Source organism: Nocardia sp. NPDC058244 (assembly GCF_042882065.1).
Lineage (GTDB): Bacteria > Actinomycetota > Actinomycetes > Mycobacteriales > Mycobacteriaceae > Nocardia.
The window spans coordinates 115,344-227,854 of record NZ_JBHVWX010000006.1; the positions used below are offsets into that span (position 1 = coordinate 115,344).

A 112,511-nucleotide genomic window follows, 5' to 3' on the forward strand; every position below is an offset into this window, starting at 1 on the left:
ACCACGAATTGCGGCGCACCGCGCCACCGCACGTGCGGCACCGGGAATAACACCCATTACCCTGGGAGGGCAATAGACGTCCCTTTCAGATCAGGAGCGCGATCGGTGTTCGAATCCCTGTCCGACCGGCTTACCGGTGCACTGCAGGATCTGCGCGGTAAGGGGCGTCTGTCACCGGCCGACATCGACGCCACCGCGCGCGAGATCCGCCTCGCCCTCCTGGAAGCCGACGTCGCGCTGCCCGTGGTGCGCGGCTTCATCGCCAACGTCAAGGAGCGCGCCAAGGGCGCCGAGGTCTCCGCGGCGCTGAACCCGGCCCAGCAGGTCGTCAAGATCGTCAACGAGGAACTGGTCAACATCCTCGGCGGCGAGACGCGCAGGCTGAACCTGGCCAAGAACCCGCCGACGGTCATCATGCTGGCCGGTCTGCAGGGTGCCGGTAAGACCACCCTCGCGGGCAAGCTGGCCAAATGGCTCAAGGCCCAGGGGCATCAGCCGATCCTGGTCGCCTGTGATCTCCAGCGTCCCGGCGCGGTCACCCAGCTGCAGGTCGTCGGTGAGCGCGCGGGCGTGCCCGTGTTCGCCCCGCACCCCGGCACCTCGATCGGCGGCGGCGAGAACCCGCTCGGTATCTCGGCGGCCGACCCGGTCGGTGTCGCGCGCGCCGGTGTCGAAGAGGCCAAGGCCAAGCAGTACGACGTGGTCATCGTCGATACCGCGGGCCGCCTCGGTATCGACGCCGAGCTGATGCGCCAGGCCGCGGGCATCCGCGACGCCGTGCAGCCCGACGAGACGCTGTTCGTGCTCGACGCGATGATCGGCCAGGACGCGGTCAGCACCGCCGAGGCGTTCCGCGACGGTGTCGGCTTCACCGGTGTCGTGCTCACCAAGCTCGACGGCGACGCCCGCGGTGGTGCCGCGCTGTCGGTCCGCAATGTGACCGGTTCGCCGATCATGTTCGCCTCCACCGGTGAGAAGCTCGAGGACTTCGACGTCTTCCATCCGGACCGGATGGCCTCGCGCATCCTCGGCATGGGTGACGTGCTCACCCTGATCGAGCAGGCCGAGCAGGTCTACGACGCCCAGCAGGCCGAGGAGACCGCCCGCAAGATCGGCAGCGGCGAGCTCACCCTCGAGGACTTCCTCGACCAGATGCTGGCCATCCGCAAGATGGGCCCGATCGGCAACCTGCTCGGCATGCTGCCCGGCGCCGGTCAGATGAAGGACGTGCTCGCCCAGGTCGACGACAAGCAGCTCGACCGGGTGCAGGCCATCATCCGCGGCATGACCCCCGCCGAGCGCGACAACCCGAAGATCATCAACGCCTCCCGCCGCCTGCGCATCGCCAACGGCTCGGGCGTGCAGGTCTCCGAGGTCAACCAGCTCGTCGACCGTTTCTTCGAGGCCAAGAAGATGATGGCCATGATGGGCCGTCAGATGGGCCTGCCCGGCGCGCGCCGCGGCAACAACAAGAAGGGCAAGAAGGGCAAGAAGGGTGGGCGCGGCCCGACCCCGCCGAAGATGCGCGGTGGTTTCCCCGGAATGCCCGCCGGGATGCCCGGTCTGCCGCCGGGCATGGACCTGTCGCAGATGCCGCCGGGGCTCGACCAGCTGCCGCCGGGTCTGGAAGGCATCGACCTGTCCCAGCTGAAGTTCCCCAAGAACTGATCCGACGAGAACACCGCGGCCGAGCATCGGCCGCGGTGTTCTCGTCTCCGGGTCAGATCACGCCGGGGATCAGGGCCTTGCGATTCGCCGGGTAGTCGACGAACTTCTCCCGGTACCAGCGGTGCGTCGCGAACGCGCGCGGCACCAGGTTGCCCGCCGTGATCAGGAAGATCGCCACCCCGGCCAGCGACCAGGTGAGCAGCGCGAACCCGGCCCAGGCGATGAGTTCGCCCAGGTAGGCCGGGCTGCTGACGAACCGGAATCCGCCGCCGAAGGGCACCCGGTACTCGGCCGCGCCGGGGTTGTTCTTGTCGCGCAGGTTGCGCACGATCGCCTCCGACCGCACCAGCAGCCCGAAGCCGCACAGGTACACGACGAGCCCGATCAGGAAGCGCGGGTCGGTGAGCCAGGCGGTGCCGTACTGGTTCTTGTAGTCGTTGCTGAAGAAGGCGCCGTTGAGATAGCCGTGCAGCGAGGTCACGAAGACCCCGGCCGCGACCACCGAGAAGTTGAAGCTGCTCTTCTTGCCCGGCACCTGCCGGATGGACAGCGGGAAGAACCAGCCGCGATTGCCGTAGTGCAGCAGCCAGATCGCCGCCAGCACCAGCGGCACCGGCTCGAAGCGGTCGGGCCCGCTGAGATAGAACACCGCGAACACCACGGTCGCGGGCAGTTCCATCAGCCACCAGCCCAGCTTGGGGTTGAGATTGAAGCCGATCGAGGTCGAGGCGAAACGGCCGTACGGACTCTGCGCGAACAACCCGCCCACGATCACGAACGCGGCGAAGGCGAAGGCGATGGCCAGCACCGTGTCGTAGGTGGCGTTCCCGGTGTACCAGTCCATCGAGATTCCTTTGTCCAACAGCGCGCCGGGCACGATCGCCGACGCAAAACTAGAACACGTTCTATCATGGATCGGGCAGGGGCAGCGCGACTATGGAGGACCTACATGCCGTTGGATCGGACCGCGGAAGACCTGCTGGCGGCCGTACAGGCCTCGCCCCGCGCGGTGGCGGCGCACGACAAGGACGCCTGGGTCGGCCTGTTCGTCGACAACGCCGCCGTGCACGATCCGTACGGCGCGCGCGAACACATCGGCCGCGAGGCGATCTCGCGGTTCTACAACGTCTTCATCGCGCCGAACACCATCGCCTTCCGGGTCGAGCGCGACCTGGTCGCCGGGCGCACGGTGGTGCGCGACCTGCACATCGAGACCACCATGTCGACCGGCGCCACCGTCACCGTGCCCATGCACCTGCGCTACGACCTGATCGAATCCGCCGACGGCTGGCGGATCGCGCGCCTGGCCGCGCACTGGGAACTGGCGGTGATGATCCGGCGGCTGCTCGGCACCGGTCCGTCCGGGATGCTGGCCGGGACCAAGCTCGGCCCGCAACTGGTCGCCGAGCTGGGTGTCGGTGGCGCGATGGGCATGATGCGCGGCCTGCGCGGTGTGGGCACCACGGGCAAACGCGTCGTCGGCAGGCTCTTCGGCGCCGCCGCCGCGGGCGACCTGGCCGGTGTCCGGGATCTGCTCGGCGCGCGGGCGGCGGTGGAACTGCCCGCCGGGCGGCCGGTCGACGCGGCGGGGTTCGCCGAGTTCGCCCGGGACATCCGGTGGGAGAAGATGATCGCCGCCGGGCGCACGGTCAGCGCGAGCGTGCGGATCGGCGCGGCGCGCGGGGTGGCCTTCGTCGACTTCGCGGCCGACGAGCCGCGGATCGTCGCGGTGACGGTCTTCCTCGGCGAACCGGAGCTCGCCCGGTAGCCGGTGGCGGCCCGCCGACCCGGGTGCGTCGGCCGAGCGCGGGCGGTAGGTTGGGGCCAGGCCGACGTCTGGAGGTTCGTGTGCATCTGCGTGGTGTGGTTCTCCCCGGCGACGAGGAGCGCGACCTCTGGGTCGTCGACGGGCTCGTCACCTTCGAGCCGGTGCCCGGGGCCGAAACCCTGTGCCGCACCGGCTGGATCGTGCCCGGCCTGGTCGACGCCCACTGCCACGTCGGGATCCGCTACGGCGGCGGCGACGAGACCCGCGAGGGCGCGATCGAGCAGGCCGAGACCGAACGCGACGCCGGCGCGCTGCTGCTGCGCGACGCGGGCTCGCCGATCGACACCCGCTTCATCGACGAGCACGCCGAACTCCCGCGCATCATCCGCGCGGGCCGCCACATCGCCCGCCCCAAGCGCTACATCCGCGAACTGGGCATCGAGCTCGACGACGAACGCGACCTGCCGGAGATCGTCGCCGAGCAGGCCCGCTTCGGCGACGGCTGGGTCAAGATCGTCGGCGACTGGATCGACCGTTCCGTCGGCGATCTGCGGCCGCTGTGGAGCGACGACATCCTGAAGCAGGCGATCGACGCCGCCCACGCCAACGGCGCCCGCGTCACCGCCCACGTCTTCGGCGAGGACGCGCTGCCCGGCCTGATCAACGCCGGCATCGACTGCCTCGAACACGGCACCGGCATCACCGACGACACCATCGAGCTGATGCTCGCCCACGGCACCGCCCTGGTCCCCACCCTGATCAATATCGACACCTTCCCCGGCATCGCCGACAGCGCCACCAAGTTCCCCGTCTACGCCGCCCACATGCGTGACCTGCACCGACGCGTCCGCGACACGGTCGGCAAGGCGCACGAGGCGGGCGTGCCCATCTACGCGGGGACCGACGCGGGCGGCTCCATCCGCCACGGCCGGATCGCCGACGAGATCGCCGCCCTCGGCGGCGCGGGCCTCTCGCCGCACGACGCGCTGGGCGCCGCCTCCTGGAACGCGCGCACCTGGCTCGGCCGCCCCGGCGTCGAGGAGGGCGCCCCGGCCGACTTCGTCGTCTACGCCGACGACCCCCGCACCACCCCGGCCGCGCTCACCGACCCCGACTGGGTGGTGCTGCGCGGGCTGGTGGTGAAGACCCCGGACCCGGTCACCGGCCACCGCTGACCGGCGGCACCGGGGAACGGCCGATTTCAGTCGGCGCGGACCGGTCTGGCACAATGAACAACCGTCCTTCCTGGACAGTGTCAGCCCGTCTCCGGTCACGTACCGCGCGGCGGTCACACACTTCATGCGCGAAACCGGACCCGCAGACCATGCGGGTCGCCGAATCGCGCGGTGACCAAACTACTGAAAGAGGCAGATCAGCATGGCTGTTCGCATCAAGCTCACCCGCCTGGGCAAGATCCGCAACCCGCAGTACCGCGTGGTTGTCGCCGACGCCCGCACCCGTCGTGACGGCCGGGCCATCGAGGCCATCGGCAAGTACCACCCGAAGGAAGAGCCCTCGCTGATCGAGATCGATTCCGAGCGTGTGCAGTACTGGCTGGGTGTCGGCGCGCAGCCGACCGAGTCCGTGCAGCGTCTGCTGGAGATCACCGGCGACTGGCAGAAGTTCAAGGGCCTGCCGGGCGCCGAGGGCACCCTCAAGGTGAAGGCCGCCAAGCCGTCCAAGCTGGACCTGTTCAACGCCGCGCTGGCCGCCGCCGACAACGAGCCCGTCGCCGAGGCCGTCACCCCCAAGAAGAAGGCCGCCAAGAAGGACGAGGAGGCCGCCGAGGCCCCCGCCGCTGAGGCTGCCGAGTAATGACTGCCGTTGTTGCCGATGCCGTCGAACATCTGGTTCGCGGCATCGTCGCCAACCCCGATGACGTCCGCGTCGAGCTGATCACCGGCCGGCGCGGGCGCACCGTCGAGGTGCACGTCCACCCCGAGGACCTGGGCAAGGTGATCGGGCGTGGTGGTCGTACCGCGACCGCGCTGCGCACCCTGGTCGCCGGCATCGGTGGCCGTGGTATCCGGGTCGACGTGGTCGACACCGACGCCTAGATGGAACTCGTCGTAGGTCGGGTCGCCAAGTCGCACGGCGTGCGCGGCGAACTCGTCGTCGAGGTGCGCACCGACGAGCCGGAACTCCGGTTCGCCCCCGGTGCCACCCTGCACGGCAAGATGCCGAAATCCGCGGCGACCCGCGACTACACCGTGAAGTCGGCCCGAGAGCACTCGGGCCGGCTTCTGGTCTTCGTCGACGGTGTCGCCGACCGTACCGCGGCCGACGCGCTGCGCGGCATGCTGTTCGTCGTCGACAGCGACTCGCTGCCCCCGTCCGAGGACGAGGACGCCTTCTACGACCACGAGCTCGAGGGCCTGCGCGTCGAGCTCACCGACGGCACCGTCGTCGGCGAGGTCACCGAGGTGCTGCACTCGGCCGCGGGCGAACTGCTGTCGGTGCGCGCCGCCGACGACGGCCGCGAGATTCTCATCCCCTTCGTCACCGCCATCGTGCCGACCGTGTCGATCGCCGAGGGACTGGTGGTCATCGATCCGCCCGAGGGCCTGCTCGATCCGGAGTAATTCGTGCAACTCGATGTCGTCACGATCTTCCCGGAGTACCTCGAGCCGCTGCGGACCGCGCTGCTCGGCAAGGCCGTCGACAAGGGCCTGATCTCGATCGGCGTCCACGACCTGCGTGACTGGACGCACGACGTGCACAAGTCGGTCGACGATTCGCCCTACGGCGGCGGTCCCGGCATGGTCATGAAGCCCACCGTCTGGGGCGACGCGCTCGACGCGGTCTGCCCCGACGACGCGCTGCTCGTCGTCCCCACCCCGGCCGGTGTGCCGTTCACCCAGGCCACCGCGCAGCGCTGGTCCACCGAGCGGCACCTGGTCTTCGCGTGCGGCCGCTACGAGGGCATCGATCAGCGGGTCTTCGACGACGCCGCCCGTCGCGTCCGCGTCGAAGAGGTGAGCATCGGCGACTACGTGCTCATCGGCGGCGAGGCCGCCGTGCTGGTGATGACCGAGGCCGTGGTGCGGCTGATCCCCGGCGTGCTCGGCAATCAGCAGTCCCACCAGGAGGATTCGTTCTCCGACGGGCTGCTCGAAGGTCCCAGCTACACCCGCCCGGTGTCCTGGCGTGGCCTCGACGTGCCGCCGACCCTGCTCTCCGGCGATCACGCCAAGGTGGCCGCCTGGCGGCACGAACGGTCCCTGGAACGCACCCGCGAGCGCAGGCCGGACCTGCTCCCGGAGCCCGAACTCCCGCGCTAGGCGGGCACCACCCTGGTGGTGATGCAGAACGGGTGCCCGGCCGGATCCAGCAGCACGCGCCAGCGCGGGTCCTGTTGCACCGGAGCGGGTTTGGCACCGATCGCCATCGCGTGCTGTTCGCAGAGGTCCAGGTCGGCGTCGGCGGCCAGCTCCAGCTGCACCGCGGCGCTGCCCGGCCACTGCGGCGGGTAGTAGTCCTCGACGCGTTGCGCGGCGATCGTCAGCCCCGACGGGAGCCGGATTCCGACACTGTGGGCGTCGTTCCACAGCACGCGGCCACCGAGTAGCCCGAGATAGAAGCGGGCGAGGGTTTCGGGGTCGTCACAGTCCAGCGAGACGCCGGCCAATTGGAAAGGCTCCGTCATCCGACCGACGCTACCGGGCCGGATCGACGTCGAGATTGTTTTGTCCCAAAGATATTCGGGTATCCGGAGGGGTAATTCGTTGTGTCATCGTCCAGGACGGGGATTGCTCGTTCCATCCGGAATGGCTTCCGCCGCAACGAAGCTCGGCCGATCGACCGGGTCGATCCGGCCCCCTTGCACATGTTCCCAGTACAGACCGTGCGTCCCAGGATGATTCGGGCGACGGCGCACTCCGGTGGTCCCGGAGTCCGGCTCCGCGCCGGGGGACCGTGCTCGGCGGCAGTGCCGCTCGCGGGTGCGCGCACCGGCCGTCAGGACGGCCGGGAGGGTGACCGATCACACATCAGGGCAGGAGCCCGTGGCGCCGGGCCAGGGCCACCGCTTCGTGCCGGGTTCGCGCGTCGAGCTTGGTCATCGCCTGCCGCAGATAGCTCTTGACGGTCTCCGGGCCGAGCGAGAGCCGCAGCGCCGCCTCCTGATTCGTGCAGCCGAGCGCGATCTGGGCGAGCACGTCGAGTTCGCGCCGCGACAGCCGGGGCACCTCTGCCGCCGGCTCGCCGGTCAGGACGCCGGTGAGCCGATCGCACACCCCCGACAGCTGGGCGCGCACCGCCGCGTCGCCGCTGGCCGCCGCCAGCGCCCGCAGCTCGGCGTGGATTTCGCGCAGCTCCTCGGTGACCGCGGGCGTGGCGGCGGGGGCCGGCGTCGCGAGCGCGAGCATCCTGACCCGCCGGTCCACCTCGTCGCGCACCGCGATCTCGGTGGCCAGCCGCCTGCTCGCCTGCAGGATCACCTCGGTCGTGCGATCGCCGATCGGGCCCGTGCCCCTGGTCGCCGCGTACAGCACCGCGCGCGGGCGGTCGTCCACCACGACCGGCACGGCGACCACCGAGCGCAGGCCCTCGCCGCACACCGGGCCGTCGTAGTGGTGGGTGATGGTGGAGGCGCCGCGATAGTCGGCCACCGAGGCGGGCCTGCGGCGCTCCATCGCCTGGCCGCCGAGCCCGGACGTGCGCAGCACCGTCAGCCCGCGCAGCCCGGTGGTGACGGTGCCGACGAACTCGGTGAGCAGCAGGGCGTCCTCGTCCACCGCGCCGCCGAAGATCACCGGGACGTTCGCGCGGCGCGCCACCCAGCGGATCTCCGCGCGCAGCGCGTCACCGTCGCGGGGGCGCAACAGAGCAGTGGCCGGCATCGGTCACCCCTTTTCGGGGGTAGTGGCGAACGTGAGGTGTGCCACATTCTAGGACAAGACCTGGCGGCCCGGCCCAGGTGTTGAGGAGAACTGCGATGAGTACCGACCTGGACGCGCGGGTGCGCGACCTGCTCGAGAGTTACGACGGACCCGAGGCCAGCGCGGCCGAGTTGCTGTGTGACCGGCATCCGGCCGAGCGGATCGCCTGCACCGTCGTCGAGTCCGATCTGAGCGCGTACGAGCTGACCTACGGCGAACTGCGGGAGCGGTCCGCGCGCTTCGCGGCGGCGCTGGCCGAGCTGGGGGTGCAGCCGGGCGACCGGGTCGCGACGCTGATGGGCAAGTCCGCCGACCTGGTCGTGGCGCTGCTCGGCATCTGGCGGCGCGGCGCGGTGCACGTCCCGCTGTTCACCGCCTTCGCGCCGCCCGCGATCGGTTTCCGGCTCGCGGCCGCCCACGCGAAGGTGGTCGTCGCCGACGCCGATCAGGCGCCCAAGCTGGCCGTGAGCGCGGACATCCCCGCCGATCCGGAGCGCCGCACGATCATCGTCGGCGACACCACCGACCCCGACGCGCTGCGGTTCGCCGACCTGCTCGCCGCGCACCGCGCCGACGACCCGCGCGCGTCCGCGGTGGCCGTCGGCGGTGACGGCCTGCTGGTCCAGCTGTTCACCAGCGGCACCACCGGCACCCCCAAGGGCGTGCCGATTCCCGTGCGGGCGCTGGCCTCGTTCCACGCCTACCAGGAGTTCGCGCTCGACGTGCGTCCCGACGACGTCTACTGGAACGCCGCGGACCCGGGCTGGGCGTACGGGCTCTACTACGCGATCCTGGCCCCGCTGGCGACCGGCACCCGCAGCCTGCTGCTGCACGCCGGGTTCTCCGCGCCGCTCACCCTGGACGTGCTGCGCCGTTTCGGCGTCACCAACTTCGCCGCCGCACCGACGGTCTACCGGGCGTTGCGCGCCGGTGGCGACCCGGAGGGGATCGCGCTGCGCCGGGCGTCGTCGGCGGGCGAACCGCTCACCCCCGATGTGGTCGCCTGGTCGGAGCGGGCGCTCGGGGTCGCGGTACGCGATCACTACGGCCAGACCGAGCACGGCATGGTCATCTGCCACGCCTGGCACCCGGACGTCGACCGCCCGGCCCCGCCCGGTTCGATGGGCACCCAGCTGCCCGGCTGGACCTGCGCGGTGCTGGCCGACGACGCCGACGTCGAGGCCGCGCCCGGCGAGATCGGCCGGGTCGCCATCGACACCGACCACAGCCCGCTGCTGTGGTTCCTCGGCTACCTCGACGCCCCCGAGCGCACCGCGAGCCGGTTCACCCCCGACGGGCGCTGGTACCTCACCGGTGACGTCGGCGCCCGCGACGCGGACGGCTTCTTCCACTTCAGCTCGCGCGACGACGACGTGATCATCATGGCCGGCTACCGGATCGGCCCGTTCGAGGTCGAGAGCGTGCTGGTGCTGCACGATCAGGTCGCCGAGGCCGCCGTCGTCGGCATGCCGGACGAACTGCGCGGCGAGGTGCTCGAAGCCTTCGTCGTGCTGCGCGACGGCGCCGAGGGCGGTGCCGAGCTGACCGCCGAACTCCAGCGCCTGGTCAAGGACAAGTTCGCGGCGCACGCCTATCCCCGGCAGGTCCACTACGTGACGAGCCTGCCCAAGACACCGAGTGGCAAGGTGCAGCGATTCCTGCTGCGCGGCAAGGAGACCCGCTGATGTCCGCACTGAGCTACGCCCACGGCCTGACCGGCACGCCGCTGCTCGGCGACACCATCGGCGCGAACCTCGATCGCACCGTGGCCGCCCACCCGGACCGCGACGCGCTGATCGACCGCCCCACCGGCCGTCGCTGGACCTACCGGGAGCTGGGCGTCGCGGTCGACGCCGTCGCGACCGGCCTCGCCTGCCTCGGCATCGGCGCGGGCGACCGGGTCGGGATCTGGGCGCCCAACTGCGCGGAATGGTTCCTCGTCCAGTACGCCACGGCCAAGCTGGGCGCGGTGCTGGTCAATATCAACCCGGCCTACCGCACCAGCGAACTCGAGTACGTGCTGCGGCAGGCGGGCATCCGCCAGCTGATCGCCGCGCCGGAGTTCAAGACCTCGAACTATGTGGCGATGATCGACGAGGTCCGGCCGAACTGCCCCGACCTGGAACAGGTCCTGATCCTCGGCCGATCGCAGTGGCAGGAGATCGCGGCCACCGAGCCCGACACCGAGCGACTGGTCGCCATCGCCGCGACGCTGTCGGCCGACGATCCGATCAACATCCAGTACACCTCGGGCACCACCGGTTTCCCGAAGGGCGCCACGCTCAGCCACCACAACATCCTCAACAACGGCTTCTTCGTCGGTGAACTGTGCGGATACACCGAGGTCGACCGGATCTGCGTGCCGGTGCCGTACTACCACTGCTTCGGCATGGTCATGGGCAATCTCGCGGCCACCTCGCACGGTGCGGCCGTGGTGATTCCGGCACCCGCGTTCGACCCGGCGGCGACCCTGGCCGCCGTCGCCGCCGAGCGCTGCACCTCGCTCTACGGCGTCCCGACGATGTTCATCGCGATGCTGGCCGAGCTCGACGCCGGGGCCACCCCGGATCTGTCGAGCCTGCGCACCGGCATCATGGCGGGGTCGCCGTGCCCGGTGGAGGTGATGAAGCGGGTCATCGACCAGCTCGGGATGACCGAGGTGTCCATCTGTTACGGGATGACCGAGACGTCGCCGGTGTCCACCCAGACCCGCAGCGATGACAGCATCGAACGCCGCACCGCCACCGTCGGCCGGGTCGGTCCGCATCTCGAGGTGAAGGTGGTCGACCCGGCGACCGGGCGCACCCTGCCGCGCGGCGAGGCGGGCGAACTGTGCACCCGCGGCTACTCGGTGATGCTCGGCTACTGGGACCAGCCCGACAAGACGGCCGAGGCGATCGACGCGGCCCGGTGGATGCACACCGGCGACATCGGCGTCATGGACGACGACGGCTACCTCTCGGTCACCGGCCGGATCAAGGACATGGTGATCCGCGGCGGCGAGAACATCTATCCGCGCGAGATCGAGGAATTCCTCTACACCCATCCCGATGTCGTCGACGCCCAGGTCATCGGCGTCCCCGACGACAAATACGGGGAGGAACTCATGGTCTGGCTCCGCCTGCGCGACGGCGCCCCGATCCTCGACGCCGCCGCCGTCCGCGCCTTCTGCACCGGCCGCCTGGCCCACTACAAGATCCCGCGCTACGTCCACGTGGTCGACGAGTTCCCGATGACGGTCACCGGCAAGATCCGCAAGGCCGAAATGCGCGAACTGGCCAGGGACATCCTCGGCTGACCCGCCCGCCGGACACGCGACCAGCTGATAGCGTGTCCGGCGAATCGCGGGGGTGTCCCCGGGGTCCGGATGATGGTGGGGGAGACGGTGATCCGTCGAGCGACGATGGTGGCGATGTCGGTCTGCGCGCTGGTCGCGGCGAGTGGGGGCACCGGGGGCGCCGACCCCGGGATCGCGGTCCTGCCGAGTCCCACCGGCGCTTTCCCGGTGGGGACGACCACTGTGCACCTGGTCGACGCGGCCCGGCCCGATCCGTTCGTGCCCGAACACGCCAGGGAACTGATGATCTCGGTGTTCTACCCGGCGACCGAGGTGGACCGGTACCCGCGCGGGCACTACGCCTCGACCGAGCTGATTCCCGGACTGGAACAGACAGTGGGCGTGGATCTTCCCGGTGCGCTGACCCACGCCTATCGCGCGGCGCCCGCGCGGACCGGCGAGACCTATCCGGTGGTGCTGTACACGCCCGGCGCCGGCGTCTCGCGGATCCTCGGTACCGGTCTCGCCGAAGATCTCGCCTCCCGCGGCTACGTCGTGGTGACCATCGACCACACCTACGAAACCGGGCCCGCGGTCGAGTTTCCCGGCGGCCGGATCGTGCCCCCGGCCCCCGCGCCGAACGGTTTCGACACCGCCATCCGCGCGAAGTACATCGAGGCCAGGCTGCTCGACTTCCGGTTCGTCCTCGACGCGCTCGCCCGGCTGGCGGGCGGCGAGAACCCGGACGCCGAGCGGGATCCGCTGCCCACCGATCTCGGTCGCGTGCTCGACCTCGACCGGGTCGGCGCCGTCGGTCATTCCTCCGGTGGCTACACCGCGGTGGAGGGCATGCACGAGGACCGGCGGATCGACGCGGCCGTTGACCTGGACGGTCAGATCGGCGTGGACGAGGCTTTCGGCCGCGCGGTGACCGAGGGCGTCGACCGGCCGACGCTGGTGCTGACCAGCAGCCAGATCGAGGAAGTCGGCGACGCGAATCCGGCGCTCGACGCGTTCTGGCGCTCCGCGACCGGCTGGAAACGCCATCTGGCCATCGCGAATTCGGCCCACTACGACTTCACCGACATGCCGTCGCTGGTGCCGGGGCCAGCCCGGCCGCTCGCCGCGCGGTACATCGGCACCATCGACCCTGATCGGATGGCGTTTCTGGTGCGCTGCACGGTCGCGGCGATGTTCGACAAATTCCTGCGCGAGCGCACCGATACGCCGCTCGATCGACCCGTGAACGAGCCCGAGCTGACGGTGGTTCGCTGACCTGGGAGTCGGCCGGGTGTCGGGGAAGAGCTGTAGTCTCTGCGGACGTGACGACAGCGCCCGAGACCGCCCGTTCGACGTCGAACGGCACTCCGACCGACAGCACGACCGTCCTCGCCAGCGTGGGCAGGCGGATCGCCGACGAACTGGGGGTGCGCGAGACCCAGGTCCGCGCCGCCGTCGAACTGCTCGACGGCGGTTCGACGGTGCCGTTCATCGCGCGCTACCGCAAGGAGGTCACCGGCGGCCTCGACGACGCCCAGCTGCGTCAGCTCGACGAACGGCTCGGCTACCTGCGTGAGCTCGACGAGCGGCGCGGCGCGATCATCGAATCCATCCGGGGCCAGGGCAAACTCGACCCGGCGCTGCACCAGCAGATCATGCTCGCCGAGACCAAGGCCCGCCTCGAGGACATCTACCTGCCCTACAAGCCCAAGCGCCGCACCAAGGCGCAGATCGCGCGCGAGGCCGGGCACGAGCCGGTGGCCGACGCGCTGATCGGCGACCCCACCACCGACCCGGCCGGCTACACCGCCGAACAGCTCGAGGGCGCCCGCGCCATCCTGGTCGAGCGCTTCGCCGAGGACGCCGACCTGGTCGGCGAACTGCGCGAACTGATGTGGAACCGCGGCCAGGTCACCTCGACAGTCCGCGCGGGCAAGGAGGAGGCGGGCGCCAAGTTCGCCGACTACTTCGAGTTCAGCGAGCCGTTCCACAAGCTGCCATCGCACCGGATCCTGGCGCTGCTGCGCGGTGAGAAGGAAGAGGTGCTCACCCTGCACCTCGAACCCGACACCGAGGAGCCGGCGCCCGGCGAGCGCACGATCTACGAGGGCCGCATCGCGGTCGCCGTCGGCATCGCCGACCAGGGCCGCGCCGCCGATCCGTGGCTGCTCGACACCGTGCGCTGGGCCTGGCGCACCAAACTGCAGGTGAGCCTGGGCATCGACACCAGGATGCGGCTGCGGCAGGCCGCCGAGAAGGACGCGGTCGACGTGTTCGCCGCGAACCTGCGCGACCTGCTGCTCGCCGCGCCCGCGGGCACCCGCACCACCATGGGCCTGGACCCGGGCTACCGCACCGGTGTGAAGGTCGCCGTCGTCGACGCCACCGGCAAGGCGGTGGCGACCGAGGTCATCTACCCGCACAAGCCGCAGGGCCAGACCGAGAAGTCGCTGGCCGTGCTGGCCGCGCTGGTGGCCCGGTTCGGCGTGGAGCTCATCGCCATCGGCAACGGCACCGCCTCGCGCGAGACCGATGCCCTGGCCACCGAACTGATCTCGCGCATCCCCGAGAACAAGCCGACCAAGATCGTGGTGTCGGAAGCGGGCGCCTCGGTGTACTCGGCCTCGGCCTACGCCTCGGCCGAACTGCCCGACATGGACGTGTCGCTGCGCGGCGCGGTCTCCATCGCCCGCCGCCTGCAGGACCCGCTGGCCGAGCTGGTGAAGATCGACCCCAAGTCGATCGGTGTCGGCCAGTACCAGCACGACGTCTCCGAGACGCTGCTGGCCCGCTCGCTCGGCGCGGTCGTCGAGGACGCGGTGAACGCGGTCGGCGTCGACGTGAACACCGCCTCGGTGCCGCTGCTCTCGCGCGTGTCGGGTGTCTCCGGCTCGGTCGCGGAAAGCATTGTCGCCCACCGCGACCAGAACGGCCCCTTCCGCAGCCGGACCGCGCTGCTCGAGGTACCCCGGCTCGGGCCCAAGGCGTTCGAACAGTGCGCGGGCTTCCTGCGCATCCGCGGCGGCGACGACCCGCTCGACACCTCCGCCGTGCACCCCGAGGCCTACCCGGTGGTGCGCCGCATCCTCGAGCACACCGGCAGTCCGATGGCCGAGGTCATCGGCAACACCGGCACCTTGCGCGCGCTGCGCCCCGCCGACTTCACCGACGAGAAGTTCGGTGTGCCCACCGTCAGCGACATCATCGCCGAGCTGGAGAAGCCCGGCCGCGACCCGCGGCCGGAGTTCAAGACCGCCGAATTCGCCGCGGGCGTGGAGAAGGTCGCCGACCTGCAGCCGGGCATGGTGCTCGAGGGCGTGGTCACCAATGTGGCCGCGTTCGGCGCGTTCGTCGACGTCGGCGTGCACCAGGACGGCCTCGTGCACGTCTCGGCCATGTCGCACAACTTCGTCAAGGACCCGCGCGAAGTGGTCAAGTCCGGTGACGTCGTGAAGGTCAAGGTGCTGGAGGTCGACGTGGCCCGGCAGCGGATCGGGCTGAGTTTGCGGCTCGACGACGAGCCGGGAAAGCCCGCGCAGGGGGACAATCGTGGTGGCGGCGCACCGCGCGGCCAGGGTCGTGGTCAGGGTCGTCCGCAGGGCGGCCGTGGTCAGGGCGCGGATCGTGGACAGCAGGGGCGTGGCCAGGCCCAGCAGGGGCGTGGTGGCAACCAGCGCAAGCCCGCGGCCGAGCCCAGCGGATCGATGGCCGACGCGTTGCGCCGGGCGGGATTCGGCGGCAAGTAACTCGACGACAGGGCGGGGCGGCATGCGACGGTGGCTCGAAGACGAGGTGATCGCGCACGGCCGCCTGCCCCTGTTGTGTTTCCTGCTGGGATTCATCCTCGGGTTCGTGGTCATCCGGATCAGCGTGCGGATGATCCGGGCCAAGGTGCGGTGGTGGCCGGGCAATGTCACCGCGGGTGACACCCACATCCACCACATGGTCTTCGGTGTCATCACGGTGCTGCTCACCGGCATCGGCCTGATCGCCACCGCCGAGGACTCCACCCAGGTCACCTCCAGCGTGCTCGCCGCCCTGTTCGGGATCGGCGCGGCGCTGGTGCTCGACGAGTTCGCGCTGATCTTCTACCTGCGCGACGTCTACTGGGAGGAGCAGGGCCGCACCTCGGTCGACGCGGTCTTCGTCGCGCTGGCGGTGACCGGTCTGCTGCTGCTCGGCGTGCAACCGCAGACCTTCCTCGACTACGACGACTTCCGGCAGTCGCGCGGCATCGGCGTCCGGCTCGCCGTCCTCGGCACCCTGCTGCTGAACCTGGGGCTGGCGGCGATCGTGATCGTCAAGGGCAAGATCTGGACGGGCCTGTTCGGCATGTTCTTCACGCCGCTGCTGCTGATCGGGGCCATCCGGCTCAGCCGCCCCGGCGCACCGTGGGCGCGCTGGCGCTACGGCGAGCGGCCCAAGACCATGGCGCGCGCGATCGCCAGGGAACAGCGCTATCGCCGCCCGGTGATCCGCGCCAAGATCTTCATCCAGGACCTCATCGCGGGCAAACCCGACGTCGAGCACGCCAAGTCGGCGGCCGAGGCCGAGCTCGCACGGCGGGTGGTCGCGGCGCCCCCCGCACCGCCGCCGCATCCCCATCTGCTTCCGCGCAGCCAGGCCGACACCACCCCGGGTGAGTGACCGGGGTCGCCCGATTTCAGTCCGGAGTCCCTGGTCTGGCACAATGAACCGGTTGCCTCGGCCGAGTTGTGTCCGGGAGCACTCCTGTTCTGAGCATGAACCGGTCGAGCGCGTCAGTGCCGCCAGGTTCCTCTGTTCGCGCAAAGAATCCGAAAAGGTGGAAAATGAACACCCTTGACTTCGTCGACGAGAAGTCGCTGCGTAGCGATGTCCCCGATTTCCGTCCGGGCGACACCCTGAACGTGCACGTGAAGGTCATCGAAGGCTCGAAGGAGCGCATCCAGGTCTTCAAGGGCGTCGTGATCCGGCGTCAGGGCGGCGGCATCGGCGAGACCTTCACGGTCCGCAAGGTGTCCTTCGGTGTCGGTGTCGAGCGCACCTTCCCCGTGCACAGCCCCAACATCGACCACATCGATGTCGTGACCCGCGGTGACGTGCGTCGCGCCAAGCTGTACTACCTGCGCGATCTGCGCGGTAAGGCCGCCAAGATCAAGGAAAAGCGCTGATCTTGCGGTAGCTGTTCGCAGCACAGAAATTTCCGGTAGCCCGGCGCTCCGACTTCGGTCGGGGCGCCGGGCTACTCTGTTCGGCGTGGCAGACGAAAGTGGGTCGGTGTCGGTGTCCGATTCGGGCGACGAAGGTGGGCGGCGCAAGCGCAAGCGCGGCGACAAGAAGCAGCGACCGTTCTGGCAGGAGCTGCCGATTCTGATCGTGATCGCGGCCGTGATCGCCGCGCTCATGGTGACTTTCGTCGGACGGCCGTATGTGATCCCGTCGCAGTCGATGGAGAACACGCTGCTGATCGGCGATCGCATCTATGTCGAGAAGATCAGCTATTACGGTTCCGATCCCGGCCCCGGCGACGTCGTGGTCTTCGTCGGCCCGCCGTCGTGGAACGGGCACTACAAGTCGGTCCGCTCCGACAACACCGTCGTGCGCGGGCTGCAGAACTTCCTGTCGTACTTCGGGCTGGTGCCGCCGGACGAGAACGATCTCGTCAAGCGCGTCATCGCCGTCGGCGGGCAGACCGTGCAGTGCTGTGATCCGCAGGGCCGGGTGATGGTCGACGGCAAACCGCTCGACGAGCCGTACATCAAGAAGGACTACCCCTGGTTCACCGACCGCCCCAACGCCGTCTACCCGGCGGGCCGGGTGTTCGGCCCGGTGAAGGTGCCCGAGGGCAACCTGTGGGTGATGGGCGACAACCGCAACGAGTCGGCCGATTCGCGCGCCCACGTCAGCGACGATCTGCAGGGCACCGTGCCGGTGGACAACGTGCGCGGCAAGACGGTGTTCAAGATCTGGCCGCCGAGCCGGATGGGTCCGGTGCGGTCGGAGAACCCGCAGGAAAACTGACACGCGACGAGACACGGGGACAATCGAACTGTGGGGCAGGATCGGACCAACTGGCCGCCGCGGGTGGTGATGCGCCGGGCGGGCGGCTTACGCACGCTCGAGGCGGCGCTCATCCGCAGCGGCCTCGGCCCGGTGGCCGGTGTCGACGAGGCGGGCCGCGGCCCGTGCGCCGGACCGCTGGTGATCGCCGCGTGCCTGCTGGCGCCCAAGGCCTACGACAGGCTGTCCGGGCTCGACGACTCCAAGAAACTCACGGAGGCGGCCCGTGAGGAGCTGTTCCCGGTCGTTCAGCGGCTGGCGCTGGCCTACAGCGTCGTCGTGGTGCCCGCGTGGGAGATCGACGCGATCGGGATCCACGTCGCCAATATCGAGGGCATGCGCCGGGCGGTGGTCGGTCTCGGCCGCACGCCCGGCTACATCCTGACCGACGGTTTCAAGGTCCCCGGGCTGCCCGCGCCGTCGCTGCCGGTCATCGGCGGTGACGCCACGGCGGCCTGCATCGCGGCGGCCAGCATCCTGGCCAAGGTGACCAGGGACCGGATGATGGTCGAGCTGGACGGGCAGCTGCCCGGGTACGGATTCGCGGCGCACAAGGGCTACAACACGCCCGAGCACACCGCCGCGCTCCGGCAGCTCGGACCCAGTACCGAACACCGCCGGTCCTGGCGGAATGTGCGCGAGCTCGAGGTGCCGGGCGGTAGCCGAGTGGCTACCCGCCCCGCGCATGCGCGATGATGTCAGCAATGAACGCGGCGCTGCTAGAAGGAGGACGTCCCACCCGATGAGTGCTGAGGACCTCGAGAAGTACGAAACCGAGATGGAACTGTCCCTGTACCGCGAGTACAAGGACATCGTCGGTCAGTTCTCGTACGTGGTGGAGACCGAACGTCGCTTCTACCTGGCCAATTCTGTCGAATTGCGGCCGCAGAACGCCGACGGCGAGGTCTACTTCGAAGTGCGGATGAGCGATGCGTGGGTGTGGGACATGTACCGCCCGGCGCGCTTCGTCAAGCACGTACGAGTGATCACGTTCAAGGACGTGAACATCGAAGAGCTGGAGAAGCCCGACCTGCGCCTGCCGGAGTGACGGCGCGCCGCCGGCCTGGTTGTCCACAGGTCGGCGGTTGTCCACAGGGTTGTCATCCGCCCAGGTCACCGGACCGGGCGCGACGGCGTCGAGCGGCATGCTCGACCCGTGGCAGACAAACAGGCGCTCGGCGCATACGGGGAGAAACTCGCCGCGCAGTTCTTGCGTGAGTCGGGGATGGAGATCGTCGCCCGCAATTGGCGATGCCGCTACGGCGAGCTGGACCTGATCGTCCAGGACCCGTCGGTGACGGCGTTCGTCGAGGTGAAGACGCGATCGGGCCTGGGGTTCGGCACCCCGGCCGAATCGGTCACCTTCAGCAAACAGCAGCGGATCCGCAGGCTCGCGCTGCTGTGGCTGGCCGAGCAGGACGGCCCGTGGCGGCGGATCCGGTTCGACGTGGTGTCGGTCCTGGTCCCGCGCGGGCACCGGCCCGTCATCGACCACCTGGCCGGAGCCTTCTGATGGCGCTCGGTCGCGCGTTGTCTGTCGCGGTCACCGGGGTCGACGGTCAGCTGGTGGAGATCGAGGCCGACATCGGTCAGGGCCTGCCGTCGGTGAATCTGGTCGGTCTGCCCGACACGGCCCTGCAGGAGTCGCGCAACCGGGTGCGCTCGGCGGTCGCCAACACGGGGGAGAAGTGGCCCGACGGCCGGGTGATCCTGGCATTGTCCCCGGCCACGCTGCCGAAGGTGGGCAGCGTCTACGACCTGGCGCTGGCGGTCTCGGTGCTCGACGCGTCCGGGGCGGTGCCGGGGGAGCGGCTGGCGAAGACCGTTCTCCTCGGGGAGTTGGCACTCGACGGTCGCGTCCGGCGGGTGCGCGGGGTGTTGCCCGCGGTGATCGCCGCGCGCACCGCGGGCGTACCGACGGTGGTCGTGCCGGCGGCGGCGGTGGCCGAGGCGGGGCTGGTCGAGGGGATCGAAGTGCTCGGCGCGGTCAGTCTGCGCGCGGTGGTCGCCTGGCTGCGCGGCGAAGGCGGACTGCTGGAACCGGACGGGATGGTGCCGGACGCGCAGGCGCCCAGCGGCGACCTGAGCGATGTCGTCGGCCAGGACGAGGCCCGCTGGGCACTGGAGGTCGCGGCGGCGGGTACCGGTAGTTGCGGATGTGACAACATGCGGAGTTCCTTGTGCGAGTTCGGAGGTTGGCGCGGCGGCACTACAGTCGGCGCGAGGTAGAAGGCGAGAGGCTGGGACGACAGGATCGGTGCGCAGTCAGCTTCAGGCCATCGGCTGGGTTCGGCTGAACAACCGGTGTCGATCGCGTAGACAGCAAGCCAGCCGTCGTTCAGTGAAGGCGAGTCTCGCCGCTGCGACGAGTCCGTCGATCGAGCCTCGGTCAATCCTGCGAAGGCGTCCCGAGCATCGCTCGGCTTCGTCGGAGCGTGGTTGCTCAAATATAGTTCTCACCTATGACAATCGTGGTGGTTGACACCAACCTGATGTGCCGGAACCCCGACCTTTCGGGCGCAACCTGGAGCGAGATCATCCGCCATGTCGAGGAGCGGGACATTCGTGTAATCGTGCCTGAAGTGGTGATCCAGGAAGTCGCTGCCAAAATCCGTGCCACTGCGAGCGTGGCGGCAGTCCAGGCCGCGCGTCGTCCCCTCGTAGAGGCGGGTCTCTCCGACCTCGCAGCCTCCGTTCGTGAGCACCTTGAACACCGAGGTGATGACGCTGAGGATTGGTTCCGAAGCCGAGTTATTGCGGCAGGCTTCGAGATTGCCGACTGGCCGAGCGTAAGTCACGCCGAAGTCACCCGGCGTGCAGCCGAACGGATCGCACCCTACACGCGAACCGGGCAAAACAAGCAGGAAGATTCTGGCAACGCTGGAGGTCGGAGGAATCGAAAAGTTGAGGATGATGATCAAGAAGGCTCCAACAAGGATGGCTATCGAGACACATTGATCTGGTTCACCCTCCGTGATGTCGCGGTGCAACATCAGAGCGAGGATGTGTGGTTCGTAAGCCAGAATTACAAGGACTTCGGAGATGTGACCTCAGAGGAGACATGTCCGGCACCGTGGCATCCCGACTTGGCGTCGGAGCTGGAGAAGGACAACCAACACCGGACGTTCTATGCTCGTGACCTTTCGGAGTTTCAGTCACGCCTTGCGTCTGCGAAGAACCCGATGGATGGTGAAGCGCTGGCGGAGGCACAGAAGCGCCTCGATTTGGCTCAGCTGCAAAGGCTTTTAGATGACAAGTTGTATGGATTTCCGGTCGACCCATGGGAGGCGGGGTTTCCGAGGCATGTAACGCAAGCTGCGTCTATTGCTGGTAGGGCGGTTAACTCGGGGTGGGAATTTACCGAAGCGGCAACACGATTCGGTGGAGGATGGACTGCCAGGTTCTCCGTCCCTGCGCAAGTTGATGTGGTGGCTCCGAGGGACGACCTCGATAGTGAAATCTCGCGACTGGTGCAAGGCACGGTCTGGGTCAATCGCGACGATGCTGCTGAATTACTTGAGGTCTCGGGTCTGGAACTCCTTCCGGGCCAGGTCCCCCGCGGCGTTCCGGGCGAGGGGGCACTCGCGGCGAACGGTCTCGGACCGGGGGCCTCAGTGGAGTCGGTCATGGTCGATATCCTAAAAGACTACTGGGATACCGAGGTTGGGAAGCGATCCCGGGCGGAATTGTTCAAACGTTTGAGTGAGAATACTGAACTCCAGCGGAGCATGGATATCGTTATACGTGACTTTAATGCAGCCATAGGTGAGGAGGGGGCGTAGGTGGCAACTTGGCACGGGGAGTTCGTCTTCAGTGGGACAAGTGGGGAGAAGGCGGGTCCGCTTGTCTGAGTTCAATGCGATGGCGAATCTTCGTCGGCGAGTGATCGATGAGTCTGAGTCCTTAGCCGGTCTGCTGCGTACATGCATCGCGCTCGGAGCGGAAACTGGCTCCGATGCTCTCCGCGGTTGGGCAAGGTCCGAACTACACGGCTATGCGCCACAGGACGATCTTCCACGGTATAGAAAGCTTCAGCTATCGCTGACTGTTGACGGCTGGATAGGTGGTTGGCACAGGGCCGGGTACACCGTCGACTTTCGGCACCTCCAAGAGGAGGACAGGGGCAGGCTCCAGGCGGTGCCGTTCCACCAGTCCGTCGATGAACTGGAGATGTTGGCAGTATCGACCAAGTCCCTCCATTACATGCATGAGGGGCTGTCGCAGGCCGCGAAACTAGCAGAGGGACTTCCGTTCACGCGAGTGGAGGAGGCGTACTGTCTGGTATCGCCTGCGGCTGTAGCAGGGATGCTCGGAAAGATCCGCACGACCCTAGTGGAGATGGTGGCAGACATGACCAGGGAAGTTCCGTTCGACGGGTTGCCCACGCGCAACCAGGTCGATTCTGCCGTGCAGGTGAATGTGCACGGATCGCAAGACCAGTACCATGTCAACGTCCAGCACAACTCGGGCGTCATCGGGCAAGGGGCTGGGTCGTCGCAAACGCAGCACGTCACGAACATCGGTTCGGATCTGTCGAATCTGTTGACGCAGCTTCGAACTGCCGCAGGCGAGATCGACAGCGACGACGACCGCGTCGATGCCGAACATGCCATCGACGACCTCGAAGAAGCTGCCGGCCAGGAGAACCCGGAGCCGGAAACGGTTCGGAGGCGGTGGCGCGCACTGCAGCGCATAGGTCTGGTGGTGGGCGGTGCGCTGGGGGAAGCTGTGGCTTCCGAAACGGCGGGTATGGTCATCGGCGCGCTTACCTCGGCGATGTGACGCTGCTGTCCCGATGTGAAAGGCTGGCAGGGTGGTGGCTGATGCCGAACTGCTTGCAGACCTTCGTGAACGAGTTCTCGATGAGAACGAACCCCTGGGAGGGCTGCTCCGGAAGTGCCTCGCTCTCGGAGCAGTTACCGGGTCCGATGCACTGAGACTATGGGCGTCGCGCGAGCTCAAGGGGTATGACGCTGGCGTAGAGGTTCCGGCATATAGGAAGCTTCCGTTACCTCTTTTTGTCGATACCATCTCCCTTTCTCAGGTCATCGTGCGTCAACAATCTATCTCCCGGTATCAGGCCCCAGTCGACGCTCAGGAATTAATCCCAGAATTGGTTTCATTCCGAACGTCGATTGACCATCTCATCGGTATGGCGGAAAGCGGCGAAACTCAGCAGATTCGGCTGGAAGGGCTCAAGTTCGCCGCGTCGAGATGGAATGCTCGGCAGGGCAACGACCCACAGATCGCCGATATGTACTATCGGGTTTCGGACACCGCCATCGGCGGCATCGTCGGCGTTGTCCGGACAACGCTTGTGGAGATGGTACTGGACATGGCTAAGGGCGTGCCGATGCACCAGCTACCAACCCGTCGGCAGGCTGACGCGGCTGTCCATGTCCACGTTGGTGGGTCGCACGAAGAATACTTCGTCAACGTTCGAGAAAATCGCGGTGTCATCGGCCAAGGAGCGGGCGGGACGCAAATCCAGCACGCCGCCGTTCATTCCTCAGCGGAAGTTCAAAGAGTGCGTGGCTGGGGCTGGATTCGACGCCTGCTTCGTGGGTGAACTGCTGGCCGCTCAAACGAGCTAGCTTCCTGGTTTGTCCTCGGTTGCGTATGAGCGGAACGCGGGGGCTCAATCGAGTGGGTGAGGTCTATCGCTGCGCCGCTGGAGTTCGGCGGCGTAGCCGGGTCTCGTGTTGCCGGATTCGTTCGTCCAGACCGTCGCCGTGTCGATGGAGATGCCGAGCATGCGGCTCAGGACTGCAGCGTGGATCGAGCCGGCGAGCTCGATGAGAGCAGTGTTGCGGCTGGCGCGTGGTTGTACTCCAACTCGTTTGAGCCGGGATGCGAGCTGCTGGGGGCTGATCGGGCGGCCGGGAGCTCCGCCCGGGAAGAGCCAGCTGTGCTCGTCGGTGTGCCCGATCGCAGCGTGTCCTTTGCGGTTGGAGACAAGTTCGCGGAACAGATCGCCAACGGGCTCCGCGAGTTGGAGTGGAAGCTTTCCGAGCAAGAGTTCGACTCTGCCGTTGGGTGTTTCGCGGATCTGGTCGATTGTGAGCCCTGCGATCCGGGTTGTGGGCTGTGCGTAGAACAGCACGAGTAGGCCGGCGGCGCGATTGGCGGTGGCGATCGAAGTGTCATTGAGTAGCTTTCGGGCGAGGGTCCATCGCAGGTCGTCGGTCTTGAGGCCATCTCGGGTGATGTTGGATCGACGGGGCGCGATAGCAATGTTGTGAGCGAGGCCGCGTTCAACCGCCCAGGAGACGAACTGTCGTGCATCCCGGCGGCTTTCATCGAGCCAGTCGTCGATGTCGGCTTGGCGGCAAGTCGCGAGCGTCTTTCCCTGCTCGTGTAGCCAATTCAGTAGGTGGACTGCCTTGCTGAGGCGGGTGACGGTGTTGGCCACCTGCCCGACGGTGAGGGGTTGGCGTTTGGATGCGGCGCGCAGTCGGCGCAGGTAGGACCAGGTGGCGAACGCCTTCAGGATGCGTCTGCTGTCGAGGTCGGCGACGCGGTCGAGGGTTCGTGGGATCGCTCGTTCCAGCCGAGCGAGCTGTTCGTCGCGGTCCGGAAGCACTCCCGCGGTGATGAGGGCAGCTCGCAAAGTTCGCGCTGCCTGCTGGTTCGGCAGCTGGTCGAAGGTGTTGTGAGTGAGCGGGCCGGTTCCCTCAGCGAGTGCGGTGAGGATCTGACGAGGACCGCGCGAGCCGAGCCAGCAGAGCAGATTCTTGGGGTCGTTGGCGAGAAGGGCGTGATATAGAGGTTCGAGTTCGGGCCTCATCACGCCATCTGGTCCGCTGAGCATCTGGCCGAGGATGCCCGGGCAGGCGCAGCGCTCGCAGAGCCCGAAGTGATGAAGTCGCTCCAGGGCGCCGCAGTCGACGCAGTGCTGGAAAGAGATGGGGTCCTTCTTGTAGCAGTTCGAGCAGAGTGAGCCGCCGCCTTCGAGACGTTTGGCGGAGTAACGCAGCCTGCGGCAGTGCAGGCAGCATTCTCGCTCGCGTGTGCATTGGTTGCATAGGGGTTGTCCGTCTGGGGTGCGGGAATTGACGGGACGAATGGTCATGCAGCGCTGGCAGGGTTCGCTGTTATTGATGAGCCGGGAACAGGGCTCGCAACGCGGTTCGCTCGTGCGGGCGAAGTAGCAGCGCTTGTATTTGCCGCAGTGAATGCAGACCGCGTAATAGGGGACGCGGGCGCAGGCGCGGCAGATGATGTATCCGTGTTCGCGCCGGGCAACCACTCGGACTTTCCCGCATTCGCTGCAGGCGGCTTTGTTCTCGCGCGATTCTTTGAAACAGTTGCTGCAGAGCGGTCGACCGGCGTCGTCGCGTCCGACGACGGGTCGGCGTCGACCGCAGTGGCCGCATGGTTCGGCGTGCTTGTTGTCGTAGCAGGTGCCGCAGCAGAGCAGGCCGTCGTAGCGGTTCTTGAGGTTGACGGTGCGTTGGCAGAACGGACAGGTCAGCGGGGTGATATTGCGGATGTTGTGGCGGGTGAGGGTGGTGATCAACGTGCCGAGGCTGCGGGAGATGTCGACTCCCTCGCCGGCGAGTAGGCCGGGACGGGCCCTGAGTTCCCAGGCGACGCCGCGTAGCTGGCTCGGCCTGGGTAGGGTGTTGGTGATAATTTCGTGCAGCATCGCCTCGTCGGATTCGGGGGCGAGCTGGCGAATGTGCTGGCCGATCTCGGCGTGGTAGTCGATGCCTGTTTCCGGCGGGCAATACCGGCAGAACACCCGACCGGTGCTGTCGCGGAAGTTGATCGGACGATGGTTCCCGCAGGATGCGCAGTCCGCGCTGTTGATCCTGTATCGGTTCTTGCAGCTGGCGCAGACCCGTTCGCCGCGAGGGTTGCGGACCGTCAATTCCCTGGGGCGGTCGCAGTCGGCGCAGCGAGGTAGGGTCAGGCTCTGGAATTCGTGCGATTGCAGGGCGCGAATGAGCTTTTCGATCGTGGGTGGTCCTGCAGGTCGTCCGCTGGTCAGCAGGGTTGGATCGTCGTGCAGGGCCGCGGCCAGGCGCCGCTGCGCATGAAACCCGGGAGCGACCGCGACGATTGTGGCCTCGACCGTGCCGGGCTCGAGGCCCGCCTCGACGCCGCAGACGATCTCGACGATGGTCTCGACCGGATGGGTCCGGAACCGTGGAGCGGGTTCTGAAGTGGTCATGGCTTCGGTGGCACCACTCTGGCCCGTTTCGGCCGCAGCGATCCGAGCCCGGCGTCGTTGGCGCTGTTACCGACGGGCGAGGTTTCGCCGACAGCCTTGCGGTTGCTCCGCCGGGCCACCGCGATCGGTTCGACGAGTTCGTCCATTCGGCAGCCGAGGATGTCCATTAGCGCAACGAGGACCTTGAGGTTCAACCGTTCGGGCTTTTCGGTGACCAACCGCCAGATCTGAGTCGGTGAGAGGGTGATGCCCCGCTCGATCAGTAGCGGTCGAATATCGGTGGTGGAGAACATGCCCTGCCGGGCCATTAGGTCGCGCAGATGCCATTCGTAGTCGAGTTTGGCGGTCACGGGTCCTCCTGCTGGAATGCGCGGTCGAGGTGGTTACGCAGCATCGTGTTCATAAAGTCGCTGCTGACGCCGGTGTAAATGGCTGTCGTACTGGCGAATCGGTGTCCGAGTTGTTCCTGCACGAACTTCGGATCGGCGCCGTCCTCTACCAGGTGAGTGGCGTAGCTGTGGCGCAGGCAATGTGGTGACAGGTCCGGATCCAGGCCGAGCGCGTCTCGATATTCGGCGAAGCGGCTCTCGATTTCTCGGGCCTGCAGTCTGTTCCCGCGCTCGGTGAGCCAAAGCGCTGGATGCTGCGTATCGCCCAGCCGTGGTCTGACGTTGAGAATGTAGTCCTCGACGGCTTCGACGGCCCAGGGCATCACGCTGGCGACCATGCGCCTCTTCGGCGGCGATCCGCGGCTGCGTTTGCCGTAGCGGACGTGAACACCGCCGAATCGGCCCAGTTCGGGCGCTTGTGGATTGCGATACCAATCGGTGCGGTCGAGCTTGCTGCACTCGGTGCAGCGCAACCCCCAGCCGTAGAGGACCTTGAAGACCGTCGCGTCGCGGTATGCGGTCAGAGCGCCCTTGCGGCGCAGTTGGAGTGCCCGTTCGACCTGGTCATCGGCGTAGTCGAACAGGGCTTGGCATTCCTCCCGGGTCATCGGTCGGCGTCCAGGTCGGCCCTCGTAGTCCAGCAGATGTGCGCTGGTGTTCCACTCGTGGCAGATCTGGATCGGGTGGGTGCCGAAGCGGAGTTCGCATTCCTGGGACCAGTGGTAGTGCGGTGAGGTGATGAACGCGCAGAACTGGCGGATCGCGCCTTGGTAGTTGCGCACTGTCGACTCGGCGCGGCCGCGCTCGGCGACCAGGTGCATCGACCACTCGTCCATGTGCGCCGAGGTCCAGTGCCATGGGTATTCGCCTGTGAAGTCGAGAAACCGGCGGACTGTGCGCAGGCCGCCGTCGATGGAACTCTGCAGCAGGTGCAGGCCGCCACGTCTCTGCTTAGCCCACCCCGACAGCATCGCCTCCAGCACAGCGTCTTCGGGGTGGAGCAATTTGACGCCATCGACCAGCTCGAGCCGGGCGGATCCGTCTGGTTCGTTGCCCGATCGCCCCATCCCACCTCTTCCGTCTGATGCAATGTCCTTTCGGTAAACGGAAGAGTAGCCGAGAATGTGCAGATCAGGAGCGGTTTGGTCAGATTCTCTGTATCGTCGCGCTGGCGCAGATCAGGTGGTTATCCGCCGGAACCATCGTGCAGTCAATGCAATTCCACGGAGAGCGGTCACCACCTGCTGCTGACCGGACCACCCGGGATCGGCAAAACGATGCTGGCGCAACGCCTTCCCGGCCTGCTGCCGCCGCTGTCGGAGACCGAATCGCTGGAGGTCACCGCGATCCACTCGATGGCGGGCTCGCTGTCGGCCGCGCAGCCCCTGATCACGCTGGCACCGTTCGTCGCCCCGCATCACTCGACCTCGGTGACCGCCATGATCGGCGGTGGCTCCGGCATGGCGCGGCCCGGCGCCGTGAGCCGCGCGCACCGCGGGGTGCTGTTCCTCGACGAGTGCGCGGAGATCGGCACGAAAGTGCTGGAGGCACTGCGCACTCCACTCGAGGAAGGCGAGGTGCGGATCGCCCGGCGCGACGGTGTCGCGCGCTACCCCGCCCGATTCCAACTGGTGCTCGCGGCCAACCCCTGCCCGTGCGCACCTGCCCGCGATGTCGACTGCATCTGCGCCCCACTGGCCCGCCGCCGCTACCTGGGCAAACTGTCCGGCCCGCTCCTGGACCGCATCGACATCTGGGTGCAGATGCACGGCCAGGCCGGCGCGACGTTCGGCGACGAACAGGTCGAGACCAGCGCCAGCGTCGCCGCCAGGGTCAGACAGGCCCGCGGCCTGGCCCTGGAGCGCTGGAGCGCCGACGGCTGGACGACCAATGCCGAGGTGCCCGGACATGTGCTGCGCCAACGGTTCCGGTTGCCGCGCGAATCGATCGCACCGATCGAGACGGCCTTACGCCTGGGCCGGATGTCGGCCCGGGGCGCCGACCGGGCGATCCGTGTCGCGTGGACGGTGTGCGACCTGCGCGGTGGGGAGATACCGAGCGTGCAGGATGTGCTGTCGGCGTTGAACTTTCGGCAGCGGGGTGCGCAATGAATGGCGGGCGCGAGGTGAGTGGATCGACCGAGGTCGGTTCGGCGCCGTCGGCAGGGAAGCCTTCGGTGGTTTCGGGCGGTGGTTTCGGTGGAGCGGGGTCGGCGAAACCGCAGCAGAAGCGGGACGACGAGGTCGGCGGGGCGCGATCAGCGCGGCCGCAACTGGCGCTCGCCGGTGGCGTCGGTGGCGCGCAGCCGGAGCTGATGCTCGATGGTGAGGCTGGTGGGTCGGGGACTTCGCAGCCGCGACTGGTGGTCGACGGAGGGTGTTCGGAGCAGCCATCGGGCGTGCTCGATCGCGATGTCGACGAGCGGCGGCTCGCGTGGGTGTATCTGTCGAGGGTGGTGCAGGGGCCCTGTGCCGCGTTGTCGGCGTTGATCGGTTCGGTCGGGGTGTGCGAGGCGGCCCGAGCGGTGCGCGAGCACGAACTGCCCGAGGTGTTGCGGGGGCCTACTGCCGCGCGTCGTGAGATGGATATGGCGGCGGCGGATCTGGCGCAGATGCGACGGTTGGGTGGGCGGGTCATCACGCCGGACGACGACGAGTGGCCGGGCTGGCGGATGCTCGGTCTGGATCAGCTCGACAGTGAGCGGGATCGCGAGGGCGCGGTGCCGCTGGTGCTGTGGGCGCGCGGCCCGCTCTCACTGCAGGTGGCGTCCGAACGTGCTGTCGCCGTGGTCGGTTCACGATGCAGCAGCGGGTACGGGGTGCAGGTGGCGAGTGAGATCGCCGGTGACCTGGCCGGGCGCGGCTGGACCATCGTGTCCGGTGCGGCCTTCGGCATCGATGCGGCGGCGCACCGCGCGGCACTCGCCGTCGGCGGCCCGACCGTCGCCGTGCTGGCCTGTGGCGTCGACCGGCCCTACCCCGCCCAGCACGACCGTCTGCTGTCCGCCATCGCCGCCACCGGCCTCGTGCTCAGTGAATATCCGCCGGGAACCAACGCGCAGAAGCACCGATTCCTGGCCCGCAACCGGCTCATCGCGACCCTCGGCGACGGTGTCCTCGTCGTCGAAGCCGGCCTGCGCAGCGGCGCCCGTAACACCGTGAAATGGGCCCGCCGCCTCGGCCGCCCGGCGATGGCGGTCCCCGGCCCCGTCGGATCCGCGTCCTCGGTCGGCTGTCACCGCATGATCCGCGAGGGTGAAGCCCTGCTAGTCACCCGCGCCGAAGACGTCATCGACGAAGCAGGCCCCCTCCGCCTCCCGGTCACCGACGACACCATCGACCCCGCCACCCACCTCCGCGGCGCCGAAGCCGACGTCTACGCCGCCCTCCCCGCCATCGGCTCCCGCCTACCGCTGGACCTGGCCCACCAATCCGGCCTCGATGTCGCGACAGTCCGCGCCATCCTCCCCGGCCTGGAACTCGCCGACCTGGTCGGCTGCGATTCCGACGGCTGGTTCCGCACCCGCGGCAGGCGCTCGACTCGAGGTGGGCCGTCCTCCACCGGCGTGTGACGACTGAATTCGCTCATGGCAGCGGTAAACGGCGCCATGCATGTCAGCGGTAGGCACGGGCCTCGTCCGGTTTCGACGACGGCCGAGTCGATCGCGGTGGTGCGTGCCATGAAGGACGCCACCATTGCCGACGCGCACACGGTGATGCGCCGGGCGGTCACCGACACCGGATCCAGCCGTGGCATCGGCCGCGCGACCGCCGGGCAGCTCGCCGCCAAGGGCGCGCTCGTCGCCGTGCACTACGCGGGCAACGAGGCCGCCGCCCGCGAGACGCGGCGCTGGAACTGCTGCCGGCCGCGGGAGCCGGTGCCGCGCTGCTGGCCGCCGGCCCGACCGCGTTCGGCGGGGCGGAACGCGGTGAGCTGCTTGCTGGGGAGCAGTGCCGTGCAGGACGGTCCGGCAAGGAAGGGCGTTCGGTAGGGACCGGGCCGCACCAGCTGGGGTGGTTGTGTGGTGAGAGGGCGATGCGGCGTGGTGGGTTGCGCGGGGTCGAGGGAGGGGTCACGGTGGGGAGATGGATGTGTTGCCCGACGATCTGACCGCGCTGCTCACGGAGTTCGGGCGCCACCTGCGGTTGGGGCGGAATCGGTCGGCGCACACGGTGCGGGCTTACGTCGGGGATGTGCGCTCGCTGCTCGAGCATCTGTACGCGCGGTCGGCGGATTCCGCGGTGCGGGAAATGGATCTGCCGCTGTTGCGGTCGTGGTTGGCCGAGCTGGCGGCGGCCGGGGCGGCGCGTACGACATTGTCTCGGCGAGCCTCTGCCGCAAGGACTTTCACCGCCTGGCTCACCGAGACGGGGCGCCTCACCATCGACCCGGGATTGCGGTTGCAGGCGCCGAAGGCGCACCGGGTGCTGCCCGCGGTGCTGGCGCAGGGGCAGGCCGCGCAGGCTATGGATGCCGCGGAATCGGGTGCGGCCCAGCAGGATCCGATGGCACTGCGGGACCGGCTGATCGTCGAACTGTTGTACGCCACCGGAATCCGCGTCAGTGAACTGTGCGGCCTCGACATCGACGACATCGACCGGGAGCGCGCACTCGTCCGTGTCCTCGGCAAAGGCAACAAGGAACGATCGGTGCCCTTCGGCGGCCCCGCTGACACCGCGCTGAACGCCTGGCTGCGCGCGGGTCGCCCGTCCCTGGTCAACGAACATTCCGGCCGGGCCCTGCTCCTGGGCCAGCGTGGCCGCCGCCTCGACCAGCGCCAAGCCCGCACCGTGGTGCACGAGGTCGTCTCGGCCATCCCCGGAGCGCCCGATCTCGGCCCGCACGGCCTGCGCCACACCGCCGCCACCCACCTGCTCGAAGGCGGCGCCGACCTGCGCGTCGTCCAGGAACTCCTCGGCCACGCCAGCATGGCCACCACCCAGCTCTACACGCACGTCTCGGTGGAACGCCTCAAACGAGTCCACGACCAGGCCCACCCCCGCGCCTGAGCTCGCGGGCGAGACGCCGCCGGTCCAGTGGTGAGTCCGGCATGGCCGAGGAACGGTGAGTGCGTCCGTGCGGACGATGTGGTCGGCGCGTTGCGGGGTGGGTGGGCGGTGAGGCGGCAAGATGGGGGATCGGAGGTGGTCGGTGATGGCGTTGCCCGATGTCGGGGGTGAATCCGAGGACGGGGAGGAGGAACTCGACTATCGGTTCACGCTGGCCAACGAGCGGACGTTTCTGGCCTGGATCCGGACGGCGCTCGGGCTGCTCGCGGGCGGCGTCGCCGTGCATACCCTGGTGCAACCGTTGCGGCTGGCCGGGTTCGGTGGGGTCATCGCCGTGAGTTGCCTGATCATGTCGTTCGCGGTGGCGCTGGGGGCGTTCCGGCACTGGCGGCTGGTGGATGTCGCGATGCGAACAGGCCGCCCACTGCCCGGCACCGTCCTCGTCCCGGTGCTGTCGGTCGGTGTGGCTGTCGTTGCCCTGATGGCCTGCCTGGCGGTGCTGCTGTCGTGACGCCCCCGACCTTGGCGATGGAGCGCACAGCCCTGGCCTGGCGGCGGACCTCGCTGGGCGCGGCCGGCTGTGCGCTGCTGTTCGCTCACCAGGTCACCGCCGACGGCTGGCCGACCAACGCGCTGCCGATGGTCGCAGCTGTGCTGTCCGTGCTGCTGAGCTTTCTCGGATGGTTCCGCGGCCGCGCTCTCCATCACGGCCGTGTGGCCGCCGGTCGTCCGGTGGTCACCGCTGCCGCCGCGGCTGTCGGACTGGTCGCGCTCATCGCCTTCACCGGGCTGCTGGTCACCCGGCTGATCGAGTGAGGGTACGAGAGCCGCCCGATCCGCCGCCAGCCGCGCCCCGATCAGCTCGGTGCGGCGCGGCGGGAAGAGTTCAGCCGCGCGGACGATCGGATCGATGACTACGCCGACTGGTTCGCGCGTTTCCAGACCGCGCTGCGCGCTGCCGGAGATTCCCGAGCCCGAGCCCGAGCCCGAGCCCGAGCCCGAGCCCGAACCGGCAGTGCTGAAATCCCTGCGGCCACATCACTCCGCTGCGCCTGCATGACTGCCTGTGACCTGGGACATCGGTGGAAAACTCGCTCGACGCGTTCCTCGTCGGCAACTACTGTCGGCGGGATGACTGCCGGAACTTCGCACACGCCTGACTCCGTGCTACGCGAGCGGCTGCGCGCCGCGCTGAAGCCCGCGATGAAAGCTCGTGACCGCAGCGCGGTCTCGGCGCTGCGATCCGCGTTGAGTGCGATCGACAATGCCGAAGCGGTCGACGCGGGTGACGTGAAAGCCGGCGCGCTGGAAGCCAGTGCGGTCGGGCTCGGCACCGCCGAAGCGCAACGCCGTGATCTCACCGAAGCCGACATCACCCAGATCGTGCATCGCGAGATCGACGAAAGGCGCACTGCCGCAGCCGAATACGACCGGCTCGGCGCTGCCGACCGCCGCGACACCCTCACCGCCGAAGCGGACGCGCTCGCCGCCCTCCTCTGACCGAGCCCGGTGCCGAGGTAGTTGCCGGTCGGCGACTGTCAAAGCCCCGGTGGGCAACCGTTTCTGCACTGAGCGCTTTCAGAGCTGACCGGGCTTCGACCCGGCCGTGCTGGTGGCGCAGGTGCGGGCCAGGGACGTCGCGGCCTGGGCGATCTGCCGCGTTTGGCAATGGGATTCACACCTCGTCACGGAGCCCTGTGTGCCACCGCCACGGCACGATGCCCAAGTTGCCCACCGCAGCACGGCGCGCCGCGTGGTCCCGTCGCGACATTGACGGCAGGAAGCGGCTGGCGAACTGTGCGGACCCTGGGTAGCCGCGTCGCGGATACTGAGCCGTACTGGCTTCGTCGGGGTCCCGATCCCGCGTAACTCCGCTGCGGCGCGAGCTGCCGTGGCCCGCCGCAGCGGACCTCTGCGTGGCCCCGCTGCGCCACAAGTTTGCGGAGCCCCCGGGTGGCACGGAGCCGCGCCTAGCCTCGCGACGGCCGTCGAGAAGTGAGCCGCGCGTGGCCCGCGGAAGATACTGAGTCGTACCGGCCTCTCACGGCACCGGTCTGGGGAACGACTGTGCAGCTCAGCGGCCGGTGGGCAAGGTTTTCAGGTACCGGTGCGCGAACCAGCGCTGGATCAGCCGGACGACGGGCCCGCCGAGCGCCACGTACCAGGCGCCGGGACGGGAGAAGGCGGTGATCAGGCCATAAACGGTGTCGTCGGTGGGGTCGTACTCCACGGCGAACAGTTCCTCGCCGACCTCGGGATGGCCGGGCAGGGTGCCGTAGGCGAAGCCGCGGCGGTCCGGTTCGTCGAGGACGTAGACGACTCGGCACGGCGCGACGATGCCGACCGGGCCGACGCCGATGCTTACCGTCAATTCCGTTCCCGCCACCGCGGTTTCGGTATCGGCCCGCTGGAAGACGCCGGTGCCCTTCTGTATCCCGAACCCGAGGATGTGGGTGGCGGCCCGGTCGAACAGTGCGCGGCCGTGGCCGATCGGGCGCCGGAGCTCGAACCGGTGGTAGCCCGCCGGGAAGGTCGCACGGGTGGCACCTACCTCGGGGTAGGTGAAGGGCGCTGATTCCGCTGACACACCCCGATTGTCGTCCCGCGATCGAGACGGAGGTATCCGGTGCCGTGGAGTGCTTCGTCACAGCACCGGTTCCAGCGGCTTCAGCCGAACGGGGACCTCGTGCAGCAGGCCCAGCGGATCGATGTACTCGCGCCGCGCGTGCTCGCTCGCTTCTCGCCGGGCACCCCAGTGCAGGCAGGCGGTGGCCGGACACCCCTCGTGTCCGGCCACCAGGGTCCCGATCGGGGTGCCCCTGCCGACCCGGCTCCCCACCGCGACCTGTGCGCGCACCGGCTCGTACGTGGTGCGCAGCCCGCCGGGATGGTCGATCGACACGACGGGCTTGTCCGCCACGACACCGGCGAACACCACGATGCCCTCGCCCGCCGCCAGCACCGGCTGTCCCTCGCTGCCCGCCAGGTCGACTCCGCGATGACCGGGCAGCCAGTTCCGTTCCGGTTTGTCGAACCGGCGCTCCACCGTCGGCCGGGGCCGCAGCGGCCAGCCGAACGTGCCCTGCTCGGCTCCGCCGACCGGCGCGGCACCGCAGACCAGCACCGCCGCCAGCGACATCACCGCCGCACCGAAGCAAGCTCCCGTCCGTACTCCCCGTGACGACCCGAACGCCGAGCATGCCCGTGCGTGGTCCCGGTGGTGCGCGCGATCGGCGGTTTCCGCTCGTCGCGTGGCGGACCGACGCCGCACTTGCCGTATCGCTCGATCGCACACGACGCCACCGCGCACGGTGCCCACACCGGCTCAGCGATGCGGTCGCGGCGCGGGAACCCGCTGCGGCGTGATCAAGGTCTGCACCAGATCGCGCAGCGCGGCAGGCAACCCGGCCGCCGACCCACCGCCACCGCCCCGGACGACGATCTCCACCTCGACCGGAGCTCCCACCCGGCCCCGCTCTCCGGCATTCGGCGCCGTGGTCAGATCGCGCACGGTCACCCGGACCGGAACCGGCGCCGCGTCGGAGCGCGGGGGAGGAGTCGGCGCCGCGGCCCCGTGCCGCTCGGGCGCAGTCGCGGCACCGCCACCGGAACACACCGGGGCGGCGGGCGTCCCCGCGCCCGGATGCGCCGCAACGGGTGCCGCCAGCGCGCCCACCGCGCACAGCAGCGGAAACGTCGAGATCAGGGTTCGTGTGAAGATGTTCATGCCTTCACTTTCGGCGGCGAACACCCCGGCCGGGCCGTCGGATCGGCAACTGGGGACAACCTCGCCCCATGTGGATACCGCGCACTTCACCACCTGTTTCGGTGGTCGTGGCCAGGGGGCGATTTCGGGCCTGGCCGTGCTCCGCGTAGACTGATCAACGCGGTTTGTGCTGTGCACAGCAGGAACCGACTTCGCGCGCCACCCGTGCTCGTCCATCCGGTCGCCGCTCGCAACGCAGGCAGTCCGTGAGGGCATGTCCGTGCGAGTTCTCCGATGGATGGACAGTGGAATCGTCGGCTGGTCCCGGTCTCGCAGACCTGGGTCCGGCGGTTTCGGTGGCGCCAGGGCAGTCGATCGCCGATCGGCTGCGTCAACCGGCAACGAAAGAGAGATACGGGAGCTATGGCTGTCGTAACCATGAAGCAGCTGCTCGACAGCGGCGCGCACTTCGGGCACCAGACTCGTCGGTGGAACCCGAAGATGAAGCGGTTCATCTTCACCGACCGCAACGGCATCTACATCATCGACCTGCAGCAGACGCTGACCTACATCGACAAGGCCTACGAGTTCGTCAAGGAGACTGTCGCCCACGGTGGCACCGTTCTCTTCGTCGGCACCAAGAAGCAGGCCCAGGAGTCGATCGCGGCCGAGGCGACTCGCGTCGGGATGCCCTACGTCAACCAGCGCTGGCTGGGTGGCATGCTCACCAACTTCTCGACCGTCCACAAGCGCCTGCAGCGCCTGAAGGAGCTCGAGGCCATGGAGCAGACCGGTGGCTTCGAGGGTCGCACCAAGAAGGAAATCCTCATGCTGACGCGTGAGATGACCAAGCTGGACCGCACCCTCGGTGGTATCCGCGACATGGCCAAGGTGCCCTCGGCCATCTGGGTCGTCGACACCAACAAGGAGCACATCGCCGTCGGCGAGGCGCGCAAGCTGAACATCCCGGTCATCGCGATCCTGGACACCAACTGCGATCCCGACCTGGTCGACTACCCGATCCCGGGTAACGACGACGCGATCCGTTCCGCCGCTCTGCTCACCAAGGTCGTCGCCTCCGCGGTGGCCGAGGGCGTGCAGGCCCGCGCGGGCCAGGCTTCCGGCGACGCGAAGCCCGAGGCCGGCGCCGGTGAGCCGCTCGCCGAGTGGGAGCAGGAGCTGCTGGCTCAGGCGACCCCGGCCGCCGAGGTTGCCGCCGAGACGCCCGCCGAGGCCGAGGCCGAGGTCAAGGCCGACCCGGCGCAGCACACCCCGGCCGACTTCTGAGCTGATCGGTAGCTCTACGTTCACCTTGCCGGCCCTTCTGAATTCAGAAGCGGTCGGCAAGGTGGTGTAAACACCCAAGCACCCCACACACGAGGAGGCTCGCCCCCGATGGCGAACTACACCGCTGCTGACGTGAAGCGGCTCCGCGAGCTCACCGGCTCCGGCATGATGGACTGCAAGAACGCGCTGGCCGAGTCCGACGGCGATTTCGACAAGGCCGTCGAGGTGCTGCGCATCAAGGGCGCCAAGGATGTCGGCAAGCGCGCCGAGCGCGCGACCGCCGAGGGTCTGGTCATCGCCAAGGACGGCGTCATGGTCGAGATCAACTCCGAGACCGACTTCGTCGCCAAGAACGCCGAGTTCCAGGAGCTGGCCGACGCGGTCGTCACCGCCGCCGCGGCCGGCAAGCCTGCCGACCTCGACGCCCTGAAGGCGCTGAAGCTGGACAACGGCACCGTCGACGACGCCGTGCAGGCGCTGTCGGCCAAGATCGGCGAGAAGCTGGAACTGCGTCGCGTCGTGGCCTTCGACGGCCCGGTCGCCACCTACCTGCACAAGCGTGCGTCGGACCTGCCGCCGGCCGTCGGCGTGCTCGTCGAGTACACCGGTGAAGGCGATGCCGCCGCCGAGGCCGCCCGCGCCGCCGCGATGCAGGTCGCCGCGCTCAAGGCCCGTTACGTCACCCGTGACGAGGTCCCGGCCGACCTGGTCGAGAACGAGCGTCGCGTCGCCGAGGCCACCGCCCGCGAAGAGGGCAAGCCCGAGGCCGCGCTGCCGAAGATCACCGAGGGCCGCGTCAACGGCTTCTTCAAGGACGTCGTCCTGCTCGAGCAGGCGTCGGTCACCGACTCGAAGAAGACCGTCAAGGCCCTCCTGGACGAGGCCGGTGTCACCCTGACCCGCTTCGCCCGCTTCGAGGTCGGCCAGGCCTGATCCGCCTGAACGAGAGCCCCTCGGGAGCAGCGTCCGTCTGCCCCCGAGGGGCTCTTGCCGATTCCTGACGGCAGCTGCCCCCGGTTCCAGGGTCTCCGCGTTGCGCAAGGGGGTCTTGTGCGGTGACGGGAACCGGATAAGGCAGGATGGATGCCGCTTCGCCTTGCTGTGCGGCCGATTCGCGTGCCCGCAGTTCGACCCATATCGACCTTGCCGAAGGAGACGAACACCCATGACCGACCCGGGTACCGACCGCCCTGGATACCGCCGGGTGCTGCTGAAGCTGGGTGGGGAGATGTTCGGTGGCGGCGGGGTCGGTCTCGACCCGGATGTCGTGCAGACGGTGGCCGAGCAGATCGCCGAGATCGTCGAGACCGGCGTCCAGGTGGCCGTGGTGATCGGTGGCGGCAACTTCTTCCGCGGCGCCGAGCTGGAAGAGCGCGGCATGGAACGCGCCCGCTCGGACTACATGGGCATGCTCGGCACCGTGATGAACAGCCTTGCGCTGCAGGACTTCCTCCAGCAGCAGGGGGTGGACACGCGCGTGCAGACGGCCATCACGATGGGCCAGGTCGCCGAGCCGTACCTCCCGCTGCGGGCCAAGCGGCACCTGGAGAAGGGCCGCGTCGTGATCTTCGGCGCCGGCATGGGCATGCCCTACTTCTCCACCGACACCACCGCCGCCCAGCGCGCGCTCGAGATCGGCGCCGAGGTCGTGCTGATGGCGAAGGCGGTCGACGGCGTGTTCGACGCCGACCCGCGCGTGGACGCGAACGCGAGCATGTTCACCGAGATCACGCACAAGGAAGTGATCGAGAAGGGGCTGAAGGTGGCCGATGCGACCGCCTTCAGCTTGTGCATGGACAACCAGATGCCGATTCTGGTGTTCAATCTGTTGACCAAGGGCAACATTGCCCGCGCGGTCGCCGGTGAGCACATCGGCACCTTGGTTCGGTCCTGATCCCGCAACCGCGGATGATGACGATGACGACGCTGTGGAGGAACCGGTCGTGATTGATGAAGCGCTCTTCGATGCCGAGGAGAAGATGGAGAAGGCCGTCTCGGTGGCGAAGGACGACCTCGGAACCATCCGCACCGGCCGCGCCAACCCGGGCATGTTCGCCCGCGTCGTGGTCGACTACTACGGTTCGCTGACGCCGATCACCCAGATGTCGAGCATCACCGTGCCGGAGCCGCGCATGGTGGTGATCAAGCCCTACGAGCAGAGCCAGCTCGGCCCGATCGAGAACGCGATCCGCAACTCCGACCTGGGCGTGAACCCGACCAACAACGGTGACATCCTGCGCATCACGGTGCCGCAGCTCACCGAGGAGCGGCGCCGCGAGATGGTCAAGATGGCCAAGGGCAAGGGTGAGGACGCCAAGGTCTCGATTCGCAACGTCCGTCGCAAGGCGATGGACGAACTGGGCCGGATCCAGAAGGATGGCGAGGCGGGTGAGGACGAGGTCGGGCGCGCCGAGAAGGAGCTCGACAAGACCACCGCCAAGTACGTGGGCCAGATCGATGAGCTGGTCAAGCACAAGGAAGCCGAACTGCTCGAGGTCTGAGCGCAGATCTCGCCAGTCCCGCTCGTGCGGGGGATGAACGGAACGACGAGTTGAGCGACGGGACAATCGTGGCCGAAGACGCCGCCGCCACCGGAGCGGCACCGGAGCCGACGCCGGACCAGGTCGAGGAGACCGGCGCGGCGCCGCAGACACCGGACGACCAGGCGCCTGCCGAGCCGCAGGCGCCCGCGTCGCGCGCGGGGCGCAATCTGCCCGCGGCACTCGCGGTCGGGTTGGGGCTCGGTCTGTCGCTCATCGCGATCCTGCTGTTCGTCCCCAAGGTGTTCATCGGGGTGGTGGGCGCGGCGGTCGCCGTCGCGACCTGGGAGGTCGCCAAGCGGCTGCGGGAGGCCGACGTCCTGGTCCCGCGGATCCCGCTGCTGGTCGGCGGCCAGGCGGTGTTCTGGCTGGGCTGGCCGTGGGGTGCGCAGGGCGTGGTCGGCGCGTTCGCCGCGACGGCGCTGGTCTGCATGGTGTGGCGGCTGTTCGACCACGGGCTGAGCACCGCGCCCAAGAACTTCCTGCGCGACACCGCGATCACGCTGTTCACGCTCACCTGGATCCCGCTGCTGGCCGCGTTCTCGACGCTGCTGCTGCTCGAACCCGACGGCAACCTGCGGGTGCTGACGTTCATGATCCTGGTGGTCTGCTCCGATGTCGGCGGTTATGTCGCCGGCGTGCTGTTCGGCAGGCATCCGATGGTGCCCGCGATCAGCCCGAAGAAGTCGTGGGAAGGGTTCTGTGGGTCGCTGGTGTTCAGCGTGATCGGTGGTCTGCTGACCGTCACGCTGCTGCTCGAGGCGAACTCGATGATCGGCGTCGTCCTCGGCATCGGCCTGGTGGTGGTGGCCACCTGCGGCGACCTGATCGAGTCGCAGATCAAGCGCGAACTCGGCATCAAGGACATGGGCACGATGCTGCCCGGCCACGGCGGCATCATGGACCGCCTCGACTCGATGCTGCCCTCGGCGTTCGTGTCCTGGCTGGTGCTCAGCGCGCTGCTCTGAGCCTCAGGGCTTCTTGGCGGCGTGGCGCAGCTGCAGGATCCGCACCCCACCGACCAGTCCCATCACCAGCGCGCCCGCGATCACCGACAGCAGCACGGTGATGCCGAGCGGTAGCGAGAAGTCCCAGAACAGCAGGTTCACCTGGGCCTGGTCGAGGTTCTGGATGATGAAGATCAGCAGCACGATGCCGATGATCGCGGCCGCGAGCAGGCCGATCCAGGCGTAGCCGGTGCGCGAACCGTGGACCCCGGGCGGGGTGGCGCGCTTGGCCGGGGCCTGCTTGTCCTTGCGGTGCTGGGTCCCGGTCGGCTCGCTGGTCGGCGCGGCGGGCTCGTGTTCGGCCGGTGACGCACCCGATTCGGCATTGGTGGACATGGTTCGATCATGGCCGACAGCTATCACCGGTGCACGCATCTTCTCGATAACGGCGTTCGGCGTGGCGGCCCGGCGACCGGGCCCGCCACCTCGTTTGGGACAATGGTGGAATTATGGCCACCTCCCTGCCCCTCGTGTTCGATGCCCCGCGTCGCGGTCTGCCGCCGCGCCACCTCGCCGACCTCGACGCGGACGAGCGCAAGGTCGCGGTGCAGGAGCTGGGACTGCCGAAGTTCCGCGCCGACCAGCTGGCCCGCCAGTACTACGGCAGGCTGCAGGCCGACCCGGCGCTGATGACCGATCTGCCCGCCGACGTGCGCGAGAAGGTCGGCGAGACGCTGTTCCCGCCGCTGCTATCGGTGGTCCGCCACCTCGCCTGCGACGAGGGTGACACCCGCAAGACGCTGTGGCGCGCCCACGACGGCACCCTGCTGGAGAGCGTGCTCATGCGCTACCCCGACCGCAACACGCTGTGCATCTCCAGCCAGGCGGGCTGCGGCATGGCGTGCCCGTTCTGCGCGACCGGCCAGGCCGGGCTCAACCGCAACCTCTCGACCGCGGAGATCGTCGACCAGGTGCGGGCCGCGGCCGCGGCGCTGCGCGACGGTGAGGTGCACGGCGGCCCCGGCCGGCTGTCCAACATCGTGTTCATGGGGATGGGTGAGCCGCTGGCCAATTACAAGCGGGTGGTGAACGCGGTCCGCCGGATCACCTCGCCCGCGCCCGACGGTCTGGGCATCTCGCAGCGCTCGGTGACGGTGTCGACCGTCGGCCTGGCGCCCGCGATCCGCAAGCTGGCCGACGAGGACATGTCGGTGCGGCTCGCGGTGTCGCTGCACACTCCTGACGACGAACTGCGCGACACCCTGGTGCCGGTGAACAACCGCTGGTCGATCGCCGAGGTGCTCGACGCGGCGCGCTACTACGCCGACAAGTCCGGTCGCCGGGTGTCGATCGAGTACGCGTTGATCCGTGACGTCAACGATCAGCCCTGGCGGGCGGACCTGCTCGGCAAGAAGCTGCACAAGGCACTGGGCCCGCTGGTGCACGTGAACCTGATCCCGCTCAACCCGACGCCGGGCAGCGAGTGGGATGCCAGCCCGAAGCCGGTCGAGAAGGAGTTCGTGCGCCGGGTGATCGCCCAGGGCGTCTCCTGCACGGTGCGTGACACGCGGGGGCAGGAGATTGCTGCCGCCTGTGGGCAATTGGCTGCCGAGGGCTGATGGAGCGGCGACGGCTGGGTATGAAGCTCTGAATCAAGTTGTCGGAGGCCAGGCTCGATACCGATCGAAGTTTCAGAACCTGCCCAGCATGGACAAGGTCGAACCAAACAGAACCCCACTTGCGCAATACGTTCGCATCCATAGTTCCCAGCTGAACTTGTACGGCTTGAGACTGCGGACGAGGTTGTCCGCTTCGGCGTTGTATGCCCGCAACATCAACTTCGAGTACTCGCGGACCATCTTCCGTCCCTCGGTGACCGAACCGTTGACGGTCCACGTGGTCGATGCCTCGATCGCACCACCGTCGCGGCGCGCCATCGCCTTGATCTCGCCTTGCAACAGCTCCAGCGCCGTGCGGTAGGCCATCGAGTCCGAGAGCGGATGGCGGTACTCGTAGATCCCGATCTCCTGCAGCACCTGCTCGTCGCGGGTGCTGATCACCTCAGCGCGCAGGGCGTCCAGCATGGCCTGATCGTCGGTTACTTGAGTGGCGAGCTGGTCGCGCAGCTGCTGCAGTTGCGCTGTTTCGAGCCCTCCCAGCGCCGTCAATTGCGCTCGGAGCCGTTGATTCTCGGCTATCGCGTCGGCGAGTTCGGCGGACTGGCGCTTCGCCAGCGCGCGTGCGCCGAACAACGGCACTTTCGCGGTCGATGCGCCCGGGTTCGGCGCGGCAGGTGCGGCGGCCATCCTGTTGTCGGTCCATTCGATGCCGTTCCAGTACCTGAGGTGGTCGGCGTCGGAGGGGTCCCGGTACCAGTTCGGTGGTGTGTTGCTCATCGCATTTCCCCCTGGCTTTGTCGGCTCCTTCGAGGATGCCAGAACGAGCCTTGGTGGCCGACGGGTTGTCCTTGGCTCGGATGACGAGGCGCGGCCCCCGGGGGCGAGCTGTCGGCCCGATGGAACGGTAAGGGCTACAATCTCTTTCGAGTCCGAGATGCGTGCGGGGATGGCGCTATTGGTGATCTGTGTTCATGGAATGGGGAATCGTGTACTCAGCGGAGATCAACCGTAGGCAGCCGGCGTTGTTGATGTTGCTGGTAGATCAGTCGTTCTCGATGTCGGAGCCCGCGGGGCAGGGGCAGGGCACGAAGGCTGATGTGCTGGCGCTGGCGGTGAACAACCTGCTCGGCAACGCCGTGCTGCTGTGCAGTCGTGGCGGCGAGCGGATCTACAACTACTTCGAGGTCGGGGTGGTTGGGTACGGCGCGAAGATCGGGCCGATCCTTCATGGCGCCGATGCCGACCGGCGGGTGTTGCCGGTCTCCGAACTCGCTGAGAATCCGCGCCGGGTCGATGCGGTGACCCGGCGAGTGCCCGATGGTGCGGGCGGCGTCGTCGCGGTGAACCAGCAGATGCCGGTGTGGGTGGATCCGCTGTCGGATGGCGCTACACCCATGGTGTCGGCACTGACCTACGCCGAACCGGTGATCGCGTCGTGGTGCGCGGAGCATCCGTCGAGTTTCCCGCCGATCGTGATCAATGTGACCGACGGGGCCAGTACCGATGGTGACCCGCGCGACGCGGCCAACCGAATCCGCGCCCTGTCCACGGACGACGGTGCGGCCCTGGTGTTCAACCTCCACTTGTCGGCCCTCGGTGGGCAGTCGGTGACCTTCCCGGACACTGCGGCGGGTTTGAGCGACCCGAACGCGCGGCGACTGTTCGAGGCTTCGAGCATTCTGCCGCCGTCGATGCTGGAAGCGTCCGCGTCACTCGGGTATTCGGTGAACGCGGGCTCGCGCGGGTTCCTCTACAACGCCGACGTCACGATGGTGATCGACTTCCTCGACATCGGTACTCGCGCGGTCACTCCGACCGGGCTGAAGGAGCTCATGAGCCCGGCCGCCGATGACCTGGTTTCGGACGACGGTGACGATGCGGTCGATGACGGCCAAGACGGGAGTACGCGCGCACACGGCGACGCCCAGACCTGGTAACCGCCCCGGAACACGTTCGGGCACAGGGGGATACGATGACCAATACTCCAGCGGCGCGCCTGGCCACCCGGCACAAGGAGGGACGCGACCCGGACGAGAACGATGATCGCGCGATCGGTGGCACCGGGTCGCGCTTCGCGCTCGCCGACGGCGCGTCGACCACCGCTCGTGCCGAGGAGTGGGCGGAGCTGCTGGTAGCCGCCTACGCGATCGATGGCGTGGACATTCTAGAACTCGCCGTGCTGGATGCACTCAGGTCGCACTGGCGGGAACGGGTCGACACGGCAGGGCTTCCCTGGTATGCCCAAGAGAAGCTGCGGCGCGGCGGCGCGGCGACATTTGTCGGGGTGGATATCGACGTGGCGCGGCAGCGGTACCGAGCGATCGGGATCGGCGACGCGTGTTTGCTGCACCTGCGTGACGGAGAGCTGATCACAGCGGGTCCGCTGGATCATCCGCGCCAGTTCGGTCGTACCCCGGCCCTGATCACCACCCATTCCGGGGATGTCTCCCATCGGGCGGCGCTCTGGGAACACGGCGATGACTACGCGGGTGGTGATCATCTCGTGCTCGCCTCCGATGGTCTGGCGAAGTACCTGCTGGAACAGAAACGCGGTGGCGCGCGCATCGACGTGAGCACGATCCCCGGTGACGACGACGAGTTCCGGACGTGGGTGGAGCACGCGCGCCGCGCCGGCATGGACAACGACGACACAACGATCTGCGCGGTGCGACTATGAGATTGCCGAGCCTGCTGAATTACCAAAGTGCGGTGGCAAATCCACCGATCGCTTTCCGCCATGTCGACCTGCTTCGAACCGGTGAGCCCGTGCGCAACGCGCAGGGCATGCCGTCAGTCGCCTCGGGCGGGTTCGCGGCGACGTTCGCTATCGACAGCGCCTCGAAACAGCGCTTCGCGGTGCGCTGTTTTCACAAGCAAGGCCATGATGAGCGCCGACTGCGCGAACGCTACGAGCACATTTACCGGTTCGTCGCCGGCCATCCGAATCTGACGTTCCTGATCGATGCCGTGTACCAAGCCGACGGGATCATGGTGAACGGCACGGGTTTTCCGACCGTGCGCATGCGATGGTCGACCGGTGAGATGCTCGGCGTGTGGGTGGAGGACTGGATCGAGGGCTACCAGGATCCGGTCGCAATCGAGACGGTGCGGGTCGCGATCGCGGACGCGGTCGTCGCGTTGCGCGCCGCGGGCGCCGCACACGGCGATCTCCAGCACGGCAACATCCTCGTCGGCCGGGACCTTTCGATCACCCTGATCGACTACGACGGCATGTTTGTCGATACGTTCGCCGGTACCGGGTTGCCGGCAATCGAGCAAGGTCACCGCAACTATCAGCATCCCGGTCGCGGTGGCCGTTTCGACAGTGGCATCGATACTTTCGCGGCCGCGGTTATCGATGTCTCACTGCGGGCGCTCCGGCACCAGCCATCGCTGTGGGACGACTTCGGCGGTACCGGCGAGAACCTGATCTTCACCGCACGGGACTTCGTCGACCCGGAAAACTCGCCGTTGTTCGCCGCGCTCGCCCGCATCAGCGGAGTCGCTGGCGCTGCCGCTGCGTTGAAGCGGGCCTGCCGAACCGACTACGACTACGTCGAAACCGTCTTGGCGGGGACCGGGGCGGGCGCACCGGCTGCGGGCGGTTTCGAACTGGCGCTCGGTCAGTTCGTCGCAGGCAGCGAACGTGACGAGCTGCTGAACCGTGCGGGTGAGACCATCACCGTCTACGGGAAAATCCAGTTTGGCATTGTCAACAAGGGATTCCAGGGCCGCGATGTGGCCTTGATCAACCTCGGTGACTACCGGCGGGGCGATTTCACCATCGTCGCCCACGACGGCGTCGCACGTCAGCTCTTCGACAAGTACGGCAGCCGCAGCACGCATGGAAAACGCCTCCTGCCGAAGCTGAAAGACTGGCAGATCGCGATCACCGGCACCGTCGTGACCTATGTGAACAAGGGCGTGCCTGTCCCGCAGATCGAACTCGTGCGGGTCGGCCTGCTACGCAATCTCACTGATCAACAGATGGCCGCGCTGAAATCCCCGCCACCCGCTGTCGCACCAGCACCACCCAGGCCTACCAGGGCACCGAAGAGCGCAGGCGCGCCGCCGATTCCGTCATCGACGCGAGCTGCGGCGGTTGTGCCGCCCACAGATCGTTCAGCGGCACAGGCGCGCAGACAGGCCGAGCTGAGCAGGTTGTACGAAAGCCCTGCCATGAGGGTGCGTCCCCCGGCGGCTCCGGTGCGAACGAGCTCGCCGTCCCCTGCCCCGCCGAGTACCCCCACACCGGACACAGCACCCCCGCAGCCGCGGACATCGCGGTCCGCGCGCCCGGCGCCTGCCAATTCGGCCGTACGATCGGCGCCTCCTAACCAGGCCGCGCGCCCATCGCCTGCTGATCCGGCAGCACCCCCGGCACCTCCCAATCTTGCCACCCGGCCGACGTCTCCCAGCCCCGCTGCCCGGTCGGTGCCTGGCACCCCTGCCGCACGCCCATCGCAGGCTGTCCCGGCAGCACGGTCGACACCCGCAACTACGGCCGAATCGTGGTGGGCCCCGCATCTCCCTCCGTCATCGCGCCGCCCGGCCGCTCCGCAGCCCCCTCCTCTGCCACCACAGCCACCCCCACCCGTCACATGGCACCCACCGGTGAACCACCCGGGACACCAGCGGTCGTCGGTGCGTTGGGACTGGATGGTGTTCGGGCTCGCGATCCTGGGTTTGCTGACCCTGATGATCCTGGTGGTCTAGGTGACGATCAACGCACGTGAATACGCCGTGGTCGTCCGCGAACGGGACGGTAGTTTCGTCGAGAACAAGACCGCCGAGATAGAGGGCTATCAGATCGACGGTCGGCTGATCCACATCAGCTACGCACGCGGCGGCACCTATCGCTACGGCCGTGACCGGGTCTACCTCGCGAACCACCCACGACAACTACCACCGGACCAGGGGACCGAGATCCTCGCGGACGGTGTGCTATGTGACAGTTCCAGCGGCGCTTACCTTTTCGACACTCCCGATGGTGGCTGGTGGCACATCTTCGCCCGGGACGGGACCTGGCATGCGCGCCCCGCGAGCGAGGTCGAGATCGTTCGCAACGGCGCCGCGATTGCCGAATCTGCTGCGGTACTGCGGTATTGGCGCGAACTCGCGGGTCTACTGCCGGAGACGGGCCATCTCCTGCGGGAGGGGCTCGACCACCTCACCTTCCTTCACCCTGACAGCGTGCTGCATAGGTTTCTCACCGGCGCACGCCTGGAACAGCGCGACGACGCGCCCGATCCGCGAATCTACCCGTTTCACACCAATCCGAGTCAGCGCAAGGCGATCGACAACGCGCTGCGATTTCCGATCTCGGCGGTGGACGGCCCGCCCGGCACCGGCAAGACACAGACCATCCTCAACCTGATCGCCAACATCTTGCTCGATGAGTCCAAGACCGTGGCGGTCGTGTCCTCGAACAACGCCGCGGTCGAGAACGTGCGCGACAAGCTCATCGACGTCCAAATCGGCTATGTGGTAGCCGATTTGGGCCGGTCGGAGAAGCGGCGGGAGTTTCTCGGCAGAAGTACCCAGGACAACCGGAACAGGCTTGTCGCGCGCCTTGTCGCGACCGAAAGGGGCGAGATCGGCTCGGTCGAGGAGATCGCCACCCTGGATCGGCGGTTACGCCTGCTCCAAACCACGCAGGGCGAACTCGCCCAACGGCGATCCGAGCGCGACGGTTACCTGCTCGAACGCGAACACTTCATGACCCACTTCGATCGGCAGTCGCTGCCGGACGAGCGGTTGTTGCCGGTGCTGCGCTGGCCCGCGGACAAGATCCTGGACTACATCGCCGACACCGATCCCGGCCTGGCCCAGCCGGGCGTGTTACCCGAGGCCGTCGACCGGATCATCCACTGGATCAGATACCGGTCGATGCGAGCGGTCGACGCCAGCGACGTCGAGGTCGTCCTGCGGCTGCAACGACTGTACTTCGACAAGAGGATCGCCGATCTCGATGCCGAGATCGGCCGGCTCACCAGCACGTTGAGCTCCGCGAAGTTCGACGAGCTGACCGATCGACACCGCGAGCGCTCGCTGCGGTGGCTCACCGACCGCTTGCGTGACCGCTACGCCCAGCACCGGCCGGGCATCTACGGCCACAACTACCTGCGCGAGTGGCAGCGGTTCAGCCGCGACTATCCGGTGATCCTCAGCACGTGTCATTCCCTACAGCGCAGCATCGGGCGCGGCCGGATGCTCGACTACCTCATCATCGACGAAGCCTCGCAGGTGAATCTGCTGGAGGCCGCGAACGTGCTCGCGTGCTGCAAGAACGTGATCGTCGTGGGGGATGTGAAACAGCTGGCCCACATTCCGGGTCTCGAGTCGAAGGATTGCCCGCCCCCACCGCTCCCTGTGTACGACTTCCACCGGCACAGCATCTTGTCCGCGTTGATCGAGCTGTACGGTGCCGCGCTGCCGCGCACCATGCTGCGTGAGCACTATCGATGCGCTCCCGACATCATCGGATTCTGCAACAGCAAGTTCTACGACGACGAGCTGATCACCTTCACCACCAGCACCCCCGGCTGGGAATCGATGATCGTCGCGCGGACCGTCGAAGGCAATCACATGCGTCGCCACAGGGAGAGCCGGTCCAACCAGCGAGAGATCGATGTGATCGAACGTGAGATCCTCCCGACGTACTGTGCCGACTTCGCGGCGACGGACATCGGCGTCACCACGCCCTACCGCAAGCAAGTCAGCAAGGTCACAGACGCGCTCCTCGGCGCGGTCGAAGCAGACACGATCCACCGATTCCAAGGTCGGGAGAAGGACGTGATCGTGATGACCACGGTCCTCGACGAGACATCGGACCCCGAGGAGAAGGGCGGGCTCGGGTTCCTCGACGACCCACAGATGATCAATGTCGCCGTCTCGCGGGCGAAGAAGCGGTTCGTGCTCGTCACCAACCACGACATGCTGCCGCGCAGCAGCAATCTTCGCGACCTCATCGGCTACATCGGCTACCGGAATCCCGGCAGCACCGTTTTCGACAGCTCGATCGTGTCGGTGTTCGACCTGCTCTACCGCGACTACTCCGCGCGACTGCGACCGCTTATGTCCCGAATCCGGCGACGTTCCCGATTCCTGTCCCAGGACATCGTCGCCACCGTGCTGGAAGAGGTTGTGCAGGAGCAGAAGTACCTTGGCCTCGGCATCCGGGCCGAGGTACTGGTTCGAAACCTACTGCCCGACACAACTGAGCTGACCGTGGCTGAGGCACAATTCGTGAACAATCGCGCGAGCTTCGACTTCGTCGTATTCAACCGTGTCACGCGTCGATGGGTCTGCGCGGTTGAGGTCGACGGATACGAATACCACGAGAACAATCCGGACCAGCTGGCCCGTGACGCGCTGAAGAACAAGGTCTGCGTCAAGTACCGCATCCCACTGCTGCGCCTACCCACCACCGGAAGCGCCGAGATACCTCGCATTCGAGCGGCTCTCGACAGGGTGCTCACGCCCGGGTTCAACATTGGCGGGTTGCTATGATGCCAGATTGTGCGTTGGAACTGTTGATTGGTCTAACCGCACATACGGACAGTAATTTTCGGCCGTTGAGGGGTCACTGCATACTCCCGACGATGAGCTGCGGGATACCTTGGTTCCGGTGAACAACCGTTGGTCGGTGGCCGAAGTCCTGGACGCGGCACGGTATTACGCGGATAGGTCGGGTCGTCGAGTGTCGATCGAGTACGCGTTGATCCGTGATGTCAACGATCAGGGGTGGCGCGCGGACATGTTGGGCAAGGAGCTGCGTAAGGCGTTGGGGCCGTTGGTGCATGTGAATCTGATTCCCCTGCTGGACCCGGCGTCAGAGGCCGCTCGGGAGTTAACTTCGGCGGAATGTATTCGGGTCGCGGTCGATCCCAATTTCGCGATCGATTCGGTCGAACAGTCTCGCCATTTGTCCGATGGTTACGGCCGCAGTCTGGTCATTGAGTGCTGCTATCCAGCAAACATCGCCGAGTGTCGGGCCGTTGTCCGCCCGCTCGAAAGTGATGCCGTGCAGTTCCATGAGTGTCGGATCGTTCGGCATGGGGAACTTCGCCATTCGCGTGTTCATTTCGAGGATCAGTGAACGGATTTCGGTGTCATCTAGGTCGATTCGATTGCCAGCGCCGATGGTTACCGTCCAAGCGTTCTCGCCATTTTGTCGGACACGGAGTTGGGTGGAGATGTTCCTCATTACGGGTTTCGCCTCTTCGGGTGTTGAGTGCTGGCGTTCGTAGCGAGATTTGACTGTCGAGCGACTTTCGCCCATCGCAGCCGCTAGTTGTGCCCAGGATGCTCCGGACTCGCGGGCGATCGGGAACACTGCTTCGGTTGCCCAGACGCGCAAGTAATCCAGCCACGATGCGGCTTCGAGGATGTGAAGTAGTTCGACGGTGTTCAGTGAAGGTAGAGCCGGGCCGCTCATCGCTGAAAGGGCAACCTCGGACGCCTCTCGCATGGCATGTGTGTATTGGGACGGGTTCACTGGCTCGTTGTGCCAGGTCGGTGTGGGCACCGCCAGTCCTCCTCGATCTGTGCGCATTTCGTACAGGCAAAGGTACCATGCTGTGCGAAATGCGCACAGCAGTTCCGTTGATCAGGAGCAGAGGAGAACATCCCTCGAGCGACACGGCAGGTGTGGCGAAGGACATTGGAGCGTAGAAGGATCGAATGTCCTGCACGGTTTGTGGTGCTGTCCACCACCGCCGATGAGCCAAGAGCGGTGGACCACGATTGCACGCCTCTTGTATGGACATAGGACTTCAGTACAGTCACGCCAGTATGACGAATGGGAACTCGGCCTCACCTGCGGCCACTCGATCCGCCGACGCTGGTACCAGGACAGGGAATGGGCAGAGAAGATTCATACCTGCCGGACCTGTCGCGTCCCGAGGGGTGTTCTCTCGAGCCGAAACATTGGGTCGGCTTCAGTATGGTCCCGACCGGACCAAAGATCCCCGGCGTTCCACGATCGGCGACCAGAGCGTTGAAGGAATTCAACGAAAGTCAGCAACTGCAGCGGGACCTCGTTCCGCCCGGCCTTCTGGACATTTGGGAGCTGAGGAGGCCCAAGGCAGAAGATCTCTTTCGGTGGCGCGTGCGTTTGGACTGTGGTTGCGTCGAGGAGTTGCTGATCCACGGCGACATGCGTTCGCCCCTGGATACGATGTGCCATGTAGCGGGTTGATCGATGGCGATCTGCCGCCTGGCGAAATCGAACACCTGTATAAGGACAAGACTGACAGCTACCTGGAGATAGTCGAATGGGGCGAGTACCGGATCGTGGATCATCCCGCCGACCCGGTCGAGCCGCCCGACTACATGTCCTACGATCCCGCATGCTGGGCAAAGATTCGTCACGCTGAGCCTCGAACATTCGCATACTGGAGCGCCATCCTGGCGTGCGGACACCACACCGAGGTCGCGGTGGAAGATCTCGCTTGGCGGCCCAGTAACGGACCAGTGGCAACGCTCAGCGACGAACAACCGCAATCTCGATTGGCAGAACTTGATCAGCCGGAAGCTGAGAAGGCCTTCGAGGGCTTGCGTTCTGATTACGAGCATATGAGGCGGATGATTGTTGCTGGCCTTCCGAAACCCTCTCCGGAACAGCGCTGTGGCACATGCCGATACCTGCACCGGATCGTGTCGTGCGAACCGAACGGCTGGCTGGTACCGAACGCACCCGTCAAGAAGCCCAAGGCGAGGATGCCCTCGCGCGCGACACTGCAGAAGAAGCTCGAGGATACAGAGTCGGCTGCCAGCAACTTGCGAAAACAGCTGGCCGAGCTGGACAACGACCAATAGCGCGCACCAAACGCCCGTCAGCACCACACCGCAGGAGCGCGGTTCGACAGCGTCGCGCGATGTCCTCGACGATCGACCGATCTAGCGACCTCGTCGCGACAGGTGTGTAACGCTTCGGATATGACATCTCCGCCGCCCACTGACGAGCCTCGCACCGTGCCGGCACAGTCAGACGTCGGTTGTGAGTGGATCTATCGCCTGCGGGACTATTCGCCATCCGAGCGTGTGCGCGTCCGCGCGATCGATAGGCGTCCGCGCAGCGTTCGCATCGACATCGAGTTCCTCGACGGCAAGAAGGCCGGGCAACAAGAGAACGCCCCCTCGGGTCGGCTCCATGGACCTTGGAGCTCGGTCCAGCGATACGACGAACTCATGGCGAACTGGGGCCGCTTGGCTGCCGAGGACGACATCAGCGAGACAGAGGAATTCGCTATCGACACGGTGTTCGAACTGCTGATACCCGACGAGATCGCGACTTGCTGGGGACGGCAACAGGTCAAGCAGGTAACGGAAGTTCACGACCGATCCGGATTCGAGAAGCTCATCGGCACCACACTCGATGAAATCACCACTGCCGTGGCGTCGTTCGAGCTCGACGGCACGCGGCTACTGTCATCGGCAGGCTCGCTGTTGGTCGCCGAGCTGGCCTGTCTTCAGAATCCCGCGCCCGTCCTCGATTGGGTGATGGAGGCCGAGGAAAAGGCGCGAGACCTGTGTATCGGCGGGCGCAAGTATCGGGCTATCGATGGGTCGGGCGAGCGCACCTCGGATCCGGAATGGGAGTACAGATGGTACGTCGAAAATGAGAGGCCGCAGCACGAGCTGCTTCGCCAGTGGTGCGGCCACCGCGCTGTGACTACCTACGAACGTGTCACCGCCGCCGAGGCGGAGGTGCGACGCCTCGACCGCATCGTGCGGCGCCTCCTCGATGCCCTCCAGGACCATAACCACATGCTGGCCGAAGTGATCGAACGCGAACACGAGACCGGACGTATAACGCCGACGAGTGTCCGGCCCGAGATCGAACGTCCCAAGCATCCGTCCGAAATGCCGGTCCGGTATGTCAAGGTCCGTGCACGGCGGTGGTGGTGAAACCTTGCCCGTCACCACCTCGACGAGCGGTCTGGACCGTAGTAGCTCCAGCCGTTGAGATACGGCTTCAGATCGTCGGCACCGGGTTTGGGGATAGCAGGCATCCCCAGCGTGCCGTGCAGCGGATCCAATCCCTTTCGGTAGTTCGACACCCATTCCAGCCAGCGAGCTGCTTCCTCCGCGTCATGCGCGTCGTCGAGCGCGGCGACGTAGGATCGCATTGCTGCCAGATACTCGTCGAGCTCCTGCAACTGACGCCAGCGCTCGGCCTGTTCCCGAAAGACTTTCGCGCGGTGGGCGTCGGCGAATGCCGACTCTGCGGTCGCCATTGCGGCTTCCCATCGGTGTCGACGTTCGGCAGCATCGCGCTCGTCCGCGAGCCGTTTCGCCTCGGCGTCAGCTGCCCGTAATCCCAGCTCCAGAACCACTGGGGCCAGGTCGACCGTGCCCTCGTCGTCACTGTATGTCCACGATGACTCGAGGCATGAGACGCCGTTTGTAATCGTCAGCATGATTCGCCCGCTGGGAACGACGTCATACTTTGCGATCGAATATGCGGAATCCCGTGCGGCGCGGGCGAGTTCGGTCGGCGTCGCCTCATGCGGAACTTTCTCGGGCGGCTCTACCATCTGAACACCGAAGGTGTGCCCCTTTATCTTCACTCGCAAAACATTTGGTGGGCTGTTCCGCCGGTTGTGGTAGCCCCCTCGACGATCGTGTCCTGGTACTGCGTAGACGTCGGCGCCCTCTGCCGCAAGCGCTGAGGCGAGCACATCCACTACTCCAAGGGACCACACTCGGACCGACGGTGTGAACTGCATACTCGTGTCGTCGTCTCGCAGGCGAATTGCTGCCGGATGGGCCAACGTTCGACGGGGCGGCACTATGAGTGGCTTCGGCTGATCCACCAGCTTGATGGCCAGTTCTCGGGGAGACTGCCCGCGCGCGGTCACCAGGAGCTTACCTTGCGGAACCTTGCCGAACCGCACGGCGGAGCGGATCAGACTGTCGTAATTGGGCCCGTCGGCGGTCCGTTGAACAAGGAGTGTTCCACCGGCGTCGACGATGTCAGCGATGAGATTATCGACCGGGCGCGAGCGACGAGGCTGCTGCTTCTTCCCGGGGGCCGAAAGCGGCTTGCCCACCGGTGAGGAATCCGCCACAGGTGGTCGCGCCTCCCTGGTTTCGCCCTCAGTGTGGACGGTGCGATCGCCACCGTTTACCTCGTTGCGCTGAACGGCGGCGTCGACGTGGACGCGCTGGCGCCGGTCAGATACTCCGGCTTGACCCTGCTGCTGGATCGGCCGACGAGGTGCTCTCGCCCTGTGTTTGCTGGCCCAGTGTCCGTCTGGATACCGACCTCGTTCGAGGTAGTAGCGGCCGGCTTCCGTCAGTTCCGCGCGCCAAGTGCCGCCCTTTGTCGACACAGTTAGCAGACGACGCCATTCCAGGGCCTTCGCGCTGTGTTTATAGGTGTGGCCCTTCATGACCCCATCGGGGCATCCCTCAGCGACCCAGTTCAGAACGGCCAGCTGAGCACCGGAGATCGGGTCGGTACGCGCCATGATCAACTCTCGCACGGGTTGCCGGCTCGACGCCCCGGTTTCCGTCCAAAGCCTCGCTCGCCCCGGCTGTAATGCGGACTGACCTACCATCAACGGTCAGCCGCTAGCTCCCTCTGGGCGGGTAACCGGGATGATCGTGACGTGGGACTCGATGCCGACGAAATCTTTGGGATTGGTGGTGTACAGCGGAAGTCCGTTTCGCGCTGCGGTCGCGGCGATCATGAGGTCGGCCGTCCGTCGACGTGGTTGTCGGCCGATCGCATAGACCGAGGCGCAGATCAACCCGAACAGTCGTGCGGCTTCGCTGTCGTAGGGGAGCGCGTCGCCGAAGGTGGCTTCGGTGTGTTGTAGTACGGCGATCCGGCGGGCGCGTCGGCCCGGATCGTCGGTGGCGTATGGCCCACGCGAGAGCTCGCCCAAGGTGACCGCGGTGATGGCGGACTCGACGGGAAGCTCGGCCGGGTCGAACAGTGAGAAGGCCGCGACGATACTGGTGTCGAGAACGCCCCTGGCTTGACGAGTCACAGCTCGGTTCCTTCGAGTGGGTCGTCGGAGAGTTCGTCGTCTATGGCCGTGTCCAGGTCGTCGCGCAGCGCGTCATAGTCGAGTGCGGGGGCAGCGGCGAACATTGCTTGGGCCTGACCGGTCGGTACGAAGCGATGCCGTCTGATGGGCCTTACTTCGGCTAGCGGCTCGCCGTTGATGGTGAGGACATATTGCCTACCTTCCCGCAGACCCCGGGTAACGGCACCGGAGTCGTTGACGAACTGACGCACGCTGACCTCGGTCGGCCGCGGTACCTGAGGGACTGGCATATCCACACCGTACCACGCTGTGGCACATTGCCGCTCGGGTGGGCTGGATCACCTCGCCTGCGCCTGACGGTCTCGGTATCTCGCAGCGTTCGGTGACGGTGTCGACCGTCGGTCTGGCGCCCGCAATCCGCAGGCTGGCCGAGGGCATGTCGGTGCGGCTCGCGGTCTCGCTGCACACCGTCAACGGCGAACTGCGCGACACCCTAGTGCCGGTTAACAACCGCTGGTCGATCGCCGAAGTGCCCAGGGTGTCTCCTGTACGGTGCGCGACACCCGCGGTCAGGAGATCGCAGCGGCCTGCGGTCAGCTCGCCGCCGAGGGCTGATCCGCTACTCGATGACGTAGGACTGCGTGAAGTCGTCGTAGGGCAGCGGCCCGTCGACGAAGGCGTTCACCGTCAGCGTGTTGAGGGTGATGTCGCCGCCGTGGTTGTCCAGGAAGGCGATGTCGGAGGCGTCGCGCCCGGTGGCGATGCGGACCAGGCTGGGGCGCGGGGCCAGGCAGGTCGGGTCGAGCGTGTGCCACCTGCCGTCGACGTAGGCCTCGGCGACGGCGTGGAAGTCCATCGGCACGCACCCGGGGGCGTAGACGGCGGCCACCCGCGCCGGGATGCCGACCGCGCGCAGGAGCGCGACGACCAGGTGGGAGAAGTCGCGGCAGACGCCGGTGCCCGACAGCAGGGTCTCGACCGCGCCGTCGATCGGGGCGCTGCTGCCGGCGACGTAGGAGATCCGCCTGCCCACCCACGCCGCCACCCGCGCGGGCATCCCCGGATCGACGATGCCGTAGCCGAACTCGGCGGCGGCGTAACCGAGTAGCTTGTCCGACTCGGCGTAGCGGCTCGGCCGCCGGTACAGCGCGATCTCGTAGTCGGTGGCCGGTGCGGGGGTCGCGGTGCCGAACACCGTCGCCTGGTAGTCCAGCCGGAGCGTGCCCGCCTTGGCGTCGAGCACGTGCAGCCGGGAATGGTGCGGGCCGATGACCTCGCGCGGGGTGACGTACTCGCCGTCGAGCACGCAGGTCATGGACTCGATCAGGTCGAGGCCCGGCTGGCGGGCCACGGCGATCTGCCACTGCAGCACCGCGTCGGCGTGGACCGTGATCTCCATGCTCGCGGACACATCACGCTTCACGGCTCCAGCCTGACAGGCCGGGGCGCGCGGGGCGACTCGAACACGGCGTCCGCCGGTCGCGAAGTCGCAACGGCGGGGGTGCCGGGCCGAGATCGGCGGCCGTCGCGCCCCGGCATCCGCTGACGCCCGATCGCGTTGCGGCCCAGGCGTTACCGGCGCGGGACCGGATCGAGGCCCGCGTCCGAGATCGTTGACTATGGCGCGCGGAACAGCCTCTGTCACAGTCACTCTCGAACTCGAGGCGGGCAACGCCTCCCTCATGGTTCTCGGCAAGATGCTCGGTCCCACCGGTATCCCGCCGTTCGAAGTCAAACGCCGCTACGACGCGGCGACGGCCGATCAGCGCGGGGAGATCATCCCCGCCGTCATCACGATCGATGCCCGAAAACGCTGGACCATGCGGCTCAAGACGCCGCCGACCGCCTCGCTCATCCGCAAGGCCCTCGGTAAACCGGGCTCACCCCGTCCCGGTCACAAGCCGGTGGGCGCGCTGTCGCGGGAACAGTTGCGGCGCATCGCCATCCGCAAACTGCCCGATCTGAACACGACCGACGTGGAGGCCGCGATGCGGATCGTGGCGGGCACCGCCCGGTCGATGGGTGTGCGGATCGAGGAGTGAGCCGGGCGGCGAGCTCGGTCCCGCCCGGCGATCGTCGGCCGCCGCGGCACGATGTCCGCTGCCGCGCGGTCAGGCGTTAGGTTGGTGGTGGCCGACCGGTGGGATGCGCAGCGGCGGCCGGGACCGACCAGGGGGAACCATGCTTGCGACGGGCGACGTCTTCGCCGGCTACGCGATCGAACGTCGACTCGGGCGCGGCGGGATGGGGTCGGTGTATCTGGCCCGGCATCCGCGCCTGCCCCGGCAGATCGCGCTCAAGGTGCTGAATCCGGAGTTGTTCGCCGACACCGAGATCCGTGCGCGCTTCGAACGGGAAGCCGATCTGGCGGCACAGCTGGAGCACCCGCAGATCGTCACGGTGTACGACCGCGGTGTCGACGACGGGCGGCTGTGGATCAGCATGCAGTTCGTCGACGGGGTCGACGCCGCGACCATCGACCACCCCGTGCCCGTCGACCGGGCCCTGCACATCGTCGAGGGCACCGCGGCCGCACTGGACCACGCGCACCGCAACGGTGTCCTGCATCGCGACGTGAAACCGGCCAATATCCTGCTGGCCGCGGGGGAGGGCCGGGAGCGGGTGCTGCTCACCGACTTCGGCATCGCCCGCCCCCGGGACGACGCGCACCACCTCACCAGGACCGGCACCTTCACCGCGACGCTGGCCTATGCCTCACCCGAGCAGCTGACCGGCGCCCACCTGGACCACCGCTCCGACCAGTACTCGCTGGCCTGCACGCTGTACTCGCTGCTCACCGGGGTAGCCCCGTTCGAGGCGACCAATCCGGTCCAGGTCATCCAGGGCCACCTCCAGTCGTCGCCGCCGTCGCTGCGGGCGTACCGGCCCGATCTGCCCGTCGCGCTGGACGCTGTGCTGGCTCGCGCGCTGGCCAAGCGTCCCGCCGATCGCTTCGACTCGTGTGCGGAGTTCGCGGCCGCCGCGCGCCGTGCGGTGCAGGGGACCGGTGCGCAGCCGACCGTGTTCGCCGGGCGGCCCCTGCCGGTCGGAATCCAGGGGAATCCGATCGGGCACATCACGCCGCCGCGTCCGGCTCGGGGTTACCCCAGGCGCCCGCCCGGCGGTCCGCGCCCGCAGGGTCGGGCTCCTGTCCCGCCGCCGCGCCGCCGTACGGGCAGGCTGGTCGCGGCCGTGATCGTCGGTGCGCTCGTCCTCGGCGGGGGGATCTGGGCCTGGCAGGACGACACCGGGATCATCGCGCAGCAGCTCGAACGGTCGGTTGGGCACCGCGATCTGCGAGCGATGTCGGCCGCCTTTCCCGGCATGCTGCCGCCGTCCTCGGACAAGAACGACGGATACGGCGGCACGTACTGCAAGGGCGCGCCGGTGTGGAAGTCGTTCTACACGATCGACAAAGGCGGGCTGCGGAACTTCAACGACTGGCAGGCCCGGTGGGAATGCCTGGACCCGGACGACGACGCCCTCGCCTACCGCTTCTACAGTTTCGCCACCGTCGAGGCCGCCCGGTCGGCGGTGAGCGGCTTCGTCGCGGAATCGACCGACCGCGGAACCGTCACCATCGGCACCCGGCAGAACCACCGGCTCTTCTCCACCGACGAGTACGACGGCGAACGGGCCACGATTCTCACGAGTTTCACCGACCCGGATCGCGCCAGGTTCGTGCTGTTCGCCATGCCGCAGATGCGCGGCGCCAAGGGCGACAACCAGCGATGGCTCGACGATCTGGAGGCGCGATTGGCCAAGGCGCCGCTCTGACCGGGTCGCCGGGCGCCGCGCTGGCCCGCCGCGCTGAATCCGGGTTTTGGTAGGGTCCTCACGCGTCGGACGACGCGGGAGATGCGGGGGCAGTCAGTGATTTCCGACGGGACGGTTTTCGCCGGATACACCATCGAACGTCAACTCGGCCGTGGCGGAATGGGATCGGTGTATCTGGCCAGGCACCCGCGCCTGCCCCGGCAGACCGCGCTCAAGCTGCTGAACCCGGAGTTGTTCGCCGACACCGAGATCCGTGCCCGATTCGAACGGGAAGCGGATCTGGCCGCGCAGCTGGAGCATCCGAACATCGTCACGGTCTACGACCGGGGTGTCGACGACGGGCGGCTGTGGATCAGCATGCAGTTCGTCGACGGGGTCGACGCGGCGACCATCGCGCATCCGGTTCCCGTCGAGCGGGCGTTGCGCATCGTCGAGGGCACGGCGGCGGCGCTCGATCACGCGCACCGCAACGGGGTGCTCCATCGCGACGTGAAGCCCGCCAATATCCTGCTGGCCGACTCCGACGGCCGGGAGCGGGTGCTGCTCACCGACTTCGGCATCGCCCGGCCCCGGGACGACGTGCACCACCTGACGCAGACCGGCACCTTCACCGCCACCCTGGCGTACGCCTCACCCGAGCAGCTGACCGGCGCTCACCTGGATCACCGCTCCGACCAGTATTCGCTGGCCTGCACGCTGTACTCGCTGCTCACCGGGGTGGCGCCGTTCGAGGCGACCAATCCGGTCCTGGTCATCCAGGGTCATCTGCAATCGCCGCCGCCATCGTTGCGGGCGTACCGGCCCGATCTGCCCGTCGCGCTGGACGCCGTCCTGGCTCGCGCGCTGGCCAAGCGGCCTGCCGATCGCTTCGACTCCTGCGCGGAATTCGCCGCGGCCGCGCGTCGCGCGCTGAGTGGCACCGGTGCGCAGCCGACCGTGTTCGCGGGGCAGTCGAGGCCGCAGCATCCGCAGGCGCGTCCACAGCTGCCGCATCCTGTTGTGCCGCAGCCTTATCCGGGGTACGGGCAGCCACCCGCGCGGCCCTATCCCGGTCGTCCGGTCCCCCCGCCGCGCCGCAACTGGACGCCGGTGGTCCTGCTCGCGGTGCTGGCGCTGATCCTCGGCGTGACGTACTGGGTGTGGCAGGACGACAGTTCCCCGCTGGCCGATGCCATGCACCGCTCCGCCGGTCACAAGGACATGGACGCGCTGCACGCCGCCTTCCCACAGATGCTGCCCGACGGCTACGACAGCGGGCGGGTGCTCGGGGACCGGCTGTGCTCGGGCCGGTTGGAGCCGTCGAAGTACGGCGAGGAATGGATGAAGACCTTCAACGGCTACCAGGCGAAATGGAACTGCGCCGACAACTTCGTCGGTGACACGCACTACGCCTTCTTCACCTATCCCACCGCCGCGGCCGCCGCCGATGCCGTCGCTCGGTTCCGGCAGCAGACGAAGGACCACGGTCAGGCGACGAGCGGCACCCGCACCGACGACCGGCGGGAGCGGACCAGCGGTGGTCAGTACGTCGGTTCCGCCGTGGTCTCGACGTTCTCCGACCCCGCGCGGGCGCGCTGGGTGCTGCTTTTCTACCGCGGCTCCGACGACACGCCCTTCGCGGGCAATACGGTCGAGAAGAACATGCCGGTCCTGATCTCCGACGTCGCGGGCTTCCCGCTGGGCTGAGTCCGGCCCCGCGCGACCCCCGCACCGGGGCGAACGGTGTTTGGTAGGGTCCACTCCCGTCGGACGACGAGCGAGATTCGGGGGTCAGAGTGGTTTCTGACGGGACGGTATTCGCCGGATACACGATCGACCGGCAGCTGGGCCGCGGCGGGATGGGGTCGGTGTATCTGGCCAGGCATCCCCGGCTGCCGCGCTGGACCGCGCTCAAGCTGCTGAATCAGGAGCTGTACTCCGACAAGGAGATCAGGGCCAGGTTCGAGCGGGAAGCCGATCTGGTGGCCCAGCTCGACCACCCCAACATCGTGACCGTCTTCGACCGGGGCGTCGAGGGCGATCAGCTGTGGATCAGCATGCAGTACATCGACGGGGTCGACGCGTCCACGCTGGATCCGCGGTCGCTGCCGCCGGACCGGGCGGTGCAGATCATCGGCGAGACCGCCGCCGCGCTCGACTACGCGCATCGCGCCGGCGTGCTGCACCGGGATGTGAAGCCCGCCAATATCCTGCTCGCCCGATCCAACAGCCAGGAGCGGGTGTACCTCACCGATTTCGGGATCGCCCGGCTGCGTGACGATTCCGGCCACCTCACCGAGACGGGGTCGTTCACCGCGACGCTCGCCTACGCCGCGCCCGAACAGCTCACCGGTGTCCCGCTCGATCACCGCGCCGACCAGTACTCGCTGGCCTGCACCCTGTACTCGCTGCTGACCGGCACCGCGCCGTACGAGGCGCCCAGCCCGGCCGCGGTCATCACCGGGCATCTGCAGGCACCGCCGCCGCCGGTCAGCCCGCGCCGTGCCGGACTGCCGCCGGTGCTCGACGCCGTGATGGCCCGCGCGCTCGCCAAACGGCCCGCCGACCGGTTCTCCTCCTGCGAGGAATTCGTCGACGCCGTGCAGCGGGCGCTGCGCTCCGGGACCGGCGCCGCACCGACGGCACGGCCCACCTCGGGGGCGCATCCGCAGCCGTTCGTCGGGATGGCGCCGATGACGCCGGTGCCCGGGCCGGGTGCGCCGTACCCGGTGAACCGCCCGCCGGTGCCCCCGTATCAGCCGGTCGCGCCGCGTCCGGTCGCGCCGCAGCCGTGGCAGCGGCCGGTGCCGCCGCCGACGCCGTATCCCGCGCCGTCGCGCAGCGGGTGGGGCTCGGTGCTGACCACGTTCCTGATCCTGATCGCCGTCGTCGGGTCGATCATCGCCGTGCTGTGGGTGCTGTCGAACCTGTGATCGGTGGTCGGGGCTGCCCGGCGGGTGCCATATTCTGGTCAGAATGAGCGACTTCGACGTCACCGCCGCCGACTCCATCGACCTCGCCCGGCTGCGTCGCTTCGTCGCGGTCGCCGAGGAACTGCACTTCGCCAGGGCCGCGAAGGGTCTGCGGATCTCCCGGCAGAGCCTCAGCGCGACCGTCATCGAACTGGAGGGCGAGCTCGGCACCAGGGTGTTCGTCCCCGGCGCGTCGCCCACCCAGCTGACCGAGGACGGGGCCGCGCTGCTGCACCACGTCAGGGCGCTGATCAGCGCGCGGGAGCAGGCCGAGCGGGAGCAGAAGCCGGACGCGCCCGCGAGCCTGCGGGTGGGGTTCGTGCCGGGTGTCACCGTGTCGAAGTGGGCGCGGATCTGGAGTGACCGGCTGCCGGACCATCCGCTCGAGGTCGTCGGGGTCGCCCAGGGCGAGCAGGAGAGCGCGCTGCGCGAGGGCCGGATCGACCTGTGCTTCGTCCGGCTGCCGATCGACCGCACCGCCATGAACGCCATTCCGCTGTGGCGGGAGACGCCGGTCGCGGTCGTGCAGAAGGACGACGCGCTCTCGCTGCTGGACACGATCACCCCCGCCGACCTGGCCGAGGAGCGGCTCCAGGACGGCGCCGATCTCGATCAGGCCGCCGACACCCTGGCGCTGGTCGCCGCGGTCGGCGGCGCGACGATCGTGCCGCAGTCGATCGCCCGGCTGCACCACCGGCGCGACCTGGTCTACCGGCCGATCAGCGAGACCGAGTTCACCGAGATCGCGCTGGCCTGGCCCGCTGGCACCGACAGCGAACTGCTCGAGGAGTTCGTCGGGATCGTGCGCGGCCGATCGGCGAACAGCTCGCGCGGAGCGGTGGCGGCGGAGCCGCAGCGGCGGGCGCCCGAGCCCGCCCACAAGAGCACCGCGAAGAAGCCGGCGGCCAAGCAGCAGTCCGCTCGTCAGGGCAAGGGCCGCAAGACCGGTGCGCGCCGCGGCCGCTGACGCCGCACACACGACAACGCCCGCGGCGCGAGAAGATCGCTGCCGCAGGCGTTGTCGAAGAAGCCGGGATTACCGAGGGATGCGCTGGGTGAGCGAGTCGACGACCAGGATCACCGCGATCAGGCCGGCCAGGCCGATGAGGAAGATGTCCTCGACGTGGCCCTGGTGGTTGCCGACGGTCATGCCGAGCAGGATCACCACGACGACCCAGGCCGCGATGCGGAAGGTCTTGCGCGACTCACCGCTCCAGCCCCACGCGGCCGAGGGCACTTCGGCGGGATCGACGCTGGTGGCGACGGCGCGCTCGGTGCTGACTGATTCGAGGTCCGTGGCGGCCACGATCGCTCCTTAGGGCTCGAGTTCTGGTTGGGCGAGTGAGCATATCGTGGCATACGACCGTCCGTCGTAGCCAGCAGCCCTGCCACAATGGGGCCGTGTCCCACCCAGCAACGCGTGCCGCACACGGCCAGTCCACGTCCACCGATCGGGTGAAGGTCCTGCTCCTGGGCAGTACCGGATCGATCGGTACCCAGGCGCTCGAGGTGATCGCCGCCAACCCCGACCGGTTCGAGGTGGTCGGTCTCGCCGCGCGCGGCGGCAATCAGGCGCTGCTCGCCGAGCAGATGGCCGCCGTCGGCACCCGCAATGTCGCCGTCGCCGACCCGGCCGCCGCCGCGGCCCTCGACCTCGAGCTCGGTGGTCCCGACGCGGCGACCGAACTGGTGCGCCGCACCGAGGCCGACGTGGTGCTCAACGCGCTGGTCGGTTCGCTGGGCCTCGGCCCGACCCTGGCCACCCTGGAAGCGGGCACCCGGCTCGCCCTGGCCAACAAGGAATCCCTGGTCGCCGGTGGGTCCCTGGTGACCCGCGCGGCCGCGCCCGGCCAGATCGTCCCGGTCGACTCCGAACACTCCGCCCTCGCGCAGTGCCTGCGCGGCGGCCGCGCCGACGAGGTCGCGCGGCTGGTGCTCACCGCCTCCGGCGGGCCGTTCCGCGGCTGGACCGCGGAGATGCTCGAATCGGTCAACCCCAGCGAGGCGAAGACCCATCCGACCTGGTCGATGGGGCCGATGAACACCCTGAACTCGGCGTCGCTGGTGAACAAGGGCCTGGAACTGATCGAGACCCACCTGCTGTTCGGCGTCCCGTACGACCGCATCGATGTCACCGTGCACCCGCAGTCGATCGTGCACTCGATGGTCACCTTCACCGACGGCTCCACCCTCGCCCAGGCCAGCCCGCCGGACATGAAGCTGCCCATCGCGCTGGCCCTCGGCTGGCCCGACCGGGTCCCCGGCGCGGCGGCCGCGTGTGACTTCGGTACCGCGTCGACGTGGACCTTCGAACCGGTCGACGACGCGGTCTTCCCGGCCGTGCGCCTGGCCAGGCAGGCCGGTGAGGCGGGCGGCAGCGTCACTGCCGTGTACAACGCCGCCAACGAGGTCGCGGTGCAGGCCTTCCTCGACGGCAAGATCACCTTCCCGGCGATCGTGCGCACCGTCACACAGGCGGTAGAGGCCGCCGATCGCTGGCAGGCGGAACCCGATACCCTGGACGACGTCCTCGGAGCCGACCGCTGGGCACGGCAGTACGCCGCGGAAATCATCGCGTCCTGACACGACGCGAAACGACTCAGGAGCCAGATGGTATTCGCGCTGGGGTTCGCACTGTTCGCCCTCGGTATCACGATCTCGATCGCGCTGCACGAATGCGGGCACATGTGGGCGGCGCAGGCCACCGGCATGAAGGTGCGCCGGTACTTCATCGGCTTCGGGCCCAAGGTCTTCTCCTTCCGGCGTGGTGAGACCGAATACGGCCTCAAGGCGCTGCCGCTGGGCGGTTTCTGCGATATCGCGGGCATGACGGCGCTCGACGAACTGGAACCCGAGGACGTCGAGCGGGCGATGTACCGCCAGTCGACCTGGAAGCGCCTGGTCGTGATGTTCGGCGGCATCGCGATGAACTTCCTGCTCGGCTTCGTCCTGCTGGTGATCCTGGCCGTCGGCTGGGGTCTGCCCCAGCTCGAACAGCCCCCGGCCACCGCGCTGGGCTCGATGAGCTGTGTCGCCCAGCAGAATCCCGACCAGACGATGCAGCAGTGCGCCGGCGACGGTCCCGCGCAGCGCGCCGGGCTGCGGCGCGGCGACGTGGTGACCGCGGTCAACGGCGTGCCGGTGACCACCTGGGCGCAGTTCCAGGCCGAGACGCAGAAGCAGACCGGCCCGTTCACCTACACGATCGAGCGTGACGGCACGACGCTGACCGTGCCGGTGACGCCGGAGCGCACCGTGCGCTACCCGAAGGAGGGCCCGAGCCGGGAGGTGAGCGCGGTCGGCGTCGGCCCCGACTTCGCCGAGCCCCAGCAGTACGGCCCGATCGCGGCGATCCCGGCGACCATCTCGTTCACCGGTGACTTCTTCATCGAGACGGTGAAGTCGCTGGCGAAGATGCCGCAGAAGGTGACCGCGCTGTGGGAGGCGGTCACCGGCGGCGAGCGTGACCCGGAGACCCCGGTCAGTGTCTACGGCGCCAGCCGGATCGGCGGCGAGACCGCCGAGCGCGGCCTGTGGGGCATGTTCATCATGGTGCTGGCCAGCCTGAACTTCTTCCTCGGCGCGTTCAACCTGCTGCCGCTGCTGCCCCTGGACGGCGGGCACATCGCGGTGGTGCTCTACGAGAAGATCAGGGACACCATCCGGTCCTGGCGTGGCAAGGCCCCGGCCGGCCCGGTGGACTACCTGAAGCTGCTCCCTGTGACGTATGTGGCGGTTGTTATCGGTGGTGCGTTCATGCTGTTGACGTTGGCCGCCGACATCGTCAATCCGATCCGGCTGCCCTGATCGCTACGAACCGCTGTCGTGCCCCTCACAGGGCGTGCGCCCACTCCGCGCGACTAAGCTCGGCAGCACCACCCCCGGTCGAATCCACGAAACGTACGAAAGAAGGCAGCCGAACGTGACCAGCACAATCGGATTGGGGATGCCCGCCGCTCCCGCTGCTGTTCTCGCACCCCGGCGCAAGACCCGCCAGCTGAAGGTGGGCACCGTGGGCGTGGGAAGTGACTCGCCGATCTCGGTGCAGTCGATGACCACCACCAAGACCCACGACATCAACGCCACGCTGCAGCAGATCGCCGAGCTGACCGCGTCGGGCTGCGACATCGTCCGGGTGGCGTGTCCGCGCCAGGAAGACGCCGACGCGCTCGCCACGATCGCGAAGAAGTCGCAGATCCCGGTGATCGCCGACATCCACTTCCAGCCGCGCTACATCTTCGCCGCGATCGACGCCGGCTGCGCCGCGGTCCGGGTGAACCCGGGCAACATCAAGGAGTTCGACGGCCGCGTCGGCGAGGTCGCCAAGGCCGCGGGCGCCGCGGGCATCCCGATCCGCATCGGCGTCAACGCCGGTTCGCTGGACAAGCGGATGCTGGAGAAGTACGGCAAGGCCACCCCCGAGGCGCTGGTCGAGTCGGCGCTGTGGGAGGCGAGCCTGTTCGAGGACCACGGCTTCGGCGACATCAAGATCTCGGTCAAGCACAACGACCCGGTGATCATGGTGGAGGCCTACCGGCAGCTGGCCGCGCAGAGCGACTACCCGCTGCACCTCGGCGTCACCGAGGCGGGTCCGGCCTTCCAGGGCACGATCAAGTCCGCGGTGGCGTTCGGCGCGCTGCTCAGCGAGGGCATCGGCGACACGATCCGCGTTTCGCTGTCGGCCCCGCCCGCCGAGGAGGTGAAGGTCGGCGGCCAGATCCTGCAGTCGCTGAACCTGCGCCCGCGCAAGCTCGAGATCGTGTCCTGCCCGTCGTGCGGGCGCGCTCAGGTCGACGTCTACACCCTGGCCGACGCGGTCGCGGCCGGTCTCGACGGCCTCGAGGTGCCGCTGCGCGTCGCCGTGATGGGCTGCGTGGTGAACGGTCCGGGTGAGGCCCGCGAGGCCGACCTCGGTGTCGCCTCGGGCAACGGCAAGGGCCAGATCTTCGTCAAGGGCGAGGTCATCAAGACCGTGCCGGAGGCGCAGATCGTGGAAACCCTGATCGAAGAGGCGATGCGCATTGCCGAGGAGATGGGCGAGCAGCCGGGCGCCGAGCCGGTCGTCACCGTCGGCTGACCTCCGCCGCTCACGGTCGGACGTCGGATTCGGCGGACCTGTACCACGGCGCGTGCTTTCGTGGCAGGCTGGTGCCGTGCGGAGTCTGCTGGAGCCGACGCGACGGTCCAAAACCCCTCCCGCGCGCCCGGTGTCCGTGCGAGATCTGGGCGAGGTGCTGCGTGTGCTCGACTCCGACCCGGTGGCCTCGTGCATGATCGCGGCCAGGGTGCAGGAGTTCGGGCTGGACACGCGCTCCGGGCTCGGTGAGCTGTGGAGCCGGGGCGGGCCCGCGGACTCCCTGTGCTTCTCCGGCGCGAACCTCGTGCCGCTGCGCGGTGACCAGCAGGCCCTGCGGGCGTTCGCGGATCGGGCGGCGCGCTGGCCGCGGGTGTGTTCCTCGGTCGTCGGCAGGCAGGAGCTGGCGCTGCCGCTGTGGGAGCTGCTGCTGCCCAAGTGGGGCCCGGCCAGGGAACTGCGCGCCGATCAGCCGTTGCTCGCGCTCGCCGCGCCCGCGCTGGCCCGACCCGACGCGGGCGTGCGCCGGGTGCGCCCCGACGAGATCGACCGCTATCTCACCGCGGCGATCGCCATGTTCATCGAGGAGGTCGGCGTCGACCCGCGCGCGGGCGACGGTGGCCGTGGCTATCGCAGGCGGATCCAGAGCCTGATCGAATCCGGCAGGGCCTGGGCACGTTTCGAGGACGGCGAGGTCGTCTACAAGGCCGAGATCGGCGCGCTGTCGCGGCGCACCGGGCAGATCCAGGGCGTGTGGGTGCACCCGGAATTCCGTGGCGCCGGTGTCGGCACCGCGGGCACCGCGACGGTCGCCAATGCCGTTGTCGCGACGGGACGTACGGCGAGCCTGTACGTCAACGACTACAACCGGATCGCCCGACGTGCTTACAGCCGTGTGGGTTTCCGCCAGATCGCGACCTTCGCCACGGTGCTCGTCGACTGATTTCCGGGCGTGTACGGCGCCGTCCTGCGGGGTTTGCTGCCCGGTCGCCGCTACCATCGGTGCCGATGAGGACACGGATGGTAACCACGTTCGCGGTGGCCGCCCTCGCGGTGGCGGCGACCGCCTGCTCCGCGGGCCCGCAGGGACCGGTACCCGCCGCCGACGCCTTCGCCGAGGCGTTCGCCGACCACGATCTCGCCGCGGCCGCCGAGCTCACCACCGCCCCCGAGAAGGCCACGGCCGCACTGACTTCGGCGTGGCAGGCGCTACAGGCGGAGAAGCTGGAGATCCGCACCGGCGACGCGCGCGTCAGCGGCGACACGGCCACCGTCGACTACACCTACGCGTGGACCCTGCCCAAGGGCCGCCAGTGGACCTACACCGGCGAGTTGCAGATGGGCCGCACCGGAGGCCGCTGGCTGGTGCGCTGGACCTCCGCCGACATCCATCCCAAGCTGGGCGACACCCAGACCCTGGAACTGCGCACCGCGCAGGCGCCGCGCGCGCGGGTCAACGAGTCGGCGGGCAGCGATGTGCTGGTGCCGGGCAAGGTGTCGCGGGTGCGTTTCGACGTCGCCGCGGCCACCGAGCCGGACCGGGTCGCCGGCGCCCTGGCCGCGGCGCTGAGCCGGATCGACCCGGTGGCCTACACGCCGCAAACGATCCTGGCCGCGGCCCGCGGCGCAGGCGGGGCCGCCACGGTGATCCTGCTGACCGAGTACGAGGCCGACACCATCGGCGGCGAACTGATCGGCCTGCCCGGTGTCACGCTGACCCAGGAGTGGGACATGGTGCCCACCGATCGCAAGTTCGCGCCCGATCTGCTCACCCAGGTGCGCAAGACGGTGATCGCCGAGGTCGACGGCAAGGCAGGCTGGAGCGTGGTCACCCGCAATGCCAACGGCGCCGATCTCGATGTGCTGCACGAGGTCGCGGCCCAGCCGGCGCCCTCGTTCGCGCTGAGCATCGACCGGTTCGTGCAGAACTCCGCGCAGCACGCGGTGGACCTGCGCACCGAACAGACCATGATGGTGGTGCTGCGCCCGTCGACCGGGGCGATTCTCGCGGTGGCCCAGAACAAGGCCGCCGATCGGGACGGCCCGGTCGCCACCAGCGGCCAGTATCCGCCGGGCTCGATCTTCAAGACGGTGACCGCCTCGGCCGCGATGGCGGCGGGCATCGCCACCCCCGAGACGGTGCTGCCGTGTCCGAGCCGCACCACCATCGGCGAGCGCACCATCCCCAACTACAACCTGTTCTCCGTCGGTGACGTGCCGATGGCCACCGCCTACGAGCGCTCGTGCAACACCACCTTCGCCCGGCTGGCCAGCAGGCTGGACGGCACCGCCCTCACCGACGCCGCGGCCCGGCTCGGCATCGGCCAGGAGTACGTGGTGGAGGGCCTGCCGACGATGTCGGGGTCGGTGCCGCCCGCCGAGGAACTCGTCCAGCGCGCCGAGGACGGCATCGGGCAGGGCCGGGTCGTAGTGAGCCCGTTCGGCATGGCCGTGATGGCGGCGACGGTCGCCCAGGGCGCGGCGCCGGTGCCGTACCTGATCGCGGGCAGGCCGACCCGGGTCGACGGTGACCGGCCCGCGATCGAGGCGAACGTGGTCGACGGCCTGCGCACGATGATGCGCATGGTCGTCACGGGCGGCACCGCCGAACGGATCAGGGACCAGGGCGAGGTGTACGGCAAGACCGGCGAAGCCGAGGTCGACGGCGGGTCGCACTCGTGGTTCGTCGGCTACCGGGGGGACATGGCGTTCGCGACATTGCTGGTCAAGGGTGGCAGCTCCGACAACGCGGTCGCCGTCACCCGGGATATGTTCGCCGCGCTGCCGCCGGGCTACTGAACGGGCGCCGAGGCGGTGTGGCCGGGTCCGTCGGCGTTCTCGGTCGCCAGCAGGCCCCGCACCACCGCGAGTGAACTGCTCTCGGAATGGGCTGTCGCCGTGTTGTGCACGACGTTGTACCCGGCGATGGGCTCGGGCGCGGCATTCGTGCCTGCGCCGTCGAGGAGGTCGATGGCGGCAGCGCCGCCCAGGATCATCCCGGCAGTGGTCAAGATCAGGGTGGAACGCCTCATGGTTCGTCTCCCTCGTTCAGGGTTTCGACGTGCTTTCCCGGGCAGCCTTTCGATTGTCTGGTGGTTAGCTGTTGCTTGAACCGTAGAACGGTCGCCGCGGGGCAACAACCGACGGCGGTAAGCGACACACAATTGTTGCGTTATGTGCGGGCGTGTTCGAACACAACCGGTACGTGACCGTGATGAAAAGGTGAATGTGTGGTGTCGGGCAACGAAATCCGCAGTTCAGCGGCCTCGGTACGGTAAATTACCGAATTCGGAGAACGTTACGTGCGTTGCAGAGTCGCGGCCAGATGGTGCTGCAGGGATTCGCCGACGGCGGCCATTCGCAACGTGTAGTCGATCGTGTCCCCGGTCACGTGGAAAGAGCGGCCGAGCGCGGTAACCGGTTTCGCCGAACCGCTCAGGCCGATATTCGTCGAGTTCAATTCCAGGCGGATTCCGTCGACGGTTTCGGTGATCGTGCCCTCGCAGATCTCGGTGATGCCGGTGGGGTGGGCGAGGATCAGCTCGACCCGGCCGGGGGCGGGGCAGCGCAGGTAGCCGGTCTCGGCGTGCAGTGGCCTGCCGTCGGAGGCGGCCTTGGTCCGCTGCCGGTAGGTGAGGAACGGCCTGCCGAGGTGCCCGAAGGTGATCTCCTCGACGTAGTCGAACGATTCGATGGTCGGGTACTCGCCGTGGCCGCGGCCGCGCCAGCTGCCGAGCAGCGGTGCCAGGGCGGCGATGTCGGGATGGGGGGCGACGGGGGCGGAGGGTTCGACCACGGGCGACAGCCTAGACCTGCCTTGCTGTCGACGGTCACGGCACGCCGGGGCTCCGGTCAGGCTAAGGTCAGCCTCGCCTGAACGCCGTCCGGCGGAGGTCGAAAGGATAGAACGTGAACGGACATGTGAGGGGTACCCGCGGGGTACGGTCCGGGCTGGTGCGCGGTGCGGTTCTCGGTGCGGCCCTGCTACTGGCCGCGGCGTGCTCGGGTTCCGAGCAGGCGGGCGACGATGTGGCCGCGCTCGACGGAAACCGGTACAGCCAGACGAACCTTGCCGCCAACAAGGATTCCTACCACGCCCAGTTCACATTCCCCGACATGGTCAACGCCTGGGGCCTGGCCGATCGCCCCAAGGGCGCGGGCGGGCACTTCTGGGTCGGCGCGGGCGGCAAGTCGTACCAGTTCGTCGGTGACGTGCAGGCGTCCTCGGAGCCGAAGCTGCAGAAGCTGTTCCAGGACCAGCTCAAGCTCGTCGGTGTGCCCGGCGCCGACGCCGACACCTCGGACAAGAGCGTCGGCAAGGTCACCGGCGTGGTGTTCAACCCGGCCCCGATCACCTCCGACCTGTTCGCCGTGCGCGACCAGTGGGTGGACGTCGACGGCATGCCGATCCCGCTCGGCGGCTCGTCGCGGTTCATCTTCGCGACCGACTCCGGCAAGATCTCGGCCTGGACCGAGCAGGCGCCCGACGGCGCGATCGTGCGCCGCGACGGCGGCGCGAACCAGGTGTTCGACGGTGCGGCGCAGGGCATGGCGTTCTTCGGGATCGCGCTGTCGCCGTCCGGGGACAAGCTGCTCGCCGCCGACTTCGGCGCCGACCCGCAGGTCCGCACCTTCGACAAGTTCTGGCAGCCGGTGGCGACCACCGGCTTCGCCAACCCCTTCGCCACCGGTGACGTGATCGACCCGGCCACCCCCGAGAAGGGCAAGAAGGCCAAGCCCGGCGATCCGGCCCCGTTCAACATCACCACCCTGGGCAGCCGGGTGTTCGTGTCCTACGCGATCACCCAGCCGGACGAGAAGGACCCCAAGGCCTTCGACAAGGCCGAGGAGGACTCCCTCGACGCCGATGCCGACAAGTCCGCCAACGGCAAGCCCGACAAGGGCAAGGTGGCCGAGTTCGACGCCGCGGGCAAGCTGGTGCGGATCATCGACGACGGCGGCAGGCTCAACGCGCCCTGGGGTGTGGCGATCGCGCCGTCGAACTTCGGCGCGCTCTCGGGCAAGCTGCTGATCGGCAACTTCGGTGGTCTCGGCCGCGTGCTGGCCTACGACGACACCACCGGCACCTTCGTCGACTACCTGCGGGACGGCAACGCGAAGCCGGTCGAGATCGCCGGGCTGTGGGCTCTGATGTTCGGCAACGGTGAGAGCCTCGGCGACGCCAACGCGCTGTACTTCACGGCGGGCCCGGAGGACGAGAAGGAAGGCCTGTTCGGCAGCCTGCGCGTGCAGTAGCAGGCCGCCGCCGCGGGTTCCGCACCCACCGGACGCTTCGAGTGTCCGGTGGGTGCCCCCGAAACCGGTGGGCCGGAGCCGGTTTCGTACGACGTATCATTTGTTGTGAGCTCTCCCGCCGACCCGTCCGCCCCGGCTTGTGCGTGGCCGCAGGAGCGGCCCGAATCCTGCCTGGCGATCCCGGCTTCCGACGACCGGCGCGCCGGGTCGTCGGCGCTGGCGCCGGTACTGTCGATCCGTCCGCTCGGTCCGCGGGTCGACGGTGTGCCGCTGTTCTGCCTGGCCGGTGATTCGGGCCTGGCCTGGAGCTACGCGGGCCTGCTCGCCCACCTCGATCCGCGCGTCCCCGTCTACGGGATGCAGGCGCCCGCCGCGCCCACGCCACCTCGCACCATCGGCGCATCGGCCGCCCGCGTTGTCGCCGAGATCCGCCGGATCGCCCCGCACGGCCCGTATCAGCTGCTCGGTTGGTCATCGGGCGGATTCGTCGCCCACGAGGCCGCGGTTCAGCTGCGCGCGGCGGGCGAGGACGTCGGGATCGTGCTGCTCGACACCGATCCGGCCGTGTGCCGCGACGCGCCGCCGCCCCGGCTGTCGGTGGGGGAGTACGTCGCCCGCTTCGCCCCGCAGTTCGGTGTCGAGGCCGACACCGCCGCCCTGTCCGACGACCGGACCGCCGCCGTCCTCGCCGCGGCCCTGGCCGGGACCGTGGAGCTCACCGGCGTCGACCTGGCTCGGCTCGCCGACGCCGCCGACGCGGTGGCCGGGATGGTGGTGGGCCACCGCCCCTCGGTGCTGACCGGTGACCTGACCGTGTGCGTCGCCGGTCGCTGGCCCGACGGCGACGAACGGCCCGATCCGGCCGCCGCGGTGCGGAACTGGCGACCGTACGTCGAGGGCGCGGTGACCGGCTTCGTGCTCGACGCCGCCCCCGGCGAGCTGACCGCGCCCGAGATCGCGCCCGAGATCGCCCGCGTGCTCGGCACGGTCGTGCCGACGATGCGCACCCGATGCTGACCGCGCCCGGTTCCCCTGCGCCCGCCGCCGGGATCACGCACGATGGGGTGGTGTGGATTTCGGCCGATCGTGTGGTCGTGCGCCCCGAGCGGGCGGCGACCTCGGCCATCACCCAGTGGTGGGTGCTGTCGCTGCGGCTGATCCGGCCGTCCTGGCGAACCGGGGAGATCCTCACCGCGATCCTCGCGCCGGTGGTCTTCACCCTCGGCTTCTACGTGCCGCTGAATCTGGTCATGAGCGAGTACGGGCACGGCCTGAGCAGCTACGCGCAGTTCCTGATGCCGATGCTCATCCTGCAGGCGGTCTCGTTCTGCGCCATCGCCGCGGCCTTCCGCTCGGCCACCGATGCCCGCGACGGTCTCGACCTGCGCCTGGCCACCCTGCCGATGCCACGCTGGGTGCCGTGGGCGGCCAGGATGACCGCCGCGGGCCAGCGGTCGGTGGTCGCGGTGACCGCCGCCCTGGCGTGCGGCACGCTGGTCGGCTTCCGGTTCTACGGACCCTGGTGGCACACCGCCGGATTCGTCGGAGTGTCACTGCTCATCGCCGTCGCGCTGTGCTGCGGTGCCGATCTGCTCGGCAGCGTGACGACGAGCCCGGAGGCGACCACCCAGATCCTGGTGCTGCCCCAGCTGATTCTCGGCATGGTGTCCACCGGCTTCGCCCCGGCGAGCCAGTTCCCCGGCTGGATCCAGGGCTACGCCCGCAATCAGCCGGTCTCGCAGCTCGTCACCGGACTGCGCGCGCTGGCTGGCGATGCCACCGGGAACGCGGGCGCGGTGGATCTTCCGACGCTCGGCCCCGGGCTGGCCTGGGCGCTCGGCCTGCTCCTCGGCTGCGGCGCACTGGCCTGGCTGCGCGCGGTCCGGCGGCGCGGATGACCACCGGCGCCGCCCTGCCGGTGGTCACCGGGCGCACCGAGACGCTCCGGATGCTGCTGCCGCAGACCATGATCCAGACCAAGCGCCTGCTGATGCGCTGGTACCGCGATCCGCTGACCGTCATGCAGGCGCTGGTGTTCCCTTCGCTGCTGCTGGTGATGCTGGACTCCGTGCTGGGCACCCAGGTCTCGGCCTTCGCCGACGCCGACGCGCTCTACGGCTCGGTACCGATGCTCGCGCTGGTCGGGGTGATGTCGGGGTCGCTGGCCGGCGCGGTGACCCTGGGGCGCGAACGCGACGAGGGCCTGCTCGCCCGGTTCTGGGTGCTGCCCGTGCACCGTGCCTCCGCCCCGCTGTCGCGGATCGCGGCCGAGTGCGCGCGCATCGCGCTGAGCACCCTGGCGATCTTCGCGGTCGGCGCGGTGCTCGGATTCCGGTTCACCCAGGGGCCGCTCGCGGCCCTCGCCCTGTTCGCCATCCCGCTGCTCTACGGCCTCGGCTTCGCCACCATGGTCACCGCGCTGGCGGTGTACACCTCCAAAACCGCACTGGTCGAGGTGATCTCGCTGGGCTCGTCGATGCTGATGTTCTTCAGCACCGGCTTCGTCCCGCTGCGGGCCTATCCGGACTGGGCGCGTCCGCTGGTCGAGCACAATCCGCTGACCCACGCGATCGACACCATGCGCGGCCTCGCGCTCGGTGGACCGGTGCGCGCTCCGCTGCTAGCGACGCTGGCCTGGTCGCTGGGCGCGATCGCGGTGTTCGCGCTGCCCGCCGTGCTCGGGTTCCGGCGAGCCGTGCGCTACTGAGCGATCGCGGCGCGCGCGTCGGCGAGCAGCAGCGCCGAATCGCGCGGGCTCAGCGCCATCGCGCGCAGCTGGTCGAAGATCACGCCGAACCGGCGGATCTCGGAATGACCCTCGACGAGGGTGTCGATCGCCAGGCTCTCCACGTACACCAGTTCGGGGTCGACCGGGTTGCGGAAATCGAGCAGGGTGAACGAGCCGGCCATGCCGGGGTGCGCGCCCGCGTCGAACGGCAGGATCTGCAGGATCACGTTCTTGCGCTTGGTCTCGGTGATCAGCCGGTCGAGCTGGCCTGCCATCACGGCTGGCCCGCCGACGACCCTGCGGATGGCCGCCTCGTCCATCACGACCCACAGTTCGAGCGGATCGTCCTTGGACAGGTTGACCGCGCGGTCCATCCTGGCCTTGGCCCTGCTCTCCATGGTGGCGGCGTCGAGGCGGGGCATGGAGGTGTCGATGACGGCGGCCGCGTACTCGTAGGTCTGCAGCAGGCCCGGCACGGTCGAGGTCTGGTATTGGCGGGCCGATAGTGCTTCCGCCTCGAAGTTGATGTAGGTGGCGTAGACGTCGGACACCGCGCCTTCGTAGGCGTGCGACATACCGGGTTTCAGCGCGTCGGTGAGCAGGCTGAGCGCTTCTTCGCGGGTTTTCTCGTTGACCTGATACAGGTCGAGCATCGCGCCGAGCGTGCGGCGTTGCGGGCGGGCCTGCGCCATTTCGATGCGATACAGCGTGGTCACGTTGATACCGGTGCGAGCGCTGACGTCTTCCTTGCTGAGACCCGCGGTTTCGCGTAACTCGCGCAGCATGGCGGCGAGCCTGCGTAGTCGGACCGTCAGTGTCGTGCGCTTGCCTGCCATGGTTCCCCTTCGCCTGTGGCGCGCTTCGTGAATCGCATTATTGCGCTGTGCGGCCTCGATGTCACGCGATCGGCCGAGAACGATGCCTCCGGCGCATAGCTGAAGGTCGGCGGGCGTGTGGACACGCCGTAAACCGGTGCCGCCGTGCGGATGTGACCATCGGTTCTGTCAGGGCGGCTTTACCGCAAGGCTGACAACGCAATCTTGCGTTTCGCAGTGTGAGCGAGCATGATCCAGTTAGCCTGGTTGCGAGCAATCCGAACAGAAGACCGGGATAACCGAATCGAGAGCCAATCATGTTGGTACACAAATCTTGGGTGTCGGGTGAATTCGGGGCGTTGCGATGAGCGCGCCGGTGATGGGGGTACTGCCGACTGCGCCGCAATTGTTGTGCGCATTCCAGGGCAGGCGTTTTCAAGATCGAGAATTGTTGCGGTCGGCGCACGCACTGGCTGAACTGCACGAACGGCGGGCACAGGTGCGCGATGCCGCACTGATCGCCGAAATCGATTGCCGTCGCAGCGAACTCGTCGACGACATCAACGACTGGATCGTCCAGGAGATCCCACTGCACCGTAACGGCGCGTCACTGCACACCGAGAGCCTCGGTGCGGTGGTCGACCGGATGGCGCGCAGCTGGGTCGACGCGAACCAGGCCATCGATCTCGACGGCGCGCGCAGCGACAGCACGCACAAGCACTGGTATCACCTCGCCGAACTCGTCGACGGCTACACCGACCTGGTCACCGATGTGGCAGGCGGACGGCGGCGGCTGCCCGAGCAGTAATCGGGCTACTCGTGCTCGGGTGACAGCCTCGCCTCGAAGGCGACGCGGTCACCCCGGTACAGCGAGCGCACCCGTTCGATGGGTGCGCCGTCGGCATCGACGCTGCGTCGATGCAACAGCAACATCGGCAATGCCGTTGTGCATTCGAGCAGGCCCGCTTCTCTGGGCGCTGCCAGAACGGTTTCGATGCGTTCCCGCGCACCGGCGAGTTCGACGCCGGTCGCGCGGATCGCGGTGTACAGCGACGTGGTCGGGTCGTAGCTGCCACGCAGGCCGGCGAAGCGATGCAGTGGCAGGTAGGTGCTCTCCAGTCCGATGCGTTCACCGTCGGCGAGCAGGACCCGTTCCAGGTGCATCACCGTCGCGCCCGGCTCCAGTTCCAGGTCGGCCGCGGTCTCCGCGTCGGCGGCGACGTCCTCCCAGCCGACCAGGATGCGACCGGGGGTGCGGCCGAGACTGATCGCGCCCTCGGTGTAGGAGCGCAGCGACAGCGGCTGGGTCAGCTTGGGGCGCGAGACCACCGTGCCGCGCCCTCGGCGCCGAATCCTGCCCTCCACCAGCAGTTCTCGCAGTGCCTGGCGCACCGTCTCGCGGGCGACGCCGAAGCGGGTGGCGAGGTCGCGTTCGGACGGCACCGGGTCGCCTTCGTCGAGATCGGCCAGGATGGCGTCGATCTCGGTGCGAACCAGGAACACCTTCGGAACGCGCGTCGTGTGCGGTGCATCCATGCCCGCCAGCGTACTCGATTGGTCTATACCAAAAATTAACGTGCCGTTCTCGTGGCCAACACCTATCGGTCTAGACCATTTGCCACCATCATCGGCATGCGATTGGTCATCATCGGTGGAGGGATACTCGGCACCGCACACGCCTGGGCGGCGATCGCCCGTGGCCACGAGGTCGTCCAGCTCGAACGCGAACGCGAGGCCCGGGGTGCGACGGTCCGCAACTTCGGCCTGGTCTGGGTGTCCGGCCGGGCCGCGGGGGAGCTGGAGCTGACCCTGCGCTCGCGCGAGCTGTGGGAGGAGATCGGCGGCCGGGTGGCCGGCGTCGGCTTCCGCCCGGCGGGGTCGATCACGCTGGTGCGCACGCCCGCCGAACTCGCCGTCGCCGAGGCGGCGGCCGCGGGCCCCACCGCGCAGGCGCGCGGCTTCACCCTGCTCGACCCCGCCGGGGTGCGCGCGCTCAACCCGGCGCTGCGCGGCAAATACCTTGCCGGACTGCACTGTTCGACCGACGCGGCGGTGGAATCGCGCCAGGCGCTGCCCGCGCTGCGCGCCCACATGGCGGGCAGCGGCCGCTACACCTTCTTCGAGGGCACCGAGGCCCGCTCGGTGCTCGACACCGGGTCCGGCGCCGTCGTCGTCGACGATCACGGCCGTCGCCACGAGACCGACCTGGTCGTGCACTGCCCCGGTGCCGCCCATTCCGGGCTCACCCGCGAACTCGCCGGCGAGCTGCCGGTGCGCCGGGTGCGCTTGCAGATGATGCAGACCGCGCCACTGGACGAACCGCTCACCACCGCGATCGCCGACGGCGACAGTTTCCGCTACTACCCGGGATTCGCCGGCGCGCAGGTGGATTCACTCGCGCTGGAACAGTCGCAGACCGCCACCGCCGCCGAGCACAAGATGCAGCTGCTGTGCGTGCAGCGCCTGCACGGCGGCCTGACCATCGGCGACACCCACGAATACACCGAGCCGTTCGCCTTCGACGTCGACGAGGCGCCCTACGACCACCTCACCGAGGTCACCGAGGAACTGCTCGGCCGCAAGCTGCCGCGCGTCGTGCGCCGCTGGGCGGGCGTCTACAGCCAGAGCGTCGACCCCGACGCCATCGTCACCCGGGTGCGGGCCGACACCAACGTCTGGGTCGTCACCGGCCCCGGTGGCCGCGGCATGACCCTGGGCCCCGCCATCGGCGAACAGACCGCCGACCAGATCGGACTGTGAGGACAACCATGCCGGACACCACCATTCAGCTCGCCGTCCTCGACATGGCGGGCACCACCGTCGCCGACGGCGGCCTGGTGCTGCGCGCCTTCGAGGCCGCCGCCACCGCCGCCGGGATCGAGCCGGAAGGCCCGCGTCGCGAGCAGGCCCGCCGCTATGTCGTCGACACCATGGGCCAGTCCAAGATCGAGGTCTTCCGGGCACTGCTCGGCGACGAGGCCGCCGCCCAGGCCGCCAACCTCGCCTTCGAGGCCGCCTACGACGCCCTGGTCGACGAGGCCGACATCGCGCCGATTCCCGGTGCGGTCGAGGCGATCACCGCGTTGCGCGCAGCGGGCGTGCGGGTCGCCCTGACCACCGGGTTCAGCCGGGGCACCCAGGACAAGCTGCTGGCCGCCCTCGGCTGGGCCGAGCTGGCCGACCTCACCCTGGCGCCCTCGGACGCGGGCCGTGGCCGCCCGTACCCGGACATGGTCCTCACCGCGGCCCTGCGCCTCGGCGTCGACGCGGTCGACCGGATCGCCGTGCTCGGTGACACCACCAGCGACGTCGCGACCGGCCTCGCCGCGGGCGCGGGCATCGTCGCGGGCACCCTCACCGGCGCGCACAGCGCCGACCAGCTGCGCGCCGCGGGCGCCACCCACGTCATCGCCTCGGTCGCCGAGTTCCCCGCGCTGGTGCTCGCCCCCTGACTCCACCGCGGCAGCCGTCGCGGTGTGACCGAAAAATCCACCGTCCCTGCGATTCCCCTCGACAACGAGACGAAAGTTGCTGTAATCGTGCGTACTTCCCTCACCGCGCGCCGCCTGTCCAAGGTCGCGCTGCTGCTGGCCGGCGTCACCGCCGTCGCGTTCACCGCGGCCTGCGGCGGCACCGGCACCGAATCCACGGACGGCAAGACCGTCACCGTCTACTCCGCCGACGGTGTCGGCGGCTGGTACAAGAACCGGTTCGCGGAATTCACCGCGCAGACCGGTATCGCGGTCAACCTGGTCGAGGCCGGTTCCGGCGAAGTGGTGAACCGCGTGGACAAGGAACAGTCCAACCCGCAGGCCGACGTGGTCGTCACCCTGCCGCCGTTCATCCAGAAGGCGAAGCAGTCCGGGCTGCTGCAGCCCAGCGGCATCGACACCGCCGCGATCCCGGCCGCCGACAAGGACGCCGAGGGCACCTACGTGACCCTGGCCAACAACTACCTGTGCTTCATCGCCAATCCCTCGGTCGACGCCTCCGCGCTGACCTGGGAGGACCTGCTGAAGCCGGAGTTCAAGGGCAAGCTGCAGTACTCCACCCCCGGCCAGGCCGGTGACGGCACGGCGGTGCTGGTGCTGCTGCAGCAGCTGCGCGGCAAGCAGGCCGCGCTGGACTACCTGGCCGCGTTGCAGGCCAACAATGTCGGCCCGTCCTCCTCGACCGGCAAGCTGCAGGCCAAGGTCGACAAGGGCGAGCTGCTGATCGCCAACGGTGACGTGCAGATGAACCTGACCACGGTGCAGGAGAAGGGCTCCAAGTTCACCGTCTTCTTCCCCGCCACCGCGGGCAAGCGTTCCACCGTCTCGGTGCCGTACATGATGGGCCTGGCCAAGGGCGCGCCGCACAAGGACGACGCCACGAAGCTGATGAGCTTCCTGCTCGCCACCGACGCGCAGAGCAAGCTCGGCCCGGAGGCCTTCGCGGTGTCCCCGCGCACCGATGTGCAGGCCCCCGCCGAGGGCGGCCCGGCCGCCACGCTGCGTGGTGTCGACGTGGTCGCGGTCGACTGGAACAAGGTCCTCACCGAGCTGGACGCCGACGTCGCGGCGTACCAGAAGGCAACCGGCAGCTGAATCCGGCTGTGCTGTAAGGGAGTAGACGATGTCCGACGGTGACCTCAGCATGAAGTCCGCTACCGCCGCCCGCACCGGGACGGCCACGACGAACGAGCCGGCGATCGTGTTCGACCGGGTCGGGGTCAGCTACGGCAGGGGCCGCAAGGCCGCGGTCGCGCTGTCCGATTTCACCCTGCGCGTCGCCGTCGGCGAGACCGTCGCGCTCCTCGGCCCGAGTGGGTCGGGCAAGTCGACCGCGCTCAAGGCGCTGGCCGGTTTCGTCCGGCCCACCTCGGGCGCGGTCCGGCTGGCCGGGCGCGACGTCACCGATCTCTCGCCCGCCGCGCGCGGGATCGGTGTCGTCGTCCAGTCCTACGCGCTGTTCCCGCACATGAGCGTGCACGGCAATGTCGCCTTCGGGCTGAAATCGCATCGGGTGCCGCGCGCCGAGATCGGTGCGCGGGTCACCGAGGCGCTGGAGATGGTCGGCATGGCGGGCTTCGCCCAGCGGCTGCCACGGGAGCTGTCCGGTGGCCAGCAGCAGCGGGTGGCGATCGCCCGCGCGCTGGCCATCCGGCCCGCGGTCCTGCTGCTCGACGAGCCGCTGGCCGCGCTCGACGCGCAACTGCGCCAGGCGATGCTGGGCGAACTGCAGGATCTGCGCAAGGCGCTGCCCGACACCGCGATGCTGTACGTCACCCATGATCAGGCCGAGGCGCTGGCGCTGGCCGACCGGATCGCGGTGATGCGCGACTCCCGGCTGGTCGACATCGACACCGCCGAGAACCTCTGGCAGCGGCCGCCCACCGACTTCACCGCCGCCTTCCTCGGCGGCGCGAACCTGGTGCCGTGCACCGTCAATCACGTCACCGGCACGGCGGCGCTGGTCACCGCGGGCACCGCGACCCTGCGCGCGCAGGCGCCCCAGCCCGGTGTCGGGCTGGCCGACTGGGCGCCGGACGACTCCGCGCTGCTGTGTATCCGGCCGCACACGATCACTCTCGGCAAGACCGGCGAACGCGATGCCCTGCGCGCCACCGTGCTGACCTCGGTGTGGCGTGGTGCCTCGACCCGGGTCGAGCTGGCGGTCGACGGGCTGCCCGGGGACCTCGCTGTCGATGTGCCAGGGCATTTCACCACCGAGGTCGGTGCGGTCGTCGGCGTGCGGCTGCCCGACCCGGCCGGGGTGCTCATTCCGAACGCGGTCGACGGTGGTCGCCGCCGCGGAGCCACCGGCGCCGGCGTGCGCCGGGAGGAGGACGCGTCGTGATCGACATCAGCAGCGCCCGAGAAGTATCAGGCGAACTCGGCGGACCGACCAGGCTCCGGTGTGGTGGTCGGGGGGCGGTGAGCGGTGCACGCCGCGCCGATGTCCCGTGGCCGGTGCGGCGGGGGTCACGATGAGTGCGCCCGTCGTCGAATCGCCGACCCCTGCTCCCGCTCCCAAAGTTGTTGTCCCCCGCCCATCATGGGCGCCGATCCTGTGGACACTGCCGCCGGTGCTGGTCGTGCTCGGCATCGCCGGCTACCCGATCCTGCGGGTGCTCACCGAATCGACGCAGACCCCGACCGGGCGCGGCACCGACGTGTGGACCTCGGTGCTCGGTTCGGAGTCGTTCCGGGAAGCCCTGTGGCGCACCGTGTCCATCGCCGTGTGCGCGACCGCGGGCTGCCTGGTCCTCGGGACGTTCCTGGCGATCGTGCTCGCGTTCGTTCCGTTTCCCGGGGCGGGGGTGGTCGGCAGGCTCATCGACACGATCCTGACGCTGCCGTCGTTCCTGATCACCCTCGCGTTCACCTTCCTCTACGGCACGGCGGGCGCGGTGAACGCGCTGCTGGCCGAGCTGACCGGCGCGACGCAGCCGGTCGTCGATTTCCTCACCACCCCGCTCGGCGTGATCCTGGCCGAGATCACCTACTTCACCCCGTTCGTGGTGCGGCCGGTGCTGGCCGCGTTCGCGCAGCTGCCGCGTGAGCAGCTCGACGTGGCCGCGAGTCTGGGCGCCTCGCCGTGGCGGGTGCTGCGGCAGGTGGTGCTGCCCGAGGCGTGGCCCGCGCTGGCGGCGGGCGGCAGCCTCGTGCTGCTGCTGACGCTCAACGAGTTCGGCATCGTGCTGTTCACCGGCGCGAAGGGCGTGATCACGCTGCCCGCGTTGATCTACACCCGCGGCATCGTCACCTTCGACCTGCCCGGCGCCGCCGTACTGGCCTCGGTGCAGGTGCTGCTCTCGCTCACCCTGTACCTGACCTACCGGCTCGTCTTCGCCCGGTTCACCGCCCGCCCGAAGGGGGATTGATCGTGCTCGTCTGGACTCCCCGGGGAAAGGCCCTGGTGCTCGGCGTGTTCGGGCTGGTGGTGGCGGTGGTCTTCGTCGCCCCGATCGCCACCGTGGTCGCCGCCGCGCTGGCGGGCAGCTGGACCGGCCCACTGCCCTCGGACCTCGGTGTCACCAATCTCGGCAACGCGCTCAGCGGTGAGCAGGCGGCGAGCCTGTCGGTGAGCCTGCAGACCGCCCTGCTGGCGGGCGCGCTCTCGCTGGTCCTCGGCACCTGGGCGGCGCTGGCCTCGCGGGCGGCGCCCACCTGGTTGCGCCGGGTGACCGACGCGGTGTTCCACCTGCCTGTCGCGGTACCCTCGGTCGCCGTCGGCCTCGGCGTGCTCATCGCCTTCAACGAGCGCCCGCTGCTGCTCGGCGGCACCAAGTGGATCGTGATCGTGGCGCACACGGTGCTGGTCCTGGCCTACGCGTTCAGCGCGGTGTCGGCCGCGCTGGACCGGCTCGACCCGGCGTACCGGCAGGCCGCCGAATCCCTCGGCGCCGGTCCCGTGCGCGTGCTGTGCCAGATCACCCTGCCGCTGCTGCTGCCCGCCCTCGGCGCGGCGGCCGGCCTGGCCATCGCCCTGTCCATGGGTGAGCTGGGCGCGACGATCATGGTCTACCCAGCCACCTGGAAGACGCTGCCCGTCAGCATCTTCGCCCAGACCGACCGCGGCGAGGTGTTCGACGCCGCGGCCGGGACCACGGTCCTGGTGGTGGTCACGCTGGTGGTGCTGGTCGTCCTCGGCCGGGTGCGGGGACGCGCCGCGCTGCGCTGATCGGACGGTCCGACACCTTGGCGGCCGGTCGGGGTTCGACCCGGCGCGGCGTTCACAGGAGAGCGGCGGCGTCGACGGCGGTGAGGCCGCCGTCGACGCGCAGGTCGTGGCCGTTGACGTAGGCGGCATCGACGGAGGCGAGGAACGCGACCGCAGCGGCGACATCGTCGGAGGTGCCGACGCGACCGGCGGGGGACAGGCCCGCGACACCAGCCTGGGCGGCGTCGGAGAGTTCGGCGCGGAAGGCCGGGGTGTCGATGTAGCCGGGGCTCACCGAGTTCACCCGGATGCGGCGCGGTGCCAATTCGGCGGCGAGCGTGCGGGTGAGGTTGTGGACGGCGGCCTTGCTCGCCGAGTACAGCGCCGTGCCGGGGACCCCGCGGTGCAGGCCGAACGAGGCGTTGATGACGATCGCCGCGTGCGCGGGCAACAGCGGCAGGGTCTTCTGGATGGTGAAGAACGCAGCCTTGACGTTGGCGGCGATCACCTCGTCGAACAGCGCGCCGGTCACCTGATCGATCGGCTGGAACGAGCCGATGCCCGCATTGGCGAAGACCACGTCGAGGCGGCCGAAGCGGTCGGTCAGCGTCGCGGCGAGGGTGTCCAGGTCGTCGAGATCGGTGACATCACCCGCGATCCCGTGCGCCCCCGTCCCGAGCTCGGCCACCGCCGCGTCCAGCCGGGCCTTGTCGCGCCCGGTCACCACGACCTCGGCCCCTTCGGCGAGCAGCCGGTGCGCGGTCGCCAGACCCATGCCGCTGGTGCCGCCGGTGATCAGCACTGTCTTGCCGTCGAATCGAGAACTGTTGTGCGTCATGGATTCAGCGTGGACCTCCCGGTACCGCAGAGACAGTGCGTAGTTGTCCGGGGTGTGACACCACCAGGCTGCCGACCTCATCGCCTCGGCATTCCGCATATCGCGTGCGTCTGCAGGGTAGTCGCTGTCCGTCGCCCCACCCGCCGCTGATTTCGGGATACCGCGCACAGCGGCGTCCTGCGATTTCGATACCTCCGGTTCCGAGGTGACCGCCGTCGCGGATCAGGCGGATGCGGTCAACCGCAGGCGCGGCAGGTGGGCGAGACGGTCGACGGTGTCGGTGCCCGGCTTCGGGTTGTAGAGCACGACAGACCAATTCGGCTGATCGGCGACGGTCAGCGTGGTCGCGTCGAAGTACAGCTCGCCGACCTCGGGATGCCGCAGAGCATTGACCGCCTGGACCGGGACGTCCACCTCATGCCGCTCCCACAGCCGCGCGAAGTCGGGTTCAGCGGCGGCCAGTTCCCGTGCCACCCGCTGGAATTCGTCATCATGCGGGGCGAGCGCCGCATCCGCGCGATACGCCGCGACAACCCCCGGCGCCGCCGCCTCCCACAGCACGGGCAGCTCGCGATACCGCGGACTGGTGAAGAACGTGACCAGGCAATTGTGCGGTTCCCCGTCATCACACCCGAACACCCGCCCAGCCACCACATTGAACGCCAGAATGTTCCAGTACCGATCCCGCACCACCGCGGGCCCCCGCTCCCACCCATCGAGCAACTGCCGGATCTCCACGGTCACCTCGGTCCCCGCCGCAGCACGCGGCGGCGGCGGATTGAGCCCGGCGAGCAAATACAGATGCCCCCGCTCAGGTTCGCTCAGCAGCAGCACCTTCGCCACCGCATCGAGCACGTCCCCCGACACCGTGATGTCACGCCCTTGCTCGAGCCACGTGTACCAAGACACCCCCACCCCCGCCAACATCGCGACCTCTTCACGCCGCAACCCCGGAGTCCGCCGACGACCCGCCGCGGGCAGACCGACGTCCGCCGGCCCGACCCGCTCCCGCCGCGACCGCAGGAAATCACGGAGTTGCTCACGACGGTGGACGGACGCAGCACTGGCCATCCCTCCACGCTAACCGCGCCGCCGGAAGTCCGGCGACCTGGTGCGGCGGAGGCGAGATCGCCCGGCGCTGCAATCGCCAAGGCCATGGAGGCCGCCACGCCCGGCAGTCACACCCACCACACCACTTTCGTGGACAACAACGGCGAGAACACTCACTACCCACGCCCCGAACGTGACTCGAGCCACGGAATCAATTGGTAGCCAACGCAGCTGATCCACGACGCCGGAAGGAGTGATAGCCGCACGTCCATGATGTGATACTAGGATGTTTGGGCGTGGTTTTGGTTGCGATTCATAGAACATATGCGGGTGAATCTAGATGCGCACGCCAAACGCGCCCAAGAGCTGGCCCTGACACTCGGGGTACGTTCTCCTCGCGTAAAGCGAGGGAAGCTGTCGGAAAGTCTTTTGCCCGAGGGTATTTGGACACGAACTGCGGTCTACCGCCCGTACATCGCCATCACCCCGGCATTCGGCAACCTGACTACGGCTGAGCAGGACAGCGAGTTGGCGCAGGCTGTCGTACTAGCTGACTTGATCGAATCCGGCACGCCGAAGCTGCTGTGCATCGCGTCGATCGGAAGTGTCGCCTCGATAGCCCTGGCAGGCTTTGTCACGACTGCGTTGGATGTCCCTGCGCGGCTGTGGGCTGAAGTCGCCATCACACTGTTCGTAGGTCTCTACCTCGGCATGTATCTGGTGCATATGCTGTCTTGGACGCGACGAATGTTCTACCAGGCTGACCGGAGAATTGCCGAGGTTCTGGGGGCTCCGGCGGTGACTACGAGTGTGCAAGTGTCCCGCCGGATGCGCTACAAACGGCGCGGACTGTTCGGGCTGTGGATCGGCCTCTCGATGCCTAACGAGGGCCGCAGACTCGACGCAATAGCGGACCTGGCCCCGGTCTCGTAGCTAACCGCACGGTTGTCTGGGGGGCGAGGCGATCCCGCGCGACCGCCGGCATGCAGCATCAGTCGAGGTCGGCCAGGCACCTCCGACATAGCCCGCATCGATCGACAGCGACGCCAGCGTGAACAGGGCGGTCCCGATCTAGCTACCGGATTCCCAAGTCCGATGCAAGCGGTCGAGCAGTTCGTCGGGCAGCGGCTGGATGCACCACCGGGCGGTCATGCCGCGCTCGTAGTAGCAGCCCAGGTCGAGATCACCTCCGCTGGTGAGCGGTTCGACACTGGGCCGACGAGCCTGGTGGTGGTGATCTCGGTGATGGCCAGGGCAGGGGCGGGTCAATTTCGTGCACATTCAGTAGAGCAACCCAGATGCATGACTATGCACCATCCACACAATCATGGCGTAGCGCCCGAGTAAGAGATCACCGAGGAGGCAGCTCCCTCAGGAGCCGGATTACGTCCTCGATCTCGTCTATGGCTCCCCGGGCCTGCCCTGGACTTATGATGGCATGCTTGCCGTGAACGATCAGATTCCTATACCTTCGTAACCGGTCGATTTGCTGCACTATCGGTGTGCCCAGGGCTCCGATGACCTCAGGATCGTGCATAATCTGAACGAATGGCCGCCGGGCCAGGTCGGGGGCAGTGAAACCGCGAACGAATGATTCCAGCTCCGACCATCTCATGACGAACCGGCCGACCAGGGTGATGAAATTAGCCGGGTCACCTTCGAAATCGGAATGAGTCGCATGACTGTCTGCGAGAGAAGAGGAGTCACGATCTCTCAGCGCAAGCATAGTCTCGTATCGCTTGCTGTCCGCCGCGAGGGTCGCGTCGATAATCTGTTCCGACAGCGAGCGTGACTCAAGGTTGCCGTGTAGAGATTCCACAAAAGGCTCAAGCTTCGCAGGGTTGTCGATCTCGATTCTCGTCAAGTATTCGAATAATTCATCGACTCGGCCGAGCCCATCCTTACCCACTGATCGGTCGTTGGTCTGCTGAAACTGGGCAATGAGATGCGCAGCGAGCTCGTAGTGGTTCCGAAACGGTCGCCCTTTCTGTGAGATTCGTCGGTCTGCGGCTTTCTGCAAGCGCTCAAGGGCAATTTCGCCGGAATGAACCAAACCATTGAGCTGGTCGATCAACGCACGTTCGTCATCGGAGGCTGAGTCGCCCTCACGGAGCGGCTTGTATACGAGGTCGTGTTCGACCTCCGACCATGCGTGCATCAGTACCGACGCCACTTGGATCTCGATGCGGGCAATCGCGTAGCGTGCTTGGGCCGCAGGCAGTTGATCGTCGTTCATTCTGACCCGGTAATGACTTGCTGTATATCCCGGAAAACGCTTTCTGTACGTGGATGCGTCGTTGCTCCGCTCACTGGCAACCGCTTTGCTGTGTCCCGCATCGTCGGTCGACTTTTCACCGTCTTCGCTTCCAGGGATGTCTTTTCTGGGTTCAAGCGGTGTAAACAGTCTGTTGATCGCCCTGTCGACTTCGTCGCGCTCCCCGGGAAAGTAGAGCGCAACCCGTACACCCGCCAAATCGACGATGTCCTCCACGATCTCATCGACAGAACCGTAGGGTGATTCGATATGGCGCTGCCGACACTTTCGCTCCAACCGGTCTACTGCCTTCGGTCGGTGAGTGACAATCGCGCGGATACCGGTCGCGTCCAAATCTGCCTTGAGCATGCCCGCGGCGATGCGTGAACTCATCTCATAGAAGTCGTATTCTCTGACATATCGGCTGACGAACTCCTCGATAACGTCCACCGCAAACCCTCCACCATGTCGCTCAACTGTGTCAGCATAGGACTGGGCGATCGCAACAACCCCGTACCTCAGGCCAATCATTATGCAGCACAACAGGGTAGACATGCCGATAGCGGCGATAACCTCCGGAATCTTGTATGTTGGCCCACCGTCGACCTGCCCGAGTGGGGTCGATCGCCCTCTCCGGGCGTCGCCTGGAGGTGTCGCACTGTCGGCGCCCGCGACTCAAGGAATGACAGCCGCTGTCCACAGATCTCCACCGTCCCGGGCAGTGAGTGTGCAACCGACTTGTCACGGTGGCGAGCAAGGCCGACTCTGCACTCCTAGGGCCTGGGGCAGCCCGTGCACTGCGGTGGCACTCACTGCTGTCGGCCGATGTCTCCGCCCCGACCGGCACCAGCGCGCGACACGCCACACGATCACCAACGTAAGAGTTGAGATTACCGCGCTAACTGAGCCAGATCCAGTGAGCAATAATGCCGCTGCTGGTATTCGCCACCTGGTAGCCCAGAGGGGAATTCGGTGGAGGGACGGCAGGTTGGAGTCCTAGGATGGCCCGATGTCCGCCGTGCCGGTCTCGCCCACGCCCAAGCCGTACGGCTCGGCCAAGGATCTGCCCAGTTACCGTGAGCTGTCGCAGCAGATCAAGGTGTTGGGGTCGATCACCCGTTTTGCTATGCGTGCCCAGCGCAAGCAGATCCTGGCGATCCGCCACGATCTGGACCGCTTGGTCACGGTGGTCGATGAGTTCTATGACCGTCTCGGCGTGCGACAGTGGATCTTCCACGACCTGCTCAATGTCGCGGAGCTGGAAACGATCCTGGCCCAGACTGCGACCGCCGAGGCTGCTGAACAGCGACTGATCGAGCTTTACCGCGACCGCGACACCCTCTCCTTGTGGATTCTGCGGTTGAACGCCCACCACGGCCTGAAGGTGCGCCGCCGTCAGATCCAGCGTGCCTTCCAGCACTACTTCGCTGATGAGTTTGACAGTGCCACCTTGCAATTGATCGCGGTCATGGATGGCTTTGTCAACGACTTTCAGCCTGCGGCGCGTCGAGGTCTGGCCGCACGTGAGCCGGCGGAGATGGCGGCGTGGGACTCGGTGGTCGGCCACCACCTCGGGCTCACCCACGCGATGAAAGCATTTCGCAAGACGTTCAGGAAGCGTGTCGACGAGGAGGTCTTCGAGGTCCATCGTCACGGTATGGTGCACGGCTCGATCGTCAACTTCGACAACGTCGTTGTCGCGACCAAGGCGTGGTGCATGCTGTTCGCAGTCGCGGATTGGGCCCGCGCCACGACCAAGGCCGCCGCACCCGCGCTACCGGAACCGAGTTGGGGCACGCTCTGGCCGCAGATCCTGCAGCACTACGCCCAGCTACGGTTCCGTGACGAGTTCGTGCCTTCGCAGCTGCTGCCCGGCGATCCCGGTTTCGACGACCAGGACATTGTGGTGAGGGCGACAGCTTTCCTAGAAGCTTGGCAACACCAGCGCTGGGGTCTGGTCGCTGGGTTCGCACCGCTCCCGGCGGCCGGTCAAGCCAAGCGATCAGCGGTGCAGGCTAAGGCTATGCTGGAACACCAGGAACTGGGCACGTTCACGATCTCGCGAGTCTGTTTCGATGTCGCCTGCGCCGCGCAAATTCATGCCCAGGCCGAGTTGGACGGCATCCCTGGCGAGATCATTTTTCGCATGGTGTCCTACAGACGGGCTGGCGGGCTCGGTATCCCCGGCGAGCCTGAGGTCGACTGGCTGCTGGCTACCTGGACGGCGCCCAGGCTCGTCAATTCCGGCCTTGCCGAATAGCGCGCCCTGCAAGGGCAGATCCATACCGACTATGGTGGGGAGCGATGTGGTTGAGACCGATCCGCGGACGGAAGGGGCGACATCATTGTCTCGCTCCGGTGTGCGGCCTTGGGAGTATGTAGGCAACATTCCCGCCGCCAGCATCGCGACCTGTTCGCGCCGCAGTCCCGGCATTCGCCGTCAGCCCGCCGCGGGCAGGCCGACGTCCGTGGGTCCGAGCTGTTCCCGCAGCCCGCGCAGGAAGTCGCGGAGCTGCTCACGGCGGTTGACGGACGCTGCACTGGCCATCCCCTACGCTAACCACGCCGCCACGGTCACGGCGACCAGCGGCGGCCCGGAACCTTCCCGTCATCGACACCTTTGTCCGACTGGTCGGCAGGTGGCAAGCCTGCGTACTGGATGTCAGGTCTGGCAGACCCAACGGGCGACGACCGCATCGCCGCCCAATGACGCGAGTGCCATGCCTTCCGTTGATGTCCGGTTTGTTGCCCGCGCCCACGACCACTGACCGCTGGATGTGTGCGCAGCGGCTATACACCAGCCGCTGGAGGCGTCGACATAGGCGAAGCAGTCGGACTCACCGCATTCCTCGACCGCCGTCGCTTCGGCACCGGCCTGCGAATCGAAGTCCGCTGCGTAGCCGTGGTGTCCGGTGGATGGCGAAATGGCGATAGATGCCCACCGGTCCGCCGATGCACCGGCCGGAGCAGCCGTGATCGCCATGCCGGCGCCCGCAGCGGCGATGACGGCCGAATGAACGATCAGGGCGAACTTGTACCGCATGACGAGCTCCTCGATGTTCTTCGCTTCGCGTGTCCTGACCGTATGGTCCAACACCAGAGAATCTATCGGGCGGTGCCTATCGAGTCCCAACGAAATCCTTTTAACCACAGATCATTTGGCTATCGGAACAGTGTGGCGGCGGGCCGCGCGGCCAGCGGCCCGGCTCGCCGCCAGGTGGAATGGCCTGACTATTCGGTGTCGCGGCTGGTGAAGTCGAAGGAGTCGCCGTCGATGCCCCAGGAGATGATGCGTTCGGGGTGGATGCGGAGGATCACGCGTTCCTGGTGTGGGAACGGGGGCTCCTCGTCGGCGAGGGTTTCCGCCTTGCCGCGGACCTCGATGCCGCGAATTACGTAGGGCTCCAGGGAAACCTGTTGGTCGATGACGAACGACACGCGGCTGCCCGCCTCGACATTGCGGTACTTGCGACTGGTGCGCATCCGCATGCCGCCGATGTCGATGGTGCCGTCGGGGTTCAGTCGGTAGTTGGTCGGGTTGTTCTGCACGACGCCGTCGGGGGACACCGTGGCGAGTCGGCCGATCCCGGCCTCGGCGAGGAACTGCTGTTCATTGGTGGTGAAGGACATGTCGGTGACTCCTCGGTGACGGGGTGGGTTCAGAACAGGATGATCGCGGCGCACAGGGCGGCGATGGCGACGAACTGGAGGGTGACGCGGTACTTCAGGATGCTGTCCCACTTGTCCTGCAGCGCACGGGCATCGGCGGGGATGACGCCGCTGAGCGCGGCGGCGGTCTGTCGGGTGTTGATCGGCTTGGCGACGCGGACGTAGAAGGCGAGCCAGGTCAGCAGTGCGGCGACCGCGATCCCCGCCGCGATCGCGGCGCCGGTCTGCCCGGCCAGCACCGCGATCAGCAGTGTGAGCACCGCGGTCACCACGCCGCTCACGCCGACGATCGGCATGCGCTTGTCGCCGTAGTAGTGGCCCCACCCCGCGCTCACGGTCACGGTCGCGTCGTCGAGCTTGCGGTAGACCGACCGCATGATCACGGCCCCGCAGACATCGGTGCCGTAGACGACGGCATTGGCGAGAACGGCGGCGGTGGCGATGATCTGGCCGGTGACAACGAGCATTTCCTGGCTCCCTCTTCGTGATATCTAGCATCGCTAGAAGCTGGAGCAAAGATAGCATCCGATCGCTAGCATGTCTAGCGGTGCTAGATTCTGGAGCGCGGCCGAGCTGCCGTGTGGAGTCGGTGGACGGGCTTACGCTGAGCAGGTGTCGGTGCTACCTCTGATCTTCACCGCGGGCTGGGCCAGCGGGATCAACGCGTACGCGGTGGTGTTCCTGCTCGGGGTCTTCGGGCGGATCGGCTGGGCCGAGGACGTGCCGCCGGGACTCGAGCGCACCGATGTGCTGGTCGCGGCGGCCGTGCTGTTCGTCATCGAGGCGGTCGCCGACAAGATCCCGTATCTGGATTCGTTCTGGGACGCCGTGCACACCGTGGTGCGGCCAGCGTCCGGGGCGGTGGTGGCGGCTCTCATCGCCGGGCAGGACGATTCGCTGCCGACGATGTTCGCGGCGGCGGTCGGCGGGACCACGGCCCTGGCCAGCCATATCGTCAAAGCCGGTACTCGGATGGCGATCAACACCTCTCCGGAACCGGTCACCAATATCGCGGTGAGTACCGCGGAGGATCTGGGCGTCGGCGCCGTCGTCACGCTCGCGGTGTTCTTCCCGATACTGGCCGCGGTGATCGCCGCCGTCTCGCTGGCGATCGGGTTGTGGGTGGTCTACGCCTGCGCCAGCCGCATCCGCCGCTACCTGCGCAGGCGACGCGAACGCCGCGCCGCCCGCCGAGGCGAGCTGGGCGCGGCGCTCGAGTAGGTCAGCGCACCTGTGGTGCGACCTTGGTGCCGAGTAGGTCGATGCTGTGCAGCACCTGTTCCGGCGGGAGGGTGCCGACGCTGGTGTGCAGCATGAACCGGTCCAGGCCGAGGGTGTCGCGGACCTCGGCGATCTTGCCCGCCACGTAGTCCGGCGTGCCGACGAACAGCGAACCGCTCTGCGAGCGCAGGGCGTCGAACTGCTCGCGGGTCATCGGGCCCCAGCCGCGTTCGCGGCCGATGGTCGACATGGCCAGCGCGTACGGCGCGTAGAAGTCGGCCACCGCCTGCTCGTCGGTCTCGGCGACGTAGCCGTGCGCGTGCACCGCCACCGGCTGCTTCTCGTGGCCGCCCTCGGCGAGGGCCCGGTGGTACAGCTCGACCAGCGGCTTGAACCTGGCCGGCTGACCGCCGATGATCGCGATCGCCAGCGGTAGTCCGAGCAGGCCGGCCCGGATCACCGACTCCGGGCTGCCGCCGACGGCGATCCACACCGGCAGTGGCCGGTCGTCGGTGCGCGGATAGACGGTGGCGTCGCGCAGCGGCGCGCGGAAACGGCCCGACCAGGTCACCGGCTCGTCCGCGCGCAGGCGCAGCAGCAGGGCCAGCTTCTCCTCGAAGAGGTCGTCGTAGTCGGCGAGGTCGTAGCCGAACAGCGGGAACGACTCGGTGAACGACCCGCGCCCGGCCATCAGCTCGGCCCGGCCGTTCGACAGCCCGTCCAGGGTCGCGAAGTCCTGGTACACCCGGACCGGGTCGTCGGAGCTGAGGACGGTCACCGCGCTGGTCAGCTGGATGCGTTCGGTGCGCGCCGCCGCGGCCGCCAGGACGACGGCGGGCGAGGAGGCCGCGAAATCCTTGCGGTGGTGCTCGCCGACGCCGTAGACGTCCAGGCCCGCCGCCTCGGTGGCGACGGCCTCGTCGACGACCTGGCGCAGCCGCTCGGCGGCGGTCGGCGCGGGCCGGTCGCCGGTGGGGTACAGCTCGGCGAAGGTGGTGAGCCCCAGTTCCATGTGAACCTCGTTTTCGGGATGCGGTCTGCTCCGGTCATCTCCTAAACGGACCGTAGTCCGGCGAAATTCCCCGCCGTTACGGATGGATGCAGATTATCTATGACAAAACTATAGTGGCCGGTATGACCGCCCTCGCGACGACGCGCGCCGAACCCGACCTGTCCTTCCTGCTCGACCGCACGAGTCACGTGCTGCGCACCCAGATGGCGGCGGCGCTGGCCGAGATCGGGCTGACGGCCCGCATGCACTGCGTGCTGGTGCACGCGCTCGAGGCCGAGCGCACCCAGGCGCAGCTCGCCGAGCTCGGCGACATGGACAAGACGACCATGGTCGTCACCGTCGACGCGCTGGAGAAGGCGGGCCTGGCCGAGCGCAAGCCGTCGAGCACCGACCGTCGCGCGCGGATCATCGGGGTGACGCCGGAGGGGGCGAAGCTCGCCGCGCGCAGCACCGAGATCGTGGACGGCGTGCACCAGGCGGCGCTCGGTTCGCTGCCGAAGGTGGAGCGGGAAACTCTGGTTCGCGCATTGAATCTGCTGGTGGAGGGGCGGTTGTCGACCGTGGTAGAGGCGGCACCTGCGCGTCGCGCGCGGCAATAGTCCGTTATAGATTGTCTGCAACGAAACTATCTAGTACGGTCATTTCATGACCTCTTCTCAGCGCATCGCGCTCGCGGTGCTGTCGGCGGCGACGCTGATGACCATCCTCGACGGCAGCATCGTCACCGTCGCCATGCCCGCGATCCAGGCGGACCTCGGCTTCACCTCCGCGGGCCTGAGCTGGACCGTCAACGCCTACCTGATCGCCTTCGGCGGACTGCTCCTGCTGGCCGGACGGCTGGGCGATCTGGTCGGCCGCAAGACGATGTTCCTCACCGGCACCGTCGTTTTCACGGCGGCCTCGCTGCTGGCCGGTGCCGCGGGCACCCCGGCGATGCTGGTGGCAGCGCGCTTCCTGCAGGGCCTCGGCAGTGCTCTGGCCGCGTCGGTGGTGCTCGGCATCCTGGTCACGATCTTTCCCGGTCCGCGCGAACGGGCCACGGCCATCGGCATTTTCAGCTTCACCGGGGCGGCGGGCGCGTCGATCGGGCAGGTGCTGGGGGGAGTGCTCACCGATGCGCTGAACTGGCACTGGATCTTCCTGATCAATGTGCCGATCGGGGTGGTGACCGTTCTGGTCGCCGTCACGGCGCTCCCGGCCGACCGCGGTCTGGGCTGGGGCGCGGGCGCCGATGTGCTCGGGGCGGTCCTGGTCACGGCCGGGCTGATGCTCGGTATCTACACCATCGTGGAAGTCGAGCGGTACGGCTGGGTGTCGCCGCACACCCTGGGGCTCGGCGCGGTGTCCGGCGCGCTGCTCGCGGCCTTCGTCGCCCGCCAGGCCACCGCGCGCCGGCCATTGCTGCCGCTGCGGATCTTCCGCTCCCGCAGCGTGTCCGGTGCCAATATGGTGCAGATGCTCACGCTCTCGGCGATGTTCGCCTTCCAGATCATCGTCGCGCTCTACCTGCAGAAGGTGCTGGGCTACAACGCCTTGCAGACCGGGTTGGCCATGCTGCCCGCCGCCCTCGCCATCGGCGGGGTGTCGCTGTTCGCCTCGGCCCGGCTGATCACCCGCTTCGGCGAACGGACCGTGCTCATCGCGGGACTGGTCCTGCTGCTGATCGGCATGTCGTGGCTGATGCGGCTGCCCGTCGACGCGGACTACGTCACCGATCTGCTGCCGATGATGGTGCTGATCGCCGGCGGCGGGCTGGTGCTGCCTGCGCTCACCGCGCTGGGCATGTCGGGTGCCTCGGCCGACGACGCCGGGCTCGCCTCCGGCCTGTTCAACACCACCCAGCAGGTCGGGATGGCGGTCGGGGTCGCGGTCCTGTCCACTCTCGCCGCCACCAGGACCGGCACCGAACTTGCCACGGGCGCAACCGAAGCCGTCGCGTTGACCGATGGCTATCGCCTCGCGTTCACCGTCGCGGCCGGTCTGCTGGCGGCGGCGTTGCTGGTCAGCGTGACGGTGCTGCGCCGACCGGGGACCACCGCCGAGGCGGCCACGGCGGACGCGGTCCCCGCCTTCTGAACGGCCGACCGCAGGGGTGGCGCATCGCCCCTGCGGTCCCTACCGGCGGCGCGGCGAGACCGCGCTCAGCTGGTCGTCGAACCAGCTGACGAGTTCCGGATCGTCGAGACCGTCCGCGACCAGCAGGGCCGCGGAGAGGTCGTGCGAGCGGGTGTAGGCGTTCTGCGCGGCGACGCACCGCAGCCCGGCAGCCTGCGCGGCGAGCACACCGTTGGCGGAATCCTCCACCGCGACAACGTGCTCGGGCGCGCACCTCGTCCTGGCCAGGACCTCCAGATAGACCGCCGGGCTCGGTTTGAGGTCGGGGACCTCGGTCCCGGTGACCACGACGTCGAAGACCGGGCCGAAAGCATGGCGCAGCAGGGGTTCCACCCACGCACGGGTGCCGGTGGTGGCCACGTGCAGCGCGATACCGCGGGCGGCGAGCCGCTCGATCAGCTCCCTGGCGCCGGGCCTCGGCTGGATCCGCCCGTCCTCGACCAGGCTCCGCATGATCCGGGTCTTGATGGGGTGCAATCGTTCCGCGAGTTCCCCGGCCTGGGCGGGTGCGCGGCCGGTGCTCTCGAACCAGTGGGTCATCCGCTGGGTGCCGCCGGCGATCCGCAGCAGGTCGCCGTAGCGGTCGACATCCCAGCGGTCGGGGAGCCCGGCCTCGGCGAAGGCCGCGTTGAACGCCACCCGGTGCCCGTCGCGTTCGCTGTCGACCAGGGTGCCGTCGACATCGAAGATCACCGCGTCCAGGCGGGTCATCGGGCACCGTCCAGGTAGTCGCGGATCCGGGTGAGCACCGTCGACACGGTGAGGCCGTGGTGGGCCATGACCTCGGCGCCGGGACCGCTGTGCCCGAACGCGTCGATGCCGATCGCCAGGTCGACCACGCCCACCCAGCCCGTGGTGCTGCCCGCCTCGATGCTGACGGTCCGGGCCGTGGGATCGGGGGAGTAGCGCGTGCGATCCAGCACCGACATCACCCGCACGACGTAGCCGTCGGCCCGGAGCTCGTCGGCGACCGCCGCCGCCAGCGAGACCTCCGAGCCGGTGGCGACGATATCGACCAGGTGGCGTCCCTCGGTGACGAGCGGGTCGGTGGTCTCGCTCGTAGAACCGTCGGCGGCAAGTTCGCGGGTGCCGCGATCGGTGGTGTGTTGCGGCAGAGACTGTCTGGACAGGATCAGGGCGGTCGGGCCGTCGGTGCGGCGCAGTGCCAGTTCCCACGCGAGCGCGGTCTCGGCATCGTCGGCCGGGCGCAGGACCTGGAGGCCGGGGATCAGGCGCAGCGACTCGATGTGCTCGACGGGCTGGTGCGTCGGCCCGTCCTCGCCGACCGCGATCGAATCGTGGGTGAGCACGTAGATCACCGGTTGGCCCATCAGCGCCGACAGGCGCAGCGCGGGTCGCAGATAGTCGGCGAAGACCAGGAATGTGCTGCCGAACACCCGGAACCCGCCGTGCAGGCTGATCCCGTTGAGGACGGCGGCCATGCCGAACTCGCGGATGCCGAACGCGATCGCGCGGTGCGCGTAGTCGTCCCGGCCCAGCACCGGACCGAACGCGGTGCCGGTCGATCCCGCGAGGTCGGCCGAGCCGCCCACCAGTTCCGGCAGGATCGGCCGCAGGGCGTCCAGGCAGGCTTGCGAGGACTGCCGGGTCGCGCGCGGCGCGTCCCCGACGATGCCGGACAGCGCGTCGGCGAGTCCGGCGGGCAGGGCGCGCGCGCCGGCCCGCGTGAACTCGTCGGCGCGTTCCGGTGCGGCAGAGACGAACGCGGTGAACCGAACGAGCCAGTCGGCCCGGTCCTCGGCGCCGATCTCGGTGAGCACCGCGCACGTCGCGGCGACCTGCTCGGGGACCGCGAACGCCGGATAGGTCCATCCGGCACCCGCTTTGGCCCGGGTGAGCTGATCCGCGCCCAGCGGTGCGCCGTGTGCCTTCGCGGTGCCCGCCACGTCGGGCGCGCCGTGTCCGATCACCGTCCGGACGGCCAGGAAACTCGGGCGTGGATCGTCTTTCGCCCGGGTGAGGGCCGCGTCGATCGCGGCGATGTCGGTGCCGCCGGCCACCGTCGCGGTGTGCCAGCCGTAGGCGGCGAAGCGGGCGAGCTGGTCGTCGCCGCAGGACCGGTCGACGGCGCCGTCGATGGTGATGGCGTTGTCGTCCCACAGCACGATCAACCGGCCCAGCCGCAGCTGCCCGGCGATCGAGGCCGCCTCGTGGCTGACACCTTCCATCAGACAGCCGTCGCCGACGATCGCGTAGGTGCGGTGGTCGGTGATCTCCGGGTAGCGGGCGTGCGTCATCCGCTCCGCCAGTGCCATGCCGACGGCCATCGCCAGGCCCTGACCGAGCGGACCCGTCGTGCACTCGACGCCCGGCGTCTCGCCGTACTCGGGATGACCCGGTGTCAGCGACCCCAGCTGGCGGAACCGGCGCAGCTCCTCGGTGGGCAGGTCGTAGCCGAACAGGTGCAGCAGCCCGTACAGCAGCGCCGAACCGTGCCCGGCGGACAGGACGAACCGGTCCCGATCGGCCCAGGCCGGGTCGGCCGGATCATGGCGCAGATGTCTGCTCCACAACGTCCACGCCATCGGCGCCGCCCCCATCGGCATCCCCGGATGTCCCGAGTTCGCGGCCTCGACCATGTCGGCGGCGAGGAAGCGCAGGGTGTCGACGGCGAGCTGATCGGTGTCGACAGCGGACGCGGCGAGTGGCCGATGGACAGTGGATTCCGGCATGGCGGCGCCTTTCGATCGGGTCCGTCCATCCGACCGCACGCGGGTCGCGCGGCCTTCCCCCGCGCGGGTGGCCGCACGGGTGATTTCTCGCCGATTGCCGTGAGCCCCCGCCGTTTTCCGCCGTACTGTGGCGGTATGCCGGAGCCGCCGCCCCCGTTACGGCTGGTGCTCGTCGACGACCACGAGATGGTCCTGCGCGGGCTCGACGCGATGCTCGGCCACTTCCCCGACGAGGTCGCGATCGTCGGCCAGTCGACCACCGACACCGCGGCCCTGCGGCTGATCGACGAGCACCGGCCCGACATCGTCCTGTGCGACGTCCGGATCGGCAAGGCCAGCGGTCTGGATCTGTGCAGGCAGATCACCGAACGCTATCCGGTGACGCGGGTCGTGGTGCTCACCGTCTACGACGACGAGCACTACCTCTACCAGGCGCTGCGCGCGGGCGCGGCCGGGTATGTCCTCAAGCGGGTGGACGGGCGCGAACTCGTCGCCCACCTGCGCCGGGCCGCCGACGGCGAGACCGTCATCGATCCCGCCCTGGCCGGCCGGGTCGCCCTGGCCGCCGCCCGGCTCGACGCCGGGCAGTTCTGGTCGGGTGCGCATCTCGGGCTCACCCAGCGCGAGTCGGAGGTCCTGGGACTGCTGGTCTCCGGGCACTCCAACCGCGCGGTGGCGGGCAAGCTGGTGGTCAGCGAGGACACGGTGAAGACCCACATCCGCGGGCTGTATCGCAAACTGGGCGTGTCCGATCGGAGCGGGGCGATCGCGGTCGCGTTGCGGGAGGGGCTGTTCCGGTGACCGGCGTCGCGCCGAGCGCCGCGCAGCTGGCCCCGCTGCTCGCGGCCGACGGGGTGCTGCTGTACGCGGTCGACGGGCAGGACCTCACCGTGGTCGACCTCTGGCCCGCCCATCCGTCGGCGGGCGCGCTGACCCTGCAGGTCGGATTCGGTGTGACCGGACTGGTCGCCCGGACCGGAACGCCGGTGCTGCTCGATCGGGATTCGCCGCGTAATGCGATGCACCGCAGCCTGTTACGCCTGGACCCCGACCGGACCATCGCCCGGATGTGCCTGCCGCTGCGCGGCATCGACGACTCGGTGGTGGGAGTCCTCGCCGCCCATCGGGATCCGGCGACACCGTTCGGCCCGGCCGACCTCGCGCGGGCGGAAGGCTACGCCGGCGTGCTCGGTCTGTCGTTGCACGCGCACCGGTTGTGGCGCACCGTCACCCGGCATCGCACCGAACGGGATCGCCTGGTCGAACAGGCGATCTCGGCGCAGGAGGCCGAGCGCAGGCGGATCGCGTTCGACCTGCACGACGGGGTGACCACCGCGCTCGCGTCGATGTCGTTCCACCTGTCCGCGGCCGACCTGACCGTCTCCGAACTCGCCGACCACGTCGCCGCGGGCGACGAGTCGGGCCTGCGGGCGCTGGAGCGGGCCCGCGCCGAACTGGTCGGCGCCCGGACCCTGGCCGACTACGCCTACAACGAGACCAGGGCGGCGATCTCAGGCCTGCACAGCCTCGTCCTCGACGACCTGGGCCTGGTCGCCGCGCTCGAATCGCTGGTCCGCACCGCGAGCACCGGCGGTGGCCCGGCGATCGAATTCCTCGTCGACCCGGCCGCCGCCGTCGGCGACATCCCCGAGCACGCGGCCGCCGCCCTGTACCGGATCGCGCAGGAGGCGCTGGTGAACGCGGTCAAGCACGCGGGCGCGAGCCGGATCGTGCTGTCGCTGCGCCGGGTCGGCGACTCGGTGGTGCTGGGGTGCTCCGACGACGGCGCGGGGTTCGACCCCGCCGCGCGCCGGGCCGAACGGTCCGCCGACGCCGACCAGCACTTCGGGCTGAGCTCGCTCGCCGAACGCTGCGCCGTCATCGAGGCCTCGCTGCGCATCGAGTCGCTGCTGGGGCGCGGCACGATCGTGCTGGTCGAGCTGCCGATCCGGTAGTCAGCGGGTCGCGTCGGCGGCGCTGCGGCAGTTCGCCAGCAGCACCCGCTGGGCGTCGGCCACCGTGGCCGGCGCCCCGGCCCACGTGCGCAAGGCGGCGCTGACCAGCGCCCGCCCGAACGAGAACGTGACCGACCACGGCCGGTCGCCCCTGGCGTGCAGCGCGCGCAGGTAGTCGCAGACCCGCTCGGTCGGCTGACCACCGGAGAGGAAGGCGATGCCGGGAACCGCGGCGGGCACGGTGTCGCGCAGGACCGCGAACGTCGCCGCCACCACCTCGTCGGCGGGTGCGGGCGCGGCGTCGAGTCCCGGCGTCACGAAGTTCGGTTTGAGCACGATGCCGGTCGGGTCGACCCCGGCGGCGTCGAGGGCGGCGAACAGCGAGCGCAGGGCGAGCCGGGTGGCCTGGGCGGACGCGGCCAGATCGTGCTCGCCGGTGCACAGCACCTCCGGCTCGACGATCGGCACGATGCCGTGCTCCTGACACAGCGCGGCGTAGCGCGCCAGCGCGTGGCCGTTGGCGTGGGCGGCGTAGGGCGTGATCGTCCGCACGTCGAATACGGCCCGCCACTTGGCGAAGGCGGCCCCGCGCTCGGCATAGGACGCCAGCCGGGCGCCGAGCCCGTCGAGTCCCTCGGTGACCAGCGCGCCCGCCTGCCCGGGCAGGGCGGTGGTGCCGGTGTCGACCTTGATGCCGGGCAGCAGGCCGAGGTCGCGGGCCGCGACGGGGAAGGGGCGGCCGTCGGCGAGATCCTGGCCGAAGGTCTCGTCGCACAGGATGATTCCGCTGACCCGATCCGCCAGCCCGTCGGCGGTGAGCAGCAGGGCGCGATAGTCGCGCCGGGCGGTCGCGCTCGCGGGGACGCCCGCCTGTTCCAGGCGGGCGGACATGGTCGTGATCGACTCGTCGGCGGCGAGAATGCCGCGGCCGCCGCCGGTCAGCTGCTGGGCGACGGCGGCGAGGGACGGGGCGGGAAGTGTCGTCATGGTGACAGCGTGCGAGCGCGGCGGTCGCCCGTCCTCACCCCTGCGGGCGAAACCGGGTGTGAACCGCCGCGTTGACAACCGCCGTGAAACTGGGAAGCCTGAGGTCATCCAGTCCGATCGCAGTGCCGCGGCACGGGAAGAAGCCGGTGATGACCTCGATCGACGACCCCACCGACGACCTGTCGGTCACCCCACCCAAGACCTGGGCGGCCGGCGTTCCCGGGGTGGTCCACGCGCTCGAGTACTCGCTGTCGCAGACCTCGGCCGCACGCACCGCGCTGACGCTGCTCAACGTCAATCAGGCCGCGGGGTTCGACTGCCCCGGCTGCGCGTGGCCGGAGCCGAAGCACCGGCACAAGAACGAGTACTGCGAGAACGGCGCCAAGCACGTCAGCGACGAGGCGACCACCCGCCGGGTCACCCGCGAGTTCTTCGCCGGCCACACCGTCGACGAACTCGACGCCACCTCCGACTACTGGCTCAACCAGCAGGGCAGGCTGACCGAGCCGATGGTCAAGCGGCCCGGCGCCGCGCACTACGAGCCGATCGGCTGGGACGCCGCCCTCGACCTGATCGCCGAAACGCTGCGTGGCCTGGACTCGCCGAACGAGGCGCTGTTCTACACCTCCGGCCGCCTCAACAACGAGGCCGCGTTCCTGCTGCAGCTCTTCGCCCGCGCCTACGGCACCAACAACCTGCCCGACTGCTCCAACATGTGCCACGAGTCCAGTGGTTCGGCGCTCAACCAGACCCTCGGGGTCGGCAAGGGCAGTGTGTCGCTGGACGACATCTACGCCGCCGACCTGATCTTCGTCGTCGGCCAGAATCCCGGCACGAACCATCCCCGGATGCTCTCGGCCCTGGAGCAGGCCAAGCGCAACGGCGCGAAGGTCGTCGCGGTCAACCCGCTGCCCGAAGCCGGGCTGATCCGGTTCAAGAACCCGCAGGTCCCGCGCGGGGTGATCGGGCGCGGCACCGCGATCGCCGATCACTTCCTGCAGATCCGGCCCGGCGGTGACCTGGCCCTGTTCCAGACCCTGAACCGGCTGCTGCTCGAAGCCGAGGACGCCGCTCCCGGCACCGTCCTCGACCACGAGTTCATTCGCGAGCAGACCCACGGCTTCGAGGATTTCGCCGCGCACGCCAGGGGAATCGGCTGGGACGACGCGCTCACGGCGACCGGTCTGACCCGGGCGGCGATCGAGGACGTGCACCGGGAAGTCCTCGGCGCGAAGAAGATCATCGTGTGCTGGGCGATGGGCCTGACCCAGCACAAGCACGGCGTGCCCACGATCCGCGAGATCGTCGACTTCCTGCTGCTGCGTGGCAATCTCGGCCGCCCCGGTGCGGGCGTGTGCCCGGTCCGCGGGCACAGCAACGTCCAGGGCGACCGCACGATGGGCATCTGGGAGCGGGTCCCGCAGTGGTTCCTCGACGCCCTCGGCACCGAGTTCGGCTTCACCCCGCCGACCGCGCACGGGCTGGACTCGGTCGACGCGATCCGTGCCATGCGCGACGGCCGGGCGAAGGTATTCGTCGGTGTCGCGGGCAATTTCGCGCGGGCGACGCCGGACAGCGCGGTCACCGAGGCGGCGCTGCGGCAGTGCGCGCTCACCGTGCAGATCTCCACCAAACTGAACCGCTCGCACACCGTGTGCGGTGCGACCGCGCTGATCCTGCCCACCCTGGGCCGCAGCGATCGCGACATCCAGGCCACCGGTGAGCAGTTCGTCACCGTGGAGGACTCGATGAGCGAGGTCCACGCCTCCCGCGGCCGCCTCGACCCGGCCTCGCCGCACTTGCTCAGCGAGGTCGCCATCATCTCCCGGCTGGCCCAGCGCACGCTCGGCACCACTCCCGCGATTCCGTGGGCGGAGTTCGAGGCCGACTACGACACCGTCCGCGACCGCATCTCCCGGGTGGTGCCCGGCTTCGAGAACTTCACCGAGCGGGTCTCCCGGCCGGGTGGGCTGCGGTTGGTCAACCCGGTCAACGAGGGCGTCTACCGCACCGCCAGCGGGAAGGCGGAGTTCACCCGCAACGACTTCACCTTCCTCGACGTGCCGCCGGGGCATCTGCTGTTGCAGTCGCTGCGCTCGCACGATCAGTGGAACACCATCCCGTACGCGAACAACGACCGCTACCGGGGCATCCACAACGCGCGCCGGGTAGTGATGGTCAACCCGGACGACCTGGCCGAGCTCGGCCTGGCCGATCGGGACGTGGTCGACCTGGTCAGCGTCTGGCACGACGGGGTCGAGCGGCGCGCCGAGAACTTCGTGGTGGTCGCCTACCCGGCCAGCCGCGGCTCGGCGGCGGCCTACTATCCGGAGACGAACGTGCTGGTCCCGCTCGACAGCGTCGCCGACATCAGCAACACCCCCACCTCGAAGGGGATCGTGGTCCGGCTCGAACCGCGACACAGCGCCGGGTAGGGGCGCTGGCTACACTCGCTGCTATGTCCGTGCGCACCCGTCAGCCACTCGTTCCCGGCACCCAGTCGCCGATCCGCGACGTCCCGCGTTCCATCGAGCGTCCCGAGTACGTGTGGAAGAAGACCGCGAACGAAGGGCGCGAGCCCTGGGTGCAGACGGCCGAGACCATCGAGAAGATGCGGATCGCGGGCAAGATCGCCGCGCAGGCCCTGGCAGAGGCGGGCAAGGCGGTCGCGCCCGGCGTCACCACCGACGAGCTGGACCGGATCGCCCACGAGTACATGTGCGACCACGGCGCCTACCCGTCGACCCTCGGCTACAAGGGCTTCTCCAAGTCCTGCTGCACCTCGCTCAACGAGGTCATCTGCCACGGCATCCCCGACTCGACCGTGATCGAGGACGGCGACATCGTCAACATCGACGTCACCGCCTTCATCCACGGCGTGCACGGCGACACCAACAAGACCTTCCTCGCCGGCGATGTCGACGAGGAGGTGCGCCTGCTGGTCGAGCGCACCGAAGAGGCCACCAACCGGGCCATCAAGGCGGTCAAGCCGGGCCGCGCGCTCAATGTGATCGGCCGGGTCATCGAGGCCTACGCCAACCGCTTCGGCTACGGCGTCGTGCGCGACTTCACCGGCCACGGCGTCGGCCCCACCTTCCACAGCGGCCTGGTCATCCTGCACTACGACCAGCCCGAGATCGACTCGGTCATCGAGCCCGGCATGACCTTCACCATCGAGCCGATGATCAACCTCGGCGGCATCGACTACGACATCTGGGACGACGGCTGGACCGTGGTCACCAAGGACCGCAAGTGGACCGCCCAGTTCGAACACACCCTGGTCGTCACCGAGACGGGCGCGGAAATCCTGACCCTGCCGTGAGTCCGGCCGCGGGTGCGCGGGACGACGCGCGCCCGCGCGGGGCGCTGCTGATCGCGGGGACGACCTCCGACGCGGGGAAAAGCGTTGTGGTGGCGGGCATCTGCCGGATGCTCGCGCGGCGTGGTGTGCGGGTGGCGCCGTTCAAGGCCCAGAACATGTCCAACAACTCCGTCGTCACCCTCGATGGCGGGGAGATCGGGCGGGCGCAGGCATTGCAGGCGCGGGCGTGTGGGCTGGAGCCGAGCGTGCGGTTCAATCCGGTGCTGCTCAAGCCCGGCAGCGATCGGCGCTCGCAGCTCGTGGTGCGCGGCAAGGCCGTCGGGACCGTCGGCGCGCGCGACTATTTCACCCGCAGGCAGCAGCTGCGCGAGGTGGTCGCGACCGAACTCGCTTCCCTGCGCGCGGAATTCGACGTGGTGATCTGCGAGGGTGCCGGGTCGCCCGCCGAGATCAATCTGCGGGCCACGGATCTGGCGAACATGGGACTGGCGCGCGCCGCCGAGCTTCCGGTGCTCGTGGTCGGTGACATCGATCGCGGGGGAGTGCTGGCCCATCTGTTCGGCACCCTGGCGGTGCTGGAACCCGAGGACCAGCAGCTCATCTCGGGTTTTCTCGTCAACAAGTTCCGTGGCGACGTGGCCCTGCTCCAGCCCGGCCTCGACCAGCTGACCGCGCTGACCGGCCGCCCCACCCTGGGGGTTCTGCCTTTCGCCGAAGACCTCTGGCTCGACGCCGAGGACTCCCTCGGCACCGTCGCGGGCACGCCCGTCGGCCGTCCCGGCCCGCCGCACGGCACCGAGTGGCTCACCGTCGCCGCCGTGCGCCTGCCGCGCATCTCCAACTCCACCGACATCGAAGCCCTCGCCTGCGAGCCCGGCGTCGCGGTCCGCTGGGCCGACGGCCCCGATCAGATCGCCACCGCCGACCTCGTGGTGGTGCCCGGCTCCAAGGCGACCGTCTCGGATCTGGAGTGGTTGCGCACCAGGGGGATCGGCGAGGCGCTGCGTGCGCGCGCGGCCGCCGGCCGCCCGATTCTCGGCATCTGCGGCGGCTATCAGATGCTCGGACGCCGGATCACCGACGGCGTGGAGTACGCGCGCCCGCCGGGTTCCGGCGAACACACCACGGCCATCGCGCCGAACGGTCGCGACGCGGATGGCGAGGACGCGGTCCAGGCGGATCAACCGCCAGGACTCGCCGCGACGAGCGAGAACCCCTGGGTCGCTGAAGGTCTCGGCTTGCTCGACCTCACCATCGAGTTCGCGAACCCCAAGATCGCGCGACAGATCTCGGGCCATGCCGACGGCATCCCCGTCACCGGCTACGAAATCCACCACGGCCGCGTCCGGCACAGCGGCGACCCCACCTGGCTGACGGTCGACGGCACCCCCGAAGGCAGTGCGCGCGAGGCGATCTGGGGCACTCACGTGCACGGGCTGCTCGAATCCGACGAGTTCCGCCGCACCTGGCTCGCCGAAGTAGCCCTGCGCGCGGGCCGCACCGGCTTCCGCGTCGCCCAGGACACCTCGGTGGCCGCCACCCGCACCGCCCAGCTCGACCTGCTGGCCGACCTGATCGAACAGCACGTCGACCTGGCCGCCCTCGACGTCCTGATCAGCCGTGGCGCGTCATCCGATCTGCCGACCGTGCGCGCCGCACTCGATCGCCCCGAGGTCGGCTGATCGTCCCCGTGTCTCCTCGACACGGCGGCTCACGATCGAGGCTCAGACTCCTCGACGGCGACGGGTCGGGCCCTGGCCAGCGCGAAGGCGGCGAGCCCGAACACCAGGGCGGGTCCGCCGAGGACGAGGACGCCGATGAGCCAGGTGAAATCGGTGGCGGCGGCCCTGGCCGATCGGTACGCGAAGCTGTCCACGCCGATATCGATGAGAACCTTCCTGGCGCTGACGGTGTCGCCTGATCGGACATCGAAGAGCCGGATCGTGTCGCCGTTCTCGACATCGGTGCCGATGCCTGCCTTGCTCCGACCGCCCATCAGCCCACTGGAGCTCTGGTCGACGTGGACCGTGACCTCCCGGCCGAACCCGAGGAGGTAGGCGGTGGCATTGATCGGCTGGGTGACCCCGAACAGCGCGCCCGCGCCGAAGAAGAGCGCACCGACGGCGCACAACACACTCTGGATGATTCGCTTCACAAGCCCCCCGTGAACGCCGATCGATCGATTCGGCCGTCATCGTACGGTGCGCGCGGCATCTCCGGGGAGGTGAACTCCGCACACCACGTCCGGCACCTCGCGTGGCCCGCCGCACGGGTCGCCGGGTGTGCGGCCGCTCTCCTCACCGCCGACGACGCCCCGCTGTGACAGGTCTGGCAATTCGGGCCCTCCGGATTGGGAAAGCCCAGGACACGGGCGAAAACAGACCGGCCGGGCGGAGCGCAACACGCTGCCGTGTTCAGCCGGGCCGTGTACCGTTCACCGGCATGAAATCTCGGCAGATCACGGTCGGTGACCGGGCCTGGACAGTGCGGGTCGACGGCCCCCAATCGCGGCACAATGTGCTGTTGCTTCCCGATGCGGACGATCCGGCCGACGTGTTCGACACCGTATGCGCGCGGCTGCACGAGTCCGATCTGCAGACCGTCGTGCTGGAGTCGGTCGAGGGGCTCGAGCCCGCGGCGATCCACGTGATTCTCGACGAGCTCGAGCTGCCCTACGCCAATGTGGCCGGGCGCGGTGCGGGCGCGGCGCTGGCCTGGCGGCTGTGCGCGGGCCGGTTCGGGCGGTTCATGAGCCTGGTCGTCGCCGATCACGGTCATCCGGCGGTGCCCGGCGCCGACGGCACCGCGCCCGACGCGGCCTGTCCGCCGCTCGAGCTGCCGGTCACCATGCTGGTCACCAAGAGCCTGCCGCGCGCCGTCGCCGACGCGTCCGGCCGCTACGTGTACGGCGAGTTCCGGGTGGTGCCGGTCGAGGTCGACAACATCGCCACCGAGGGCGCCCACGAGCTGGCCACCGAGATCGTCCTGCGCACCAGCCTCTGGTGAGCAGCAGGCCGGGACCACCAGGTCCCGGCCCGCCACCCGCTAGTTCTTGCGGTAGGCCGCCAGCCAGTCCAGCCAGCTGTCGGTTTCGGCGAAAGCGTTGGCGCGCACCGCTTCCGAGGACAGGAACACGTCGTGGCGGGCGCCGTCGATCGGCACGATCGTGGTGCGCTCGCCCAGGCAACCCGCCCAGCGCTGGATCTGCTTGACGTCGAGCACGGCATCGGCCACGTCGACGGCGGGGCTGTGCGCGCGGGCGAACTTGGTCAGCCGCGAGCGCAGGATCAGCGCGGGCACCCCGATCGCCAGCCCCTGGTGCAGGCGGGCCTGGCCACGCCGGATGGCTCGCAGCCAGCCCAGCCGCACCGGCTCGCCGCTGAGCGGCTTCCAGTCCAGGTTGTAGTCCCACTCACCCGCGCGGCTATGGTGCAGGCTGTCGCCGTAGGCGGTGCTGACGCCCATGCCGGGGAGCTGCGCGAACGCCCGGACCTTGCCGACCGCGTTGATGATCGGCGTGCCGACGGTGCGGTAGTACGCCGGACCCTGCAGATCGAACCACGGGCTGTTGAGCACGACGCCGACGATCCCGGCCTTCGCGGTGCCGCCCGCGGCCTCGAGCCGGTCCAGCCACAGCGGCACCACGAGTCCGCCGGTCGAATGCGCGACGATCAGGACGTCGTCCCCGGTCTCCGCGCGCGCGATGCGCAGCGCCTCGTTCAGCTCGGCGTCGTAGAGTGCCAGGTCGCTGACGAAGTGCGCGCTCTGCCCTTCCCGCCGCGAACGACCACATTTGCGCAGGTCGAGGGCGTAGAAGCGGTGGCCGCGGGCCGCGAAGTGCTCGGCCAGGTGCTCTTGGAAGAAGTAATCGGTGAACCCGTGCAGATAGAGCACGGTCGGCGCGGTGGCCGGCGCGGCGGCGTCGGGCAGATAGCGGACGAGGGTGGCCACCACCTCGCCCTCACCGTCGGGATCGGGGCCCAGCGGCAGGGTGCGCTGCTGGTAGTCGGTGCCGAGGACATCGGGTTGCCACTGCTCATCGGTCCGATCGGCGGTGCCGGCGGGATCGAGTGAGGTTTCGTTCGTCACACCGCTCAATCTATCGCGCGGTCAGCGCGACGTGCAGTGTTGGTTTAGATCACATTCGGGAGGTCGGTTGCGGTACTCCGAACGGCTGAGGTGCACAATTGGCTTCAGGTGAACGACGGGTAACCTACCCCCCGGCGATTCACCGCGAGTCGCAACAACCCCAAAGCGCCCGCGCCCAAGCGAACTCACCCCGGTGGGTAGCTGAGAAGGACAAGGAAGTCGAAGTACCCGTGTCGAACGCTGCGAAGACCGAAAAGACCGATGTCGTACTCATCGGCGCAGGCATCATGAGTGCCACGCTGGGCGCGCTGCTGCGGCAGCTGCAGCCGGAGTGGAGCATCTCGGTGTTCGAGCGGCTCGACGCCGCCGCCGCGGAGAGCAGCGATCCGTGGAACAACGCGGGCACCGGTCACTCGGCGCTGTGCGAGCTCAACTACAGCCCGCAGAACGCCGACGGCTCGGTCGACATCGGCAAGGCCGTCGACATCAACGAGCGCTTCCAGGTCTCCCGGCAGTTCTGGGCCTCGGCCGTCGACACCGGCGTACTCGACGACCCGTCCGGCTTCATCAACCCCATCCCGCACGTCAGCTTCGTGCACGGCGCCGACAACGTCGACTACCTGCGCAAGCGCTACGAGGCGCTGGCGCCGCACCCGCTGTTCCGCGGCATGGAGTACGTCGACAGCCCCGACGAGTTCGCCGCGCGCCTGCCGCTGATGGCCAAGGGCCGTGACTTCACCGACCCGATCGCGCTGAACTGGACCGACGGCGGCACCGATATCGACTTCGGCGCGCTCACCAAGCAGCTGCTCGCCTACATCGGCAAGTCCGGCGGCGAGATCGCCTTCGGCACCGAGGTCCGCAACCTCGACAAGCAGTCCGACGGCAGCTGGAACGTCACCGTCCGCAACCTGCGCACCTTCCAGAGCCGGGTCGTCAACGCGAAGTTCGTCTTCGTCGGCGCCGGTGGTGGCGCGCTGCCGCTGCTGCAGAAGTCGGGCATCAAGGAGGCCAAGGGCTTCGGTGGCTTCCCGATCAGCGGCCAGTTCCTGCGCTCGACCAACCCCGAGCTGATCGCGGCGCACGAGGCCAAGGTCTACGGCAAGGCCGCCGTCGGCGCGCCGCCGATGTCGGTGCCGCACCTGGACACCCGCGTCATCAACGGCCGCAAGGGCCTGCTGTTCGGCCCGTACGCCGGCTGGACCCCCAAGTTCCTCAAGGACGGCTCCAACGCTGACCTGTTCAAGTCGATCAAGCCGAACAACATCGGTTCGCTCGTCGGCGTCGGCCTCACCGAGATGGGCCTGACCAAGTACCTGATCAGCGAGCTGCTCAAGTCGCAGGCGGGCAAGGTCGGCGTGCTCGAGGAGTTCCTGCCGCGGGCCGAGGGCCGCGACTGGGAGCTGATCACCGCCGGTCAGCGCGTGCAGGTCATCCGGAAGAAGGGCGCGGGCGGTGTGCTCGAGTTCGGCACCGCGGTCATCTCCGCCGAGGACGGCACCATCGCCGGTCTGCTCGGCGCCTCGCCGGGCGCCTCGACCTGCGTCACCGCGATGCTCGACGTCATGCAGCGCTGCTTCCCGCGTGAGTACGCCGACTGGACCCCGCAGCTGAAGCGGATGATCCCGTCGCTGGGCCAGAAGCTGTCGGAGAACCAGGCCCTGTTCCAGGAAGTCTGGGACTGGACCAACAAGTCGCTGAAGCTCAACGCGAAGAACACGCCCGCGCAGCCGGAGGCCCCGACCTACGCGCAGGTGTGATAGCAAGACGCGATGATGTCAACGGTCGCATTGAGACGGGCATGGGCGGCGGATCTGGACACCGCCACCCTGTACCAGCTGTTGAAACTTCGCGTCGACGTGTTCGTCGTCGAGCAGGCCTGCGCCTATCCCGAACTGGACGGGCGTGACCTGCTGCCGGAGACCCGGCACCTGTGGCTCGACGACGAGGGCGAGGTCATCGCCACGCTGCGGCTGCTCGAGGAGCACGAGGACGGCGTGACCAGCTTTCGGCTCGGCCGGCTGTGCACGGCGGTGCCCGCGCGTGGGCACGGCTACACCACCCGGCTGCTCCAGGCGGCACTCGCCGAGACCGGTTCGGCCACGGTCCGCCTGAACGCGCAGTCGTACCTGGTCGACATGTACGCCAAGTACGGCTTCGTCGCCGACGGCGCGGAGTTCCTCGACGACGGTATCCCGCACGTCCCGATGCGCCGGGGCTGAACATCCCCCCGAGCGGTCCCCGGCACGGTGCCGGGGACCTCTCGGCGTTTCGCCGCCGACGCCCCGCGTCCGGAGATGATCATGGCGCGAATACAGTGGGGGTGTGCCTGGTTTTGCTGATGTCGCCGCTGGTCCGCACACCGCCGCTCGCTCGGCGGGTGAGGCGGGCTTCCCGTTCTCGGCGGTCGTCGGCCAGGAGCGCCTGCAGCTGGCGTTGATCCTGTCGGCGGTGCACCCCGGGATCGGCGGCGTGCTGGTGCGCGGCGAGAAGGGCACCGCGAAGTCGACGGTGGTGCGCGCGCTGGCCCAGTTGCTGCCGCCGGTCGTCGACGAGAGCGGCGCCCGGCCCGCTCGGCTGGTCGAACTGCCGGTCGGCGCCACCGAGGACCGCGTCGTCGGGTCGATCGACCTCGAGCGCGTGCTGCGCGACGGCGAACAGGCGTTCCGGCCCGGTCTGCTGGCCGCGGCCCACCACGGCGTGCTCTACGTCGACGAGGTGAACCTGCTGCACGACCACCTGGTCGACGTGCTGCTCGACGCGGCGGCCATGGGCCGGGTCCACGTCGAGCGCGACGGCGTCTCCCATTCGCATCCGGCGCGTTTCGTGCTCGTCGGCACCATGAACCCCGAAGAGGGCGAGCTGCGGCCCCAGCTGCTGGACCGGTTCGGTCTGACCGTCGACGTGGCCGCCTCCCGCGAGGTGGACACCCGCATGGCGGTGGTGCGCAGGCGCCTGGACTACGAGGCCGACCCCGCCGGCTTCGCCGCGCGCTACGCCGACGCCGACGCCGTTGTCGCCGAACGGATTCTGACCGCGCGCGACCGGCTGCCCGGCGTGGCGCTCGACAACGCCGAACTGCGGCGGATCGCCGCGCTGTGCGCGGCCTTCGACGTCGACGGGATGCGCGCCGATCTGGTCGTCGCCAGGACCGCCACCGCGCACGCCGCCTGGCGGGGCCGCGACCGGGTCACCGAGGACGACGTGCGGATCGCGGCCGAGCTGGCGCTGCCGCACCGGCGCAGGCGCGATCCGTTCGACGAGCCGGGGATCAGTGAGGAGCAGCTGGACGAGGCGATGCGATCGGCCGCCGACGAGGTCGACAAGGCTTCCGCCACCGAGGAATTCGACGCGGATCAACCCGGCCCCGACCAGCCGGGCGACGCCGGAACCGGTCCCGCGGAGCGGGGCGACGATACGTCCAGTGACGCCGGACCCCGCCCGGTCGACCGTGGCCCCGACAGTGCGGGCCCGCACGGACCCGAGGACCAGGGCCCGGTCGACCCGGAGCCCGATAACGGCGGACCGGACGACGGTGGACCGGACGATGGCGGACCGGACGGCGGTCCCGACGGTGGCGGCCCCAAGGGCGGCGGAGCCCGGCCCGCGGCCGAGGGTGTCTCGGGCACACCGGGTTCGGTCGCCAAGGCCGCGCCGCGGTGGGAGGTCCCCGGCATCGGGGAAGGCGCGCCGGGCCGACGGTCCCGCGCCCAGACCCGCACCGGCCGCATGGTGCGCCCCAGCACCGACACCTCGACCGGGCTGCACCTGCTCGGCACCGTCTTCGCCGCCGCCCCACGGCAATTCGAGCGCGGCCGGTTCAGCGGCCCGCTGGCGCTGGCCGCCGAGGACCTGCGCGGCGCGTATCGCGAAGGGCGCGAAGGGAATCTGGTGGTGTTCGTCGTCGACGCCTCCGGGTCGATGGCCGCGCGCGACCGGCTCACCGCCGTCACCGGCGCCATCGTCACGCTGCTGCGCGACGCCTACCAGCGCCGCGACAAGGTGGCCGTGATCAGCGTGCGTGGCAGCGAGGCCGAGCTGGTGCTGCCGCCGACCTCGTCGGTCGACATCGCCGTGCGCCGCCTGGCCGGCCTGCGCACCGGCGGCAAGACCCCGCTCGCCGCGGGTCTGCTGAAGGCGCGCGAGGTGATCGCCCGCGAACACGTCCGCGACCCGCGCCGCCGCCCGATGCTGGTGCTGCTCACCGACGGCCGCGCCACCGGCGGCATCGACCCGCTGCCCCGTGCCCGCACGGCTGCCCGCCTGCTGGCAGGGGAGGGCCACACCGCCATGGTCATCGACTGCGAACGCGGCATGATCCGCCTCGGCCTGGCCGCCGAACTGGCCCGCGACCTGCGCGCCCGCTACCTGCGCCTGGACGAACTCACCGGCGACACCGTCGCGGATGTCGTCCGGTCCACCGGCGCCCGCGCGGCCTGACCTGGCCGACGCCGCTCACGTGCCGTGGCCCGGGCCGTCGGTGCTCGCGCGTCCTGGCCCGGCCGATATCGCCCGGTAGCCGGGCCATCGATGCGGCAGCGTCGTGCCCAGCGTGCGGCGGCAATGTCGGCCTGACTCGGCCGACATCGCCCACGTGCCGGGCCCAGGCCACCGGCGCTCGCGGGACCTGACCCGGCAGACGCCGCCCGGTGGCCGGGCTATCGGCACGGCGGCCTCGTGCCCAGCGTGCGGCGGCGATGTTCCGGACGACAGTGCGTGTCGGGGGGCCGGTGACGCCCTGATAGAAAT

General features: G+C 68.6%; 107 protein-coding genes and 4 pseudogenes (1 of these 111 only partly in view). 78 read left to right on the plus strand and 33 right to left on the minus strand.

Annotation, left to right across the window (positions count from 1 at the left end; all coding sequences use genetic code 11):
- Nucleotides 1-50: the 3' end of a hypothetical protein gene (locus tag ACFVW6_RS19975; protein WP_378832136.1), read on the plus strand. It extends 265 nt beyond the left edge of the window; only the last 50 of its 315 coding nucleotides appear in the window; its start codon lies beyond the left edge, outside the window; it ends in the stop codon at nt 48-50.
- A gap of 55 nt (nt 51-105) precedes the next feature.
- Nucleotides 106-1,668, plus strand: a complete 1,563-nt coding sequence (gene ffh, locus ACFVW6_RS19980) for a signal recognition particle protein (RefSeq protein ID WP_355280503.1) — start codon at nt 106-108, stop codon at nt 1,666-1,668.
- A gap of 52 nt (nt 1,669-1,720) precedes the next feature.
- Here ffh and ACFVW6_RS19985 read toward each other — a convergent pair whose 3' ends face one another.
- Nucleotides 1,721-2,512 carry a 3-oxo-5-alpha-steroid 4-dehydrogenase gene (locus ACFVW6_RS19985; protein ID WP_355280504.1) on the minus strand — a complete coding sequence of 264 codons (792 nt, stop codon included), beginning with the start codon at nt 2,510-2,512 and terminating at the stop codon, nt 1,721-1,723.
- Between the two features lie 105 nt (nt 2,513-2,617).
- On the opposite strand from ACFVW6_RS19985, the gene ACFVW6_RS19990 reads away from it, so the two are divergent.
- The 6 genes from ACFVW6_RS19990 to trmD all read left to right on the plus strand — a co-directional run bounded on the left by ACFVW6_RS19990 (nt 2,618) and on the right by trmD (nt 6,717).
- Nucleotides 2,618-3,436: a nuclear transport factor 2 family protein gene (locus ACFVW6_RS19990; protein ID WP_378832132.1), complete on the plus strand. Its 819-nt coding sequence runs from the start codon at nt 2,618-2,620 to the stop codon at nt 3,434-3,436.
- Nucleotides 3,437-3,516: 80 nt separating this feature from the next.
- Nucleotides 3,517-4,611 carry an amidohydrolase family protein gene (locus tag ACFVW6_RS19995; protein WP_357344382.1) on the plus strand — a complete coding sequence of 365 codons (1,095 nt, stop codon included), beginning with the start codon at nt 3,517-3,519 and terminating at the stop codon, nt 4,609-4,611.
- Nucleotides 4,612-4,813: 202 nt separating this feature from the next.
- The gene (rpsP, locus tag ACFVW6_RS20000) at nt 4,814-5,251 is read left to right on the plus strand and encodes a 30S ribosomal protein S16 (protein WP_355280508.1); all 438 of its coding nucleotides are present in this window, start codon (nt 4,814-4,816) and stop codon (nt 5,249-5,251) included.
- On the plus strand, nt 5,251-5,493 hold the full coding sequence (locus tag ACFVW6_RS20005) for an RNA-binding protein (RefSeq protein ID WP_019048210.1): 243 nt from the start codon (nt 5,251-5,253) through the stop codon (nt 5,491-5,493). The genes rpsP and ACFVW6_RS20005 overlap by 1 nt, the downstream gene beginning before the upstream one ends.
- The gene (gene rimM, locus ACFVW6_RS20010; RefSeq protein WP_378832128.1) at nt 5,494-6,018 is read left to right on the plus strand and encodes a ribosome maturation factor RimM; all 525 of its coding nucleotides are present in this window, start codon (nt 5,494-5,496) and stop codon (nt 6,016-6,018) included. It begins immediately after the preceding gene.
- Nucleotides 6,019-6,021: 3 nt separating this feature from the next.
- The gene (trmD, locus tag ACFVW6_RS20015) at nt 6,022-6,717 is read left to right on the plus strand and encodes a tRNA (guanosine(37)-N1)-methyltransferase TrmD (protein WP_378832126.1); all 696 of its coding nucleotides are present in this window, start codon (nt 6,022-6,024) and stop codon (nt 6,715-6,717) included.
- On the opposite strand, the gene ACFVW6_RS20020 is transcribed toward trmD, so the two are convergent.
- Nucleotides 6,714-7,082, minus strand: a complete 369-nt coding sequence (locus ACFVW6_RS20020) for a VOC family protein (RefSeq protein WP_355280513.1) — start codon at nt 7,080-7,082, stop codon at nt 6,714-6,716. The genes trmD and ACFVW6_RS20020 overlap by 4 nt on opposite strands.
- 343 nt (nt 7,083-7,425) lie before the next feature.
- The gene (locus ACFVW6_RS20025) at nt 7,426-8,277 is read right to left on the minus strand and encodes a response regulator transcription factor (protein ID WP_387792344.1); all 852 of its coding nucleotides are present in this window, start codon (nt 8,275-8,277) and stop codon (nt 7,426-7,428) included.
- A gap of 95 nt (nt 8,278-8,372) precedes the next feature.
- Between ACFVW6_RS20025 and ACFVW6_RS20030 the strand changes: the two genes are divergently transcribed.
- The 14 genes and pseudogenes from ACFVW6_RS20030 (at nt 8,373) to ACFVW6_RS20095 (ending at nt 23,204) form a co-directional block, all read left to right on the plus strand.
- A complete protein-coding gene (locus ACFVW6_RS20030) occupies nt 8,373-10,001 on the plus strand; it encodes an AMP-binding protein (protein WP_378833213.1) in 1,629 nt (542 codons plus the stop codon).
- Nucleotides 10,001-11,614 carry an AMP-binding protein gene (locus ACFVW6_RS20035; RefSeq protein WP_378833211.1) on the plus strand — a complete coding sequence of 538 codons (1,614 nt, stop codon included), beginning with the start codon at nt 10,001-10,003 and terminating at the stop codon, nt 11,612-11,614. Before ACFVW6_RS20030 ends, ACFVW6_RS20035 begins: the two co-directional genes overlap by 1 nt.
- Before the next feature lie 87 nt (nt 11,615-11,701).
- The gene (locus tag ACFVW6_RS20040; protein ID WP_378833208.1) at nt 11,702-12,868 is read left to right on the plus strand and encodes an alpha/beta hydrolase family protein; all 1,167 of its coding nucleotides are present in this window, start codon (nt 11,702-11,704) and stop codon (nt 12,866-12,868) included.
- 47 nt (nt 12,869-12,915) lie between these two features.
- Entirely contained in the window at nt 12,916-15,339 is a 2,424-nt protein-coding gene (locus ACFVW6_RS20045) for a Tex family protein (protein ID WP_355280522.1), read from the plus strand.
- Nucleotides 15,340-15,361: 22 nt separating this feature from the next.
- On the plus strand, nt 15,362-16,240 hold the full coding sequence (locus tag ACFVW6_RS20050; protein ID WP_378833205.1) for a hypothetical protein: 879 nt from the start codon (nt 15,362-15,364) through the stop codon (nt 16,238-16,240).
- Nucleotides 16,241-16,404: 164 nt separating this feature from the next.
- The gene (rplS, locus tag ACFVW6_RS20055; protein WP_019048201.1) at nt 16,405-16,746 is read left to right on the plus strand and encodes a 50S ribosomal protein L19; all 342 of its coding nucleotides are present in this window, start codon (nt 16,405-16,407) and stop codon (nt 16,744-16,746) included.
- 85 nt (nt 16,747-16,831) lie between these two features.
- Nucleotides 16,832-17,596: a signal peptidase I gene (gene lepB / locus ACFVW6_RS20060; RefSeq protein WP_378833202.1), complete on the plus strand. Its 765-nt coding sequence runs from the start codon at nt 16,832-16,834 to the stop codon at nt 17,594-17,596.
- Between the two features lie 30 nt (nt 17,597-17,626).
- Entirely contained in the window at nt 17,627-18,331 is a 705-nt protein-coding gene (locus tag ACFVW6_RS20065) for a ribonuclease HII (protein WP_355280525.1), read from the plus strand.
- 46 nt (nt 18,332-18,377) lie between these two features.
- Nucleotides 18,378-18,683 carry a DUF2469 domain-containing protein gene (locus ACFVW6_RS20070; protein ID WP_011210678.1) on the plus strand — a complete coding sequence of 102 codons (306 nt, stop codon included), beginning with the start codon at nt 18,378-18,380 and terminating at the stop codon, nt 18,681-18,683.
- Nucleotides 18,684-18,791: 108 nt separating this feature from the next.
- Nucleotides 18,792-19,148 carry a YraN family protein gene (locus ACFVW6_RS20075; protein ID WP_357344399.1) on the plus strand — a complete coding sequence of 119 codons (357 nt, stop codon included), beginning with the start codon at nt 18,792-18,794 and terminating at the stop codon, nt 19,146-19,148.
- A pseudogene (locus ACFVW6_RS20080) lies at nt 19,148-19,777 on the plus strand (magnesium chelatase domain-containing protein); the annotation flags it as partial. The gene ACFVW6_RS20075 and the pseudogene ACFVW6_RS20080, both read left to right, overlap by 1 nt.
- A 320-nt stretch (nt 19,778-20,097) precedes the next feature.
- A complete protein-coding gene (locus tag ACFVW6_RS20085) occupies nt 20,098-21,417 on the plus strand; it encodes a PIN domain-containing protein (protein WP_378833198.1) in 1,320 nt (439 codons plus the stop codon).
- 79 nt (nt 21,418-21,496) lie between these two features.
- Nucleotides 21,497-22,417 (plus strand): hypothetical protein, encoded by a 921-nt coding sequence (locus ACFVW6_RS20090; RefSeq protein ID WP_378833224.1) that lies wholly within the window; start codon nt 21,497-21,499, stop codon nt 22,415-22,417.
- Nucleotides 22,418-22,451: 34 nt separating this feature from the next.
- On the plus strand, nt 22,452-23,204 hold the full coding sequence (locus tag ACFVW6_RS20095; protein WP_378833195.1) for a hypothetical protein: 753 nt from the start codon (nt 22,452-22,454) through the stop codon (nt 23,202-23,204).
- 69 nt (nt 23,205-23,273) lie between these two features.
- On the opposite strand, the gene ACFVW6_RS20100 is transcribed toward ACFVW6_RS20095, so the two are convergent.
- From ACFVW6_RS20100 to ACFVW6_RS20110, 3 genes are read right to left on the minus strand one after another with little or no spacing between them, the layout of a single operon-like run.
- Nucleotides 23,274-25,811, minus strand: coding sequence for a hypothetical protein (locus tag ACFVW6_RS20100; RefSeq protein WP_378833193.1), 2,538 nt, complete (start codon nt 25,809-25,811; stop codon nt 23,274-23,276).
- On the minus strand, nt 25,808-26,161 hold the full coding sequence (locus ACFVW6_RS20105; RefSeq protein ID WP_378833191.1) for a helix-turn-helix domain-containing protein: 354 nt from the start codon (nt 26,159-26,161) through the stop codon (nt 25,808-25,810). Before ACFVW6_RS20105 ends, ACFVW6_RS20100 begins: the two co-directional genes overlap by 4 nt.
- Nucleotides 26,158-27,171, minus strand: coding sequence for a tyrosine-type recombinase/integrase (locus ACFVW6_RS20110; RefSeq protein WP_378833221.1), 1,014 nt, complete (start codon nt 27,169-27,171; stop codon nt 26,158-26,160). Before ACFVW6_RS20110 ends, ACFVW6_RS20105 begins: the two co-directional genes overlap by 4 nt.
- 264 nt (nt 27,172-27,435) lie before the next feature.
- Between ACFVW6_RS20110 and ACFVW6_RS20115 the strand changes: the two are divergent.
- From ACFVW6_RS20115 to ACFVW6_RS20145, 7 genes and pseudogenes are all read left to right on the plus strand, one after another.
- A pseudogene (locus ACFVW6_RS20115) lies at nt 27,436-28,311 on the plus strand (YifB family Mg chelatase-like AAA ATPase); the annotation flags it as partial.
- Between the two features lie 65 nt (nt 28,312-28,376).
- Nucleotides 28,377-29,771: a DNA-processing protein DprA gene (dprA, locus tag ACFVW6_RS20120; RefSeq protein ID WP_378833188.1), complete on the plus strand. Its 1,395-nt coding sequence runs from the start codon at nt 28,377-28,379 to the stop codon at nt 29,769-29,771.
- A 99-nt stretch (nt 29,772-29,870) separates the two neighbouring features.
- Nucleotides 29,871-30,191: a hypothetical protein gene (locus tag ACFVW6_RS20125; RefSeq protein ID WP_378833186.1), complete on the plus strand. Its 321-nt coding sequence runs from the start codon at nt 29,871-29,873 to the stop codon at nt 30,189-30,191.
- Between the two features lie 94 nt (nt 30,192-30,285).
- Nucleotides 30,286-31,209: a tyrosine recombinase XerC gene (locus ACFVW6_RS20130; RefSeq protein ID WP_378833184.1), complete on the plus strand. Its 924-nt coding sequence runs from the start codon at nt 30,286-30,288 to the stop codon at nt 31,207-31,209.
- A 145-nt stretch (nt 31,210-31,354) separates the two neighbouring features.
- Nucleotides 31,355-31,720, plus strand: a complete 366-nt coding sequence (locus ACFVW6_RS20135) for a DUF202 domain-containing protein (RefSeq protein WP_355280536.1) — start codon at nt 31,355-31,357, stop codon at nt 31,718-31,720.
- A complete protein-coding gene (locus ACFVW6_RS20140; protein ID WP_378833181.1) occupies nt 31,717-32,025 on the plus strand; it encodes a DUF202 domain-containing protein in 309 nt (102 codons plus the stop codon). Before ACFVW6_RS20135 ends, ACFVW6_RS20140 begins: the two co-directional genes overlap by 4 nt.
- A 315-nt stretch (nt 32,026-32,340) precedes the next feature.
- Nucleotides 32,341-32,709: a hypothetical protein gene (locus ACFVW6_RS20145; RefSeq protein ID WP_378833178.1), complete on the plus strand. Its 369-nt coding sequence runs from the start codon at nt 32,341-32,343 to the stop codon at nt 32,707-32,709.
- A gap of 574 nt (nt 32,710-33,283) precedes the next feature.
- Here ACFVW6_RS20145 and ACFVW6_RS20150 read toward each other — a convergent pair.
- From ACFVW6_RS20150 to ACFVW6_RS20160, 3 genes are all read right to left on the minus strand, one after another.
- Nucleotides 33,284-33,796: a DUF1990 family protein gene (locus ACFVW6_RS20150; RefSeq protein WP_378833176.1), complete on the minus strand. Its 513-nt coding sequence runs from the start codon at nt 33,794-33,796 to the stop codon at nt 33,284-33,286.
- Between the two features lie 57 nt (nt 33,797-33,853).
- Nucleotides 33,854-34,348: a M23 family metallopeptidase gene (locus ACFVW6_RS20155; RefSeq protein WP_378833173.1), complete on the minus strand. Its 495-nt coding sequence runs from the start codon at nt 34,346-34,348 to the stop codon at nt 33,854-33,856.
- A 186-nt stretch (nt 34,349-34,534) separates the two neighbouring features.
- Nucleotides 34,535-34,936, minus strand: coding sequence for a hypothetical protein (locus tag ACFVW6_RS20160; protein ID WP_378833171.1), 402 nt, complete (start codon nt 34,934-34,936; stop codon nt 34,535-34,537).
- Between the two features lie 402 nt (nt 34,937-35,338).
- Between ACFVW6_RS20160 and rpsB the strand changes: the two genes are divergently transcribed.
- From rpsB to ACFVW6_RS20185, 5 genes are all read left to right on the plus strand, one after another.
- A complete protein-coding gene (gene rpsB / locus ACFVW6_RS20165) occupies nt 35,339-36,202 on the plus strand; it encodes a 30S ribosomal protein S2 (RefSeq protein WP_355280543.1) in 864 nt (287 codons plus the stop codon).
- Between the two features lie 108 nt (nt 36,203-36,310).
- Complete coding sequence (gene tsf / locus ACFVW6_RS20170; protein WP_355280545.1) at nt 36,311-37,135, plus strand: translation elongation factor Ts; 825 nt, start codon at nt 36,311-36,313, stop codon at nt 37,133-37,135.
- Between the two features lie 232 nt (nt 37,136-37,367).
- Entirely contained in the window at nt 37,368-38,096 is a 729-nt protein-coding gene (gene pyrH / locus ACFVW6_RS20175) for a UMP kinase (protein WP_357344415.1), read from the plus strand.
- Between the two features lie 49 nt (nt 38,097-38,145).
- Nucleotides 38,146-38,703, plus strand: coding sequence for a ribosome recycling factor (frr, locus tag ACFVW6_RS20180; protein ID WP_030202900.1), 558 nt, complete (start codon nt 38,146-38,148; stop codon nt 38,701-38,703).
- A gap of 50 nt (nt 38,704-38,753) precedes the next feature.
- A complete protein-coding gene (locus ACFVW6_RS20185; RefSeq protein WP_355280547.1) occupies nt 38,754-39,710 on the plus strand; it encodes a phosphatidate cytidylyltransferase in 957 nt (318 codons plus the stop codon).
- A gap of 3 nt (nt 39,711-39,713) precedes the next feature.
- On the opposite strand, the gene ACFVW6_RS20190 is transcribed toward ACFVW6_RS20185, so the two are convergent.
- Nucleotides 39,714-40,085, minus strand: a complete 372-nt coding sequence (locus tag ACFVW6_RS20190) for a lipopolysaccharide assembly protein LapA domain-containing protein (protein ID WP_365007011.1) — start codon at nt 40,083-40,085, stop codon at nt 39,714-39,716.
- A 113-nt stretch (nt 40,086-40,198) separates the two neighbouring features.
- Here ACFVW6_RS20190 and rlmN point away from each other — a divergent pair, with 113 nt between their 5' ends.
- Nucleotides 40,199-41,308, plus strand: a complete 1,110-nt coding sequence (rlmN, locus tag ACFVW6_RS20195; RefSeq protein ID WP_355280551.1) for a 23S rRNA (adenine(2503)-C(2))-methyltransferase RlmN — start codon at nt 40,199-40,201, stop codon at nt 41,306-41,308.
- A gap of 72 nt (nt 41,309-41,380) precedes the next feature.
- On the opposite strand, the gene ACFVW6_RS20200 is transcribed toward rlmN, so the two are convergent.
- Nucleotides 41,381-42,085 carry a DUF2510 domain-containing protein gene (locus tag ACFVW6_RS20200; protein ID WP_378833164.1) on the minus strand — a complete coding sequence of 235 codons (705 nt, stop codon included), beginning with the start codon at nt 42,083-42,085 and terminating at the stop codon, nt 41,381-41,383.
- 188 nt (nt 42,086-42,273) lie between these two features.
- Between ACFVW6_RS20200 and ACFVW6_RS20205 the strand changes: the two genes are divergently transcribed.
- The 5 genes and pseudogenes from ACFVW6_RS20205 to ACFVW6_RS20225 all read left to right on the plus strand — a co-directional run.
- The gene (locus ACFVW6_RS20205) at nt 42,274-43,245 is read left to right on the plus strand and encodes a VWA domain-containing protein (RefSeq protein WP_378833161.1); all 972 of its coding nucleotides are present in this window, start codon (nt 42,274-42,276) and stop codon (nt 43,243-43,245) included.
- Between the two features lie 35 nt (nt 43,246-43,280).
- Entirely contained in the window at nt 43,281-43,985 is a 705-nt protein-coding gene (locus ACFVW6_RS20210) for a protein phosphatase 2C domain-containing protein (RefSeq protein WP_378833159.1), read from the plus strand.
- Complete coding sequence (locus ACFVW6_RS20215; protein ID WP_378833157.1) at nt 43,982-46,024, plus strand: hypothetical protein; 2,043 nt, start codon at nt 43,982-43,984, stop codon at nt 46,022-46,024. Before ACFVW6_RS20210 ends, ACFVW6_RS20215 begins: the two co-directional genes overlap by 4 nt.
- A complete protein-coding gene (locus ACFVW6_RS20220) occupies nt 46,025-48,820 on the plus strand; it encodes an AAA domain-containing protein (protein WP_378833154.1) in 2,796 nt (931 codons plus the stop codon).
- A 73-nt stretch (nt 48,821-48,893) separates the two neighbouring features.
- A pseudogene (locus ACFVW6_RS20225) lies at nt 48,894-49,130 on the plus strand (23S rRNA (adenine(2503)-C(2))-methyltransferase RlmN); the annotation flags it as partial.
- A 30-nt stretch (nt 49,131-49,160) separates the two neighbouring features.
- Here ACFVW6_RS20225 and ACFVW6_RS20230 read toward each other — a convergent pair.
- On the minus strand, nt 49,161-49,838 hold the full coding sequence (locus ACFVW6_RS20230; protein ID WP_378833152.1) for a hypothetical protein: 678 nt from the start codon (nt 49,836-49,838) through the stop codon (nt 49,161-49,163).
- 668 nt (nt 49,839-50,506) lie between these two features.
- Between ACFVW6_RS20230 and ACFVW6_RS20235 the strand changes: the two genes are divergently transcribed.
- The gene (locus ACFVW6_RS20235; protein ID WP_378833150.1) at nt 50,507-51,130 is read left to right on the plus strand and encodes a hypothetical protein; all 624 of its coding nucleotides are present in this window, start codon (nt 50,507-50,509) and stop codon (nt 51,128-51,130) included.
- 156 nt (nt 51,131-51,286) lie between these two features.
- Complete coding sequence (locus ACFVW6_RS20240; protein WP_378833147.1) at nt 51,287-52,222, plus strand: hypothetical protein; 936 nt, start codon at nt 51,287-51,289, stop codon at nt 52,220-52,222.
- A gap of 11 nt (nt 52,223-52,233) precedes the next feature.
- Here the strand turns inward: ACFVW6_RS20240 and ACFVW6_RS20245 are convergent, their stop codons facing one another.
- The 3 genes from ACFVW6_RS20245 to ACFVW6_RS20255 form a co-directional block, all read right to left on the minus strand.
- Complete coding sequence (locus ACFVW6_RS20245; protein WP_378833144.1) at nt 52,234-53,787, minus strand: hypothetical protein; 1,554 nt, start codon at nt 53,785-53,787, stop codon at nt 52,234-52,236.
- Nucleotides 53,788-53,883: 96 nt separating this feature from the next.
- Nucleotides 53,884-54,312, minus strand: coding sequence for a type II toxin-antitoxin system VapC family toxin (locus tag ACFVW6_RS20250; RefSeq protein ID WP_378833142.1), 429 nt, complete (start codon nt 54,310-54,312; stop codon nt 53,884-53,886).
- Entirely contained in the window at nt 54,309-54,563 is a 255-nt protein-coding gene (locus ACFVW6_RS20255; protein ID WP_378833140.1) for a hypothetical protein, read from the minus strand. The genes ACFVW6_RS20250 and ACFVW6_RS20255 overlap by 4 nt, the downstream gene beginning before the upstream one ends.
- Before the next feature lie 65 nt (nt 54,564-54,628).
- On the opposite strand from ACFVW6_RS20255, the pseudogene ACFVW6_RS20260 reads away from it, so the two are divergent.
- A pseudogene (locus tag ACFVW6_RS20260) lies at nt 54,629-54,927 on the plus strand (hypothetical protein); the annotation flags it as partial.
- Between the two features lie 4 nt (nt 54,928-54,931).
- Here the strand turns inward: ACFVW6_RS20260 and ACFVW6_RS20265 are convergent.
- On the minus strand, nt 54,932-55,735 hold the full coding sequence (locus tag ACFVW6_RS20265) for a transglutaminase family protein (RefSeq protein WP_378833138.1): 804 nt from the start codon (nt 55,733-55,735) through the stop codon (nt 54,932-54,934).
- A gap of 196 nt (nt 55,736-55,931) precedes the next feature.
- On the opposite strand from ACFVW6_RS20265, the gene ACFVW6_RS20270 reads away from it, so the two are divergent.
- From ACFVW6_RS20270 to ACFVW6_RS20290, 5 genes are all read left to right on the plus strand, one after another.
- Nucleotides 55,932-56,354 (plus strand): uL11 family ribosomal protein, encoded by a 423-nt coding sequence (locus ACFVW6_RS20270; protein WP_355280554.1) that lies wholly within the window; start codon nt 55,932-55,934, stop codon nt 56,352-56,354.
- Nucleotides 56,355-56,493: 139 nt separating this feature from the next.
- Entirely contained in the window at nt 56,494-58,089 is a 1,596-nt protein-coding gene (locus ACFVW6_RS20275) for a serine/threonine-protein kinase (RefSeq protein WP_378833135.1), read from the plus strand.
- 96 nt (nt 58,090-58,185) lie between these two features.
- Nucleotides 58,186-59,775 carry a serine/threonine-protein kinase gene (locus ACFVW6_RS20280; protein WP_378833132.1) on the plus strand — a complete coding sequence of 530 codons (1,590 nt, stop codon included), beginning with the start codon at nt 58,186-58,188 and terminating at the stop codon, nt 59,773-59,775.
- 89 nt (nt 59,776-59,864) lie between these two features.
- Complete coding sequence (locus ACFVW6_RS20285; protein ID WP_378833130.1) at nt 59,865-61,001, plus strand: protein kinase; 1,137 nt, start codon at nt 59,865-59,867, stop codon at nt 60,999-61,001.
- A gap of 43 nt (nt 61,002-61,044) precedes the next feature.
- Nucleotides 61,045-62,007 (plus strand): LysR family transcriptional regulator, encoded by a 963-nt coding sequence (locus ACFVW6_RS20290; protein WP_378833128.1) that lies wholly within the window; start codon nt 61,045-61,047, stop codon nt 62,005-62,007.
- A gap of 69 nt (nt 62,008-62,076) precedes the next feature.
- Here the strand turns inward: ACFVW6_RS20290 and ACFVW6_RS20295 are convergent, their stop codons facing one another.
- Entirely contained in the window at nt 62,077-62,346 is a 270-nt protein-coding gene (locus tag ACFVW6_RS20295) for a DUF2631 domain-containing protein (protein WP_355280560.1), read from the minus strand.
- A 95-nt stretch (nt 62,347-62,441) separates the two neighbouring features.
- Here ACFVW6_RS20295 and dxr point away from each other — a divergent pair, with 95 nt between their 5' ends.
- From dxr to ACFVW6_RS20320, 5 genes are all read left to right on the plus strand, one after another.
- Nucleotides 62,442-63,623 carry a 1-deoxy-D-xylulose-5-phosphate reductoisomerase gene (gene dxr, locus ACFVW6_RS20300; RefSeq protein WP_365007006.1) on the plus strand — a complete coding sequence of 394 codons (1,182 nt, stop codon included), beginning with the start codon at nt 62,442-62,444 and terminating at the stop codon, nt 63,621-63,623.
- Nucleotides 63,624-63,650: 27 nt separating this feature from the next.
- Entirely contained in the window at nt 63,651-64,847 is a 1,197-nt protein-coding gene (locus ACFVW6_RS20305) for a M50 family metallopeptidase (RefSeq protein ID WP_355280563.1), read from the plus strand.
- A 115-nt stretch (nt 64,848-64,962) separates the two neighbouring features.
- The gene (ispG, locus tag ACFVW6_RS20310; protein WP_355280564.1) at nt 64,963-66,117 is read left to right on the plus strand and encodes a flavodoxin-dependent (E)-4-hydroxy-3-methylbut-2-enyl-diphosphate synthase; all 1,155 of its coding nucleotides are present in this window, start codon (nt 64,963-64,965) and stop codon (nt 66,115-66,117) included.
- Nucleotides 66,118-66,193: 76 nt separating this feature from the next.
- Nucleotides 66,194-67,057 carry a GNAT family N-acetyltransferase gene (locus tag ACFVW6_RS20315; protein WP_357344431.1) on the plus strand — a complete coding sequence of 288 codons (864 nt, stop codon included), beginning with the start codon at nt 66,194-66,196 and terminating at the stop codon, nt 67,055-67,057.
- Nucleotides 67,058-67,134: 77 nt separating this feature from the next.
- Nucleotides 67,135-68,913: a penicillin-binding transpeptidase domain-containing protein gene (locus ACFVW6_RS20320; protein ID WP_378833122.1), complete on the plus strand. Its 1,779-nt coding sequence runs from the start codon at nt 67,135-67,137 to the stop codon at nt 68,911-68,913.
- Here the strand turns inward: ACFVW6_RS20320 and ACFVW6_RS20325 are convergent.
- Together ACFVW6_RS20325 and ACFVW6_RS20330 are read right to left on the minus strand one after the other, a co-directional pair.
- Entirely contained in the window at nt 68,907-69,146 is a 240-nt protein-coding gene (locus ACFVW6_RS20325) for a hypothetical protein (RefSeq protein ID WP_355280570.1), read from the minus strand. The two genes, ACFVW6_RS20320 and ACFVW6_RS20325, sit on opposite strands and share 7 nt — an antisense overlap.
- A gap of 266 nt (nt 69,147-69,412) precedes the next feature.
- Nucleotides 69,413-69,910 carry a peroxynitrite isomerase gene (locus ACFVW6_RS20330; RefSeq protein ID WP_355280572.1) on the minus strand — a complete coding sequence of 166 codons (498 nt, stop codon included), beginning with the start codon at nt 69,908-69,910 and terminating at the stop codon, nt 69,413-69,415.
- 113 nt (nt 69,911-70,023) lie between these two features.
- Between ACFVW6_RS20330 and ACFVW6_RS20335 the strand changes: the two genes are divergently transcribed.
- The 4 genes from ACFVW6_RS20335 to ACFVW6_RS20350 all read left to right on the plus strand — a co-directional run bounded on the left by ACFVW6_RS20335 (nt 70,024) and on the right by ACFVW6_RS20350 (nt 74,077).
- Complete coding sequence (locus ACFVW6_RS20335) at nt 70,024-71,370, plus strand: TIGR03118 family protein (protein WP_378833118.1); 1,347 nt, start codon at nt 70,024-70,026, stop codon at nt 71,368-71,370.
- A 105-nt stretch (nt 71,371-71,475) separates the two neighbouring features.
- Nucleotides 71,476-72,387 carry a thioesterase domain-containing protein gene (locus ACFVW6_RS20340; RefSeq protein WP_378833116.1) on the plus strand — a complete coding sequence of 304 codons (912 nt, stop codon included), beginning with the start codon at nt 71,476-71,478 and terminating at the stop codon, nt 72,385-72,387.
- On the plus strand, nt 72,381-73,268 hold the full coding sequence (locus tag ACFVW6_RS20345; RefSeq protein ID WP_378833114.1) for an ABC transporter permease: 888 nt from the start codon (nt 72,381-72,383) through the stop codon (nt 73,266-73,268). The genes ACFVW6_RS20340 and ACFVW6_RS20345 overlap by 7 nt, the downstream gene beginning before the upstream one ends.
- A complete protein-coding gene (locus ACFVW6_RS20350) occupies nt 73,265-74,077 on the plus strand; it encodes an ABC transporter permease (protein WP_378833111.1) in 813 nt (270 codons plus the stop codon). The genes ACFVW6_RS20345 and ACFVW6_RS20350 overlap by 4 nt, the downstream gene beginning before the upstream one ends.
- On the opposite strand, the gene ACFVW6_RS20355 is transcribed toward ACFVW6_RS20350, so the two are convergent.
- A complete protein-coding gene (locus ACFVW6_RS20355; protein ID WP_355280578.1) occupies nt 74,071-74,934 on the minus strand; it encodes a helix-turn-helix transcriptional regulator in 864 nt (287 codons plus the stop codon). The two genes, ACFVW6_RS20350 and ACFVW6_RS20355, sit on opposite strands and share 7 nt — an antisense overlap.
- Nucleotides 74,935-75,361: 427 nt before the next feature.
- On the opposite strand from ACFVW6_RS20355, the gene ACFVW6_RS20360 reads away from it, so the two are divergent.
- Nucleotides 75,362-75,721: a DUF4254 domain-containing protein gene (locus ACFVW6_RS20360; protein ID WP_019048160.1), complete on the plus strand. Its 360-nt coding sequence runs from the start codon at nt 75,362-75,364 to the stop codon at nt 75,719-75,721.
- 5 nt (nt 75,722-75,726) lie between these two features.
- Here ACFVW6_RS20360 and ACFVW6_RS20365 read toward each other — a convergent pair whose 3' ends face one another.
- On the minus strand, nt 75,727-76,449 hold the full coding sequence (locus ACFVW6_RS20365; RefSeq protein WP_378833108.1) for a GntR family transcriptional regulator: 723 nt from the start codon (nt 76,447-76,449) through the stop codon (nt 75,727-75,729).
- A 96-nt stretch (nt 76,450-76,545) separates the two neighbouring features.
- Between ACFVW6_RS20365 and ACFVW6_RS20370 the strand changes: the two genes are divergently transcribed.
- The 6 genes from ACFVW6_RS20370 to ACFVW6_RS20395 all read left to right on the plus strand — a co-directional run bounded on the left by ACFVW6_RS20370 (nt 76,546) and on the right by ACFVW6_RS20395 (nt 82,578).
- Nucleotides 76,546-77,673 (plus strand): TIGR03364 family FAD-dependent oxidoreductase, encoded by a 1,128-nt coding sequence (locus tag ACFVW6_RS20370; protein WP_357344442.1) that lies wholly within the window; start codon nt 76,546-76,548, stop codon nt 77,671-77,673.
- Nucleotides 77,674-77,681: 8 nt separating this feature from the next.
- Complete coding sequence (locus ACFVW6_RS20375) at nt 77,682-78,365, plus strand: phosphonatase-like hydrolase (RefSeq protein WP_378833104.1); 684 nt, start codon at nt 77,682-77,684, stop codon at nt 78,363-78,365.
- Between the two features lie 87 nt (nt 78,366-78,452).
- Nucleotides 78,453-79,499: a 2-aminoethylphosphonate ABC transporter substrate-binding protein gene (locus ACFVW6_RS20380; protein ID WP_378833102.1), complete on the plus strand. Its 1,047-nt coding sequence runs from the start codon at nt 78,453-78,455 to the stop codon at nt 79,497-79,499.
- 28 nt (nt 79,500-79,527) lie between these two features.
- Nucleotides 79,528-80,751: an ABC transporter ATP-binding protein gene (locus ACFVW6_RS20385; protein WP_378833099.1), complete on the plus strand. Its 1,224-nt coding sequence runs from the start codon at nt 79,528-79,530 to the stop codon at nt 80,749-80,751.
- Between the two features lie 130 nt (nt 80,752-80,881).
- Complete coding sequence (locus tag ACFVW6_RS20390) at nt 80,882-81,778, plus strand: 2-aminoethylphosphonate ABC transporter permease subunit (RefSeq protein WP_378833097.1); 897 nt, start codon at nt 80,882-80,884, stop codon at nt 81,776-81,778.
- 2 nt (nt 81,779-81,780) lie between these two features.
- A complete protein-coding gene (locus ACFVW6_RS20395; protein WP_378833095.1) occupies nt 81,781-82,578 on the plus strand; it encodes an ABC transporter permease in 798 nt (265 codons plus the stop codon).
- A 52-nt stretch (nt 82,579-82,630) separates the two neighbouring features.
- Here ACFVW6_RS20395 and ACFVW6_RS20400 read toward each other — a convergent pair whose 3' ends face one another.
- Together ACFVW6_RS20400 and ACFVW6_RS20405 are read right to left on the minus strand one after the other, a co-directional pair.
- A complete protein-coding gene (locus ACFVW6_RS20400) occupies nt 82,631-83,395 on the minus strand; it encodes a glucose 1-dehydrogenase (protein ID WP_378833092.1) in 765 nt (254 codons plus the stop codon).
- Between the two features lie 222 nt (nt 83,396-83,617).
- The gene (locus ACFVW6_RS20405) at nt 83,618-84,466 is read right to left on the minus strand and encodes a helix-turn-helix transcriptional regulator (RefSeq protein WP_378833090.1); all 849 of its coding nucleotides are present in this window, start codon (nt 84,464-84,466) and stop codon (nt 83,618-83,620) included.
- A 309-nt stretch (nt 84,467-84,775) separates the two neighbouring features.
- Between ACFVW6_RS20405 and ACFVW6_RS20410 the strand changes: the two genes are divergently transcribed.
- Nucleotides 84,776-85,378: a hypothetical protein gene (locus tag ACFVW6_RS20410; protein WP_378833087.1), complete on the plus strand. Its 603-nt coding sequence runs from the start codon at nt 84,776-84,778 to the stop codon at nt 85,376-85,378.
- Nucleotides 85,379-85,796: 418 nt separating this feature from the next.
- Here the strand turns inward: ACFVW6_RS20410 and ACFVW6_RS20415 are convergent, their stop codons facing one another.
- The gene (locus ACFVW6_RS20415) at nt 85,797-87,149 is read right to left on the minus strand and encodes a hypothetical protein (RefSeq protein WP_378833085.1); all 1,353 of its coding nucleotides are present in this window, start codon (nt 87,147-87,149) and stop codon (nt 85,797-85,799) included.
- A 559-nt stretch (nt 87,150-87,708) separates the two neighbouring features.
- Here ACFVW6_RS20415 and ACFVW6_RS20420 point away from each other — a divergent pair.
- Nucleotides 87,709-88,959 (plus strand): hypothetical protein, encoded by a 1,251-nt coding sequence (locus tag ACFVW6_RS20420; RefSeq protein WP_378833082.1) that lies wholly within the window; start codon nt 87,709-87,711, stop codon nt 88,957-88,959.
- A gap of 402 nt (nt 88,960-89,361) precedes the next feature.
- Here the strand turns inward: ACFVW6_RS20420 and ACFVW6_RS20425 are convergent, their stop codons facing one another.
- From ACFVW6_RS20425 to ACFVW6_RS20435, 3 genes are all read right to left on the minus strand, one after another.
- Nucleotides 89,362-89,742 (minus strand): DUF4189 domain-containing protein, encoded by a 381-nt coding sequence (locus ACFVW6_RS20425; protein ID WP_378833080.1) that lies wholly within the window; start codon nt 89,740-89,742, stop codon nt 89,362-89,364.
- Nucleotides 89,743-89,930: 188 nt separating this feature from the next.
- Nucleotides 89,931-90,329: a PPOX class F420-dependent oxidoreductase gene (locus ACFVW6_RS20430; RefSeq protein ID WP_378833078.1), complete on the minus strand. Its 399-nt coding sequence runs from the start codon at nt 90,327-90,329 to the stop codon at nt 89,931-89,933.
- A gap of 29 nt (nt 90,330-90,358) precedes the next feature.
- Nucleotides 90,359-90,835, minus strand: coding sequence for a DUF1772 domain-containing protein (locus ACFVW6_RS20435; RefSeq protein WP_378833076.1), 477 nt, complete (start codon nt 90,833-90,835; stop codon nt 90,359-90,361).
- A gap of 145 nt (nt 90,836-90,980) precedes the next feature.
- Between ACFVW6_RS20435 and ACFVW6_RS20440 the strand changes: the two genes are divergently transcribed.
- The gene (locus ACFVW6_RS20440; RefSeq protein WP_378833074.1) at nt 90,981-91,589 is read left to right on the plus strand and encodes a DUF4126 domain-containing protein; all 609 of its coding nucleotides are present in this window, start codon (nt 90,981-90,983) and stop codon (nt 91,587-91,589) included.
- Between the two features lies 1 nt (nt 91,590).
- On the opposite strand, the gene ACFVW6_RS20445 is transcribed toward ACFVW6_RS20440, so the two are convergent.
- Nucleotides 91,591-92,601: an LLM class flavin-dependent oxidoreductase gene (locus tag ACFVW6_RS20445; RefSeq protein ID WP_357344466.1), complete on the minus strand. Its 1,011-nt coding sequence runs from the start codon at nt 92,599-92,601 to the stop codon at nt 91,591-91,593.
- Nucleotides 92,602-92,723: 122 nt separating this feature from the next.
- Between ACFVW6_RS20445 and ACFVW6_RS20450 the strand changes: the two genes are divergently transcribed.
- Nucleotides 92,724-93,200 carry a MarR family winged helix-turn-helix transcriptional regulator gene (locus ACFVW6_RS20450; RefSeq protein ID WP_378833070.1) on the plus strand — a complete coding sequence of 159 codons (477 nt, stop codon included), beginning with the start codon at nt 92,724-92,726 and terminating at the stop codon, nt 93,198-93,200.
- Nucleotides 93,201-93,246: 46 nt separating this feature from the next.
- A complete protein-coding gene (locus tag ACFVW6_RS20455) occupies nt 93,247-94,677 on the plus strand; it encodes a DHA2 family efflux MFS transporter permease subunit (RefSeq protein ID WP_378833068.1) in 1,431 nt (476 codons plus the stop codon).
- A 39-nt stretch (nt 94,678-94,716) separates the two neighbouring features.
- Here the strand turns inward: ACFVW6_RS20455 and ACFVW6_RS20460 are convergent, their stop codons facing one another.
- Nucleotides 94,717-95,427: an HAD-IA family hydrolase gene (locus ACFVW6_RS20460; RefSeq protein WP_378833065.1), complete on the minus strand. Its 711-nt coding sequence runs from the start codon at nt 95,425-95,427 to the stop codon at nt 94,717-94,719.
- The gene (gene tkt, locus ACFVW6_RS20465) at nt 95,424-97,409 is read right to left on the minus strand and encodes a transketolase (RefSeq protein ID WP_378833063.1); all 1,986 of its coding nucleotides are present in this window, start codon (nt 97,407-97,409) and stop codon (nt 95,424-95,426) included. Before tkt ends, ACFVW6_RS20460 begins: the two co-directional genes overlap by 4 nt.
- Nucleotides 97,410-97,544: 135 nt before the next feature.
- On the opposite strand from tkt, the gene ACFVW6_RS20470 reads away from it, so the two are divergent.
- Complete coding sequence (locus ACFVW6_RS20470; protein ID WP_378833061.1) at nt 97,545-98,210, plus strand: response regulator; 666 nt, start codon at nt 97,545-97,547, stop codon at nt 98,208-98,210.
- A complete protein-coding gene (locus ACFVW6_RS20475; RefSeq protein WP_378833058.1) occupies nt 98,207-99,364 on the plus strand; it encodes a GAF domain-containing sensor histidine kinase in 1,158 nt (385 codons plus the stop codon). Before ACFVW6_RS20470 ends, ACFVW6_RS20475 begins: the two co-directional genes overlap by 4 nt.
- On the opposite strand, the gene ACFVW6_RS20480 is transcribed toward ACFVW6_RS20475, so the two are convergent.
- Nucleotides 99,365-100,351 (minus strand): class I fructose-bisphosphate aldolase, encoded by a 987-nt coding sequence (locus ACFVW6_RS20480; RefSeq protein ID WP_378833056.1) that lies wholly within the window; start codon nt 100,349-100,351, stop codon nt 99,365-99,367.
- A gap of 149 nt (nt 100,352-100,500) precedes the next feature.
- On the opposite strand from ACFVW6_RS20480, the gene ACFVW6_RS20485 reads away from it, so the two are divergent.
- From ACFVW6_RS20485 to ACFVW6_RS20495, 3 genes are read left to right on the plus strand one after another with little or no spacing between them, the layout of a single operon-like run.
- Nucleotides 100,501-102,786 (plus strand): FdhF/YdeP family oxidoreductase, encoded by a 2,286-nt coding sequence (locus tag ACFVW6_RS20485; protein WP_378833053.1) that lies wholly within the window; start codon nt 100,501-100,503, stop codon nt 102,784-102,786.
- A 23-nt stretch (nt 102,787-102,809) separates the two neighbouring features.
- Nucleotides 102,810-103,673: a type I methionyl aminopeptidase gene (gene map, locus ACFVW6_RS20490; RefSeq protein WP_378833050.1), complete on the plus strand. Its 864-nt coding sequence runs from the start codon at nt 102,810-102,812 to the stop codon at nt 103,671-103,673.
- Entirely contained in the window at nt 103,670-105,355 is a 1,686-nt protein-coding gene (locus tag ACFVW6_RS20495) for a cobyric acid synthase (RefSeq protein WP_378833047.1), read from the plus strand. Before map ends, ACFVW6_RS20495 begins: the two co-directional genes overlap by 4 nt.
- Before the next feature lie 29 nt (nt 105,356-105,384).
- On the opposite strand, the gene ACFVW6_RS20500 is transcribed toward ACFVW6_RS20495, so the two are convergent.
- Nucleotides 105,385-105,807 carry a hypothetical protein gene (locus tag ACFVW6_RS20500; RefSeq protein ID WP_378833045.1) on the minus strand — a complete coding sequence of 141 codons (423 nt, stop codon included), beginning with the start codon at nt 105,805-105,807 and terminating at the stop codon, nt 105,385-105,387.
- Nucleotides 105,808-106,115: 308 nt separating this feature from the next.
- Between ACFVW6_RS20500 and ACFVW6_RS20505 the strand changes: the two genes are divergently transcribed.
- Entirely contained in the window at nt 106,116-106,679 is a 564-nt protein-coding gene (locus ACFVW6_RS20505) for an alpha/beta hydrolase (protein WP_355280618.1), read from the plus strand.
- Nucleotides 106,680-106,718: 39 nt separating this feature from the next.
- Here ACFVW6_RS20505 and ACFVW6_RS20510 read toward each other — a convergent pair whose 3' ends face one another.
- Complete coding sequence (locus ACFVW6_RS20510; protein ID WP_378833042.1) at nt 106,719-107,762, minus strand: alpha/beta hydrolase; 1,044 nt, start codon at nt 107,760-107,762, stop codon at nt 106,719-106,721.
- 230 nt (nt 107,763-107,992) lie between these two features.
- Between ACFVW6_RS20510 and mqo the strand changes: the two genes are divergently transcribed.
- The 3 genes from mqo (at nt 107,993) to ACFVW6_RS20525 (ending at nt 112,202) form a co-directional block, all read left to right on the plus strand.
- Nucleotides 107,993-109,522 (plus strand): malate dehydrogenase (quinone), encoded by a 1,530-nt coding sequence (gene mqo / locus ACFVW6_RS20515; RefSeq protein ID WP_378833040.1) that lies wholly within the window; start codon nt 107,993-107,995, stop codon nt 109,520-109,522.
- Between the two features lie 12 nt (nt 109,523-109,534).
- Nucleotides 109,535-109,984 (plus strand): GNAT family N-acetyltransferase, encoded by a 450-nt coding sequence (locus ACFVW6_RS20520; RefSeq protein WP_365006966.1) that lies wholly within the window; start codon nt 109,535-109,537, stop codon nt 109,982-109,984.
- Between the two features lie 103 nt (nt 109,985-110,087).
- The gene (locus ACFVW6_RS20525) at nt 110,088-112,202 is read left to right on the plus strand and encodes a magnesium chelatase subunit D family protein (RefSeq protein WP_378833036.1); all 2,115 of its coding nucleotides are present in this window, start codon (nt 110,088-110,090) and stop codon (nt 112,200-112,202) included.
- Nucleotides 112,203-112,511: the final 309 nt, after the last annotated feature.

What these genes read in the sequence shown, in the direction of transcription:
- ACFVW6_RS19985 (WP_355280504.1), bottom strand. Translation starts at nt 2,512, where the DNA reads ATGGACTGGTACACCGGGAACGCCACCTACGACACGGTGCTGGCCATC.
- ACFVW6_RS19990 (WP_378832132.1), top strand. Translation starts at nt 2,618, where the DNA reads ATGCCGTTGGATCGGACCGCGGAAGACCTGCTGGCGGCCGTACAGGCC.
- rpsP (WP_355280508.1), top strand. Translation starts at nt 4,814, where the DNA reads ATGGCTGTTCGCATCAAGCTCACCCGCCTGGGCAAGATCCGCAACCCG.
- ACFVW6_RS20005 (WP_019048210.1), top strand. Translation starts at nt 5,251, where the DNA reads ATGACTGCCGTTGTTGCCGATGCCGTCGAACATCTGGTTCGCGGCATC.
- rimM (WP_378832128.1), top strand. Translation starts at nt 5,494, where the DNA reads ATGGAACTCGTCGTAGGTCGGGTCGCCAAGTCGCACGGCGTGCGCGGC.
- ACFVW6_RS20020 (WP_355280513.1), bottom strand. Translation starts at nt 7,082, where the DNA reads ATGACGGAGCCTTTCCAATTGGCCGGCGTCTCGCTGGACTGTGACGAC.
- ACFVW6_RS20025 (WP_387792344.1), bottom strand. Translation starts at nt 8,277, where the DNA reads ATGCCGGCCACTGCTCTGTTGCGCCCCCGCGACGGTGACGCGCTGCGC.
- ACFVW6_RS20030 (WP_378833213.1), top strand. Translation starts at nt 8,373, where the DNA reads ATGAGTACCGACCTGGACGCGCGGGTGCGCGACCTGCTCGAGAGTTAC.
- ACFVW6_RS20035 (WP_378833211.1), top strand. Translation starts at nt 10,001, where the DNA reads ATGTCCGCACTGAGCTACGCCCACGGCCTGACCGGCACGCCGCTGCTC.
- ACFVW6_RS20050 (WP_378833205.1), top strand. Translation starts at nt 15,362, where the DNA reads ATGCGACGGTGGCTCGAAGACGAGGTGATCGCGCACGGCCGCCTGCCC.
- rplS (WP_019048201.1), top strand. Translation starts at nt 16,405, where the DNA reads ATGAACACCCTTGACTTCGTCGACGAGAAGTCGCTGCGTAGCGATGTC.
- ACFVW6_RS20070 (WP_011210678.1), top strand. Translation starts at nt 18,378, where the DNA reads ATGAGTGCTGAGGACCTCGAGAAGTACGAAACCGAGATGGAACTGTCC.
- ACFVW6_RS20085 (WP_378833198.1), top strand. Translation starts at nt 20,098, where the DNA reads ATGACAATCGTGGTGGTTGACACCAACCTGATGTGCCGGAACCCCGAC.
- ACFVW6_RS20090 (WP_378833224.1), top strand. Translation starts at nt 21,497, where the DNA reads ATGGCGAATCTTCGTCGGCGAGTGATCGATGAGTCTGAGTCCTTAGCC.
- ACFVW6_RS20100 (WP_378833193.1), bottom strand. Translation starts at nt 25,811, where the DNA reads ATGACCACTTCAGAACCCGCTCCACGGTTCCGGACCCATCCGGTCGAG.
- ACFVW6_RS20110 (WP_378833221.1), bottom strand. Translation starts at nt 27,171, where the DNA reads ATGCTGTCGGGGTGGGCTAAGCAGAGACGTGGCGGCCTGCACCTGCTG.
- ACFVW6_RS20130 (WP_378833184.1), top strand. Translation starts at nt 30,286, where the DNA reads ATGGATGTGTTGCCCGACGATCTGACCGCGCTGCTCACGGAGTTCGGG.
- ACFVW6_RS20135 (WP_355280536.1), top strand. Translation starts at nt 31,355, where the DNA reads ATGGCGTTGCCCGATGTCGGGGGTGAATCCGAGGACGGGGAGGAGGAA.
- ACFVW6_RS20145 (WP_378833178.1), top strand. Translation starts at nt 32,341, where the DNA reads ATGACTGCCGGAACTTCGCACACGCCTGACTCCGTGCTACGCGAGCGG.
- ACFVW6_RS20155 (WP_378833173.1), bottom strand. Translation starts at nt 34,348, where the DNA reads ATGTCGCTGGCGGCGGTGCTGGTCTGCGGTGCCGCGCCGGTCGGCGGA.
- ACFVW6_RS20160 (WP_378833171.1), bottom strand. Translation starts at nt 34,936, where the DNA reads ATGAACATCTTCACACGAACCCTGATCTCGACGTTTCCGCTGCTGTGC.
- rpsB (WP_355280543.1), top strand. Translation starts at nt 35,339, where the DNA reads ATGGCTGTCGTAACCATGAAGCAGCTGCTCGACAGCGGCGCGCACTTC.
- tsf (WP_355280545.1), top strand. Translation starts at nt 36,311, where the DNA reads ATGGCGAACTACACCGCTGCTGACGTGAAGCGGCTCCGCGAGCTCACC.
- pyrH (WP_357344415.1), top strand. Translation starts at nt 37,368, where the DNA reads ATGACCGACCCGGGTACCGACCGCCCTGGATACCGCCGGGTGCTGCTG.
- ACFVW6_RS20190 (WP_365007011.1), bottom strand. Translation starts at nt 40,085, where the DNA reads ATGTCCACCAATGCCGAATCGGGTGCGTCACCGGCCGAACACGAGCCC.
- rlmN (WP_355280551.1), top strand. Translation starts at nt 40,199, where the DNA reads ATGGCCACCTCCCTGCCCCTCGTGTTCGATGCCCCGCGTCGCGGTCTG.
- ACFVW6_RS20200 (WP_378833164.1), bottom strand. Translation starts at nt 42,085, where the DNA reads ATGAGCAACACACCACCGAACTGGTACCGGGACCCCTCCGACGCCGAC.
- ACFVW6_RS20210 (WP_378833159.1), top strand. Translation starts at nt 43,281, where the DNA reads ATGACCAATACTCCAGCGGCGCGCCTGGCCACCCGGCACAAGGAGGGA.
- ACFVW6_RS20215 (WP_378833157.1), top strand. Translation starts at nt 43,982, where the DNA reads ATGAGATTGCCGAGCCTGCTGAATTACCAAAGTGCGGTGGCAAATCCA.
- ACFVW6_RS20245 (WP_378833144.1), bottom strand. Translation starts at nt 53,787, where the DNA reads ATGGCGCGTACCGACCCGATCTCCGGTGCTCAGCTGGCCGTTCTGAAC.
- ACFVW6_RS20270 (WP_355280554.1), top strand. Translation starts at nt 55,932, where the DNA reads ATGGCGCGCGGAACAGCCTCTGTCACAGTCACTCTCGAACTCGAGGCG.
- ACFVW6_RS20275 (WP_378833135.1), top strand. Translation starts at nt 56,494, where the DNA reads ATGCTTGCGACGGGCGACGTCTTCGCCGGCTACGCGATCGAACGTCGA.
- ACFVW6_RS20290 (WP_378833128.1), top strand. Translation starts at nt 61,045, where the DNA reads ATGAGCGACTTCGACGTCACCGCCGCCGACTCCATCGACCTCGCCCGG.
- ACFVW6_RS20305 (WP_355280563.1), top strand. Translation starts at nt 63,651, where the DNA reads ATGGTATTCGCGCTGGGGTTCGCACTGTTCGCCCTCGGTATCACGATC.
- ACFVW6_RS20320 (WP_378833122.1), top strand. Translation starts at nt 67,135, where the DNA reads ATGGTAACCACGTTCGCGGTGGCCGCCCTCGCGGTGGCGGCGACCGCC.
- ACFVW6_RS20325 (WP_355280570.1), bottom strand. Translation starts at nt 69,146, where the DNA reads ATGAGGCGTTCCACCCTGATCTTGACCACTGCCGGGATGATCCTGGGC.
- ACFVW6_RS20345 (WP_378833114.1), top strand. Translation starts at nt 72,381, where the DNA reads ATGCTGACCGCGCCCGGTTCCCCTGCGCCCGCCGCCGGGATCACGCAC.
- ACFVW6_RS20350 (WP_378833111.1), top strand. Translation starts at nt 73,265, where the DNA reads ATGACCACCGGCGCCGCCCTGCCGGTGGTCACCGGGCGCACCGAGACG.
- ACFVW6_RS20355 (WP_355280578.1), bottom strand. Translation starts at nt 74,934, where the DNA reads ATGGCAGGCAAGCGCACGACACTGACGGTCCGACTACGCAGGCTCGCC.
- ACFVW6_RS20365 (WP_378833108.1), bottom strand. Translation starts at nt 76,449, where the DNA reads ATGGATGCACCGCACACGACGCGCGTTCCGAAGGTGTTCCTGGTTCGC.
- ACFVW6_RS20370 (WP_357344442.1), top strand. Translation starts at nt 76,546, where the DNA reads ATGCGATTGGTCATCATCGGTGGAGGGATACTCGGCACCGCACACGCC.
- ACFVW6_RS20375 (WP_378833104.1), top strand. Translation starts at nt 77,682, where the DNA reads ATGCCGGACACCACCATTCAGCTCGCCGTCCTCGACATGGCGGGCACC.
- ACFVW6_RS20385 (WP_378833099.1), top strand. Translation starts at nt 79,528, where the DNA reads ATGTCCGACGGTGACCTCAGCATGAAGTCCGCTACCGCCGCCCGCACC.
- ACFVW6_RS20390 (WP_378833097.1), top strand. Translation starts at nt 80,882, where the DNA reads ATGAGTGCGCCCGTCGTCGAATCGCCGACCCCTGCTCCCGCTCCCAAA.
- ACFVW6_RS20400 (WP_378833092.1), bottom strand. Translation starts at nt 83,395, where the DNA reads ATGACGCACAACAGTTCTCGATTCGACGGCAAGACAGTGCTGATCACC.
- ACFVW6_RS20405 (WP_378833090.1), bottom strand. Translation starts at nt 84,466, where the DNA reads ATGGCCAGTGCTGCGTCCGTCCACCGTCGTGAGCAACTCCGTGATTTC.
- ACFVW6_RS20420 (WP_378833082.1), top strand. Translation starts at nt 87,709, where the DNA reads ATGTCCGCCGTGCCGGTCTCGCCCACGCCCAAGCCGTACGGCTCGGCC.
- ACFVW6_RS20425 (WP_378833080.1), bottom strand. Translation starts at nt 89,742, where the DNA reads ATGCGGTACAAGTTCGCCCTGATCGTTCATTCGGCCGTCATCGCCGCT.
- ACFVW6_RS20430 (WP_378833078.1), bottom strand. Translation starts at nt 90,329, where the DNA reads ATGTCCTTCACCACCAATGAACAGCAGTTCCTCGCCGAGGCCGGGATC.
- ACFVW6_RS20435 (WP_378833076.1), bottom strand. Translation starts at nt 90,835, where the DNA reads ATGCTCGTTGTCACCGGCCAGATCATCGCCACCGCCGCCGTTCTCGCC.
- ACFVW6_RS20445 (WP_357344466.1), bottom strand. Translation starts at nt 92,601, where the DNA reads ATGGAACTGGGGCTCACCACCTTCGCCGAGCTGTACCCCACCGGCGAC.
- ACFVW6_RS20450 (WP_378833070.1), top strand. Translation starts at nt 92,724, where the DNA reads ATGACCGCCCTCGCGACGACGCGCGCCGAACCCGACCTGTCCTTCCTG.
- ACFVW6_RS20455 (WP_378833068.1), top strand. Translation starts at nt 93,247, where the DNA reads ATGACCTCTTCTCAGCGCATCGCGCTCGCGGTGCTGTCGGCGGCGACG.
- ACFVW6_RS20460 (WP_378833065.1), bottom strand. Translation starts at nt 95,427, where the DNA reads ATGACCCGCCTGGACGCGGTGATCTTCGATGTCGACGGCACCCTGGTC.
- tkt (WP_378833063.1), bottom strand. Translation starts at nt 97,409, where the DNA reads ATGCCGGAATCCACTGTCCATCGGCCACTCGCCGCGTCCGCTGTCGAC.
- ACFVW6_RS20470 (WP_378833061.1), top strand. Translation starts at nt 97,545, where the DNA reads ATGCCGGAGCCGCCGCCCCCGTTACGGCTGGTGCTCGTCGACGACCAC.
- ACFVW6_RS20480 (WP_378833056.1), bottom strand. Translation starts at nt 100,351, where the DNA reads ATGACGACACTTCCCGCCCCGTCCCTCGCCGCCGTCGCCCAGCAGCTG.
- ACFVW6_RS20485 (WP_378833053.1), top strand. Translation starts at nt 100,501, where the DNA reads ATGACCTCGATCGACGACCCCACCGACGACCTGTCGGTCACCCCACCC.
- map (WP_378833050.1), top strand. Translation starts at nt 102,810, where the DNA reads ATGTCCGTGCGCACCCGTCAGCCACTCGTTCCCGGCACCCAGTCGCCG.
- ACFVW6_RS20505 (WP_355280618.1), top strand. Translation starts at nt 106,116, where the DNA reads ATGAAATCTCGGCAGATCACGGTCGGTGACCGGGCCTGGACAGTGCGG.
- ACFVW6_RS20520 (WP_365006966.1), top strand. Translation starts at nt 109,535, where the DNA reads ATGATGTCAACGGTCGCATTGAGACGGGCATGGGCGGCGGATCTGGAC.